Here is a 101,492-nt window from a genome sequence, read left to right on the forward strand (position 1 = left end):
GCAGCGTATCCAGCCGCGCCCAGTGCCATTGCGTCGCCGGCAGTGCTTCGAGCAAGAGCACGCCATGGGTGGCGTCGGCCAGCGCGACCGCCGGTGTAACCCCCGCCTCGGCGGCGCAGCGTGTGGCCTCTACGCTGTGCGCGAAGTCGATCAGTGGGCGCATGTCATCGTGCAGCACCTTGGCGTAGAAGTGCCCGTCGGCGCTTTCCACGTGGAAGCCCGCCCACTCGCAGGCTAGCCGCAGCGGCGAGGCCACCGCAGGCGTGGCCGGGGAAACGCTCAGCGCATGCAAACCGGCGGCGGCGAGCGCGGTGTGCAGGCGATCGGATTCGGTCGTCAGCGTCATGACGTAGCCCCTCCGAGGTAGCGGCCGGGTTGGCAGCAGGCGCGATAAAGCAGGGCGGTCAGCAGGCGCACGCCACGGTGCAGGTCGGCCGTGGCGGTGAACTCCGCTTCGTTGTGGGAGAGCCCGCCTTGGCTCGGTACGAACAGCAAGCTGGTGGGGTAGCGCCGGCTCAGGCTGATCGCATCGTGGCCGGCGACGGTCACGCTGTCGCCACAGGGCAGCGCCAGTTCGGCGCAAGTCGCATGGGCCAGCTCGCTCAGGCCATGGTGCAAGTGGCTCGGCTCGCGCAATTGCGCATGCTCGATCTCGAAGGTGGTGCCGGTGCGCGCGGCGATGTCGGCCAGCGTGGCGCGGAAGCGCTCGCCGGCAGCGGCGAGTAACGGGGTGGACGGCGAACGGAATTCCACCAGCAAACGCGCCAGCGCCGGCACGACGTTAGGCGAATTCGGTTCGACCTCCAGCCGGCCCACGGAACTGTGCATGTGCAACCCGTGCAGTTCAGCCTCGGCCTTTACCGCAACGATGGCATGGGCCGCCGCCAACAGTGCGTCGCGGCGCACGGCCATAGGCGCCGGCCCGGTGTGGTTCTGTTCGCCGTCGAAGCGGACGCGCCATTTCAAGGCCGCCCAGGTGTGCCGCACGACACCGATGGCCAAGCCTTGGTTTTCCAGTTGCGAGCCCTGCTCGACGTGCAGCTCCAGGTAAGCCGCCACCGGCACGTCGAGCATTGCCTCGCCGCGGTAGCCGATCTGCGCCAACGCATCGCCCAGGGTGATGCCGGCGGCATCGCGGCTGCTACAGGCCTCTGCCACAGATAGGCTGCCCATAAAAGTGCTGCTGCCGATCAGGCTCGGCTGGAAACGCGCGCCTTCCTCGTTGGTCCAGTTCACCACCGCCAGGTTGAAGGCTGGCGTTTCGCCGCGCTCACGCAGCTGCCGCGTTACGCTGGCGACCGCCACCGCACCGGCAAGCACGCCATAAGTACCGTCGAAGCGCCCGGCATTGGGTTGGCTGTCGAGGTGCGAACCGCAGAGCACATAGGGTGCAGAAGGGTTGAAAGTGACCAAACCGAATACGTTTCCCACGGCGTCGACGCGGACCTCAAAACCGCGCTCGCCAAGCCAGGCGCAAAAGGCGTCGCGCATGGCACCGTCTTCAGCCGACGCCGCCAGCCGGTGCAAGCCGCCGTTGGCCGTCGTACCGATGGCCGAGCTGTGTGCGAATAACGCATCGAACGCGGCGAGGTCGGCTTCGGTGGCGGTGATAATGTCAGGGGTGGACAAGCTCGACATGCGCGGCCTCCAGGCAGCGGACGAACTCGGCGGACGGCAGCCGGTTGCTCACCAGCGTGTCCACCGCCGAGAATGGCAGGGTATTAATGAACGTGCGGTGGCCGAATTTGGCGTCGTCGGCCAGGATTACGCTGCGCCGGCAATGGGCCGCGAGCACACGGCGCAGGTGCGCCTCGGCTTCGTCGTAGTCCATCAGGCCAAGTTCAAGGTCCACTGCGCCGATGCCCATAAAGGCGACGTCGTAGTGGAACTGGGCGGCGAACGCCAGGGTGTGCGGGCCAATCAGGGCATTGTCGTTGTGGCGGATGTCGCCGGGCGCCATCAGTACCTGGTTGTCGCTTTGCTGGGTCAGCAACAGGCCGATATCGAGGGAGTTGGTGACCACCCGCAGCCCGCTGAAGCGGGTGAGCTGTTGGGCCAGCGCCAGGGTGGTGGTGCCGGTGTCGAGAAACAGCGCCATGCCTTCGTCCACCAGCTCGGCTGCGCGCGCCGCCAGCCGTGCCTTGGCTTTGGTTTGGATGCGGTGGCGTACCTGCAGCGGCTGCTCCTCGTTCGGCTTGGGCAGTATGGCCCCGCCATGGATGCGCCGGAGCTTACCGGCCTCTTCGAGGTGCTTGAGGTCGCGGCGGATGGTTTCTTCCGACACGTGCATCGACTGCGCCAGGTCCGTGGCTTTGACCCGTTGCTGCAGGTTGATCAGACGCATGATTTCGTCAAGGCGAGGCTGGTTCAGCATGGCGTGGTTATTCCGCTGCGTAAGAAGGCGCCCAGTGTAACGGGCCGGCATGGCCAAGCCACGCCGGCATGCACGCGGCCGAGCGCCTGCCGGGGGTGCTTTCGAAGCGGGGAATACGGTGTGAGCGGCGAGCGCCATGAAACGGCTCCTTTCACGGTTGATACGGTGAAAGGCAGTTTGAAAAGGGTGCAGCAACGGGCCGGCTTCTACTGAGCCTGCTCCGCTAGAACGTCACGGGCGCAACAAGGGCGGTAACCTGTTTGCCCACGGCATCAACGCTTCTACCGCCGCGCAGAACTGCAGCACCTCGCCGTCGGCATGGCGCGGGCCGACCACTTGCAGGCCAACGGGCAATTCGCCTGTAGACCAACCGCACGGTAGGCTCGCCGCCGGGTTGCCCGACAGGTTGAACGGGTAGGTAAAAGGCGTCCAGCGCGCCCAGGGCACGGCGCATTCAACATCTTCTGCCATAGCCGCAGGCCCGGTGAGGTGAGCGGGAAAGGGCAGAATTGGAAGCGTTGGCAACAGCAACAGGTCATAGGTGTTGAACAGCCCATGGACCTGGTTGGCGAACACCGCCCGTTGCTGGTTGGCGGCGAGGTAGTCGCCCAGGTCGTATCTTTTGGCGTGCTCGATCAGCTTGGCGAAGCCGGGGTCCAGCTCACCGAGCCGGCCCTTGAGGCTGCTGCCGTAGGCGATGCCGCGGCCTGCCACCCACAGGGTTTCAAAGGTGCCGAGCGGGTCGCGCCAGCCCAGCGTCAGCCGCTCGATTTCGAGGGGCAGGCCGTGCGCCAACCTGTTCACGGCGGCCTCTACAACGCTCGCCACCGCAGGGTCAACCGGGGTTTCGAACAGGGTAGGGCAGTAGGCCACCCGTAACGGACGCAACGGCTGATCGCAGCGGGCCAGGTAGGATTCGGCCGGGGCCGGCAGTGCTTGGTGGTCGAGCGCATCCGGCCCGGACAACACATCGAACAACAGGGCGCTGTCACGCACGGTACGGGTGATCGGCCCGGCATGGCTGAGCATTTCAGTGGCGGACCACGGCCAGGTGGGGATCCTTCCCAACGAGCCCTTCAGTGCAAACGTACCGCAGAAGGCACTGGGGATGCGCACCGAACCGCCGCCGTCCGAGCCCAGGGCCGCCGGTACCATGCGGGCCGCCGTGGCGATGGCCGAGCCAGAACTGGAACCACCGCTGGTGAGTGCGGGGTTCCATGGCGTGCGCCCATCGCCGAATACCCGCGAGGTGCTGGCGCCGGTCCAGCCGAACTCGGTGGTGGCCGTTTTGCCGAGGATGATCGCACCGGCCTCTTTAAGGCGCCGGATGATCGGCGCATCTTGGCTGGGAACGTTGTCCAGCGCTGTCAGCGAACCGCGGGTGGTCCGCAGGCCTGCCGTGTAGAAAAGGTCTTTGATGCCGAACGGGACGCCGTGCAATGGCCCGCGGGTAGCACCGCGTTTTGCCTCATCTTCCAACACGCGCGCTTCGCTGAGTGCAGCCTCGGCATAGACATCACCGAATGCATGGAGTGTGGGATTGTTGGCATTTATGGATTCAAGGCAATCGTGTATCAGCTCCACAGGCGACAGCCGCCCCTCGCGGATGTGCGTGGAAGCCTGAATCACATCGGGCATAGAGGCGTAATCGGGCGGCTGGGTCATGGATTTCCGATCTGTCGGGCACGGGGCAATGGTTGCCATTAAACGGCCGAACCTGCAGCACGTCAAGGCTGAAGTGTGGGGTTATTGGGTTATTTGGGTTTTATGGTAGGGGCCACGAACAGCACTGGGCAGTCGGCCAACGCTGCGCAGGCATCGCCGCCACTGCTGTAGGGAGGCATGCGCTTCACAACGCTCCGAGCTTTAGGCGACGAATAAAAAAACAGCCAGCCGAAAACCCTCTACGGGAGGCGCCACCGGGCCACACCTATACCGGTGTAGGTGACGGCGAAGCGTACACGTGCGACATCTCGCGTGTATCTTCGAAAGCAGGTATCAACTTTAGCGTTGACAGGTGTGCGCAACTGCGCCATCGTGAACGCCTATCCGGTTTTGTTCGAGGATTGTTGCGATGCCTGTGCAGGCTGAACATGCACCGTTGACGGGGGCGCAATCAAAGCCCATCGAAATCGTGGCGGCGCTATTAACGCACCGCGGGCGGCTAGGCTTGTTTCGTCGTAGCCAGTACGTCACCGGCGATGCGGGCTGCTGGCATTGCATCACTGGGTTTCTGCCACAAGGCGCCGCACCGCTGCGCCACGCGCTGGTCGAGGTGCTCGAAGAACTCGGCATCGAGGAGCGCGCGTTGTGCCGGGTAGGTAAAAAGGTCATTGATATGGCAGATGCTTCCGGCCAGCAATGGCGGGTCCACGCGTTTCACTTCGAAAGCTCCACGGACCGCATCCAGCTCAATTGGGAGAACGATGACGCGTGCTGGGTCAGCTTCGATCAAATCCACGCCCTGCGTATCGTCCACTGGTTGCCGCGGGTGGTCAGCGAACTGTCCGGTATCGGCTACCCCACCCGGCCCGGAGCCCCGATCATTGGCATACCCACCTGAACTCGCCTGCTTGCTTCGCCGGTGTTTGGCTTTTTTTATCAGGGAAGTTGATTATGAAAGACCAGAACTGTCCAGCCTCTGCTGTGCCGACCGCCGAGGCCTCCAAAGCCGTGGTCCGGCATTTTTTTGAAGTATTTTCAAGTGGTGATCTACAGCGCATCGGGCAATGCCTGCACGACGAACTGCGCTGGTGGGTAGCTGGCAGCCTGCCTGGCTTGTCCGGTACTTATGACAAACCGGGAATCTGTACGTTGCTCGGCGGCGTTGCGGCGGCATATGTCGGCGGCGCATTGCCTATGACCGTGGTGGCGATGATTGCCGAGGGCGACCGCGTGGCTGTGGAGCTGCAATGCCGGGCGACCTTGCACAATGGCCGGGTCTATGCCAACCAATTGCACGTTTCTATCGAACTCTGTGAAGGCAAACTGTGGCGGGTCCGGGAGTATCTGGACACCGCCCATTGCCATGAGATTTTCCTGGCGGCCTGAAGCGGGGCGCCTCCAACAATAACAAGAAGGGAAATATTCCAATGGCCAGGCTCAAGAATAAAGTGGCGATTATCACTGGCGCCGCGCGTGGCATGGGCGCGGCCCACGCACGAATGTTCGTCGAAGAGGGCGCCAAGGTCGTACTGACCGACTTGGATGAGGCCCAGGGCACGGCTTTGGCTCGCTCCCTGGGCGAGGACAATGCGCTGTTCGTTCATCAGGACGTGACCCGGCTCGAAGACTGGCAGCAAACGGTACACCAGGCACAGCAGCGCTTTGGTGCGATCACTGTGCTGGTCAATAATGCCGGTGTTCTGGGGCCCGTTGCCGGTGTTTGCGAACTGACCGAGGCGGACTACCTTCGCGTGTGTACGATCAACCAGCACGCCGTGTTCTATGGGATGCAAGCGGTGCTGCCGTCCATGGTCAAGGCGGGCATCGGGTCGATCGTAAATATTTCTTCGATCGCCGGGTTGGTGGCTAACTATGGCTTTCCTAACGTGGGGTACGTGGCCAGCAAGTTCGCTGTGCGCGGGATGACCAAGGCGGCGGCGGTCGAATATGGGCGATTCAACATCCGCGCCAACTCTGTTCACCCTGGGTTCATCGAGACACCGATGATGGTGGAGGCTACCGATGAACAGGGGGGCGATGCGCTGGCCCAGATTCCCTTGGGCCGTATCGCCGAGCCTGAGGAGGTCAGTAACCTGGTGCTGTTCCTGGCCAGCGATGAAGCCTCTTACATCACCGGTGGCGAGTACTTGGTAGACGCCGGCATGCTTGCCCAATGAGGTTCTCTCAAGCGCCGACTCAACAGGAGGCCGACCTATGACTGACGACACCGAGTCAATATTCGCTCATTATCAAACGATTCGCGTCGAACACCGCGGGCCATTGTCCTGGCTTGTGCTCAACCGGCCGGAAAAAGCCAATGCGCTTTCGAACCAGTTGCTCGATGAGTTCAGTGATGCCTTGCAGCGGCTGAAAACCGCGGGTGGGGCGGTCATCGCAATCCGCGGCGAAGGGCGCGGGTTTTCGGCGGGATATGACCTGGATCAAGTAGGTAAGTTGACCAGCGCCAAGGACTCGGTCAGTGATCATGAGCGGTTGCAGCGTAACCTTGATCGTTACCTGGCCATGTGGGACCACCCCAAGCCCATTATTGCCGCTGTCCACGGCTATTGTTCGGCTGGGGCCACGCAGATGTGCGTGTACGCCGACATCACGGTGGTCGCTGACAATGCCCGCATCAGCGAGCCCACGGTGCCCATCGGCGGCGGCTACATCGCCCCGCTTTGGGTGCCACTGGTGGGGCCGAAAAGGGCTAAGGAGTTTGCCTTTGTGCCTGGCAACAGCATTGACGGGCCCACGGCCGTGCAGTGGGGATGGGCCAATCATTGCGTTCCGGCAAGCGAATTGGTGGCCATCGTTGAAGACCTCGCCCGGCGGATAGCGACCATTGCGCCAGAGGTATTGCGCATCAAGAAACTCTCGATCAACCGCGCGGCCGAGTCCATGGGCTTTCGCAACGCCAGCAACGCCGCAGCGCAAATGGACACCCTGCTGCATTTTTCCAAGCCCGTGGTCGAGCTGAAAAAGTGGATCGAGGCGGTTGGGCTCAAACATGCCATAGCACACTATCGCGTTGCACCGACGACGCCCCTGACCGCCGCTACCCAAGATGACCGTGACGATTGATGATAGAAACTCAGCGGCAAAACGGTGTTAACATCACCGTTTACTTACAGCGCCGATCACCGCTCGGCGCTGCCGTTCCTAGGAGCAAAGGGTTATATGGCCGATACCAGCAATATTTCACGGCGACGGCGCGCGGCCCTGGCCGACGGCAGTGCCGAGTATAAGCTCAAGCGTGACGAGTTGGTGCGGGTGGCAGCGATGCTGTTCAAGGACAAAGGCTATAACGCGACGACGCTCAACGACATCGCCAAAAGTGCCAACCTCGATCGCGCCAGCGTGTACTACTACATCGGCAGCAAGGAGGAGTTTTTCAAGGAGGTTATCAAAGCAGCGGTCGACCAAAACATTGCCGAGGTCGAGAAGCTGCTGCGCATGCGTTCACTCGACCCGGTGCAAAAGCTCGAAAAACTGATCGCGCTGTTGATGACCTCCTATGACGAATGCTACCCCTACATGTATGTGTACATACAGGAGCAAATGCACATCGTCGCCGAGGAAGGCACGACCTGGGCGCAAAACATGGCTCAGCAGACCCATCGATTCGAAAAGGCCGCATTGGCCCTCATCGACCAGGGCATTGCCAAAGGTCTGCTGCGCGATGACGTGGTACCGGTGCTGGCTGCCAACGCCATGTTTGGCATGCTCAATTGGACCCACCGCTGGCACAAGCCGGAGGGCCGGTACGGCGCCGCGGAAATCGCGAGCACGTTTTCCAAGATATTTCTCGATGGCATGAAGGCCGGAGCGGCGCGCTCCGGCAGATAAGGCGAGCGCGCGCCGGCGCAGCGATCAAACGCTGGTTGCGCTTCGTTCGAGCGGTGAGGCAAGCCCCAAGGGTGTGAACTGCCCGTAGCTGCCCTGAAAGAATACCAGGGGCAGGCCGCCTTGCTCGATCTCCAGATCATGAACCCGGCCCACCACGATATAGTGGTCGCCAGCTTCGTGGACCGCATGTAGATCACAATCGACCCACGCCACACTGTGTTCAATGATGGGCGAGCCTAGCGGGGAGAGCCGGTAGGCGGTGCCTTCGAACTTGTCCGCGGCCTTGGAGGCCAGCCGGCGGCAAACGTCCTCCTGGTCGGCACCGAGGATATTGACGCAAAACTTTCCCGCTTGCTGAATCTTCGGCCAACTGGCCGAACTGCGGTCGGGCAGAAAAGCCACCAGCGGCGGGTCGAGCGAGGCAGAGGTGAACGACCCTACCACCATGGCGGCGGGCTGATCATGTGCCTGCAGCGCCGTCACGACACAAACACCCGTGGGGTATTGGCCCAACACCTGGCGAAAGCGTTTTGGATCGATCAAGTCGGTTTCTGGGGATGGTGCCTGAAGGGTCATATCGATCTCCGGGTGCGAAGCATGCGCAGTTGGCCCCTAAAAGGGGCCGGCCGCGTGCTGGGTTCATGCAAAAATGCCGTCGCTGCCTTTGGAGGCGAAGCGTGGCGCCACCAGGCTGGCAAACTTTTCGAGTTCTTCGTTGTTTTGGTCAGGGTTCAAATGGCCCTGGCCGAACATGAGAAAGAGCTCCTGGAAGCCGAGGCGGTCGTGGGCTTCGCCTATGCGGTCGGCGATTTCGTCCGCCGAGCCAATCAGCACGTTTGGCATCCGCTGGCCGAACGGGATAAACCATTTGTCCCAGAACCATTTATGTTCGGCCATCAGATCACGCGCTTTGCCTTTGTCGGAGGTGAGCATGAGAAACCCGCCCCAGGCGGCGATGTCTTCCCGGGCCAAATCGTTGCCTGCTGCTTTGGCGCTTTCGCTATAGCGCTTCCAGAGTGCCTCGCAAAAATCCAGGTCGCCTGACAGCACGATCGGCTTACCTCCCTCGCGGGCCCAGAAGTCCACCGTCTTCATGCTGCCCGCAAAGCCGCCATAGATCTTCGGGTAGGGCTTCTGGTAACACAGCGGGGCGATGCCAATCTTGCGAACGATGCCATCGGCGTCCATCCCCTTGCCGAATTCCGCGTAGGCGGGGTGCCCTGCCGAGCCGCCATTAGGCGGGAACTGCCAATGCTTGCCTTGGTGGCTGAACACGTCATGGGTCCAGGCTTTTTTGATCACCTGCAGGGATTCTTCAAAGATTTCGCGGTTCAGGTCGTCTATTGCGTCTTTGGACTTGACCATGTCGACCGTGGTGGCCGATACGCCACGGATCGCAGCATAGGCATCTACCCAACGGGCATGGTAGCCGCGGGTGAAGCCGACGAACAGGCGGCCCTGCAGCATATGGTCTAGCGTGGCGATTTCTTCGGCGATGCGCACCGGGTTATGGGTAGGCAGTGTGTAGCCCATGATCCCGGCCTTCAGGCGCTTGGAATGCATGCCCACGAACAGGCTGAACATGCCGGGGTGGTTGTTGATTTCAAAGCCTTCGATCTGCAGATGATGTTCGGGCTGGCAGTACCCCGCATAGCCAAGGTCATCAGCCAGGCGCACATAGTCTTTCACCTCATTCAAAAAACGCTGGTAAAGCTCGGGGCGCTGCCCGGCCATACCCGCCTCTATCTCATAACGGCGCCCGATAACGCCTGTCTGCATCAGGTTGAATTTCATTTTTATTCTCCGTTTCTTGGCTTGTGCGGCAATCATGCGATGCCGTCTCGGCCATGTCAACGTACATGTTGATCATTGTAAATATCGTTCCACACTCATGTTGACTACGGCGATTTACGATCCTATTATCAACTCCTGTGTTGACAACTGGAGCATAAGAACAAATGACTCAGCCCGTGGATTTGCAAAGTCTTTTGGCGCGTTTACAGCGCCTGGAAGCCGCGGAAGCCATCCGCACCTTGATCTATGATTACGCCTTTCACCTGGACATGAACCATCCGCAGCAGCTGGGTGAGCTCTTCGTGGAAGACTGTGAAATTTCCTACGCACCCAATTTCGGTGCCGTCGGGCGTGAGGCATATGCCAAGACCCTGGACGGCATTGGCAGCTACTTTGTCGCTACCAGCCATCATGTGTCGAACATCGTCATTGAGTTTACGAGTGATGAAGCTGCACGCGTACGCTCGGTGGTTTACGCCTGGCATCGGTACAGCCGCGAACGGCCAGACAGCTATGTGTGGGGGCAGTACCGCGACGACGTGGTGAAAGTCGATGGCGTGTGGCGCTTTCGCAAACGGGTGCTGTGCAATGCCGGCTCCCAAGATTTCCACGTCAAGGAAGCCAACCCCATTGGCCGTGCCTGACCGAACCGAGTGAGACTTAACCATGGCAGATATCGAATTTTACAAAGATGGCCACGTGGCCTTCGTGCGGCTTAACCGCCCCAAGTCGCTGAACGCCATCAGCGATACAATGGACCAATCGCTCCATGCGGCGTGGCACGAAATCAACAGCGACCCGGATATCTGGGTCGCTGTTCTGAGCGCCGAGGGCGAGCGCGCATTCTGTGTTGGCGCAGACGTGACCGCAGGGACCGAACGCACGTCCCGCATGGCGCTGGCTGGCGGCTTGACCGGCATCGGCGGCCCCTTGGTGACATTGACCAAGCCCCTGATAGCAGCCGTTCAGGGGTATGTGCTGGGGGGAGGGTTCGAGTTGGCGATGTGCGCCGATATCATCATCGCAGCCGAGTCGGCGGTGTTTGCTGTACCAGAAACCAAGGCGGGAATCATTGGTGAATGCGGCGTGCTGCATCGGGCGGTTCGCCAGCTTCCGCAGCGCGTGGCGATGGCGATGATCCTCACCGGAGACCGGCTACCTGCCGAAGACGCGCTCAAGTATGGCCTGGTCAACGAGGTGGTGCCCTTCAGCGAGCTTGAAGCGGCCACCGCACGTTGGGCCGCTAAAGTGCTGCAGGCCTCACCGTTGGCTAACCAGGCCGCCAAACAGGCCGCCATCCATGGTCTGACCTTGTCGCTTAACGCAGCACTTGGCACACGGTATGAACCCATAGAAGCTTATGCAGGCAGTGGTGACCGCCTGGAAGGGCGTTTGGCTTTCCAGGAGAAACGCTTGCCACAGTGGACCGGCAGATGAGCGGTGCGGCGCCTACGCAGCCACCGGCGTAGCCTAGGTTGCCCCGGCACCCATGGCCCTTCACGGGGACGTATAACCTGCACGGCAGTCTTCGGTTACTCCAATAACAATAATCAGGGTGTCGGCCTTTCAAGGCTCATGTACACCCCCTCTGGAGCAATGCGACATGGCGATTGTGAACGAGTGGTGCGAGGTAACATCAGTAGGCGATCTGCTGGTGCGTGGCGCACAGCTTTATCCTGAACGTTTTGCCGTCATCTTTCCCGAAAGTCGTTTTACCTACACCCAGTTGCTCGAGGGTGCCCTGCAAACAGCGCGGGGCCTTCTGGCGCTCGGTATCAGGCGCGGTGATAACGTTGGTCTTATGTCAGGCAACTGTCATGAATTCATCGTCGGTTTTTTTGCCACGGCGTTGATCGGCTGCATCGCGGTGCCGCTCAATGCCAGGCACAAAGCGATAGAGCTGGCATACATCATCGGCAATGCCCGGCTGACTGCCGTTCTGACCACCGCGCAGCCTGACGAATACGTCAACTTTACTGCGCTCTTCGCCCAAGCGTTGCCCACCTTGGCCGACGCCGTGGACCCCACCCACCTTGTCTTGCCCGAGGCCCCTGACCTGCGTTGCGCCGTGCTGTTATGCGGGAATGATCGGCCGGGCTTCGTCGGGTTCGAGCAGTTCCAGGCCTCGGCACAGGACGTGGACGTGTCCGAGGTGCATCACCTACGGCGCTGCGTGCAGGTGCGCGATGTAGCGGTGACGGTTTATACCTCCGGTACCACGGCCCACCCCAAGGGCTGCATGCTCACCCACGAAGCCCTGACTCGCGGTGCGGTTGAGCGGGCACGAACGAGGTTTCGCAACAGCGACCACGACGTGATCTGGGGCGGTGGCCCGTTGTTTCATATCGGCTCGCTGGCGCCCTTCATCGGCTCGATAGGGGCGGGCGCAACGTACCTGACCGACATCTATTTTGAACCGGCCCGGGCATTGCAGTTGATGATGCGCGAGGGCGTGACCACAATATGGCCGTGGTTTCCCGCCGTGGTCCAGGCACTGTTGAATGACCCGAGTTTCGACCCCCAGCGGTTGCAGACCTTGCGCACGATCATCCTGATCACCCCGCCCAGCCTCGTAGAGCGGGTGCAGACGTTGTTCCCCGCGGCCGAGGTGCTTCAGGCCTGCGGCATGACCGAGACGTCCGGCATTTTCGCCTTGAGTTCGCCGCAAGACAGCCTGCAACAACGGCGTACCAGCCATGGCAGGCCAGCCCCTGGCGTCGAAATTCGCCTTGTCGATCCGCACACCGGTCATGAGGTGGAGCCGGGGCAGACGGGCGAGATACTGGTGCGTGGTTACTGCGTGATGAGTGGCTATTACCGTGACCCGGAAAAAACCGCCCAGGCGCTGGACGAGCAAGGGTGGCTTCATACCGGTGACCTGTACCGGCAAGACGAATGGGGCGGCTTGGTGTTCAACGGTCGCTTCAAAGACATGCTCAAGGTCGGTGGCGAGAACGTCGCTGCGTTCGAAGTAGAGGCGTTTCTCTGCAGCCACCCCGCGGTCAAGCTGGCCGAAGTCGTTGGGCGCCCGGACCCGCGGCTGGATGAAGTGCCGGTGGCGTTCGTCGAATTGCAACCGGCAAGCACCGCCACAGAGCAAGACCTCATCGCTTTCTGCAAGGGGCGTATCGCCAACTACAAGGTCCCGCGGGAGATCTATTTCGTCCAGCCTGGGGCATGGCCTATGTCGGCGACCAAGGTTAACAAGAATGTTCTTCGCCAGCGTGTCAGAGACGCCGAAGAGGAGCGTTCCAGGGCCAGCCTTGAAGCGAAAATAACCAGTTAATGCCCCTTGCTGCAAGGCTCTATGGTCATGTGTCAAGTCGTTCAACGCATATGTTGACTTGGTTCTTGAACAAGAGGATAGTCCTGGCAAGTTACCACAATATGCGTGGCGCCCGCCCCGCCACGCGCAGTGTGGCCTGCCTGTTTTTTATCTAGAAAAAGTCAATAAGAAGAGAGGATAGAAACAACATGTCTATGCAAACCGGTTTGATTTTCCACCCCTACATGAAGCCTGGCCGTACCGCCCGGCAGACATTCGATTGGGGTGTGCAAAGCGCCATTGCCGCCGACAAGGCAGGTTTCAGTTCCATGATGATTTCCGAACATGCCTCGCAGCGATGGGAAAACATTCCCAACCCGGAACTGATCATCGCCGCGGCGGCGCTTCAAACCGAAACCATCAAGTTCGCGCCGATGGCGCACATCCTGCCCCACCAGCACCCGGCCAAACTGGCTATCATGATCGGCTGGCTCTCACAGATCCTTGAGGGCCGTTACTTCCTGGGTATTGGCGCCGGCGCCTATCCCCAGGCGTCTTACATCCATGGCATCAAAGGCGGGGAAGACACTAAATTCCTCAACGATATGGTGCGTGAGTCGTTGCAGATCATGGAAAAAATTTGGAAACGCGAGCCGTTCTTTCATGAGGGTAAGTTTTGGAAAGCGGGTTATCCAGAAGAAGAGCGGGTTGAAGAGGGCGGTGATGAGCAACACATGCTGGCTGATTTCAGCCCATGGGGTGGCAAGCCCGATATCGCCGTGACGGGGTTCAGCTTCAACTCTCCGTCCATGCGCCTGGCGGGCGAGAGGGGCTTCAAACCGGTCTCGATCTTCTCCGGGCTGGATGCATTGAAAAGCCATTGGGACACCTACTCAGAGGCGGCCGTCAAAGCGGGCTACACGCCGCTGCGCTCCAACCATGCGGTGTCGCAAACCGTATTCGTTGCCGACACCGACAAAGAAGCCAAACGCTTGGTCATGGAAGGGCCGATTGGTTACTGCTTCCAACGCTACCTCATTCCAATATGGTGGCGCTTCGGAATGATGGACGGGTTCATCAAGGACAAAGGCGCCAGCGCCAAGGATGTGGACCTGGAGTGGCTTGTCGACAATGTATTCATTGTGGGCTCCCCCGACACTGTGGCCGAGAAAATCAACACGTTATTCGCCAAAGCCGGGGGCTGGGGAACCTTGCAGGTGGAGGCCCATGACTATGTCGACGACCCCTCGCCCTGGTTCAAATCCCTTGAATTGATTTCGCGGGAAGTGGCCCCAAAAATCAAGCTGCCTAAATAAGCCCAGTGTGTCCACAAGGTGCGCCGCCGTGTGCACCTGAGGCCCACACCTGCGCCAAAGAAAGCTGAGCCGGCCCAATGTGAACCCAATAACACGTTCAACTTGGCTGTTGTAATGCTGCTGCTTGATAGGCCGTGCTCTGAATAAGCCCTGAACCCTGCGCATAGGGCTTACCCGATGGAGAGGAAGATGAAAATAAAAATTAAACAAAACATCGCCGCCAGACCAAAACCGCTCACCTGCGCCATGGCACTCATTGCCTCCACGAGCTGCTTTGCGGGTTACGCTGCCGCCTACAGTTTTAATACCGGGAACCCTGACTGGGCCATCAACCTCGACACCACGCTGCAATACACCACGGGTTGGCGTGCCGAGGGCCGTGACAAAGGCATCAGTAACGATGTCGCGCATTCACAAAGCGATTACAAGTTCAACCGTGGCGACCTGGTGACCAACCGTTTACAGGGCTTGGTGGAAGCGCAGGCCGTTTATCAAGACAGGATCGGGGTACGGGTATCCGGTTCGGCGTGGAAAGATCTCGCCTACGACGATCATGTGGAAAACAACCCCAACCCGGGCTACGGGTCGGCCTATGACAATGATCGCTATTCCAGCCGCACCAAAAAGTACCACATGCGCGGCGCCGAATTACTGGACGCATTCGTTTTTCAGAACTTCCAAATTGATGACAAGCCGGTGTATGCCAAAGTCGGTCGGTTTACCCAGCAGTGGGGTAATGCCCTGTTCTTCGGCTTTAGCAGTATCTCTTACGGGCAGCACGCCGTAGATTACATCAAGGGCTTTACGCAACCGGGCTCCGAAGTCAAGGAACTGTTCCTGCCGCGCACGCAGGTGAACCTGGTCAGCGAGTTGACGCCGACCTTGACCGTGGGGGCGCAATATTTTCTCGAGAATGCGGAAAACCGCTATCCGGAATCCGGCACTTTTCTCGCCCCCTCAGACCTGTTGTATAGAGGGCCCGACAGCAGCGCCTTTCAATTCGGCTCGGGGTTTACCGCCGGTAATGATCATGGGCTGAAGGCCATCAATAACAACTTCGGTTTGCGCGCGTCTTGGTCGCCTGAGTGGGCCAATGGCTCGATCGGCTTCTACTACCGGCGGTTGGATGAAACCCAACCCTGGACGCTGGCGGAAGGGCAGCTCGGGGTGGGTGGCAATGTTCATTTGAATTACGGCGAAAACGTCAAGCTTTACGGGCTGTCGTACGAAACGACAGTGGGCGCCACCAGTTATGGCTTTGAGCTCAACTACCGCACCGACACCGCGCTGAACAGTACCTTCACTCGCCCTGAGTTCGGGGTCGATATGAGCGACCCCTACCGTGAAGGCGCCCGCGGCAACATTGTCAACGTACTCGCCAACACCTTCACGCAGCTGGGGACCACGCCGCTGTGGGACGCCGGTACCCTGCTGGCGGAAGTCACCTACACCCACCTCGACAGGGTGACCGAGAACAAAGATGTGTACAACGGCAAGGGCTATTCGGGGTGCAACGGTGGCGGGGTCAAGGCAGGTTGTGCCACCCGCGATGCGGTCGCGGTGGCGTTTCTTTTCGAACCCCAATGGCTGCAGGTCGGCCCGTCGCTGGACATGAGCCTGCCGGTGTCGGCCACTTATGGGGTGAAGGGTAACCCCGCCTATGCCGCCGGTTCCTTCTATGCAGAAGACTCGTTGGTGTATTCGATTGGTATTCGCGCCAACTACAAACAAGTGCATCAGGTCACGTTGCAGTACCAGGATTACTACTGGAGCCATCAGGGCAGGACTGCCAGCGGCCCGAACGGTGAATCGGCCTATCGCGGCGGCAATGGCCCGTACGCACTGAACGATAAAGGCTGGGTGTCGCTGTCGTACAAAACGTCGTTCTGATAATAAAAACAAGGTGAGAACAATGATCAAACTAATGCCACTTCCGACACTGCTGGCCAGCGCCCTGGCTTCGGTTTTGCTCAGCAACGTTGCCCATGGGCAAGTTTCCGAGGCCCAGGCCGCAGACCTGGGTACCCGCTTGACTGCATTCGGGGCGATCGCCGGCGCCAATGCCGACGGTTCGATCCCGGCCTATACAGGCGGCCTCAAATCCGTACCCGGGTACAACCGCGAGAAAGATCAGACCTATGTAGACCCCTTCAAGGACGAAAAACCTGTTTACACGATCAATTCAAAAAACGCTGCCCAGTACGACACTGTGCTGACTGAGGGCACGAAGGCTCTGCTCAAGAAGTACCCGGATACGTTTCGCGTCGATGTATACCCGACTCACCGTACCGTCTGGTACCCCGACTGGGCGTTGGCCAACACAAGGAAAAACGCGACGACAGCGCAGATGACCGGGCAGGTCACCGGCGACAGTCTCAAGGGCGCCGCGGCCGATGGCTTGCCGTTCGCTGGCGTACCGTTCCCCATTCCAAAGGACGGCTACGAGGTGATGTGGAATCACAAAATGTCCTTCGGCCCCGCCGTGATGGCCCAGATCAATAAGGCTTTTCTGGTCGACCCTAACGGTGGCATTACCACCATTCCGTCCACGCACCAAATGTTTATCCGGCCGTGGTCGGAGCAGACCGGCGAACTGCGCAAGAGAACCTTCGATGCAACCTATGTGGTGTCCTCCGACCTGATCTCGCCGCCGTCTGCGGCGGGTACCTTTTTCCTCAATTTTTATCTGCCGACCGCCGCCGACGGTGGGCAGCGCGTCTGGTTCTACACGCCGGGCCAGCGTCGGGTGAGGACCGCCCCGGAATTCGCCTACGATCTGCCCATTGCCGCCTACGGCGGCGCGTTGTTCTGGGACGAACTAACAGGCTTCGTGGGGCGTATGGACCGCTTCGACTTCACCTTGGTAGGCAAAAAAGAAATGATCGTGCCATACAACTCGTTCCCGCTGACCCAGACGATCAAGGCCGAGCAATCGCTGGGCAAGACGACCCTCAAGCCGGAGTCCGTCCGTTATGAAAAACACCGGGTTTGGGTTGTGGAAGCGCATCGCAAGGCCGATGCGCGCCATGCATACAAACTGCGCCGTTTCTATGTCGATGAAGACTGCAATTGCGTGGTCGCCAACGAATCCTACGACGACGCGGGCAATCTGTGGCGTGCCGGCGCCACCTACACCTTCCCTACTTACGATGTAGGCGGGGTGAACAACATGACGGTGGGTTTCAACGATTTGCTCAAGGGCAACTACTTCATCATGAACTACGGCGCCACCGACGATGGCTATTTCAACCGGAGCTACACCTCAACCGACGGCTTGCAGATAAAACTCACCCCGGCGTCTTTGTCCGGTGGCGTTCGATAGCGCGGTGTTTAAGACGTTCGCACGAGAATTGACGCGTGAGTGTAGCTGCCGGGCAAGGTGCGGCAACGCAGCCCGGTAACAAAAAGCACCGTCAAAAAGCGTGCAGCCAACTTTTGAAACACCACACTAGGTTGCTTGCCGGAGCAAACCGTGCGCGGTGTGCACCAGGGCCCAAGGAGTGCGCTTGGATGAACAGTTTCCCCGAAGCAAAAAACCGAGGCCTGGTGCGTGGTTGCTGCGCGATGTTGGCCGCATGGGCGGTAAGTAGCGGCGCGCTGGCTACCACGGCCAAGGATGCCAATGCATTTCAGGACACGCTGGATGTTCCTGCGATCGCCCAGTCGAAACTGGCTGAGCGATCGCTGATCGGCATCGCGCGCGCCGGTGACCGGCTAGTGGCGGTCGGGCTGCGCGGTTTGATCATGTATACCGACGACCAGGGCGCTACCTGGAAACAGGCGAACGTCCCGGTGCAGAGCGATCTATTGGCCGTGCAATTTGCTGATCCACACCAGGGTTGGGCCGTGGGCCACGACGGCGTCATTCTGCATTCGGCCGATGCTGGCCAGACCTGGACCAAGCAAATGGACGGGCGCACGGCCCAGGCACAAGCGCGGGATTACTATGAACCACTGGCCAATGGCGGGGATGAGGCGGCGGCCCAGGCACTCGGCGTTATCGACGCCAACTACCGCTCTGGCCCCGCCTTACCCTATCTGGACGTGTGGTTCAGCGACGTTGCCCATGGCTATGTGGTAGGGGCATTCGGCAATATCATGGCAACCCACGACGGCGGTAAAACCTGGGAGTCATGGCTGCTCCATATCGATAACCCTGACGGTTTGCACCTCAACAGCATTCGTGGGATCAACGGGCGGATCTACATCGCCGCCGAGCAAGGCAACGTGTTCCGCCTCGAACCGGGTAGCCAACGCTTCGAGCGAATCGCCACCGGCTATACGGGCAGCTTTTTCGGCATTGCTGGTAATGCCCGAATGCTATTGGCCTATGGCTTGCGCGGCACCCTTTACCGCAGCCAAGACAACGGCAGCACCTGGGCCCCTGTAAAAAGCCCGTCGCAGGCCACCATCACGGCGGGCACTGCGTTGCCCGCCGCCGGCTTCGTGCTGGTCAACAGCGCCGGCCAGTTGTTACTGGGTGACGACAATGCGGACAGCTTTCGTATGGTAAGCCTGGATCGATACATGCGGCTGACCTCGGTTATCCCGCTGCATGGCAGTGCAGTTGCGTTAACCGGGCTTAGCGGCGTGATCGAACAGCGACTGCCGTCGCAATAATGCCCCATCACAGGTACATGACATGTCATTTTCGAGCGCGCCACTTGACCACATGCCTGTCATCGGACGGGTAGAGGATTTCGATACCCGCTCCGGGTCCACTTTCGAGCGGCTTATTTTCAACAACCGCTTTGCCATTGTACTGGCCTGTGCGGCCGTGACGATTGGCCTGGCGTTCTGCGCCTTGCGCCTGGGCGTCAATGCCAGTTTTGACAAAATGATGCCTTCCTCCCACCCCTACATCGAAAACTACAAAGCCAACGCCGCGTCGTTGCGCGGGCTGGGCAACTCGCTACGGTGGGTGGTCGAAAACCCCAGTGGCGATATCTATGACCCTGCCTACATCGCGACGCTGCGCGAGCTGAATGATAAACTTTTCCTGTTACCGGGGGTGGACCGTTCGTTTATGAAGTCGCTGTGGATGCCGGTGGTGCGTTGGACCGAAATTACCGAGAACGGCTTCGACGGCGGCCCGGTGATGCCGCAGGACTATGACGGATCGCCCCAAGCCTTGGAAAAGCTGCGCCAGAATATCTACCGATCAGGCATCGTCGGTTCACTGGTGGCCAACGATCAGCACTCCAGCATGGTGTTCATTCCGCTGCTCGAGCGAGATGGGGTGACGGGCCAGCCACTGGACTACAAACAGCTGCGCGATCAAATGCAGGCACTTAAAGCGGAATATGAAGTCAAGGGGGTACGCATCCATATCATTGGTTTCGCCAAACTGGCCGGTGATCTGATCCATGGGCTCCTGCAGGTCATGGTGTATTTTCTGGTCGCGGCGTTGCTGGTGACGGCCATCATTTACGCTTACACCCGCTGTGTGCGCAGCACTGCGCTGGTGATCGCGTGCTCGTTGACCGCGGTGGTATGGCAGTTGGGCCTTATGCACTTGATCGGGTATGTATTGGACCCCTTTTCGGTATTGGTGCCGTTCATGATCTTCGCCATCGGGGTGTCCCACGGCGCCCAAAAGATGAACGGGATCATGCAGGACATTGGCCGCGGTACCCACCGTTATGTCGCTGCGCGGTATACATTCCGGCGGCTGTTTCTCGCCGGCCTGACGGCCTTGATGGCCGATGCGGTGGGGTTCGCCGTGTTGTCTATCATTGATATTCCGGCCATCCGCGACCTGGCCCTGCAAGCCAGTATCGGCGTAGCGATCCTGACCCTCACTAACCTATTGTTGTTGCCGGTGCTGTTGTCTTACACCGGCGTTGGGGCTAAAGCTGCCGCGCGTGCCATGCGCAGCAGCGACGGCAGAGAACATCCGGTTATCAAGGGCCTGCTCACGTTCACGGACCCGCGCGTAGCACGCTGGGTGCTGCTGGGCACCGTGGCCCTCACCCTGGGCGGGCTTGTCGTTTCGCGCCAGCTCAAGATCGGTGATCTCGACGCGGGCGCGCCGGAGCTTCGGGCCGACTCCGAATACAATCGGGACGACACCTTCATTACCCAGCACTACCAGCTGTCCAGTGATCAGTTCGCGGTGATCGTTACCAACCCGAAAAATCGCCTGGACAATTTCGAAAGCGTGATGGAAATGGACCGGTTGGAGCAGCAACTCAGGGACTTGCCTGGCGTCCAGACCACCAGCTCGCTGGCCAGCCTGGGCAGGCCGCTGACGGCCGCGGGGTTCGAAGGAACACCGAAATGGATCACGATCAACCGCGATCCGGCGGTGCTCAACGAGTCGATCAACAATGTCAATGCAGCCAGCCCGGAAATGGTCAATGATGGCCGCACCGTAGCCCCGATCATTGCTTTTTTGACCGACCACAAGGCCGAAACGCTGTCGTCCGTGGTGAAGCTGGTGGAGGCCTTTGCCGCTACCCACAACACGGCCGACCGGCAGTTTCTTTTGGCCGCCGGCAATGCAGGGATCGAGGCGGCAACCAACCAGACCGTCGCCAGGGCCAATTACCAAATGCTCGGGCTGGTGTATGCGGTGGTCATTGTCCTGTGCCTGGTGACGTTTCGCAGTTGGCGCGCGGTGCTCGTGGCGGTGTTGCCGCTGGCAGTGACCTCGGTACTGGCCGAAGCGTTGATGGTGATGCTGGGCATTGGCGTAAAGGTCGCGACGCTGCCGGTGATTGCATTGGGGGTGGGCATCGGTATCGACTACTCCCTTTATCTGTTGACCGTTTACCTCTCACATTTACGCCAGGGTTGTTCGGTCCGCGAGGCCTACCGGCGGTCGTTGCTGTTTACCGGCAAAGTGGTTGCGCTCATTGGCATAACGCTGTCGGTGGCAGTCGCTACCTGGATCTGGTCACCGATCAAGTTCCAGGCAGACATGGGCATTCTGCTAGCGTTCATGTTCCTGTGGAACATGGTCGGTGCATTGGTGATCGTGCCCAGCCTCGCCGTCTATCTGCTCAAGCCTAAGGCCGGCGACATTGCACCGGCAGCGCCCGCGATTGCAGGCATGCAGTTGGAAAACGAGGCTCTGCGTGAACGCCCGCGAAGAGTATCGGCGTAAGGACCACCCGCGGCGCAGCCGCGGGTCGATCAAGCCAGGGCTTTAACGAGAAAGGCCAGGATCGCGCTGTTGAACGCATCGTTGCGGTCGCCGGCGACCATATGGCCCGCGCCGTCGACGTCCAGGCGTTCGGCATGAGGCATCAGCTTGAGCAGTGAACGGGCACCTTCTTCGGTGACCACGTTGCTTTGCGCGCCGCGTACCAACAGTGTTGGCGCCCTGACTGCCACCGCGGCAGCCTCTAGCCTGCGGGCGAACGGCTCCGAAGCCGAGCGTGACTCGTCTTGCAGAAAGGCCGGGTCCCAATGCCAGTGATAGCGACCGTTCTCCTTGCGGCTCAGGTTGCGCAGCAAGCCGGCGGTGGAGGGCGGTTGTGTGCGACCGGGGGTATAGCGGGCAATGGCGATGGCGGCCTCGTCCAGGGTGGCAAAACCGCCCAGCGTGCGCTGCATGAAATGGCGGATGTGTTCCACGCCTTGCGGCGCCATGCGTGCCACCACATCCACCAGCACCAGCGCGCGAACCTCTAGCGCTTTGGCCTCCCCGGCGGCGAGCAATGCTGCCGCCCCGCCGAGGGAGGCACCAATCAATACGGGCGGCTGGCCCAGCGTGGCGCTGACCGCCTTGAGGTCGGCCACGAATGCATCCAATGAGTAATCGCCGTCGGGTGCCCGGCCGCTCTCGCCGTGGCCGCGCTGGTCCAGGTTGATCACCTGATAACTGCTGGCAACCAGTTGGCGGGCCGCAGAACGCCAGGAGTGGCGCGTCTGCCCACCGCCATGCAGAAGAATGACCGGCTGCTGTCGAGGGTCGCCACCGACATCAGCCACCAGGTTCAGCCCAGCTCGCCCCGTGAGGCAAATTCTGTTCATAAAGGTACCGTGCAAGTGCGAATAATGATCGAGGCCGGGGCTACAATGCCGAGGCCAGGAGGATGGGGGGCGGGGGTACAAGGCTGTCGGGCTGCAGGTACTCCACGACTTCAAGATCGAACCCGGAGATAGCATGGTACTTGCGGTTGCGCCCCATCAGCCGCAGCTGGCCCAGCCCCAGTTGGCGCAAAATCTGCGAGCCTACGCCGATCATCAATGAGTGGTGGTGGCTGGAAACCTTGCGTTGGCGTACCGTGCGGGTGGCCCCCTCGGCGGGCTCAACGCTGTTGAGTAAATCATCGGAAGACTCCGACCCTGCCAGCAGTACCAAGACCCCGGCACCTTCCTCGACGATTCTGCGCAGGCAACGCTGGATGTTCCAGCCGCTGCTGCCGGCTGCTTGGATGCCCAACAGATCGCGGGCGGTCAAGCCTTGCTGCACCCGAATCAGGGTCGGTTGGCCGGCGGATATTCGGCCATGGACCAGCGCGAAATGAACGCTGCCGTTGATTCGATCACGAAAGCGGTGCAACTGGAACGCCCCATGGTCGGTCAGTACCGGCCTGGCGCCCAGTGCCTGGACGGTGCTTTCATTGATCACCCGAAAGTGGATCAGGTCGGCGATGGTGCCGATCTTCAAACCCTGCAACTTGGCGAACCTTTCCAGCTCGGGGCGGCGGGCCATGCTGCCGTCATCGTTCATGATTTCACAAATCACCGCGCTTTCTTCATACCCGGCCAGGCGCGCAAGGTCGCATGCCGCTTCGGTGTGGCCTGCGCGTACCAGCACGCCGCCGGGTTCGGCAATCAGCGGGAAGATATGCCCGGGCTGGACCAGGTCCTGGGCACTGGCGCCCGCCTGGGCGGCGGTGCGCACCGTATGGGCACGGTCGGCGGCAGAAATACCGGTGGTCACGCCACTGGCCGCCTCGATCGAGCAGGTGAACTGCGTGCCATGGGCCGTGCCATTGCGGCGGGCCATCGGTTCAAGCCCTAACGCGTCGCTTTTGGCGCGGCTGATCGGCATACAAATCAAGCCCCGCGCATGGTGGGCCATGAAGTTGATGTGCTCGGGCTTGACGCAGTTGGCGGCCATGACCAGGTCACCTTCATTTTCCCGGTCCTCATCGTCGATAAGAACGACCATTTTGCCGCAACGAATCTCTTCGATGATTTCCTGGCTGCTGTTCAGGCTCATGGCAATGCCCTTAAGAAAGGATAGCGGCCGGGGTGGCCCACACCAGCGGCAAACGGGTCATGGCCCCGACGATGCCCGACTGGTAGCCGATTTCGGCGCCCGCGGGGATCTCGAAGTCCGGTATTTGCCTCAGCCATTCGCGCAGCGTGGTCTGCACTTCCAGGCGTGCCAGATGGGCGCCTGCGCAGTGATGAACACCATGACCGAAGGTGATATGGCTCTTGTCCGCACGGTTGAAGTCCACGTGCATCGGGCAGCCATGCTCGCGCTCATCCAGACCGAACAGGAGCGTGGGCAAGGCGACCATGTCGCCCGCTTGGAGTAGAACTCCGTCAACATGGATGGCTTGCTTGATCAGCCGCGCATCGGATACCAGGCCAAAGCGGCGTAGCAGCTCTTCAGTCGCCGCGGGAATCAACTCGGGGTCATCGACCAGCATTTGGCGTTCAACCGGGTGCGTGGCGAGGTAATGGAGGCTGAAACTCAAGAAGTTCACCACCGTATCCAGCCCGGCCAGCAGCACCAACCCGCAGACGTTCAACGCCTCGTCCTTGCTGAGCGGCCGCCCGTTCACTTCACTATGGACAATGATGCTGATGGCGTCCTCACCCGGGGTGCGCATGCGCTCGTCGATAAACGGCGACAAATAGTCGAAAAAGGCTCGAATGGCCTCGGCCATGCTCATGGAGCCGTCGGGGCGGGTCATCTGGTCGCCGATGTATTTGAGCCTGGCCGCATCCTTGACCGGCAGGTCGACAATCATCAAGAAAATATGGATCGGAAAAATCTCGGCGTACTCGCGGGTAAAATCGCAACGGCCCTGGTTACGAATGTCCGCGATCAACGTGCGCGACAGTTGCTCGATCGCGTCTTTGACGCGGTCCACCACTTTGGGGCCGATGCCTTCGTTCAGCACTCGTCGAAAAGGCCGTTGTTGCGGCGGGTCCATGGAGGTTGGGATGAAGCTGTATTGCTCCCCGGCCTCCCGGGGTAAAAAGGGGCATTCGCTGGAAAAGTGTTCATGGTCGAGGAACATCTGCTTGATCAATTTCCCCCGCGTTGCGATCCAGTGGCCGCCGTTATAGGGCGTCCACACCAGGTCCGGCAGGCTAGGGTCCTGTAAACGCTTCCACGCCGAATGCAGGCCCTCCTGCAGGCCTGGCGGGTCGAACATATCGAATTCGACCACGCGCTGCGATGGTACATTGGCCGGCCTGGGCGCTCGCGGTTTGCTCGAGGCGGTTAAAGGTGCGGGGGCGATGTCAGCCATAAGATGCTCCTGGGTAGGTTGTTATTATTCGGACTGCTGCGTGTTTAATCCTGCCGGCCTTTCAACGGGCCCATCCCCGCCAGCTCGCCGCCATCCATCACGAACTCTGCGCCGGTGACGAAACTGGCTTCGTCGCTGGCCAAATACACCACCATGCTGGATATTTCCGCCGGTTCGCCCAGTCGGTTCATAGGGTTGAAATCGGTCACATCCAGGCCCTCGTTCAGCGGCGTCGCGACGGTACCTGGGTGGATCGAATTGGCCCTGACGTTGCGGCCTGCCAACTCCAGCGCAACGGATTTGGTGAGGCCCCGCACACCGAACTTCGACGCGGTGTAGCCATGCAATTGGGCAACGCCTTGCATACCCGCCGTCGAGGAAATGTTGATGATCGAAGCCGGTGCTGATTCGATCAATGCGGCGGCGGCGGCTTTGATTCCGAGGAACTGGCCGGTCAGGTTGACCGCGATAATGCTGTTCCAGTCGTCCTCGGTATAGTCGAGCAGACTGCCCTGGTTGATGATGCCGGCGTTATTGACCAGCACGTTGAGCGTGCCGAAGCGCTGTGTCGTCGCCTCGACCGCCGCGCGCCAACTGGCCAAGCGGCTAACGTCCAAGTGAACGTACAGGGCGCGTTCCGGGCCCAACTCCCGCGCCAGTGCCTGCCCAAGCTCGTCGAGCAGGTCGGCGATCACCACCTTCGCCCCGGCCGCCACCAGCGCCCGCGCATGGGCCGCACCCATTCCGCGCGCGCCGCCAGAGATCAGCGCTACTTTGCCGTTTAACCTCATCGTATTCACCATTGGGTGGGCGCTACGTCGATAATGATGCCGTCAAGCGCGTCGCTCATTTGGATTTGGCAACTCAAGCGGCTGTTGGGCTGGCGCGGCGATGCGGTGGCTTCCAGCAATTGATCTTCGGTAGCGCTCGGCGCTGGTAACCGTTGCAGCCACGGCTCTTGCACATACACATGGCAGGTGGCACAGGCTGCGCTACCGCCGCAATCACCCACGATGGCGTGAATCCCATGATTGACGGCGGCGCGCATCAGGTGGGTACCGTTGGCGACCTCGACGCTCTCGCGCTGGCCGTCCGGTAATACAAATATGGCGTTTGGCATGGTTATGATCCGTTCTCGGGTGGGGAAACCGCGTGGGTGTGGGAGGCCATGGCGAAGATCGACTTGAGCGGCAGCGTTTCGTCGGCCAGTGCCTCGGGGTCCGCTTCAAGGCGTTGCAATACGGCGGCCTTGCACAGTTGGAATTCCTGGGCACGGTTGACCGTGTCAACGGCCAGGATCCGCTTGCCCTTGAGGTAGAACGCGCTGAAGTCTCGCTCCTGCGGTTCGCCACGTATCACTAGCCTGTCGTAGCCCTGGGACAAGCCCACGGCCTTGAGGCTGACGCTATATTGATCGGACCAGAACCAGGGGGCTGTGTCAGGCCTAGGGGGTTTGTCGCAAAGCAGCGCAGCCGCTTTGCGCGCCTGTTCAAGGGCATTGGGCACCGACTCGATGCGTACGCTGCGCTGGTACAACGTGCTGAACCCGCGAGCGCAGTCACCAATCGCCATGATGCCGGGGTCGCTGGTAGCCAGTCGCTCATCGACAATGATGCCGTCGTCGACGCTCAACCCCGCTTCGCTGGCGAGCTCGCTGTTGGGCAATAGGCCGATGCCAGCCACCACCACGTCAGCGGGCAAGCGGGTGCCGTCTGCGCAGACCACTGCGTGTATCGCCCCATCCGGTGTGAATTCAAAACCTTGGACCTGGACCGAGGTGCGAATGTCGACGCCGGCCGAACGATGCAAATACCCGTAGAAAGCAGCAACGGGCGCAGCGGCCACTCTGCCCAAAAGCTGTTGCCCTGCCTCTAGCACCGCCACCTGCATACCGGACTTGACCGCCGCGGCTGCCACTTCCAGGCCGATATAGCCCCCACCGATGACAACCAGCCGGCGGCCAAGATGAAGGTTGTCGCGGATGGCCCGGGCATCGTCATGGGTCCGCAGGTAATGCAAGTTGCGCGGCGGGTTTTCCGCTTGCCGGGCCATGAAGGGCAAGGGGCGAGGCCTTCCGCCCAGCGCTAGCACGAGGTGGTCATACGGCAATCGGCGCCCATCCGCCAACTCCACCTGCTTGCTGCTGCGGTGGATCGCGACTGCGCGGTGCCGCGCCAGCAAGGTGATTTGCGCGGTTGCATAGGCCGCGGTACCGCGCAGACCTAGCGAGCTTAGCTCTGCGGCGCCCACCAGGTAGGCCTTGGATAACGGCGGGCGATGATAGGGCTCGTGGGGTTCGTCGCCGATCAACGTGATCGGCCCGGCCCAGCCGCTGGCTCGTGCGGCGAACGCCAGCTCGGTGCCGCCGCAGCCGTTGCCGATGATCAGCAGGTGGCGGTCAGAAACCATGGTGGTGCATCCAGGTGTGAGGGCAGGTGAGTGCGCCTGAAGAGTTTCGTCTTCCGGCCACTTGGCCGTCGCGTTGTGGATTGCCCATGCTTACGTTGATCTTTTTCATGAACCTTCACCGTAGACTCAGCCGTTGACCCACTGGGGGCTGCGTTTCTCCAAAAAGGCCTGAACCCCTTCTTGCTGATCGCGGCAGTTGAACAGCTCCAAAAACAGGGCCCGTTCCCGTGCCCACCCCGACGCCTGGGTGTGGCTGCGGCCGTGCATGATCAGCGCTTTACAGCGCCTGACCGATACAGGGCTTTGCTTGGCGGCCTGTTTGGCCAGTTGCAAGGCGCGTTCAAGTGCGCATTGGCGAGGTACCACTTCTTCCACGAGGCCAATACTCAGCGCCGTGGCGGCGTCAACACGTTCACCGCAGAGGATCATGCGCTTGGCCCAGCCTTCGCCGACCAGCCACGGCAGGTTCTGTGTACCGCCGGCGCAGGGCAACAAACCCACTGTGGCTTCGGGCAATGCCATCTGCGCTTGTTCCTCGGCAATACGTAGGTCGCAGGCGAGGGCGCACTCCAGGCCGCCCCCCATGGCATAACCATTGATCGCGGCTATGGACACGCCAGGAAAGCGCGATAGGGCTTCGAAAGCGCGGCCGAACAATTCGCCGACTTCACGTGCTGTTTCGCGGTTGCCGTCGGCGAACTGCTTGAGGTCTGCGCCGGCCGAAAAGAATTTCTCACCTTGCCCGGTGATCACCAGTGCGTAGATATTCCGGTCGCGCTCCAGGGTGTGCAGGATTGACTCGAACAGCACGAGCGACTCCCGGTCCCAGGTATTGGCCGCAGGGTTATTCAAGGTCAAAAGCGCGGTGTGGCCGTGAATGTCCACGAGAATTTTGGCGTTATCCATGGTCTGGCTCCATGCAACAAGGGGGAGGGGGCTGGGCATAGCGGGCGGCTCAATACTCGAAGAAACCTTTGCCGCTTTTGCGGCCCAGGTAGCCGGCCGCGACCATTTCCTTCAATAGGGGCGCCGGGCGGTATTTCGAATCGCCAAACCCGGTATGGAAGCTCTCCAGCACGGCGAGCAGCGTGTCCAGGCCGATCAGGTCGGCCAGCGCCAGCGGGCCGATCGGGTGGTTGCAGCCCAGGCGCATGCCGGTGTCGATATCGGTGGCCGTCGCCAAGCCTTCCTGCAGTGCGAAGATCGCTTCGTTGATCATCGGGCAAAGTATCCGGTTAACCGCAAAGCCCGGAGAGTTGCGGGCGGTGACGACTGCCTTGCCTATGTTGGCTGCCAATGCGGTGGCGGTGGCGTAGGTCGCATCGCTGGTCTGCAGGCCACGAATAATCTCCAGCAAGCCCATCACCGGTACCGGGTTGAAAAAATGCATACCGATCACCCGCGCCGGGTGCTCGACCTGCGCGGCCAGGGCCGTGACCGAAAGCGACGAGGTGTTGGTGGCAATCACCGTGTCAGGCGCAACCACCTCGGCCAATTGTTTGAGGATCGCTTGCTTGATGGTGAGGTTTTCAGTGGCCGCCTCAATCACCAGCCCGGTACTTTCCAGCGCCTGGTAATCGGTGGTGGGCAGGATCCTGTGGAGTACATCGGTCTTCTCCACCTCGCTGAGGCGCTGTTTCTGGACCAGCCGATCCAGGTTTTTTGAGAGGGTTTCCCACGCCTTGGTTAGCGATGCCTCGTTCACATCGAGCATGATCACGTCATAGCCGGCGACAGCGCACACCTGTGCGATGCCATTGCCCATGGTCCCGGCGCCCACAACGCCTATCGGTAGTGCGCTCATGTTCAAACCCTTTCAAAGATGGCGGCAATGCCTTGGCCACCGCCGATGCACAGGGTCACCAGCGCATAGCGGCCGGCGACGCGATGCAGTTCGTGGATGGCTTTGGTGGAAATGATCGCGCCGGTTGCACCCACCGGGTGCCCCAGGGAGATGCCTGAACCGTTGGGGTTAACCTTGGCGGGGTCGAGGTCCAGTGCCCGGGTGACCGCGCAGGCCTGGGCGGCGAACGCCTCATTGCACTCGATGACCGCCATGTCGGCAATGCCCAGGCCGGCACGCTCAAGCGCCAGCCGGGTCGCGGGGATCGGCCCCAGGCCCATTAACGTGGGCTCCACGCCGGCGTGGGCGTAGGCGACCAGCCTGGCGATGGGCTTCAGGCCATGCTCCAGAATCGCCTTCCCCGAGGCGAGTACCAGCGCACTGGCACCGTCAGCCAGGCCTGAAGCGTTGCCGGCGGTGACCGAGCCATCGGCGACGAAGGCCGGTTTCAAGCCCGCTAGTTTTTCCGACGTGGTGTCTGGGCGCACATGCTCATCCACGAGGAAGTCACGGGGGCCATGGCGGCTTGGCACGCTGACCGCGGCAAGCTGGCCTTGGAAGCGCCCCTCGGCGATCGCCAGGCTGGCGCGCCGGTGGCTTTCGGCAGCCAACGTATCCTGTTCCAGGCGGGATATGCCTGATTGGGCTGCGATATTTTCGGCGGTGACGCCCATGTGGATGTCATGCAGGGGGTCGTGAAGAATGCCCAGCATGTAGTCGCGCGCCGGGGTGTCTCCCATTCGGGCGCCCCAACGCAAGGCGGGCAGGATAAACGGTGACCGGCTCATGGACTCTGCACCGGCGCCGATCGCGATTTCAGCTTCGCCCAGCGCCAGCGTTTGGGCTGCGCTGAGGATGGCCTGCAGGCCCGAGCCGCAAAGCCGGTTCACATTGAACGCCGGTGTGCTGACAGGTATGCCGGCATTGAGCGCCGCGACCCGAGACAAGTAAGCATCCCGTGCTTCAGTGGGGATCACATTACCCATCACCACGTGCCCCACCTGCTCGGCGTGGGCCCCACTGCGGCGGATTGCCTCTTGAACCACCGTTGTGGCCAGGTCTACCAGCGGCACATCCTTCAGCGCCCCGGCGAACGAGCCGATGGGGGTGCGTACCGCACTGAGGATGAAAACTTCAGAAACAGCCATAGCGGGTTTCCTTGTTGTTTTTATTTTTCGTGCATTCAGGATGGGATATTCGTTTAGCCTTGTCAACGCAAAAGTTGACTGATGGTGCGAAGGCTGTGGCAAGGCTGTTATTCAAGCCATTTCAGGGGACGAGAACAAGTCAACTTTTGTGTTGACGAGTGGTTTGGCCCATGTGAGTATCGGCCTCTGATCGATCTCGGCTGGGAGGCTTACCATGAATGAGGGGCTGGTCCTTGGGCAGCAGCAGTGCGCTTTACTGACCGTGGATGGTGCGGTTGCAACCATTACCCTCAACCGCCCAGGCGCCTACAACAGCATCGATATCGACATGGCCCAGCGCCTGAGCTCGCTGGCGTTGCAGGTCGAGCAGATGCCTGGCGTTCACGTGCTGATCATCCGCGGTGCCGGAAAGGCGTTCTGTGCCGGGGGCGATATCAATTTTTTCATTGAGCATGCGGCGAATCTGCGGCCGCCCATCACTGAACTACTGACCCAGCTCAATACCTTCCTGGTCACCCTCAAGCGCATGCCGGCCCTGGTGATTACCAGCGTACAGGGCGTCGCGGCCGGCGCTGGGTTCTCCATGGCGTTCATGGGCGATTACTGTATCGCCGCCACGAGCGCACGCTTTCGCCCGGCCTACGCGGCATTGGGCGTATCGCCAGATGCCGGGGGCAGTTACGCGTTGGTCCAGGGCCTGGGCGCGCGACGGGCGTTGGCCGTGCTATTGCAGGAAGAGATCAACTGCCAGCACGCGCTGGCGCTTGGGCTGGTATCCCAGGAAGCCGAAGATGCGCAGATCGAACACGATACCCTGGCCCTTGCCCACCGGCTGGCACAGCTCAACCCACAAGCACTGGCCTCAACCAAGAAACTCGCCTGGCACGTGGCCGGTGCCGCTATGGCGCAGCAGCTCGATGCCGAGCTGGAAGAGATGCTCAAGTGCATGGCGACCACGCGGTTTCAAGACAATATCCGCCGTTTCGCGAGGGCGCGTGACAATACCAAAGGACGATGAAATGACCGACACAGACACGCCGGTGCTGGCCGCGGTGCATAACAAGGTCGGCTACCTGACGCTCAATCGCCCTGCAAAACTCAATACCTTGGACCTTTCCATGATTCGGCGGCTGCACAGGCAACTGCAAGCCTGGGAACATGATCCGCAGGTTCTCGTGGTGGTGGTGGGCGCCGCCGGCGGCAAGTCGTTCTGCGCTGGCGGCGACATACGTGCGTTGTACGACAGCTACCTGTGCGGGGATGGTCAGCATCTTCGCTTCTTTGAAGAGGAATACGCACTGGATCAACACATCCATCGATACCGCAAGCCCATCATGGCGCTGATGGACGGCCTGGTGCTCGGTGGTGGTTTAGGGTTGGTGCAGGGTGCAACACTGCGGGTGATCACCGAGCGTTCCCGCTTGGGCATGCCAGAAGTCGCTATTGGGTACTTTCCCGATGTGGGGGCGAGTTTTTTCCTGCCGCGGCTGCCCGGCGAACTGGGTATTTACCTCGCGGTGACCGGCCAGCAGGTACAGGCGGCCGACGCGCTTTATGCCGGTTTGGCCGACGTTTGCATCCCTAGCGCCCAGCTCGGTGAACTGCGGCGCCAGCTCGATACCCAGGTATGGAGCGCCGACCCGGCCGAGGATTTAAAATCGATGGTCGCACCGCTGTCGACCACACCAGCGCCGGGCCCCCTTGAAACATTCCGCTCGGCCATCGACAACTGCTTCGCGCTGCCGAACGTGGCCGCTATCCATGCCGGGCTATTGGCCGCCACCCAGCCCGAGCATAAGGCCTGGGCCAAAGACACCGCGGCACTGCTCAATGTTCGTTCGCCGTTAGCCATGAGCGTTACGCTGGCGCTGATGCGCTGGGGGCGCCGCCATAGCTTGGAGCAGTGCTTCGCCATGGAGCTGTTTTTGGACCGGCAGTGGTTTGCGGCCGGCGACATCATCGAAGGCATCCGCGCATTAATCGTCGACAAGGACAATAATCCGAAATGGCAACCCGCATCGCTGCAGGCGATAAACGCCGAACAGGTCCAGGCGTTTTTTGCTAACTTCGGCCAATGAACGGAGTGATGTACCTGCGGCCAGCCCTGAATAACAAGAGAGATCACCGTGCACGACATCGAATTGACCGAAGAGCAACGCATGATCCGCGACATGGCGCGTGACTTCGCCCGCAGTGAAGTTGCGCCTCACTCCCGGGCATGGGAAACGGCCGGCTGGATCGACGACACCCTGGTCGCCAAAATGGGTGAGCTGGGCCTGTTCGGTATGGTGGCCCCCGAAGAGTGGGGTGGCTGCTATATCGACTACGTCGCCTATGCGTTAGCAGTCGAGGAAATCTCGGCGGGCGATGGGGCGTTGGGGGCACTGATGAGCATCCACAACTCGGTAGGCTGCGGGCCAATATTGCGCTTTGGTAGCCAGCAACAGAAGGGCGACTGGTTGCCGGCCATGGCGGCAGGCAAGGCCATCGGTTGTTTCTGCCTGACCGAGCCCCAGGCCGGTTCCGAGGCGCACAACCTGCGTACGCGGGCTGATCTGTGTGACGGCCAGTGGGTCATCAATGGTGCCAAGCAATTTGTCAGTAACGCTAAACGTGCCAGCCTCGCCATTGTGTTTGCCGTCACAGACCCGGCATTGGGCAAGAAGGGGCTTTCGGCTTTCCTTGTTCCCACCGACACGCCCGGTTTCGTGGTCGATCGCACTGAACACAAGATGGGCATCAGGGCCTCGGATACCTGCTCCGTCAGCCTTATCAACTGCCGTATCCCGGAGGCCAACCTGCTCGGCGAGCGCGGCAAAGGGCTGGCCATCGCACTCTCGAACCTTGAAGGCGGCCGCATCGGCATTGCCGCTCAGGCATTGGGTATCGCCCGTGCAGCCTTCGAGGCAGCCCTGGGCTATGCGCGGGAGCGGATACAGTTTGGTAAACCGATCATCGAGCACCAAAGCATCGCTAATCTGTTGGCCGACATGCATACGCAGCTCAACGCGGCACGCCTGTTGGTATTGCATGCCGCACGCCTGAAAAGTGCAGGGCTGCCCTGCCTGGCCGAAGCCTCCCAAGCCAAACTCTTCGCCTCGGAAATGGCCGAGCGTGTGTGCTCCCACGCTATTCAGGTCCACGGCGGCTATGGTTACCTGGAAGACTACCCGGTCGAGAAATACTACCGTGACGCACGTATTACCCAGATCTACGAAGGCTCCAGTGAAATCCAGCGTTTGTTGATCGTGCGTGAGCTGCAGCATTACGTTCTATAAGCCGAAACCCAGGCGTAATGGCAGAACACTCGCCGCCCCGACGCGATGTTACTGGCACGGGGTTGTGAGTTCCACGACACCGGGGCACCCCGCCTGCCGCCGAGAAACGGCGGGGATCGCTAGGCAGGTTATGGCGGGAAAAAATGGCTACTTAACCAGTTCCCGATAGTTTGCGGCATCTTTATTTTGGGTATCGCGTACCACGCTGAAGCCCGCGGTCACGCGTTCATCTTGCCCGCGCAGCACAGCCAGCGGATCTTCGAAGTCACGTACATAACCAATGGCAAAGCACCCGCATTGGTAACCCATCACCTTCAAAAGGTCGTCGGGTAGCGTCTTTGCCTGTTCCAGGGGTGTGGAGAGGTATTGATTTTCCTCTTGCCGCACCCAGCCGACCGCATAGGTAATGTTGATCGCCTGCCGAACAGTGCCGGAGCGGTTTTCGCCGGCGCCATGATAAATCTTACCGGTGTAGAACAGCGCGGACCCACGTTTCATGACGGCTGGAATACCTGCTTCTGGCGAATATTTTTCCTTGGTGCCAGCTCGGTGGCTGCCAGGGACGATTCGGGTGGCGCCGTTTTCCTCGGTGTAATCAGTCATGGCCCAGAGCAGGTTACATTGCACCTCGTAGTCATGTGGGAACGGGAAGAAGTCCCATGCGAGTTCGTCCCGATGCAGTATCTGCGCGGGTGAACCTGGATGCACCGTAATCACCTGGGTTAAGTGCAGTTGGAATGTGGACGCATGGGCCAAATGCTGCTTGGCAGCGCCCAGCACCACTGGGTTCATCACTAGGTTTCGCGAAGTCGGGGAGCGCGATATCATCGCCCCGGTTCGCTGCGTCAGCCCGCCTAAAAAACCATCGGAGCCATAAGGGCTCTGTTTGATGTGCGGCGCCATCTCGGCCTCGATTGCGTCCATCACCGAAGCTGGCACCAGGTCTTCTACGATCACGTAACCGTGCTCTTTCAGTGCCGCTGTGATCTGTTCGGAAGTGGCGGTGTTTGGTAAGCGTACAAGCATGTCCTTACTCCGTTGAAAAGGGTTGTCGCTAAAATCAGTTGGGCGGTTCCAACGTGTTGCCACGTCGATACCCTACGTGCAGGGCGAATCACCGCAATATGGATCGAGCACCTTCGCCGGCGAAAACTGCGCCCCTGAAGGGCGACCGCTCAAGGGGCCGCACCTTGCAGCGCGGCGCCTGCTCACGCCAGTGCTCTGAGCGCCTCGAACCGGCCTGGAGCTGTTTTCTTGAGGTAGATCGCTGCGGCATAACCGATGAAGAAGGAAGCCGCCACGACCACTTCCATTACCCCCGCAGCAACGTTTGCCGTATCGCCGCCGACCAATGCCGGAAGGTTTTCAAGGGCGATCCAAAGGCAGGTCGCCAGGCCGATGAACCCGCCAGCGGGCGCAAGCTTCGTGGCCCATACGCTGCTCGGCCCGGCGAGGCGACGAAAGAATAAAATCACCGAGAGGCAAGTAAGCGCGAGGATTACCATATAGCCCAAGGTGCCTGCGGTGGCGCCCCATGCATAAATCTGCGTAACCGGGTCCAGGCCGCCGATGATCAGCGCAACGAGTAGTATCAGCGAGCTCATGGTTTGCACTATCGAAGACACATGGGGTGAACCATGGCTGGGGTGGATGCTGGCCAGGCTCTGAGGCAGTACTTTGTAACCACCGAGTACGTATTGATAGCGAACCACGATGTTGTGCAAGGAGAGCACGCATGCGAACAGGCTGGTGATCAACAGCACCTGCAGCAGATCTTGCGCTGCCCTGCCCAGGAATCGCTCCGTCAGCACCAGATACATATCGCCCGGGTGGTCGGTGGCGAACGGGAGAACATCATTGAGGCCAATACCGACCACTTCGCACCACATGGACACTACATAAAACGCGCCCACCACCAGCACTGAGATATAGGTCGCACGCGGGATCGTACGCTCCGGGTCTTTGGCTTCCTCGCGGAACACCACTGTTGCCTCGAAGCCGATGAAGCAGTAGATCGCAAACATGATGCCCAAGCCCGGCGAACCCGACGAGATGGCGCTGGTGCTAAAGGGTGCGAGGTCCATACCGCCCAGGCCGCTTTTCATCACGATGGCCAAATCGACTACAAGCACGATGGCAATTTCAAGAACCAGGGCAATGCCCAGGAACTTGGAGCTGAGTTCAATGTGCCGATAGCCTAAAAACCCAACCAACGCGATCACCATGACCGACAGCACATACCAGGGGATGTGAACGCCAACGAAGTTGGATAAAAGGTCACCCAGGGCGTAACCGATGTAAGCTTCCAGGGCGACCAAGATGAGAAAATACGACGTTAAAGCCATCGTCGCGGAACCCAGGCCGAAGGTGCGCCCCAGGCCTTTCTGGATGTAGGCGTAAAACGCGCCGGCATTGGTGATGTACTTCGACATCGCGACGAAGCCCACCGTGAACAGCAGCATGATCAGCGTCGCGATCGCGGCGTCGAAGGGCGCGGCGATGCCGTTGCCCATGGATATGATCAGGGGCGTATTGGCCACCATCACCGTAAGCGGCGCGGCCGTCGCCACCACCATAAGGACGATGGACGTGACGCCCAATGACCCTTGAAGCGCTCTCGCCGGAACCGACGAAACGCCCAAATTACCCGTTGCGTGTAGTTCGCTCATAGCAGCTCCATTCGGCCTGCGGGGCAAGCCGTGTTGCGAAGGTTGAGAACTGGCAGATAGAAAACAGGCGCGCCTCTGCGGGCGTTCGGCATTTCTGAGTTCAGGCATCGAGCCTGTAGTCGATCGAATCGATTAAATCCGAGGGCTCATCCATCAGCGCCCAATAACGGTCCCGGATCGCCGTTGTGATCGGCCCCACCTTTCCTGTGCCTATAGGTACACCCTCCACCATCACCACCGGGGTAACCCCCCCAGCGGTGGTGGTGGTGAACACTTCGTCGGCCGCCAGAAGCTGCCGTGCGCAGATGTCGCACAATTCCACCTCTACGCCTAGGGAACGGGCTATCTCAAGCGCTGTTTTACGGGTGATGCCAGGTAAGACATTGCGCTGAGGGGTGAGCAGGCGGCCCGCCTGGACCATGCAGATATTGAAGCCCGGCCCCTCCGTGACAAAGCCGTCGGCATCAAGCAAGAATGCGGTGCGCGCGCCTCGGTCTTGTGCTTCGTAACCCGCCCGCACCAGGTCGCCCCACTGGTAGTTCTTGATCCACGGGTCAATGCAGTTTGCGCCTGCTCGCCTGACCTCCCGCGCAATGATCGCACTAACGCCGTGTATTTGTTCGGCGGGGTTAAAGACCCATAGGTATGGGATCGAGTAAGCGTAAAGTTGCGAGGTAAGGGCTTGGTTGTTTTTCTCGCCGGGTTTGCTGCCAAACCCGCGCGTCAGCGACACATTGACGTACGCTTCTCGAAGCTCCGAGCGGCTCACGCATTCCTTCATGATCGCCATGATGTCGTGCTTGGAAAGCGGGGCCTCCAGGCGCATACGGGACGCGCCAGCTAAAAACCGGTCGACATGCTCTTCGAGCCTGAAAATATTGCCGTGCCATACAGACGCTACGGTGTACGTAACGTCGGAATGACCAAACCCTGCATCAAATATTGAAATACGCGCATTCGCAGCCGGAACGTACTCACCTTCGATCCAGGCACAACCGCCTGCCCATGGATTACCTGGCGAGAATACATAATCGCTGTAGCGGATAGCCGAGCCTTCAACGGTTTCCATGATGGCTTGCCCAATGCCTGTCTCTACGACCTGTCCCATATCGGACTTCTCCCTACGCAGGGGCGCCTAGGTGCACGCCCGTTTCGCTGATGGGGGGCAGTGTAAAAAGTCGTGCACGGCGTCGTCTTGACCGCATCTCACAATGAGATGACCAGAATTAGCATTTTTCAACGGATGCACCGGCTCGGTGCGCCCCTGCGGCGCGACGGTGCGCCTTGGCCGCAGTCGCGGCGTTCGGGTGGGGTTCTCGGCGGCGGTTACGTGCTTGGGAACACATCGCGTGCCACAGAGGAGGGAACAGTTTTTGCTAGTACTAATGGCGAGCGTTCAACGTAAAGGGAGAGCCATGCGTCTTACGCCTTCGTCGACCACACATCGGCAGCCGGCCCCAGGCACAGTCTTGGCGTCCGCGGCCACCGGTTTTGAAGCGTTTGTAGAAAGCCAAGGGGCTGACGCCGGCGCCGTACTGGGGCGCGCGGGGCTCGCAAGGGGCTTAGCCTCAAAGCCAAGCGATACGATCCCGCTCGGCAGCTACTGCAGAGCGCTAGACGAGGCCGTGGCCGCCACCCAGAACGACAATTTTGGCCTGTGGTACGGTGAGCAATTCCAGCCCCGAAGTTTTGGGCTCCTAGGGTACTTGGCCATCTCCGCTCCCACGCTGGGGTGTGCGCTTCAGGGCTTGGTAGAACGGTTTCCTATCCATCAGCAATACAGTTACTTACGAATGGGCGAGGAACAGGGCCTGTATCGTCTGGACTACCAGGTGTGCGACAGCACGGTCATTAATCGCAGGCATGATGCGGAGCTATCGCTCTGTATGTTCCTTAATGTGATGCGGCACGCATTGGGCAATCACTGGGCGCCTCTGGAAGTTCATTTTCAACACGCCAAGCCTGAGGCGTGGCAGGAGCATCGCTGGGTGTTCGGTGCCGAGGTGAAATTCGGCCAGGCCCGTAACGGCTTGGTGTTCCGAGGTGATGTGCTTTCACAACCTATGCCTGGTGCTGACCCTAACCTACAGCTGGTCATCTCCCAGGCCCTCGACACCCTGGCAGGCTCGCGCTCAGGCCCCAGCAGCTTGGCTCAACTGGTGAAGCTGCAAATCATGGAGAGGGTTCATGACGGTTTTCCGCAGTTGGAGGACGTGGCGATTCGGTTGAATATTCCGATTTGGACATTACACCGGCGCCTAAGCCGTGAAGGTGTGAGCTTCAAAGTGCTGGTCGAGGAAGTGAGGAAGGAACTGGTGCCCGTGCTGATGAGCCAGCGGCCGCTGACGATATCTGAGCTGGCCACGAAACTCGGTTACTCGGAGGTCAGCGCATTCTCCCGAGCGTTCCATCGGTGGCATGGGGTGTCTCCGAAACATTGGCAGGCCGTAGTGGCCAGAGAGAAGTGAAGCGTGCGCCACGTGCTTCATGTGCTGCCCCCCAACCTCACTACGTTAAGCCTGAAGCGCTCATCGGCGAACCGCTGGGTCCGATGCGCGTCGCCATGAGCCGATCGGTGCCATAGGGCCATAGGAATCACGGCCCGGGCGGCTGGCTACATCACAACGTTGCCCCATTGATCGGGAAGGCCGGCTGGGCATCCTTGGGATTCAACCCCCATTTTTTAAGCAAGCTTTCATAAACGCCGTCCTGCTGTAGTTTGAGAAGCGCCTGCTGCACCCCGGTTGCCAACTGTTTGCCTTTTTCGTCTACGCCGAAACCTATGCCGTAGGGGGCTTGGGGGCTAAAGTAAACGACCTGGTATTTGTCTGGGAATTTATTGGCGTTGTAGTTCCCAATTGGCGAGTCGACCCACGCTACGTCGCTCGCTTTGGTCGAGAGCGACAGCAACGACATATTCGCGTCCGGGTAAGTAGAAATCTCAATGGCTTTTTTTTCCATTGGCCACACAGCGGTCGCTGACCACCGTGCTTTCTTTCGAGGCGCCGGTGCCACGTATAACGGCCAGGCGCAGCCCGCATAGGTCATCGTTCGAGCGGATGACGATATTCGAAGCGGGTGGCGCGACGAGCGTCTCGCCCATATTCAGGTAATCGACGAAAGTGACGGTGTTATGGCGGGCCGGGTAATCCGACAATGACAGAAGTACATCGAATCGATTAGCGTTCATGCCCGGGATCAACGAATCAAACGACGCTTGAGCGAACTGGAGCTTGAGGCCGAGCACGTTGGCCGCTGCTGTTAGTAAATCGGGCGTGAACCCGGCAATTTCGCCGTCATCCCCGATGAACTTTACCGGCACGACATCGGGGTTGGCGGCCACGATCAGTGTCCCGCGCGCTCTATAGGATTGCGGAACTAAAGCCGCTAAAGTTGCATCCATTTTTACCGTGGCCAATTCGCGGGCCACCTCTGCATTTGCGCAGGGGAGGATAAACGTGGCAAAGAGGCCTGCCAGTGCCGGGATAAGCGTTAGGTTTTTTTTGCCGAAGCCAAATAGACGCTGATGCTGCATGGTGACATACCTCGTTGGTTATCGTTGGCTGGCAGATAAGGCTAATATTCTTAGTAGGGTGCCGATCAGCCAAATTTAACGTAGGGCTGTGCGCTGCCCCTGGGCTATTTATACGTTGGCTTACTATGCAGTGGATCTAACGGGGGTACACACGGTCAGGCGGGCTTCAGGGAACTGTGTGCGAAACCCTGGCGATGCCAGAGTAAGCAAGCAGTGGCCTGTCGCTCATTTATCATGGCATCGACAATTTTGCCCACCATGATGCTATGGGTAAAGCCATCATGTACCGCTATCAATTCACAATCGAAGGTCACCACCGAGTCAATCAATACGGGTGCACCGGTCACGCCCAGCGTCCACTGTTCAGGCTCGAAACGTTCAGAGCCCTTGGCGGCGCTGAACCGTTCAACGATCGATGCCTGCTCGGCAGATAGCAAGTTAACCGCGAAGCAGCGGGTACGGAGAATCGCGTCGTGAGGTGACGCGGACTTATTGACACAGACCAACACCGTTGGCGGTTCGGCAGATAAACTACACACCGAAGTAGCGATAAGCCCGCAAGGTACATTGTTCTCTTGGGTCGTGACAGCTGTTACACCGCTGGCGAAGGAGGCCATGGCCTGGCGGAACAGGTTGGCGTCTAAAATAGTAGCCTGTTGCATACAGTGTACTCGCATGGGCCGCATCAATATTTGCGATGCCGGCGGATTATTTACCGAACGTCAACTTTTCTAGGCCCAAGTTACCGCGTAGGGTAGTGGCTTCGTATTCACTACGAAACAGGCCGCGCCTGCGAAGTTCGGGAAGGACGAATTCTACGAAGTCATCCAGACCGCCGGGTAGTGTTGCCGGGCACAGGTTGAAGCCATCTGCGGCGCCCTCCTTGAACCAGACCTCCATATCATCGACGATGTCCTCGGCGGTGCCGATCAATTGGCGACTTCCTGAGGCCCTTAATTTATAGAGCTGTCGAATCGTGAGGTTATCGCGGCGTGCGATCTCGATCAGGCTTCTGCCAATGCTGTTATTCACCTGTGGCAGGTCGGGCACTGGGCCGTCGATGTCATATCCCGACAAATCGCCTATGGCGCTGTAGAGAATAGACAGGCCGCTGATGGGATGAATCAGCTCTTGCAACTGGTCATATTTGTCCTGGGCCTCTTGCCGGGTTCGACCGACGTAAGGGGTCAGCCCCGGCATGATCAGTAGTTGATCTTTCGACCGGCCGTATTGGGCCAGGCGCGATTTCAGATCCAGGTAGTATTCTTTGGCCGAAGCGATATCGAAAGGGGCACTATAGACGACATCGGCGCTTTTCGCAGCGATGATTCGCCCCCCTTCGTTGGCGCCGGCCTGCACGATGATGGGGCGCCCCTGAGGTGTACGGGCGCAGTTCAATGGCCCGCGTACCTTAAAATGCTTACCCTTGTGATGGGCAATGTGGAGCTTGGCTTCATCGTAGAACTGGCCGGTTTGCTTATCGCGGATAAAGGCGTCTTCTTCCCAGCTGTCCCAAAGCTTTTTTACCACGTCCACGAACTCGTCGGCCCGCTCGTAGCGTTCATCGTAGCCAAGGTGCTCGTCTTTGCTGAAGTTCCACGCTTCCTCCTGGGACCACGACGTCACTACGTTCCAGCCCGCGCGGCCGCCACTGATGTGGTCGATAGAGGCATACTTGCGAGCGATATGAAAGGGCTCGTTATAGGTGGTTGATGCGGTGGCCACCAGGCCGATATTCGAAGTGGCCGCGCCTATGGCCGCCAGCAGGGTAAGAGGCTCAAGCTCGGCATTCTTGGAATCATGGGACAGCGCGCCCTTCGGCGTGTCTGCGGCGCGAATGCCCACGCCGTCGGCGAAGAAGATCATATCCAGGCAGGCTTTTTCTGCCTTGCGCGCGGTGGCCAGGTAATACTTGAATTGGAGGCTGCCATCGGCGGGAACATCCGGATGGCGCCAGGCGGCCATATGATAACCGAGGTAACGGATTGAAACGCCCAACTTCATCATTGAGTTGCCTTTCATTACACACCTACTTATAGAAATTACATGCAATATTTATGGGCGGCTGGCGCTGTCGATAAACCGTTTGCAACGTGCTGATCCGCTACCCTCAAACAGCTCGCTTGGCGAGCCTTGGTCGACGATTCTTCCACCGTCCATAAGCACCACCCGATTGGAGACTTTGCGCGCAAACTCCATTTCGTGGGTGACCACGATCATGGTGGTACCGGCCGTGGCGAGTTCCCTCATCACTTCGAGTACTTCGTTGACCAACTCCGGGTCCAGTGCACTGGTGGGCTCATCGAACAGCATGATCTCCGGCTCCATCGCTAATGCCCGTGCAATGGCCACCCGCTGTTTTTGCCCGCCTGAGAGCTGCGAGGGATAATGATTGATTTTGTCCGCCAGGCCGACACGGTTGAGTAGGTATATTCCCCGTTCGATTACATCTTTGCGCGCTGCGCGGCCGACGATCAGCGGGCCCGCCAGCACGTTATCCAATACCGAGTAGTGCGGAAACAAGTGGAACCCTTGAAACACCATTCCAAAATAACGGCGCTGGCGATCCAACGTTTTATTCGCCGCGCGAATACGGCGGCCGCCGCGGGTTTCGCTGCCAAGTTCTTCACCTTTGAAATGGATAGCACCGGCGTCGATCAGTTCGAGCATATTGATACAGCGCAGTAACGTGCTTTTCCCCGAGCCGGACGGCCCAATGATCGCCACCACGTCTCCTTTTTCAACGCTGAAGTCAACAGCGTGCAGTGCAGTGAAATCGCCGAACTGTTTATTGACAGCGGTTAATTGCAGCAAGGGTTGTGCAGAAGCCTGTGGGGCGCCTGGAAAGTTGTTCACCTTAAACTCCTCTTCTAAAACGGCGTTCCAGAAGGCTCTGCCCGCACATGGCCACGCTGGTGAGAATGAGGTACCACAGGCAAGCCACTGTCAGCAGGGGTATCGTCTCGAAGTTGTTCGAGTAGATCAGCTGCACTGTCGTTAGCAGTTCCACGTAACCAATGACCGAGACCAGTGACGTGTTTTTGAACATCGTAATCAGTTCGTTTGCCAATGGCGGGATAATGATGCGTATCGCCTGCGGCACGATCACATGCCACATCATGCGCAGGTCGCTCATGCCCATCGCCTTACAGGCTTCGCGCTGCCCTTTTTCTACGGAGGCCAGCCCGCTGCGAAAAATTTCTGCGCTATGCCCCCCTACATATAACGCCAAGCCCACCACCGCGGCGCTGAACCGCGAGATGATTTGGTTGGTATCGATGTCGAACACGTTTGCATCGCCAAACGGCAGGGGCAAATAGATACGCGGGATGAGCGCCGACAAGAAAAACAGGAATAACAGCATGGCGAGCGTAGGGATGGCCCGGATTATCCAGATATACACATACGCCAGGCCTCGCAGCACCGGGTTAGAGGCCATTCTGCAGGCGGCTATCACAACCCCTATGCACAGGCCTAGCGCACTCGCCAGCACGGTAAGAATCAACGTGCTTTTCAGGCCCGCCAGCACGCGCGGAGCGAAGAAGTAATGGGCGACGATATCCCATTTCCATCGGGGGTTATCAATCACCCATTCGTAGAACAAAACGAATATGACCAGCAACAGCACGTACCAGGCCCAGTCGGAGCGTTTTGGCCGAGGATGAATGTGCATCGGGTTTATGCCAGGCCCTGTTTTCTTTTCAGTGTTCGCACCGCGCGTTTGGGAATATTGCGCACCGTTAGGCATCGTTGAATCCCCTATGGAGCGGCCGGCAACCGCGCGGTACGCCGAACCCGCCCAGGCGCGGCGAATGCTTTTGACCGGTGTGAGCACACGAGGCTTTGGAGACTTTCATGGTGGTGATCCCAATTTTAATTGGGCAGTTGCCAATGGCAAAAAAGCTTTGTCTTTGTGATGTCTTGTTTTAAATCGCCCCGGTATCCTCCGGGGTTAAGTTGATAATAGGGGCTGCTCGCAGCGAGGAAAAATGCTTTGTTTTGGCAAGCCCATAACATTTTGCTATAGGAGGGCGAGATGAAAATCCGCCAGTTGGAGGCGTTTCGCGCCGTCATGCTTCATCAGACCGTGACGCTGGCCAGCGAGTACTTGCATATCTCCCAGCCGGCGGCCACCAGGCTGTTGGCGGACCTGGAGAGCTCTCTGGGCTTCAAGCTTTTTGATAGGGTCAAGGGCCGCCTCTATCCCACTGCCGAGGCAGAGGCGCTGTTCAAAGAGGTACAACGCTCGCTGATTGGCGTCGACCGTATCGCCCGCGCGGCGGAGGAAATCAGAGACCTACGCCGTGGGGTACTGCAGATAGCGGCGGCACCGGCATTGGCTTCGTCGTTTCTGCCCCACGCCATTACGGCGTATCTGAAGGCGCGGCCGCAAGCCCAGATCTCACTCACCCAGCATTCGTCGCGCACCATTCTTGATATGGTGATCGGCCAACGCTGTGACGTGGGGCTGGTCACGCTCTCCATGAGCCGCTCCAGCCCAAGTGGCCAGCGGTTGCTCTCAGCCTGGAACGTGTGCGCCGTGCCCGTAGGCCATCGGCTCTGCGCACTGGATTCGATCCGCCCAAGCGACATGGCAGGCGAGCCGTTTATTGCGCACCCGCGAAGCGCCGGCAATCGCCTGACCGTGGATGCGCTGTTCGCAGCCCATGGCGTGGAACTCAACGTTCGGATCGAATGCCAGGTGTCCCATGCGTTGTGCTCGTTCGTCGAGGCGGGCGCTGGGGTATCCATCGTCGATGCGGTCACCGCTTGGGGTTACCGGGGGCGTGGGGTGGTATTCAAGCCCCTTGAACAGTCTTTCACTACCGACTATGCGTTGCTGATGCCGCCTCATCGGCCCGCACCTTTGCTATTGCAGTCGTTCATCAGCCATGTCCGTGAATTTGCCATCGCTCAAATTGGAAGCGATTCAATCACTCTCTGAACCCAGTCGATGTGAGCGTTCCGGGCGTTCACCTGAACCCCCCAGCCCGTTGGCTCAAGCCCGCACTGGAAATCGCCCGCGCCGTCTCCATCAACGGCGGCGCCAACGCCTTTCGAGCATCTTCGACGCGCCAGCGGCTGGCCGGCACGGAGATATTGATCGCGCCCAACGGCATCCCCGACGCATCCACTATGGCCGCCCCCAGGCTGATATCCCCGGCAAAATACTCGCTATCGGTCAGCGCATAACCGTCCTTGCCCGCCACCTCAACCGCCGCCGCCAGCGCCCCCAGGTCGGTCAGCGTATTGGCCGTGTGCGCCGGCCGTGGCATGGCCTTCAGCAACGCCAGCGCCTGGCCAGGCGCCAACTGCGACAGGTACGCACGCCCCGACGCCGTGCAATACATCGCCAAACTCAACCCCAACGGCATGGGGATCATCACCTGGTTATGGCTGGCGAACCGCGCCACAAAGATCATGTCATGGCCATCGGGCTCCGACAGGTTGCAGCTTTCGTGGCATTGCTGGTTCAACTGATGCAAATACGGCGTGGCACGATCGATCAGGCTGTCTGTTTGCAAAAAACCAAAGCCCAGTGCCAACGCCCGCGGGGTCAGTTGGTAGCGTTTGCTTTGCGGGTCTTTGCGCAAGTACCCCAAGGTTTCCAAGGTATACGCGAAGCGCTGTACCGCGCTTTTGGTCATGTGGGTGGCCGCCGCCAGCTCTGGCAGGTTCATGCTGGGGCGGCCGGCGCGGAAGGCGTTGATCACCTCCAGGCCGCGCGCCAGGGTGGTGGCGAACAGCGGCGATTTGTCAGGCGGGGTCATGGTCCCTCGGCATAGGCAGTGGGTTGGGCGCAATGCGCGCCGGATTATAAACGGGGCGGCGGCTAAGGCAATCACCGGCCCCCTGAGGGTCAACCGCCCAGGTGCACCCAGACCGATTTGGTTTGTGAATACTGGGTCAGGGCTTCCAGGCAGCGATCGCGGCCGTTGCCCGATTGTTTGAAACCGCCCCACGGTTGGGTCATGTCACCGTGGTCGAAGCAGTTGACCCACACGATGCCGGCTTCCACGTCGCGAGCAAAGCGCAGCGCATTATCGACGTCGCGGGTCCAGACCGAGGCTGCCAACCCGTAGATCGAATCGTTGGCGATGCTCAACGCATGGTCCAGGTCTTGCACCTTGATCGCCGCCGCCACCGGCCCGAACACTTCTTCGCGGGCCAGGGTCATCGCTGGTGTAATGTCGGCATAAAGCGCCGGGTTGATGTATGCACCGTGGGCCAAGGCCTCGGGCACGTCGCCGCCGAACACCAAGCGGCCACCTTCGGCGCGGGCCTTGTCGATATAGCCCAGCACGCGCTTCTGCTGCTCGAAAGACACCAGCGAGCCCATGCGCGTGGCGGGGTCGAAGGGGTCGCCCGGCACGTAGAGCCCGTTGGCCATGGCGCTGAAACGCTCGATAAATCGCTCGTAGATAGACGCCTGCACTAATATTCGTGAGCCGGCATTGCACACTTCGCCCTGGTTGGCGTAGATGCCGTTGATGGCGTAGCTCACAGCGCGGTCGAAATCAGCCACGTCCTCCAGGATGATCTGCGGGCTCTTGCCGCCACATTCGGTGGTGACGCGCTTCATGTTCGACTGGCCGGCGTAGATGAACATCTGCTTGCCGACCTCCACCGAGCCGGTGAAGCCGATTTTGTCGACATCCATGTGCAGCGCCAAGGCTGCACCGGCTTCGGCGCCCAGGCCTTGAACCACATTGAAGATGCCCGGCGGCCCACCTGCCTCAAGGAACAGTTCGGCCAGCAACACCGCACTGCTGGGTGACTGCTCCGCGGGCTTGAGCACCACGGCGTTGCCCATGGCCAGGGCCGGTGCCAGCTTCCAGGCGGCCATCAACAGCGGATAGTTCCAGGGCACGATCAAACCCACCACGCCCAGCGGCTGGCGCAGAATGTAGTGCAAGGCGTCGGGGCTGGTGCTGGTCACTGCACCTTCGAGCTTGTCGATGGTTTCGGCGAAAAAGCGGAACGACAGTACCGTGCCGGGCACGTCGACGGTGAGCATATCGCTGATCGGCTTGCCCATATCGAGCACGTCGAGCATGGCCAGCGCTTCGGTACGGGCTTCAACCAGGTCGGCGAAGCGGTACAGCACCGCCATGCGCTCGCGCGGCGCCAAGCGCGACCAGCTACCGGAACGGTAAGCCCGGCGCGCAGCCTGGACCGCCAGGTCGACGTCCTCGGCGCTGCTGCGCGGCGCCTGGGTATGGGGCCGGCCGCTGGCCGGGTTGAGCACCTCGAAGGTCGCGCCCGACAAGGCCGGGCGGCGCTGGCCGTCGATCAGGTTATCAACGCCGTAGGCAAAGCCCGCCACGCGTTGGCGCCAGGCTTCGGCGTTGCGCTGCTGCAGATCTTCAATTGGCATAACATGTGCTCCTCTTGGATTACCGCTCAGGCCGCCGGGGCCGGCGCGGGAAAGGCGCAGGCGGCGCCGGGCAGGATGCTCAGGGGGATTTCGTCACCGGGTTGCAAGGCATGCTGGCCGGCGGCCTCGCGGGATACATCCAGGGCCAGGCTGTCGATGCCCGGCAGGCTGATGTGCAGGCGCAAGGCGCGGCCATGGAACAACCGCTGCAGTATGCGCCCGTGCGTGGTGGCCGAGCCTTCCTGCTGCGCGGCGTGGCCCAGGCGCAGGTCTTCGGGGCGCAGCGATACGGTAACCGCAGCGCCGGGTTGCAGCGGCACTGGGGCGCGGGCCGTGAATCGCAGGGCACCGACGGCCACGGTGACGCTGCCGCTACCGCCCTGTAGCACCTCGCCCGGCAACAGATTGCTGGCACCGATAAAGCCGGCGACGAACGCCGAGTGTGGGGTATCGTATAGCGCATCGGGGCTGGCCACCTGTTCGATGTGGCCTTTGTCCATGACCGCGATGCGGTCGGAAATCGACAGCGCCTCGGTTTGGTCGTGGGTGACCATGATGAACGTGGTGCCGAGGCTCGATTGCAAGCGTTTGAGTTCTACCTGCATGTACTGGCGCAGATGCGCATCCAGTGCCGACAGCGGTTCGTCGAGCAGCAGCACGCGGGGCTGGCACACCAGCGCGCGGGCCATGGCGATACGTTGCTGTTGGCCGCCGGACAACTCGTACACCCGCGCCCGTGCTTTGTCCGCCAGGCCCACCAATTCCAGCATGGCGGTAACCCGCTTGCGGGCTTCAGCGGCCGCAACCCTACGGCCCAGGCTTAGGCCGAAGCCGACGTTGTCGCTGACATTCAGGTGCGGAAACAGCGCATAGTCCTGGAACACCGTGTTCACCGGCCGGCCATAGGGCGGCGCGTCGGTGAGGTCCTGGCCGTCGATTAGTATGCGTCCAGCGCTGGGCGCCTCGAAGCCTGCGATCATCCGCAGGGTGGTGGTTTTGCCGCAGCCGGAAGGCCCAAGCAAGCTGATGAATTCGCCGGGGGCGATGTCCAGGTCGATGTTGTCGACGCTCAACACCTTGTCGCTGTAACGCTTACTCACGCCCCTGAGGCTGACCACGCTGGGCTGGGCCATGCTCATAATCTCCTTGCTGTGGTAAAGGGCAGTCGGGTGCGGGGCGCTGCTTAGCCGCCGGCCTTGACCCGTTCGAACAGCTTGGCCAGCTCATCGTTGCTGGGGATCGGCTTGGTCAATACGGTTTGCTTGAGCATGGTTTCCGGGTCGTTGGGCAGTTGCAGCTCTTCGAGCTTGGCCGCCGGCACCTTGGCGAACGCCGCCTGGCTGGCGCTGCCATAGCCATACTCGGTAATGAGTTTTTCCCCAGATTCGGGAGCCAGGCGCGCGTTGATGAAGTCGTACGCCAGGTCGACGTGTTTGGCGTCTTTGAGCATCACCATGCCGCACACCCAGGTGAGCATGCCTTCCTTGGGCTTCATGAAGGCCACGGGTACGTTCTGCTTTTTCAGCGCCGTTGCCGACGCGTTCCAGGTCATGGCGGCAACCAATTCACCGCTGGCCAGGGACTGCTCCACCGAGGTCATGTCCGTGGTATAGGTGGTCACCAGCGGGCGCTGTTGGCGCAACACGGCACCCACCTTGTCGAGTTGTTCCGGGGTCATTTTGCTGAACGGATCTACCCCGGCCAGCAGCGCCGCGACCAAGGGCGTGTCGTGGACCGCGTCGATGGTGGCGATGCGGCCGGCGTACTGCTTGTCGAACAGCATTTTCCAACTGGCCTCGGGGTTCTTGACCAGGTCGGTGCGGTACAGCACCGAGGTGTTGCCCCAATCCCAAGGCACCATCCACACCTTGCCGTCGGCGTCGACGATACCTGGCAGCTTCTGCAGCACTGGGAATATTTGGTCCCAGTTTTTCAGGCGCGATTTATCCATGGGTTGGATCAGCCCGGCCTGCTTCCAACGTTCGATCTTGTCGTAGCAGGGGTGGGCGAGGTCTGGGTGGAAGCCGGCGCGGGCTTTGGACAAGGCGTCGTCGTCATCGCCGAATACGGTGATATCGACCGCCTTGGGGTGCGCTGCCTCGAAGGCGGGGTGGAACTCCGGCAGTTCGTAGCCCGACCAGGTGAAGTAACTCAGTTTGCCATCGTCGGCCGCCAGCGCGCCCTGCAGCAGTGCGGCATTCAAGGCGAATGCCGCCAGCCCCACGACCCACGAGCGTGTTGCGGTTGTGCGCATTTTCATGTGACGTGACCTCCAAGCGGTTTCATTGGGATTTGGGTGGCGGCTTGAGGCCGCGACGGCGGATCATTTCGGCAAGCCCGGCCAGCAGCACCGAGACCAGCAAAATCAGGCTGCCGAGTGCCATGACGCTGGGCAGTTGGCGGGGGAAGCGCAATTGGCTCCAGATATAAATAGGCAGCGTTGGTTCGGTGCCCACCAGGAAGAACGCCACGATGAACTCGTCGAATGAGGTGATGAAGGCCAGCATGAAGCTGGACACCAAGCCGGGCAGCGCCAGCGGCAGGGCGATGCGCCGCAGCGTGGTCCACTCGTTAGCGCCCAGGTCCATGGCGGCCTCTTCAAGGCTGCGCGGGAACGCGGCGAAGCGACTGCGCATCACCACCACCGCGGTGGGCAGGCAGAAGCACACATGGCCGACCACGATGGCACCCAGCGACGGCCCCGGGCCAACCAGGTTAACGCCCACCAGCAAGGCGATGCCCAGCACCACACCGGGCAGCAGGATCGGCAGCCGTGCCAGCAGCGAAATAGCGTTGGCCAGTGGGCTGCCACGGCGCACATCGGCATAGGCGATCAGGCTACCGACCAGGGTGGCGATGGCTGCAGCGATCGCGGCCACCATCACGCTGTTAAGCGCAGCCTCGGCCAGGCGCGGGTTGTCGAACAGGCTGGCGTACCATTGCAGGGTAAAACCCTTGAGCGGGAATACCGGGGCAATCGAATCATTGAACGAGAACACCGGGATCAGCAGCGTTGGCAGGTACAGAAACACCAGGTACAGCAGCACGTAGAGGGCAAGCCAGCGGCCCTTGCGCGGCTGTTTCGGCACCGTGCTAACCCGCGCCGTCATCGCGGCAACACCCACCGGTTGACCAGCGCGCGGGTGGCCAGTACCACCACGGCGATGGCGAGCATGCTGACCACCGCTAGGGCGGCACCGGCGGTCCAATCATTGGCCTTGCCGAACTGCGCTTGGATCAAGGTGCCTATCATCGAACTGGCCGGGCCGCCGACCAAGGCTGGCGTCACGTAATCGCCCACGGTGGGTACGAACACCACCAGCGCGGCGGCCATTACCCCCGGCATCGACAACGGCAGGATCACCTTGAAAAAGCACTGGTGTGGCTTGGCACCCAGGTCGGCCGCGGCTTCCAGCAGGTTGCGCGCCAGCCCGTGCAGGCAAATATACAGCGGCAGCACGGCAAACGCGGCATAGGCGTGGGCGAGGGTGATGACCACCGCCGTTGGGGTGTTGAGCAGCCCGGCCAGCGGCGCGTCGGTAAGGCCCAGCCCCATCAGCGTCGAGTTGAGCACGCCGTTCCAGGCCAGCACGATCTTCCAGGCAAATACCCGCAGCAGGTAGCTGGTCCAGAACGGCAGGCTGATCATAAACAGCAGCCCATGGCGGTATTTGCCGGCATGGAAGGCGAGGAAATAAGCCACCGGGTAGGCCAGTACCACGGTCACCACGGTGACGATGGCCGAAAGCATGATCGAGCGCAACAGCACGGTACGCGTGAGCGGATCGGCCACGGCCTGGGTGAGGTTGGCGAAGGTAAAGGCGCTGCCCAACAATTGGCCGTCATTGACCCGCAGGCTCAAGTACAGCAGCAGGGCCAGGGTGAACAGGATCAGCGTGCTGGTGATCAGCCCGCCGGGCAGGTTGAGCAGCACGTCGAACAGCCGCCCGCGGCTGCGGCGCGGTGCGGGCCGGTTGGCGGCGGGCACGCCTTGCACACCGACAGAGGGCGGGCTCATAGCGCGGTTGCCCGCACCACGGAGCGATGCAAGGCTGGCACTAATCGAGGTGGCGAGCCGAGGAGGGCAGTGCCTGCATCATCGCGCCATAAGCATTCAACACGCGTCGAGGCTATATCCACGGGGCACCTGTATCGATAAACGATATATGAATATCTATATTCATATACCTCATATCTAAATATTCCAGGCGCAGGCCACCGTCGCGTCGTGAACAGGACGTTTTCGTCGCAAACAACGAAAAAATACCTAACGTGGGCGCAATGTATCTCGCTACACCCCCAACCATTGCCGGATCGTCACCTTGCTGACCCTCATCAGCACGATGGCGAACATGCCCAGGAGCCCAGCCACGCCCAACCAAGACCAGGCGCGGTAAAGCGCCTGATACCGGCTCGCCAGTAGCGTGCCGGTATCAACGGCACGCGCGGCTAGCCGCTGCAGGTGCTTTTGCAGCACCAATACCGACAACCACAGCGCACCCACGCGGGTGAAAATGCCCCGCGATGTGAGCCGGCCAACCGCTTGACAGCGGCAACCTGGTCAACTTCACCAGGCCATAGGCGATCAGGTAGAGGTAAAACCCCATGCCCAACCCAAAGAGGAACATCGCCGCGATGACGTGCACATATTTTAAGAACGGGTACAGCATCGTCAGGCCTGCCCGTGCGAAAAGTAAACGTCCTCGATGAGGGGGCGGCCATGCCCCCTAAATCGCCCCCTGCTCGCGTTGAATGGCCCCGCTTGGCCTGATGGCGATGGGTAGGGTTATGGACTACCGAGGCGGGATCAGTACTTCCAGGTGACCGACGCGGTGACGTTGCGTGGCGCGCCATAGTTGGCGCTGGTCGCACTTTGATACAGCGACAACAGGTATTTGCGGTCGGTGACATTGTTCAGGTTGAGCGAGGTGCTCCAGTGTGGGTCGATGTCATAGCTGGCCATCAAGTCCACCAGCGCGTAGGCGTTCTGGCGAACATAGCTTAACGAATCGCTCTGTACCGCACTTTGCCAGCTGACACGGGTGCCTACCCTGGCCTGTGGCAAGCCCGGCAGGCGGTAAGTCGCCATGCCCCGCAGGCTATGGGTCGGCACATATTTGCGCGCCTTATCCCCGTTGTCATCGTCGATGGGCACGTAGGTGTAGCCAGCCATCAGGTCCAGGCCCGGCAGTGCCTCGCCAGAGGCTTGCAACTCTACGCCATGGCTTTTGTAGTCCGCAGTGTTGTAGAGGTACTGAGAGCCGACCTGGATGTAGTCTGCCGCTACGTTGCGTTGCTGGGTCTTGAACACCGCGGCCGTCAGGTTCAGGCGGTCGTCCAACAGGCTGCCCTTCACACCCGCTTCGAGGCTCTTGCCCTCAAGTGGGTCGAGCAGTTTACCGTCGAGGCCGAGGGTGCTGTATTGCGGGTTGAAGATCTGCGTCCAACTGGTGTAGAGGCTCCACTGCTTGTTCAGGTCGTATACCAGGCCGGTGTACGGCGTGACCTTGCCGTGCTCGCGCTGGCGGGAAGGCGGCGGTTCAGGGGTGTATGTCCTAGGTAAATGGAGAGTTACGATTGGTATCACTGATACGAATGAGAAACATACACAACCGTTAACAATTCCTCGACATTTTTTTCACCTAAATTTCGCGTGGGGTTACGGGCGCGATTCGAGTCAGGTCATAGCGGCGCGTAAGTTAAGGCGCTTGCTCAATTACCCGTTTGATACGCGGCCATCATGCGCTGTTGCCTGCCGGCGACCTTGGCCATGTTCGCGTGAGGACCTCGAACACTTTGCCAATGCTTGGCGGCGATCTGCTGGGTAGCACTGATCCAACACATGTATCAATCAAATACCTATTTGGATTAGACGGGAACAATCCTCGCGTCCATGATCGTCGCACCTACGACCGTCTCGCCCCCGGGCAGGGCGAGTGCCGGCGCGCTTCAATAAAAATAAAAGGTGAACATGGAGATGCAAATAGAGAAGAGAACGCACGTCCGCTTTTACGTGCTGGCTATGTTGTTCGTGGTCTCGTCGCTCAATTACGCCGACCGCGCTGCACTGTCGATCGCCGGCGCTTCGCTGTCGGCAGATCTGAACCTCAAACCCATCGCGCTGGGCTTCGTGTTTTCAGCGTTCGGCTGGGCCTACGTGCTGGGGCAGATTCCCGGTGGCTGGCTGCTCGATCGTTACGGCTCGAAAAAAATCTACGGCATGAGCCTGCTGTTGTGGTCGGCGATGACCTTTTTGCAGGCGTTTGTCGGCGGTTTCGAGGCCACCACCGCGGTGATGATGCTGTTCTTCCTGCGGCTGATGCTGGGCCTGGTCGAGGCACCGGCATTTCCGGCAAACGGCCGCCTTGCCGCTTCCTGGTTCCCGACGTCGGAGCGGGGCATGGCAACGTCGATCTTCGCTTCGGCGCAGTATTTCGCCGTGGTGCTGTTCTCGCCAATCATGGGCTACATCGTGCATGCCTTCGGCTGGAAGTACGTGTTCGTGTTCATGGGCGGCGTTGGTTTTGTGCTGGCCATGGGCTGGGTCAAGGCCATCCATACCCCTAAAGACCACCCCCGCATCAACCAAGCCGAGTTCGATTACATCGAGCAGGGTGGTGGCCTGGTGCATATGGACGAGCAGGGCAGGGCGGACCGCTCGCCGAAGATGAAGTATCTGAAGGATTTAGTGCGCAACCGCATGTTGATGGGCATCTATCTGGGGCAGTACTGCATCATTTCCATGTCCTACTTCTTTATCACCTGGTTCCCGATGTACCTGGTGCAGGCCCGCCACCTGGACATCCTCCAAGTGGGCTTTATCTCGGTACTGCCGGCCGTGTGCGGCTTCCTCGGCGGTTTGCTCTCGGGCATTACCTCCGACCGCCTGCTCAAACGGGGTATGTCGTTGACCTGGGCCCGCAAGCTGCCGGCGTTGGTGGGCTTTGTACTGGCCGCCAGCCTGGTGCTGTGCAACTACGTTGAGTCCTTGTGGCTGATGGTGCCGTTGATGGCGCTGGCGTTTTTTGGCAAAGGTTTCGCGGCCATCGGCTGGGCCTGTATCGCCGACGCATCACCCAAGCGCCTCACGGGGCTCAGCGGTGCCGTATTCAATACCGTGGGCAACGTTGGCAGCATCGTCACGCCCATTGTCATCGGCTACATCGTAGGTATTACCGGCGGTTATGAAGCGGCACTGGTGTATGTGGCTGCCCACTGCATCCTTGGGTTGGCGACCTATCTGTTCATCATCCCGGACATCAAGCGGGTCGAGCTCAGCGACGATGCTCAATTTGAAGCGCCTGCATCGCCTTCGTCGCCGCCTCCTTCCCTGGCGGCCCGGCAGCCCTGAGGCCGGGGGTTATTTCGGCAGGGAGGCTCATACAGCAACGGGCGGGCAGGCCGGCGTTAACCCGCGCCCTGGCTCAGCCCGAGAATGTACGCGCGGAAGTTTCGCGTCACAGGGTCTGGGTCCCCCTTGCGCCAAGCGAGGTGCAGCTCTGCGTGAGCGCCGCCCAGTTCGATCGGCTTGAAGATGATCCGCTCGGACGGCAGATGCTGGGCCGTACTGGGCACCAGGGCGATGCCCATCCCGATGCTGACCAACGACAGAATGGTATGTGTCTGGTACAGGTACTGGACATAACTGGGTTCGACACCCGCCGCGCGGAACAGCCCGGACAGCAGCTCGAAGGAGTAGCGGCCCTCGGACGGCGAATACATGATGAAGGGCTGGCGATCCAGGTCTTGCACGGTCAACTGTTCACGCTGGGCCAGCGGCTGGTCGTAAGGCAAGGCGAGGGCGAAGGGGTCGCGCAACACGCAAACGGTTTCGATACCTGGGTGCAGCTTGTCGGGCCGTATCAGGCCCAGGTTCAGCCGGTTGGATAACAGCGCCTCCTTTTGCTCCGGGGTAGACATCTCCTTGAGTACCACGTCGATGTCCTTGAGCGTGTGATAGGCCCCCGCCACGATCTGCGGCAACACCTTGAAGCGTGCGGCGGATATGAACCCCAAGCTCAACGAGAGTACATTAAGCCGTTCTACTTCGGCCCTCCGGATCCGCACCCTCGGCTACAACCTAAATCCTGGTTTTCCTCACTCATCGAGTCGTCGTATGCGCTGATGAACAAAGCTGACAATTGAGGGACATTGCTGCGTGCAGGCTTCCAGCTCTGGGGAGCGTGCTCTGGGAGCTCATTTCCAATGCCGATCAGCATGCTGCCACCGACGTGAAGGGTGAATCGCCCCGAATCAATTTGCCCGCTGCGATTGATACATGCAGGCGGATATCAGTCAGGGCGCCAAAGTTGTCACGCGTAACAGGCTAGCCTCATGCCTTTAGCTCTTGCATTACGCTGAGCACTGCTTTGTGCGACAGATCGACGATCTCGTCGATTTCTGCGGTGGTGGTGACTAGCGGCGGCGCGAAACCCAAGATGTCACCGTGGGGCATGGCGCGTGCGATCAGATTCAAGTCACGTGCCGCCTTCGATACACGAGCGCCTACTTTCAGTAGAGGATTGAATCGGGTCTTGGTTGCGGGGGCGGCGACGAATTCGATGGCCGCCATCAGGCCGACGCCCCGGACTTCGCCAACGATCGGCAGGCCGGCGAAGGTTTCTTTCAGGCGTTGCTGGAAATAGCTGCCCACCCGCCGTGCGTTGCCCGGAATGTCTTCGCGCTCGACGATATCCAGCACTGCGTTTGCCGCCGCGACGCCCAGTGGATGGCCTGAGTAGGTGTAGCCATGAGAGAACGCGCCGACGCGATCCGCGCCATCTTCTAGCACCTTGTAAACTTTCTCACCAACGATCGCCGCAGATAGCGGCACGTACGCCGAGGTCAAGCCTTTGGCGACGGTGATCAGGTCCGGTTCTATGCCGTACAGGTCACAACCGAACATCGCGCCGGTACGGCCAAATCCCGTGATGACCTCGTCAGCGATCAGCAGGACGTCATACTTCCTCAGAATCGGTTGAATCGCTGCCCAATAGCCCGCCGGTGGTGGGGTGATGCCGCCCGTGCCGAGCACGGGTTCTGCGATGAACGCGCCGATGGTGTCCGGGTCTTCGCGCAGGATCAGCGCTTCGAGTTCTTCGGCGCGACGGGCAGAGAACTGCTCTTCGGTTTCGCCAGGTTGAGCGCCCCAGTAATGGTGTGGCACGCCAGCCTGCAGAATGCCGGACACTGGCAAATCCATGTAATCGTGGTAAAAGCTCATGCCCGTCATGGAGCCGGCGATGACTGAGCAACCGTGATAACCGCGTTCACGGCTGATAATTTTTTTCTTCTTCGGCAAGCCGCGCAGGTTGTTGTAGTACCAGACCAGTTTTGCCTGGGTCTCATTAGCATCCGAACCGGACATGCCATAGAACACCTTGCTCATTTTGCCCGGCGCCATGCGTACCAGTCGGTCGGACAAGCGAGCCAGGTCCTCGGTGGTATGCGCTGCGTAGGAGTGGTAGTAGGCCAGTTTGTGCGCCTGGCGAGAAATCGCATCCGCCACTTCGGTACGGCCATAACCCACGTTCATGCAATACAAACCGGCAAAGCCGTCGATGTATTCACGGCCGGTGGCATCAGTAATGCGGATGCCTTTGGCGGTTTCGATGATCGTCGGATCGCCGGCCTTGCCGCTGGCGAAATCCTTGAGCTGGGTGAACGGATGCAGTACCGATGCACGGTCCAGCGCTGAAATGTGATCCTGGGTTTGCTTATCCATGAGAGTTCTCCACTGGATTAAAGGCTGCCGACGCAGACGTATTTAAGTTCCATGTATTCAGCCAGGCCGTGACGCGAACCTTCACGGCCCAGGCCTGATTGTTTCCAGCCACCGAACGGGATCGGTGGGCCGGTGAATCTGGCGGTATTGAGGGCGACCATGCCGAATTCCAGACGGTCCGAGACCCGCGCGGCGCGGCGCAGGTCGTTGGTGTAAACGTAGGCGGCCAGCCCATATTCGGTACTGTTGGCCCGGCGCAAGACTTCTTCTTCGCTGTCGAAAGGCAGCAACGCGGCGACCGGGCCGAAGGTTTCCTCGATGGCGATATCCATCTCGTCAGTCACGTCGGCGAGCACGGTTGGTGTTACGAACGAGGCGCCCAGCCCGCATTCCTCACCGCCAACTGTCAGGCGGGCGCCGAGTGAGAGGGCGTTGCCAATCTGGTCGCGACACTTATTGGCCACCGACAGTCGCGTCATCGGGCCGATGTCAACGCCGTCCTCAAGACCATGACCCAACTTGAGTCTGGCAGTGGCCTCGCTGAAGGCCTGCACAAAAGGTGCGTATAAACCACGCTGGATGTAGATGCGGTTGGCGGCAAGACAATCCTGGCCGGAGGTCGCGAACTTGGCACCGATGCAGCCGACTACTGCTCCCTCCAGCGAGGCATCGTCGAAAACGATGAAAGGCGCGTGTCCACCCAGCTCCAGCGATACCTTTTTCAGGGTCTGCGCCGATTGCGCCAGGAGCTGGCGACCGATTTGGGTCGATCCGGTAAAGCTGAATGCTCGGACTTCAGGGCGCTGCATCAGCCGCGCTGACAGGATTTGCGCATCCCCGGTGATGACCTGGAACACACCCGCAGGCACGCCCGCCTGCTCTGCCAGTTTCGCCAGAGCCAGCGCCGATAGCGGCGTCTCCGACGCGGGCTTGATGATCATGCTGCAACCGGCAGCGAGTGCTGCGCCGGCCTTGCGCGTAATCATCGCCATCGGGAAGTTCCACGGCGTGATCGCTGCAGTGACGCCGATTGGCTGCATCTTTGTAGTGAGCTGGCTACCCGGCAAGTGACTGGGGATCGACTCACCGTAACTGCGCTCGCCGTCGGCGGCGAACCAGCCGAGAAAGCCGGCGCCGTATTCGATTTCGCCTAGGGATTCATTGAGCGGCTTGCCCTGTTCGGCGGTCATCAAAGTCGCCAGGTCAGCCGCATGTTCGCGGCACAGTGTCGCCCACCGCCGAAGAATTGCACCACGTTCTGCAGGTAACCGGTCGCGCCACAGAACAAAAGCCTGAGTCGCAGCATCGACAGCTTTGTCCATCCACTTCACGTCGCAATGGGCGACCTGGGCGATGACCATGCCCGTTGCCGGATCAACCACTGGTAGGCGTGATTCGCCCTCTATCCACTGTCCGTCAATGAAGGCGCGGGTTTCGAGAAGCTCGGGACAGCGCAGTCGCTCAAGCGCCGATAGGGCAAAGTGTTTCATGTCTAAGTCTCATCGTCGAGTGGGCGGGCAATGGACTTATTTTAGGCAACAGCTGGTTACCTAATGCTGCGTAACAACAGCGATTGGCGCAGTAATGCTGAGTGCTTAGAAGATATTCGCAGTTTTTCTGCGTGTAGATGGATTCAGAGGATGTTTTCGGGCCTGGCCTTATTATTTGACTTCGATGGCGCCCGGTATCGGAATGCTGAAACCTGCCTTTACCCGGTCCATCACCACCATCGTCTTGAAGCCCTTGATGTTGGGATTGTTATAGAAGAACTGCCGGGTGAATTGTTCGTACTCTTCCATGTTGCGTGTGGTCACCACCAGGACGAAGTCGGCATCTCCGGTGACGTAATAGCCGCTCATGATTTCCGGTGTGGAGCGAATCGACTGTTTGAACGTGTCGATGATGTCCGCGCGCTCGCGTTCCAGCGAAACCAGCACCAGCATCATCACATCGCGGCCAATGGCCTTGGGCGATACCACTGCAATGTCCGCTTCGATGATGCCTTGTGCGCGCAGACGCTTGAGTCTGCGTTGAATACCGGTGCTGGATAAGCCCACCAGCTCGCCAAGCTCTTCACTGGAGACCCGGTTGGAGCGCTGCAATTCACTAAGCAATCTTGCGTCGATTCTGTCCAGTTCCAAAGCCAAGCCTCACCGTCGTATCCGTTTGGTAAAGGGGCAGCGATGCGCTTGCGTGAGCGCACACCACGACCGCCATCGCGGCATAGATTACCGCGACGCACCTTCATTCGCAGAATTGAAATGTCTGCCCGTTTTAAGGGCGTACATAACATTTTGTTATTCATGGCAAGAAATCCCGCATTTGACAGTATGATGGTCGCGTTCCAAATTGTTGGTCACATACAAGGTTTAATTCAGTAAAGGGCAATGGTAATGAGCATTGATGTCAGTCCTCCCATTGTTCTGCGAGTCGATGCGTTGCATAAGCAGTTCGGTGATGTGGCCGTTCTTAAGGGCATTGATCTGAAGGTGCGTCAGGGCGAAGTGATCTCGCTGATCGGCTCCTCCGGTTCAGGTAAAAGTACATTTCTACGCTGTCTGAATCTGCTGGAAATGCCAACGTCGGGCGCCATTGAAGTCAATGGTCAAGGGCTGCATATCGATACTGCTAGCGATGGGACCGCGCGTTTGAGCAACCCGCGCCTGGTGGATACGTTCCGCCTGCAACTGGGCATGGTGTTTCAGAGCTTCAATCTCTGGCCACACCGCACGGTTCTGGAAAATGTCACCGAGGCGCTGATCTGGGTGAAAAAACTGCGTCGGGCCGACGCCGACGACAGGGCCATGCAGGTCCTGACTCGGGTTGGCATGGCCAACAAGCGTGACGACTATCCCTTGGCACTGTCTGGTGGACAACAGCAGCGGGTAGCGATTGCGCGGGTACTGGCGATGCAGCCGGGGATCATGCTGTTCGATGAACCTACTTCAGCACTGGACCCGGAACTGGTTGGCGAGGTTCTGCGGGTTATCCGCCAACTCGCTGAAGAGGGCAACACCATCTTGCTGGTGACCCATGAAATGCGTTTTGCTCGTGAAGTCTCAAGCCGGATCATTTTTCTGCATCAAGGGGTGATCGAGGATGACGGAACCCCTGAAGAGGTCTTCAATAACTCCAAATCCGAACGTGTCAGGGCATTCCTCTCACAACATTGAACCGCTGCCACACCAGTGAAAATGACTTTAGGGATTTCTCGATGAAGAAGACTTTGCTCGCGTTCGTTTGTGGCACCGCTTTGATCGCAACTGCTGTCAACGCCGCCGAAGATACCTTGACGGTGGGTACCGAGGGTGATGCGCCGCCTTACAGCATGGCGGACGTCAATGGCGCTGTGACTGGCTACGATGCCGACATTGCCAACGCGGTGTGCAGTGAAATGAAAGTCAAATGCCGCTTCGTCGTTCAGTCGTTCAGCACGCTGATTCCGTCCTTGAACGCTGACCGTTTCGACGTGATCGTGTCGGGGCTGGGTATCACCGAAGCGCGCAAGAAACAGATAGATTACTCCATTCCTTACGGCGGCGTCCCTCAGTATTACGTGGTGGCCAAGGATTCGCCGATCGCCTCCGTGGGCTCCATTGCCGAGATCGAGAAAATGCTCGATGGCAAGACCATCGGCGTGGTCAACGGCACCACTTACGCCAACTACGTGCAGAAGCACTTGCCCAACTCCGAGGTCAAGACCTACGACGCCACTACGCAAATGCTGGCGGATCTGGAAGCCGGTCGCATCGACTCCGCCTACAGCGACTCCCCGACTTGGACCGACTTCATCAAGACCCCGGGCGGTGCACGCTTTACCCGAGTGAAAGTTGCCGTACGCCAGGCAGACGATCCGACCGTGCTTGGCTATGGCATGGGCATCGGGATCCGTAAGGGCAACACCGCATTGCAGAGCAAGGTCGATACCGCACTGTGCTCCCTGTCGAAGAAAGGCGAGCTGACGACCATCAGCAAGAAGTGGTTTGACGAAGACTACGCCATCGCCTGCAAGCAATAAGACGTTCGTGAATGCCCTCGTCTGCCTTTGAGGCGAGGGCTGCGAACGCGCAGTGATGAATTGATGCAGGTGTGCAATGACTGACGTATGGCGGTTTTTATTCGAGCAGCGTTGGGCTCTTTCCTTGCTCAAGGGCAGCGCAGTGACGTTGGGGTTGGGCCTGCTGGGCATGTGTCTGGGACTGATCATCGCGTTGCCACTGGCGATCATTCGCTGGCGCAAAGTCCGCGTGGTAGGGCGTCTGGTCTTGGGCTATACGATGGTGGTGCGCAGCATTCCCGGGCTGTTGATCATCTATCTGATCTTCTTTGGCTCGGTACAAGCGGTGGACAGCATCGGCGAGTTTTTCGGCTTTCAGGCCGCCGTGCGCAGTGCTTATCCGTTTCTGATGGGCATGCTGGCGATCGGTATCATTTCCAGTGCGTATTCGGTTGAAGTCTTGCGCGGTGCGCTGCAAACGATTCCAGAGGGGCTGATCGAAGCGTCCAAGTCGCTGGCCATGCCGCGCAGTGCAATTTACCTGCGCATTGTTCTCCCATTGATGCTGCGCAACGCGCTGCCGGGCCTCAACAACGTATGGCAGATGACCATCAAGGATACCTCGTTGGTGTCTGTGGTGGGCCTGGGCGAACTGATGCGCACGGCCGCGTTGGCGGCGGGCATATCGCGCAGTCCGCTGGTCTTCTACCTGATCGCCGGTGCTGTGTTTCTGCTGATCACCTGGGTCAGCCAACGGCTGTTCGCGGTTTGCGAGCGGCATCTCAATCGCGGCTTTCTGGAGGCACGCTGATGGACATGGAACTGGTGCAGCAAGCCATTCCTTTTCTGCTGAAGGGTGCTCAGGTCACATTGATCATTGGCTTGTTCGGGGTGTTGATCGGTTTGCCCCTGGGCATTTTCGTGGGCCTGGTGCGGTTGTCGCGTCACCGGCAAACGGCAGCGTGCTTCTCGGCGTTCAGCGCGTTTTTTCGCGGCACGCCCTTGCTGGTCCAACTGTTCATCATTTACTACGGGTTCGGCCAGTTGGGGTTCGTGCGCAATAACCCGCTGTTGTGGTGGGTAGTTGGCAGCAGCCTGCACTGCGCAATTCTCGCCGTCGTGCTGAACACCATTGCCTACACCTCGGAAATCTTTCGTGGCGCGTTTCAGTCGATCCCCATAGGCATGGTAGAAGCGGCGCAGGCCTGCGGGATGTCGTGGTGGGTGGCATTGTTCCGGGTTCGCTTTCCGCTGGCGTTGCGCCAGGCATTGCCAGCGTACGGTAACGAAGTGGCCATTGTGATTAAGGAGTCGAGTCTGGCATCGACGATCACGGTTCTGGAAATCACTGGTTACGCCAAGCGCCTGATGAGTGAAACCTTCGCCATCATCGAGATATTCGTTATCGCCTCGGTGTTCTATCTGGTGATAAACCTGCTGGCGATGCTGCTGGTGCGTCAGGTGGAGAAGTACTTGTCGGGCGGTTTACGAACCGGTCGCAAAATTCATATCTGATTCTCGCTTGCGCGGGATGTCATTGGTGCGCGCGACGCCTGTCGTGCTTTGCTCAAGGGTCGTTTCATGAAACATATCATTGTCGTCGGCGCTGGCGCCGTCGGGCTTTCCTGCGCGCGGGCTGCGCTGAAGCGCGGTCATCGGGTCACTGTCCTGGAGCAAGGGTCGCTGCCCAATCCTCAGGCCGCCTCCTATGACCAGCACCGAATGATCCGCTACCAGTACGGTGACGCCGAAGGCTACACGCGGATGGTCGGCGAGGCGTTCGGTGCGTGGGAGCGACTGTGGCAAGACATAGATGCGCGCCATTGCGTGGCGACCGGCACCTTTGGTGTTTCTCTGGAGGCCAATGATGAGATCTTCCAAAGCGTTTCGACCTTCAAGCGCTTAGGCATCAGCCATGAGCTGATGGACAGCGCCAGCGCTGAGCGGCTTTGCCCGCAGCTCACGCTGCCGGAGGCTGCACAAGGCTTATATCAGGCAGACGGCGGCGTGTTGTTCGCTGACCGCATCGTTGACAGCCTGCTTGCATGGGTCACGCGGCATGGCGCGCAGATGCGGCCGCACACTCGGGTCGCTCATGTCGATACCGGGGTGAGCCGCGTCACCCTGGCGGATGGCGAAGTTGTCGAAGGCGACGCTCTGGTGGTCGCTGCCGGTGCCTGGTTGCCGGGTTTGATGCCGCACATTCCGGATCTGCCGACCTGGCGCCAGGCGGTGTGTTATGTCCAGGCCCCCGCAGAATTTCAGGCCGACTGGGCCAACGGACCCTGCCTGACCGACCTGGGTATAGGTGACAACTATGCACTGACGCCGGTAGACGGAACCGGCCTCAAGTTCGGTTCGGGCTTGCATCGCCGGGCCGGCGCACCCGATGCGGCGGGCTTCGTGGCAGAGCCGGAAGAAGGCTACGAAGTCATTAGTCATTTCGCCCCGTATCTGCGTAACGCCGCGGCCTACCGTCCGATCCGGATGGCGGTCGGCTACTACGTCAAGGATGCGTCGGCCAAGTTTCGCGTACAGCACGATGGCAAGGCCGTGGTCATCACCAACTGCGACGGGCAGATGTTCAAGTTCTCGGCGTTGATGGGCGAACGCGTCATGGCCTCCATCGACGGCGAACTTGCAGCGTCCGAACTCACCCGCTGGGCAGCGGGCGAGCGCTGATTTTTTTCCACAAACCCTTATTCGAATTCAACGTACAGGTACTTCTATGAGCTTTCTCACGCACTTTGATTTTTCCAACCTGGGTGAAGGCCGCAAGGGCGAGCCTTTGCCGGAACGCCTGGTCGAGGGCGATCCGAAATTCACCACCTGGGACATCGAAAAAAGCGCCGATGGCCGGGTCAATGCCGGGGTTTGGGAAGTGACCCCAGGCGCCTACTGGTCGATTAAGGGTGAAAGCTGGGAATACTGCGCAATCCTCTCCGGCATTTCCGAGTTGGTGGAAGAAGGGCAGCCGGTCAAGCGTATTCAGGCCGGCGACACCTTCATCATGCGCCCCGGTTTCAAGGGCATCTGGCGTGTCATCGAAACCACGCGCAAAGTCTGGGTCCAGCTGGATTGACCGGTATGAGTTTCGTCTACAAGGCTGAACCGGTGCGGGGTGAGGAGTGGCGGACGCTGTTCAAGGAGCGGGCGCCCGATCTGCCGTTTCATGTCTGGCCCGAGACCGGGCCGGCAGAGGATGTTCGTTATCTTGCAGTGTGGCAACCGCCAGCCCGGTTGATGGAACGCTTCCCCAATCTCGAGCTGTTGTTCTCGGTGGGGGCGGGCGTCGATCAACTGGACTGGACAGGCATTCCGGCCCACGTCCCGGTGGTGAGAATGACCGAGCCGGGCATCGCACAGGGCATGGCCGAATACGTCACCCTGGCGGTTCTGGCGCTGCACCGTGACTGGCCGAACTATCTGCAGCAACAGCGCGCGGGCATCTGGCGGGAGTGGCGCAACGTACCCGCAGCGCAACGACGTATCGGCGTGCTCGGCCTGGGCATGTTGGGAAAACACGTCTTGCAGCAGCTGCGACCATTCGGCTTTCCATTGGCCGGTTGGAGCCGCTCAGGCGGCGCCATCGAGGGCGTGGAGGTATTCGCAGGCGAAAGCCAATTGCCAGAGTTTCTGGCGCGAACTGATATCCTGATTTGCCTGCTGCCGTTGACCGATCAGACACGTGGGTTGCTGAACAGCCGCTTGTTCGGGCAACTGCCCAATGGCGCGGCGTTGATCAACGTAGGCCGTGGCGCGCACCTGATCAATGATGATTTGCTGGCGGCGCTGGACGCGGGGCAGTTGCGCGGCGCGGTGCTCGATGTCTGCGACCCCGAGCCCTTGTCTGCGGACCATCCATTCTGGAAAGACCCGAGGATCATCATCACCCCCCACGTCGCCAGCATGACCCGCCCTGAAACCGCTGTCGAGCGGGTGCTTGAAGTGATCACCCAGCATCGGGCGGGCGTACCGTTGAAGGGAGCGATAGATCGAAACAAGGGCTACTGAGGCGGCGAAAGGTCCTGTCCGGTCTGCTGGATCAGTTCGTTGTGCCACTCCATGAATTGCTTCCGGAACAGGTCGACAATGGCTGAACGGTTTCGACCCGACTGGCGCAATTCGGCAAAGCTGGCGTCGATGAACACACCGAATGGCCTGATGGTGATGCCCTTGCCCAGAAAGTCGAGGGTAGCGCTGGGGTCGATGATGGTGATCCCGGCGCCTGCGACCACCATGATCAACGCCGTGTGCGATAGCAGCGCCTCCAGCGTCACGGTACGCGGCACCCCCGCAAGCGCTACTTCGACGCGCATGGCGAACAGGCTGCCAGGTTCAAGGGCAATCATCCGTTGACCGATGAGGTCGTCGGGATAAATCACTGATTTGGCGGCCAGCGGATGCCCGTCGGGCAGGGCGACGACGGCGGCGATCGGCTGCATGGCTACGTCGAAACCGGGGCGATCGATCGGACCGTCGGCGTATCCCAGATCCGCCTGTCCGGACGCCACGCTCTCAATCACTTGAGGTGAAATCAACCCGGTCAGGGCGACATACAGATTGGGCTTATCGGCGACGAACTGTGCGACGAAGCGCGGAAGAATGCCGCTTGCCAGGGCTGGCATGGCGGCGATGCGTAGCGAGCCTGCCGAGTGACGACTGATGTCGGCCGCCATCTGCGTCAGCCGGTCTAGCCCTACGAATGAGCGAGTCACCTCCTTGATCAGGGTAAACGCCGCTTGAGTCGGGATGATCTGGTTGCCGTGGCGCTCGAACAGCAGCAGCTTGGTCGCCGCCTCGAAATCACGAATCAGGCGGCTGACCGCAGGTTGCGTGACGGACATCAACTCGGCCGCTGCCGTCATGCTGCCGGTGGTCATCACAGCGCGAAATGCTTCGACCTGTCGCAGGTTCATCTGCGGGCTCCATAATATTTAGTTATTCGCAATGCTTTTTTCGGAATTTGACGTAATGCTCGCTCAAACGCAAAGTATGTGCAAGTCACTCATCGGCCGTGCGCGGTGCAAAAGGAAACAGCGTGGAGCAAGCGGAAATAGTCATCGTTGGCGGCGGCCTTATGGGCGCGGCGCTCGCGTGGGCCCTGGCCGGGCTGGGGCACGATGTGCTGGTGCTCGATGGCGGCGATCTCGATCCACGGGCATCGCGGGCCAACCTGGGTTTGGTCTGGGTCAGCGACAAGGGCGTGGGCCAGCCGGATTACGCCATCCTGTCCCGGGACGCAGCGTTGCATTGGCCAGCGTTCGCCGCCGTAATACAGGAGGAAACCGGCATTGACCTGCAATTGCAGCAACCCGGCGGCTTCAACTTCGCCCTGTCCGAGCAAGAGCTGGAGCAACTGACCGCAAACATGGCGACCATCGCGGATCAGACCCATGGCGAACTGTGCAGCTATGAAATCCTTGACCGCGAAGAAGTCCGAGTCCGGTTGCCGCACATTGGGCCGGGCGTGGTGGGCGCCTCTTTCTGTCCCTATGACGGTCACGTCAATTCGCTGCGGCTGTTCAATGCACTGCACTTGGCAATGACCAAACGTGGCGTGGATTACCGACCCCAGCGCCCGGTCGAGCTCATCGAACCCACAGACGATGGTTTCACCGTTTCGGGAGCCTGGGGGGCAGTGCGGGCGCGCAAGATTATTCTGGCGGCGGGCCTGGGCAACACACGCCTGGCGCCCATGGTCGGTTTGTACGCGCCCTTGGTACGGTCCAAGGGCCAGGTGATCGTCACTGAAAAATGCAGACCGTTTTTCCCCTCGGTGTCAGGGGCACTGCGTCAGACCGGGGAGGGCAGTGTGCTGATTGGCGAGAGCCAGGAAACCCACACCGGGTCGTTGGCGGTCAACCACAGCATCAGCGCGGTACTCGCCGAGCGTGCCGCACGGGTATTTCCTGTCATTGCAGACTTGAACGTCGTGCGGATCTGGACCGGTTTTAGGGTCAAGACCCCGGACGGCATGCCAATCTACCAACAGTCCGAAACTCACCCAGGGGCCTTCGTCATGTTGTGCCACTCTGGCGTGACCCTGACGGCACTGCACGCCCTGGAGATCGCCCCGCAGATTTCAGCCGGTGTTTTGCAGCCCCGGTTGCAGCCATTTCACGCCCGGAGGTTGCATGTTTCGTAAAGTCACGCCCGGCGATAAGGCTCTGTCTTTCCATTTCGAAGGCGGTGTTTGCAGCGCAGAACCTGGCGACACCGTGGCGCTGGCGTTGCTGGTAGCGGGTATCGACAGCTGTCGCGACAGTGTCGTGAGCGGTCAGCCTCGCGGCCCCTATTGTTTGATGGGCGCCTGCTTCGAATGCCTGGTGGTCATCGACGGGGTCCAGAACCTTCAGGGCTGCCAGGTTCAGGTGCGTGAGGGGATGGTGGTCACGCGGCAACGCGGTGGCCGCCATGCGCTGGGGGACACTCTGTCATGAGTGCTTCGCTGATTGAGCATGCCGACCGACTCGCCGCCCGTTACGACGTCGTCGTGGTTGGCGCTGGCCCGGCCGGGTTGACTGCCGCGACGCAAGTAGCCGCCGAAGGTTTGAGTGTTCTGGTGCTCGATGAAAACCTGGCACCGGGCGGGCAGATCTATCGTGCGATCACGCTCCGTGCTCAAACCGGCAGAGACTATCTGGGGGCAGCTTATTGGGACGGCAAGCGGATTGCCGACGCCTTTCTCGCCAGTTCGTTGACCTATGCGCCCGCTGCCAGGGTCTGGAGCCTGGATCCGGCGTCTCCCCGAGACGATGAGCCTTACGCGCGAATCGGCGTCTCCCTCGGCGGTGCATCCAGGCATGTACAGGCGCGCAGGGTGATTCTGGCCACCGGCGCCCTTGAGCGTCCGACGCCCGTGCCGGGCTGGGCGCTGCCGGGGGTCATGACCGCGGGCGCCGCGCAGATTGCCTTGAAGTCCGCCGGCCTTGTTCCCAGTGGCCGGGTAGTTCTTGCTGGCTGTGGCCCGCTGCTTTACCAATTGGCGATGCAATTGCAGGGCGCCGGTGCGGACATCGTTGCGCTGCTCGACACCGGCCCCGGCATGGGGTCAGCCTGGCAACATTTGCCGCAATTTCTGTTCTCGCCCTATGTCATCAAAGGGCTGTCGCTGCTAATGAGCGTGCGCCGGCGCTTGCGCGTGGTCAGCGGTGTCCGTCATCTCGCGATTGAGGGCGAAGCCAAGGCAAGGCAGGTCAGGTTTGAAACCGAACGTGGGACAGAAACCCTGACCGCCGATCTGGTGCTGCTGCATCAAGGCATTATTCCCGACACTGCCCTGGCTAATTCGGCAGGTTGCGCGCTGGAGTGGAACGAGTCGATTCGTGCCTTCCAGCCCAAGGTCGATGTGCAGGGCTGCAGCAGTCTTGCCGGTATCTTCGTTGCTGGCGATGGTGCCCGGATTGTCGGGGCGCTGGCCGCAGCTGAAACAGGGCGAGCGGTGGCGTTGGCGGTACTTGCTCAACTGCGGGCCGAGCGCGCGGAACAGTTTGAGCAGCAGCGAGTTGATGTGCTCAAACGCAGCGCGTGGCTGCAACGCGGCCGACGTTTCATCGATGCGGCTTATCTGCCGACTCAACCATTCCTAGCGCCTGAAGACAGCTCGACTCTGATCTGTCGTTGCGAGGAAGTCACCGCAGGCACTGTGCGTGAAGCCGCCAAACGCGGCGCCTGCGGACCTAATCAATTGAAGACGTTTACCCGCTGTGGCATGGGCCCTTGCCAGGGACGCCTGTGCGGCCCGACGGTGGTCGAGTTGCTGGCCGATGAAGGCCGGATCAGCCCGGCGCAGGTCGGCACCTATCGTTTACGGGCACCGATCAAACCTCTGCGTCTGGCTGAAATAGCCGGACTGCCCGCTACCTCTGCAGCCATCCATGCGGTGACTGGTGTATGGCCTCTGACACCCAAAACACACCCTGCTCAAATTGACCGAGAACTATCGAATGACCGATAGACATTTACAGACGCCCATCATGCATCGCGTGGTGGAGAGCAATGGACTGGTATTCCTTGGCGGCGTAACCGCCGATGACGAAAGCTTGGATATGGCCGGGCAAACCTTGCAGGTGCTGACCAAGATCGATCAGTACCTGGCCGTGGCCGGCACGGACAACAGCAAACTGCTGAGCGCCACGATTTTCCTCACTGACCTGGGTCAGAAGCCGCAAATGGATACTGTCTGGAAGACCTGGCTGGCCAAGGATGATCTTCCTGCGCGGGCTACTGTCGGCGTCGCCGATCTGGGGGGTAATGCGCTTATTGAGGTCGTGATTACCGCAACTAAATAGCAACGTTGGAGGTGAGGGCCGACACGTCCACGGTGAGACTTTACGCACGTCCCAGCTTGCAGGCAGGTGCTGACCGGCGAGATAGACGGATCGGCAACCACAGGGTTCAGGCAGTTTTAAAAGCAATGCCGCAGGCAAGAAACCCTGCGCTCAGTCGCTGCCTCAGAAAGCCGACCAGCTCGGTCACCGACTTCGGCACATGAGGTGAGTAAGGCCGTATGAGATGAATCTCGCGGGCAAATAGTGGAAGTAATGTGTTCTCGCCAACGCGAATATCACGCTAACAAGTGCTGAGCAGCCGCTCCAGCTGCGCAAGCTCCCAAGTGCTCAAGAGCTCCATGGGGTCGGTACCGTACCGCTGGAACGAATCGAACAGGTAAGCACGGCCGTCGGGGCTGTAGCAGCTATCACAATAGTCCAGGGTATCGCAATCGTTGTAGAGCGTGATCACCCAACCATCTGCATCTACCGTCATCAGGCCGCAGTAGATCTCGCCCCAGGAGTGGTTTCCGAGCCGGCGCATGATGCGCACGCCAAGGGCGATGTCACGTAGAACTTGGCAGGCCTCGCGGGCGGTAAGGGGCTTGGGGGACAACACGAAATTCACCTGTGTGGATCAACCTCGAACGAATGGTATATGAAACTTCGCACGGGGTGCGTGCCGCGCTGCCGTCAATTTGTTAGCCTCGGTCTCTATTTGGAGATCACACATGACAACCAATGCTCAGTCAAAGCTGGCAGCCCGTTATGGTTCGGTGAGTGCCTCGGCACCTGCCATTTGGAACGAGACCATTGACCAATTGCTCGACCATCGCAGCGTTCGGGCCTTCACTGATCAGCCCTTACCACCAGGCATTATCGAAACGCTGGTCGCTGCGGCCCAGTCGGCCTCAACGTCCTCGAACCTGCAGGTATGGAGCGTCGTCGCTGTTCAGGACGCTGATCGAAAGGCTCGGTTGTCGGCGCTCGCGGGCAACCAGGCCTACATTCGCCAAGCTCCGCTGTTCTTCGTCTGGCTTGCCGACCTGTCCCGGGTGCAGCGGATCGCCGAGCAACAAGAGGTTGAACTGGAGGCCTTGCCTTACCTTGAGAGCCTGCTGCTAGGAACCATCGACGCCGCGCTGGCGGCTCAAAATGCGGTGGTGGCTCTGGAGTCGCTTGGCCTCGGAAGCGTTTACATCGGCGCCATCCGCAATGACATCGAAGGTGTTGCCAAGGAGCTCCAATTACCTCCCCAGGTCTACCCCGTGTTCGGCCTCTGCGTCGGGTATCCGTCCACGGATCGGCCAGCCAAGGTCAAGCCAAGACTGCCCCAGAGCGCAGTCCTGCACCACGAAACCTATTCAGCCAGTGCCGAGCCAGATGCGATCGCGGAATATGACCAGGAGTTGGGTGCGTTCTACCAGCGCGAGGGCCTCAAGGCATCTGGGTGGTCGGAGCAAGTGATCAGCAGGCTTCGGAGTGTTTCGAATCTGCACGGGCGTGAGGCGCTTGTTGAAGAGCTCCAGCGGATGGGGTTTGGGCTGCGCTGAAGCATGTTATTCATCGAACATCTTCAGGGCAGGGCGGCCAACGCCCGATTGTATGCTCGTTATCACCCATTTAATGGCATTCAGCCTGGGAATGGGGTGTAGTGGTCAACTGATCCCGGACACTGCGTTAAGTTTTTCTTCAGCGACCGCAGGTGCCGCCAACGCAGCGCTCATGTAGCCCACCGTCGTGTTTTCAGACTGCGAAACAGCCGCTCCATAGGCGCGTTGTCAAGGCAGTTGCCGCGCCGGCTGATGCTCTGTTTGAAGCGGTATCGGCATAGCCTCTGGCGGAAACTTCGGCTGCCGTATTGGCTGCCCTGATCGCTGTGGAACAGCACCTTTTGAGGCCGGCCACGCTGCTCATAGGCCGGCGTCGGGCTTCGCCGAGAACGCCCAGCCCACAACCCGGCGCGCATAAAGATCGATTACGGCCGCCAGGTAGTGCCAGCGACCCTCAGCCCAAACGTACGTGATATCACCGCACCAAACCTCATTAGGGACGCAACGGTGAACTCCCGGTCAAGCACGTTCGGGATATCGAGCCGCTCCACGGTAGCCTTTTTGTAGGCATGCGAACCCGGCTGCTTGCTGATCAAATTCATCTCGCGCATCAACTTACGTACCTTGAATCGCCCAATGCATGCCGTCCTCTTTCATCATCTGCATGATGCTCCGGCTGCCCGCAGCGCTTCGACTTTGCGTAAATAGCTCGTTCACACGGCTGCGCAAAACCACCCGCTCGGCATCCGGAAATCGACGTTTGCGGCAGTAGGCGTAGTAGCAAGATCGGGTGACTTCAAATACCGAGCACAACAGATCAACCGGCTCCTCGGAGCGAAGCTGATCAACTAATGCGAGCGATCGTGCTCCTCGGCCATCAGAGCGCGGTAGCCTTTTTTAGGATCGACTTTTCCCGTTCCAGCCGATTGATTCGGGCTTCCAGTTCTTGGATTTTTTGCTGCTCAGGTGTCAACGCCTTGCTGGTCGGGGTGACGCCGCCACGCTCCTGCTGGAGCTGGCTGACCCACCGACGTAATGCTGATTCAACCAACCCGAGCGATCGAGCTGCCTCAATGTGGCTGTTGCCTTGGTCTAGCACCAGGCTGGCGGCTTCACGTTTGAATTCGGGGGTAAAGGTACGGCGTGCTTGGTCATCGGACACCTCTCTATGGCGAGCATTCTCGCCCAAATGGGTGTCCGGTTTCATCAGACCACTACAGCAGCACCTCATTGAACAACCAGCGGAACAGACCACTGTCACGAAAACGGCCATGGCGATTCTTCGAAAAGGTCGAGTGATTGGGTACTTCGTCTTCCAGGCCCAGCCGGCAGAACCAGCGATAGGCCAGGTTTAGATGCACCTCTTCGCACAATCGTCGCTCGGAACGGATGCCATAGCAGTAGCCGACGACCAGCATGCGCACTATTAACTCTGGATCAATCGAGGGGCGCCCGATGGGGCTATAGCAATCCGCCAGGTAGGCGCGCGCAAGTCACTGAGATCCAGGCACTGGTCGATGTTGCGCAGGAGGTGTTGAGCCGGGACGTGATCTTCCAGATTGAACGAGTGGAACAGACGCTGCTGCCCTCCCGGTAACTGTCCCATCATGCTGTTTGCTCCCGCGCTCGCTGACAGAGCAATTCTGCCGGCGCCATGGGAAGGCAGCTACGTTTTCAACAGAATTGACCCAAAACGGACGGCGAAGAATAGCGGGACGGCAGGAGGCGACCGTTTGGCTGAGAATCGGTGACGTCACCTCTAAAAAGAAAGGTCGACTGAGCTCTTGATCTACTTTCGGTTGTTCCTCTTATGTTCATGCTCTATTTCGCCACAATTGCTCTTTATCACGATTACGTGTCGATTCGTAGTTGTCTGTCCATTCGCTGAGCCATTCGAGAGTACAACTTGGCCGCGATCGATATCCCCCACGATCTGGCGCTGGTGGCTCGGCGGCACTGAATGGCAACCGACTAACGTGCAGCTACACCCACTTTCCACTGCTTGGGCGGGAGGGTGCCGTTGACCGCATACTCGCCAACGATACGATCTTTGTACACTCTCGGGTTATGCGAACTAAGCGTACGGGCGTTGCGCCAGAAGCGGTCCAGGCCTTGGGGCAGTAGTGTTGCTGAGGCGCCCAAGGCATCGAACAGCTGCGTGGCTGCGTTCATGATCAGGCTGGTGACAATCGTCTGCGCCTGCGCAACCTCCAGTTCAGCCATCGCCACGGCGCGTTCCTGCGCCTCAGGTGCGACACCAGGATCAATCTGCGCGGCCCGCTGGATCGCGCTGCCCAGCTGCGCGACGATCGCGCCGGCGCTGTAGGCCGCCGCGCGCAGTTGCCCAATCACCTGGAGAATCTGCGGATCGGCGGATGCGCGCGAGGCATTGCCGATGCTGAAGGTCCGGGTGCGTGAGGCAACCGCCTGAGCGGTTTCGCCAGCGATGGCCCGGCCAACGCCCGCAAGGTTAGCCAAATGTACGGTCTGCAGAAAGGCCGGCGAATAGGCGAAACGATCCTTGTCCAGCTTCACTTCCTGATTAGCCACCCTGACGTGTGTGAAATGCGCGGTGCCGCTGGCGGTCAGGGTTTGGCCGAAACCGTTCCAGTCATCCACCACCTCTACGCCCGAGGCATTGCGGCGCACAGCAACGGCCATGGTTTCACCTTCGGGACTGGTGGCACCTACATCAATCCAGTCGGCGTAAAGGCAGCCGGTGCTGTAGAACTTGCTGCCGTTGAGTACCCATTCGTCGCCGTCGCGATAGACCTGTGTCGCGTAGGCCCCGAGTGCGACCTCCCCGGTTTCGCTGCGAGCGCTGCTGATCAGCACGTTTTCGCCCAGGCGTTTCATCCATCGATCACGGAACGTCCCGGCAGGGGCATAGAGCATGTTCTCCACGTAAGCCATATGGCCGCGTAATGCCTGCACCAGGTTGGAGTCGGCTTCGCCCAGCTCTACCAGGAGCGCAAACAGTTCGCTGATGCTGATCCGCTGCCGCCATGACTCACGGGCACCCGCAGCGAGAGGAACCCGGCCTCGCGCAGCCATTCGATCTCCCCTATGGGCAGGCGCCGTTCGCGCTCCCTGGCGATGGCAGTGGCGCAGATTCGTGCGAAGGTGGGACGAAGCGCTCGGCGAGCGCTTCGTACGTAGCAGTGGGTGGGCTGCCCCATGCGCCTTGAGTGTGTGACATTTCGACTCCTGTATGACCCTCTGAAACGGGTCAGGGCTGCCGGTTCAAGCCAAGTTCTGTGGTGGATTCGGGTGGGATCTGACCGGTATCACGGGGAGCACCAGACCAGTGTCCTGCAGGTTGTCCAGACCGATGTCTGCCAGGTCCGACACACCGGCATACGCCATGCAGCGGTCCAGCTCTTCGCGCAGGAACTGCAGACACCGCGCGCTGCCGGCGTATCCCGCTGCCGCTAGCCCGTACAGCGGCGCGCGGCCTAGCAACACCGCTTCGGCGCCCAGTGCCAGCGCCTTGAAGACATCGCTACCCCGCGCAAAGCCGCTGTCGACCCAGACCGGACAGCGGCCAGCAACGCTGGCGATCACGGCTGGCAGCAACTGGGTAGGGCTGCAGGCACTGTCCAGGTTGCGCGCGCCGTGGTTGGACAGGATGACTGCGTCGGCACCGGCGACCACGGCAGCGAGTGCGTCTTCCACGCAGCCAATACCCTTGATGATCAGCGGCCCGGTCCAGCGCTTGCGGATGTGTGCCACGGCGCGCCAATCGGCAGACTCGTCACGCTTGACCGGAGCCCAGCGTTGCTTCTGGCGACCGGCGACACTGTGACGCATCGCCTGCGGATAGTTTTCAAAACGTGGCATGCTACCTGCCGCCAGGTAGCGGGCAATCACTGCGCACAGCCATCCTGGGTGGCAGGCAAAATCCAGCACGTTGCGTCGGTTCAGGCGCATCGGCACGCTGAAACCATTGTGCGAGTTGTATTCGCGGTTGGGTGACACCACGGTATCAACCGTCAAGACCAGCGCGTCGTAGCCCGCTGCACGGGCGCGGTCGATCATCTGGTCACTGGTTGCGGTTTCCGGTGAGAGGTACAACTGAAACCAGAGCGCGCCATTGCACGCCTCGCGCACCTGTTCCATGGGCGTGATCGACGACATGGCCAGAACATAGGGCACGCCGGCGTCGGCTGCGCTGCGCGCCAGTTCGGCTTCACCGCGATACCAGAGCATGCCGGCGGCACCCGTCGGCCCAACGATCAGCGGAAGTCCCTGTGCTCGACCGAGCAGGGTCGTGGCGGTGCTGCGCTGGCTCACGTCCACCAGCGCACGCGGTTTGATCTTGATGCTATCCAGCACGCTGCGGTTATGCTGCAGGCCGACTTCGTCCTCGCTGCCACGGGCGACGAACTCGAACAGACCGCGGGGCAGGCGCCTTTTGGCCAAGGTGCGCAGATCATCGATATTCTGCGCCCACTGCAATTTACTCATGGTTTGAGCCACACGTTTTTAAGCGACGAAAGCGCGCCATCCGGCGCTTGCGACACGCCACCCAGCCTGGAGGAATACACCGAGAAGTTCTCCAGTTCGATTAGCGGGAACACCGGCAGATCGGTCTGGGCGATGAGTTGCAACTCATGGAAGCTCTTGACCCGCTCTGGGCCGTCACCCTGAACCTGAAGCGCCTCGATCAGCTTGTCCATCTCCGGGTTCTGGTAGTTCGAGGCGTTGACCCACGGGATACCGGGCTTGATGGTTCTCGACGAGTACTGCCGCAGTACACCCATTTGCGGGTCGGAATAGCCTGAGAACTGACCGCCGTTGATATCGAAATCGTATTCGCCGTAGACCTTGCGCAGGAAGGTCGGCAAGTCCTGGTTACGCACGGTTGCTTCGATGCCGACGCGCTTGAGGTTCTGGCGCACGTATTCGTCACTGTTGGCGAAGGTGTCGTTGAACGGCTGGTGGTCCAGATTGATGCGAAAGCGCACGCCGTCGGCCTTGCGCGGGTAACCGGCGGCGTCCAGCAACTGCTCGGCACGGGCCGGGTCGTACGGGTATTGCGGCAACCCTGTGGCATGGAAGCGCGTGACCGAGGACACGATCGGGCTGTCGGCGGGCTTGCCGAAGCCGTACCAGACGGTGTCGATCAGCCCTTTGCGGTCGATGGCCTGTGCAATGGCCTGGCGTACCCGCAGATCGGCCAGCTCTGGTCTGCGCAGGTTGAACTCTATGAAGTAGTACGAGGCTTGCCATTCATAGCCATGGGTGTCGATGACCAGATCCGGCAGGGCCTTGAGTCGTTGCACATCGGCCAGCGGCACCGGGTTGTAAGGCGCGTACAGGACCTCGCCGGTTTCCAGCGCAGCGGAGCGCGACGCGGCGTCCGGAATGATGCGGAACACCAGTTTGTCGACTTTCGGTTTGCCGGCGTCCCAGTAGTCCGGGTTCTTCTCCAGCGCGATAAATTGACCTCGCTGCCACTCCTTGAAGCGAAATGGCCCGGTGCCCACAGGCTTGACGTTGTACGGATTGGTGGCGACGTCGGTGCCTGCGTACAAGTGCTTGGGCAGGATCTGCGCCTCGACTGCATTGACCGCGCTGAAGATCACGGGCGACGGATGATCGAGTTTCAGGACCACGGTGAAATCGTCCGGTGTCTGCACTTCGCGCACGGCGGCGAAGGTCACGCGGCCGCGGGCATGGAGTTTTTTCCAGACTTCTTCGAGGCTGTACTTCACGTCCGCAGAGGTGAACGGCACACCGTCGTGCCATTTCACGCCATTACGCAAGTGGAAGGTGATGGTCAGGCCGTCGTTCGAGGTTTCCCAAGACGTGGCCAGCGAAGGCTGCGGATTGAAGCGTTCGTCATAGCTGACCAGACCATCAAAGATGTTGCTGGACACCACCCCGTTGGCGTAGGTGTTGTTGATGGCGCTGGTCATCGCCGTCGGTTCCGGTTGCACGATGGCCGTCAGGGTGCCGCCAGTCTGTGCATGGGCGAGGGGGATCACCAACGTGATCAGCGTCGCCGCCAGGTAAAGGGTTTTCACAAGATAGCTGGGCACGGTGTTGCTACTCCATATGGACTCACAGGGGGCAAGGGCGCGAGAGGCGCCCACCGCTGATCCTGCGCAGGAGCGCTCAGAGCAGTCGTGGGATAACGGGTGAATCGGTGTCTCAGGCCCTGATACGGAAGCGCGCGTTGGCGTGGTCGCCTACTTGGCGCGGCAAGTCTTCTTCCCAGGCGATGTAGGCGGCGCTGGCCTCGGCGTTGCCGTCATGGCGGTCATGCAGCCAAAACAGATAATCGATGCGCAGATCGTCTGGGACCTCGACGCGACTGTCCGACGCGATGGCTGCCGAGCGCCATTGGCCTGCGTCGCCGGTGACCACGTAAGCCTCCAACTTCTGGTCCAGCAGGTCCTTGACCACGCCTCGCGCCAGAGCGATGTTTTCCGCGAACACCAGCCACTTCCTGCCTGCGCCGAATTGTTTACGCAGGCCATCGAGGCGTGCACGATTGACCCACTGCGCATTGTGCGGCCGCACCTGCTGATAGCCGGCGCTGCGGTCGGCAGACAGCACGACAGCACCCTGTTGCAACCACAGCGCCGCGGTGGTGGCGTCGATGTATTCAAGCCCCGACCAATCGGCCTGCACCGGCGGCCGGGCCAAAGCCTCCCGGTCGATGCCGATCAGCACGCTCGCCTCCCAGCCCAATTGTTGCAGCCAATGGGCCGTGGTGGTTGCACGCACGCCATCTTGATCATTGAGCACGATGCGCGCGTTGCGCGTGCCGACCCACAGGTCGAGCGTCTGGACCAATTGGCCGCCAGCAACATTGCGCGCATCGGCGCGATGGCCCGAGGCAAATTCCGAGACGTCGCGCACATCGAACACGTAAGTGGTGCGGCTGTCGTCGGCCTGCCACTGGCTCAGGGTCCGCTCGTCGATCGAAGTAATCCCGTGGCGTTCAGCCAAATCCTGAGCGCGCTCTACAGCTGCTTCGCGGGCCGGGTTGCTGATGGCTTGGTAACGAGTGGAATCATCATTGACGGTTTTCAGCCCGCTGAGGCGCCAGCCTTGGGTGCCTCCCGCCAGCGCCACGACCTTGTTGGGCACGCCGCCATTGATCAGCGTCTGCGCGCCGACGATGCCACGGGTGCGCCCGGCACAGGAGACCACCACCAGGGTGTCGGGCGAAGGCACGAGGTCGTTGAAACGGTACAGCAGTTCGGCACTGGGTACGCCAATGGCCGTCGGTACATGAAAGCGCTGGTATTCCTCAAGGGTGCGGCTGTCCAGCAGCACGTAGTCAGCCTTGTCGTGGATCAACCGATTCAAGTCTTCGGGCGAAATTGCTGGGGTGTGCAGGCTGTGCTCGACGCATTCGGCGAATGCCTTGCTCGGCACATTGATGCCCTGGAATACCGCGAGACCTGCGGCCTGCCAGGCCAGGATGCCGTTTTCGAGTACATGCACATCGGTATAGCCCAGCGCATTGAGCACGTGCGCGGCACGTTGGCCCTGTTGATTGTGCTCGGCGAGCAACACAGTACGGGTGGTCAGCCGTGGCACTCGAGGCGGGAATTCAGTTTCCAGCACGCTGTACGGTACGTTGATTGCCAGCAACGGGTGCGCTTCGCCAAAGATGCCTTCTTCGCGAATGTCGACGAAGGCCAGTTCTGCTCCGTCTTCCAGCCATTGCTGCAGGGTGCTGATGGAAATCGGTGGGTGTGTGCTCATGGTAAATCCTCTGAGAAAGGGGGTGTCAGATCCGCAGTCCAGCCTGTTCAAGCAGTGGCAATATCCGCTCGCCGAAATAGGCGAGTTCGCTCTGGTAATCGACGAAACAGAGTTGCAGGCCATCGCATCCAGCGGCCTTGAGCTGGATGATCTGTTCGACGATCTGCTCCGGCGTGCCAATGAGCTGAATATTGCCGCCGACAATGCGCTCGTCGCGCTGATGACCGCGCCAGGAGCGGCTGTCGCCGGTGGCGTGGGTGTGAAAGAAACCATCGACGGCGCCGTCGTCGGCTTGGTCCAGGATCGCCTGATAGACCGTGCGCGCCTCGGCCTCGCTGTCGCGGGCGATGATCATCGGGTTGACAAGCGTGCGTACGTCGCGGCCCACCGCAAGGGCTGCCTGCTTGACCTGTTGGTTGATGGCAGGCAGGGCCTCGACAGCCGCATCGAAACTGGCACCGGCCGGGCTGGTGACGAAAATCAGATCGGCCTGGCGCACAGCATGGGCGATGCCGGCGGCGGAACTGGTGGCGCTGACCAGCACAGGCCGCCCATGGACCGGCTTGGGTGTGACGAAGGCCTTGTTCAGCTCCCATTGATCGCTGTGGTAGTCCAGGTCTTCATCCAGTGTCCAGAGCTGGCGCAGGATATCGACGTATTCATCGGCCAGTTCGTAGCGTCGGTCGTGTTCGATCTGCTGCTGACCGAACATCGCCCATTCATCCTTGCGAAAGCCGGTGACAACGTTCAGTCCCCAGCGACCACCGGACATGTGGTCGAGGGTGGCGCCGAACTTGGCCAGGTGCAGCGGGTGCCACGGGCCATAGAACACATGCACGGTGGAAATCAGCAGGATGCGCTCAGTGATCGCCGCCAGACCTGCGGCGGTTATCATCGCGTCGAGGGCCGTTTCGCGGTAGCGCATGTCACCGCCGAAACCGCCCTTGGACAACCAGTGCGCCGGTCCGAACACCAGATCGAAGCCCAGTGCTTCGGCCTGCTGCGTGAGCTTGGCGTTGTAGTCGAATGTCCAGTCGGTAACACGGGGGTAGGCTGACATGGTCCAGCCGCCGTTGTGGATCGGCAGAAACAGCCCCAGCAGCAAGGGCTGGCGCAGGGCCTGGCCCAGCGGACTTTGGTCAGGCAGAGGTGCAAGTACGGGGAGCGACATGGCTGGACTCATATCTTGGTGCTGATGGGGGGCAGTTGATCGTTGAGCAGAAAGTCGCCGATCAACTGAGTTTTCCATGCCGCAGGGTCGTGGGTGGTGTGGGTGCGCGCGTTGCGCCAGTGGCGATCGAGATTGCGCGTCTGCAAGGTGGCCGAGGCGCCACCGACGCGGAACAGCGCCTCACTGTTGTGCAACGAGGCGTCGTTGGCGGCGACCTTGGCTTCGGCCACGGCGATGGAGGCCAGCCCCAGAGCCTGGTCGGCGTCCTGTCCAGACTTGAAAAACGTCACGGCACGGTCGAGGGCACCCGCAGCCCGGTCCAGCAACGCTTCTGCGGCGTGGGCGCGGATCGACATCTCGCCGACCGCTTGCTGGACGAACACGTCGTCGGTGGCCCGTGCCACTTTGGCTTCCGGCACCGCACGGGCATGACGGCGCCCAAAATCGACCGCGTCTGCCAACGCCGCCAGTGCAATGCCGACATCAATGGCCGCATGCAGCACTTGAGCGAAGGCACCTTCGTAGGTGCGGCGTGTATTCCACTGCGGCAGGTGAAGGATTTCATCCTCGCTGACGCTGACATGATCGAACACGACCGTGCTGCTGGCGGTGGTGCGCTGACCCATGCCGTTCCAGTCATCGATCACCTGTACGCCATTGCGTTCGGTGGGCACCAGCGCCAGCGCGCGTCCTTGATCGGTGTTGGCGATGACGTAGAAGTACTGCGCGAACAGGCTGCCCGTAGCGTAGTGCTTGGTGCCATGCAGACGCCAGTCCTGGCCGTCCTGGGACAAACGTGTAGCGATTTGGCCGACCACCGCGCCGCTGCGTTCAGCCGAGGCATTGGTAATTACACCGCCGTCGGCGATGAAACCCAGGTAGCGCTGCCGTTGCTCGGCAGAGGCGTGAATCCGCAGCTTTTCCACCCCACAGAAATGCGGCTGCACAGCCTGGGCAATGTTGGGGTCACCCTGGGCGATCAATACCAGCAGTTGTGTGAGCTGGCTGACGCTCAGGTCTGCGCCGCCGAAAGAGGCCGGGACGCGTGCGGCCAATATCCCGCTGTCGGCGAGGGCGCGAATTTCATCGTGGGCCAGCAGCCGTTCAAGGTCACGCTGGCTGGCACCTTCGGCGAAGCTTGCGCCGAGGGTTTGGCTGGCGTTGAGCAGGTGCGCGAAGGTGACGGTTTTTTCGACGCTAGAAAGTAGGGCGGTCACGTTATCAGTCCCGGTAGTCAGGTTCACGGCGGTCGAGCAGACGGCGCAGTGCTTCGAAGTGCAGTTGATAGCCCGGCTTGTATTGCACGCCGGGTGCGTCATGCAGTGGGGTGTTGTGAATCTGGTCCTGGACCTTGTCCACTTGCGCCTGACTCAGCTCCCGCACCGGCTGGCCAGTCCAGAGCGCGAACAACTGCACGCGGGCGGTCCGCTCCAGGGTGTACAACCGGTCATACGCTTCGGCCACGCTGCGACCTGTGACCAGCACGCCATGGTTGCCCATGAACAAGATGGTTTTCTCGCCCAGCACATCGGCGAGACGTTTGCCTTCGTCGGGCTGGCGTGCGAGGCCGTCGTAGCCCTCGTCATAGGCAATCTGGTCGATCAGTTGGGCTTCGGTATGGCCTATTGCACGCAAGTGCTGGTCTTTGAGACGCGTCAACGCGCCGGTGTAGGGCATGTGGGTGTGCAACACCGCCGCATGCTTGGGGTGCGAGGCATGAATCGGCGCATGAATGCAGTACGCCGAACGTTGAATGATGCCCTCGCCTTCAATAAGGCGGCCGTCGAAGCCCACCACCATCAGGTCGCTGGCGCCGACTTCCGACCAGTGCAGACCAAAGGCCGGCAGCAGGAAGCGATCATCGGTGCCCGGAACAGCCAGGCTGAAATGGTTGTAGATACCTTCGCTGAAGTCATGCCACACGGCCAGGCGGTGGGCGGCAGCCAGGTCCTCACGCGCTTGCTTCTCGGCGCTGATGGAGGTCGGGTTGGGTACTTGCAATGCGGTGGTCATGCGGGCGCTCCGGTCGTGGCATCATAGAGATGGCAGGCAACGTGGTGCCCAGTTTGTAAGGCTTGCAGCCGTGGCTGCTCTTCCTTGCAGCGGTCATGCACCTGTGGGCAGCGCGTGTGAAAGCGGCATCCACTGGGCGGGGTATAAGGACTGGGCACGTCGCCGCCGATGACCTGTTTGTCAGCGGCCCGGCTCAGTGTCGGGTCCATCACCGGTACGGCGGCGATCAGTGCCTGGCTGTAAGGGTGTGCCGGACGTTGCCAGAACGGGCTGCGGTCGCCGATCTCGACGATCTGTCCCAGGTACATCACCGCGATGCGGTCCGCCAGGTACTGCACGACGGAAAGGTCATGACTGATGAACAGGTAAGCGATCCCCAATTGCTCCTGCAGATCGCACAGCAGATTGAGAATTTGTGCCTGCAGCGAAACGTCCAGTGCCGACACCGGCTCATCGCAGATGATCATTGCCGGGCGCGGCGCCAAGGCTCGGGCGATGACCACGCGCTGACGCTGGCCACCGGACAATTGATGGGGCAGGCGGGACGCCAAGTCCTCGTGCAAACCCACCTGGCGCATCAGTTCGGCAACCCGTTGCTGGCGTTGTGGTTTGCTCAGTTCGCCGCGCGCCCTGAGTGGTTCGTCGATCGAGTCGAAGATGCTTAGGCGCGGGTCCAGTGCGCTGGACGGGTCCTGGAACACCATCTGCACGTCATGGCGGCTGGCTTTCAGCCGTTTGCCGGACAGCGTTGCCAGGTCGGTGCCGTTGACCCGGATCTCGCCCTCGGACGGGTTGACAAGGCGTACCAAGGCTTTGCCCAGCGAGGATTTGCCGCAGCCGGATTCGCCGACCAGGCCAAGGGTCTGTCCTACCGCCAAGTCCAGGTCGACGGCGCTGACTGCATTGAGTTCACCCCGCGCCGTGGCGTAACGCACGGACAGGTTGCGCACTTCCAGTAATGCGCTCATGCGTGAGCCCTCTGCGGCTGGAGTAGCGGATGGTCGATCGCTTGCCAAGGATGGTGGCAGGCCACCGACGTCAGTGTGTCGATGCGCACAGCGTCGGGTTGTTGATGGCAGGCATCGCTGGCCCGCTCGCAACGCGCGGCGAACGCGCAGCCTTCGGGCAGTTGCGAGAGCATCGGGACCATCCCCGGAATTTCCCGCAGCCGCACTCGCCGCGCCGTCGGGTTGATCTGCAGCGCGGGGCGGGCAGCGATCAGTCCTTGTGTGTAGGGGTGTCGTGGGGCCGCGAACAGACCGTGAACCGGTTGTTCTTCGACTTTGCGTCCGGCGTACATGACCATGACCCGGTCGGCGGTTTCCGCGACCACGCCCAAGTCGTGGGTGATCAGGATCAGGCCCATGCCCATTTCCTTTTGCAGGGTGGCGAGCAAGCCGAGGATCTGTGCCTGAATCGTCACGTCCAGCGCGGTGGTCGGCTCGTCGGCAATCAGCAGGGAGGGGCGGCCGGCCAGCGCCAGGGCAATGACCACACGCTGGCGCATGCCGCCGGAAAACCGATGTGGATAGTCGTCCAGGCGTTTCTGAGGCTCGGGGATGCGCACCTTTTCCAGTAGCTCTTGCGCCCTTGCCCGGGCCTGGACGCGGCTGAGTTTGTCATGGGCCTGAATCGCTTCGATCAGTTGGTCGCCGACGCTCATGACTGGGTTGAGCGCGGACATCGGATCCTGGAAAATCATGCCGATGTGACGACCGCGAATGCCACGCATCTGGCGCTCATCGAGGGTGGAAATCTCCTCGCCACGGTATTTCACCGAGCCGCTGATGCGCGCCTGGCTGCCGTGCAGCAGACGCGTCAATGCCAGGGCGGTGACCGATTTGCCACAACCGGACTCGCCGACAATCGCGAGCGTCTCGCCCGCGTTGACCTGCAACGACAGGTCGTTGACCGCGATCAGCGGTGCTTTGGGACTGCCGAACTCCACACGCAGGTGGCGGACATCGAGCAAGGGAGTACTCATCTGACCTCCGTTCGAGGGTTGAGCAGATCATTCAGACCGTTGCCCAGGTACATGAAACCCATGACCGCCAGGAAGATCGCCGCACCGGGCACCGCCGTCATGTACCACGCGGTGCGCAGTGAAGAACGTCCGGCGCCGACCATGCTTCCCCAAGAGATAACGCTGGGATCGCCCAGGCCAAGGAACGACAGTGAGGCTTCGGTGAGGATCGCCTGGGCGATGAGGATGGATGCTGCGACGATCACTGGCGCCAGGCTGTTGGGCAGGATGTGCCGCCAGATGATCGCCGGGTGCTGAATGCCCATGGTCAACGCTGCACTGACGAAGTCCTGTTGGCGAACGCGCATGGCTTCGGCGCGCACCAGCCGCGAAATCTGCGGCCACGAAGTAATGCCGATGGCGAACACAATGCTGCCAATCGACGGCTGCAAAATGACCACCAGCAGGATGGCGAACAGAAAGCTAGGCATGGTCTGGAACAGCTCGGTCAGACGCATCAGGCAGTCGTCCACCCAACCGCCGAAATAACCGGAAACAACGCCGATCAAGGTGCCCAGGGCCACGGACAGGCCGGCAGCGCCGACCCCGACAATCAGCGAGATTCGCGCCGCGTGGAGCATGCCCGAGGTCATGTCACGCCCGAGCATGTCGGTGCCCAGCGGATAGCCAGGGCTCCCGGGCCAGAGGTTGGCCCGGGCGACGATATCGAACGGGTCGGCGGGGTAGATCAGGTTCGCTGACAATGCTGCGACGCATATCAGGGCTAGAATGATCAGCCCTAGGAGCATGGACCGCGCGCGCATGATGCTTTTGATCCGGTTCATGAACGAATCTCGATACGAGGGTCGAGCATCGCGTATAGCAGGTCCACCAGCAGGTTCATCAGAATCACCAGGAATGAGCTGCATAGGAAAATACCGAGCAATAGATTGATGTCGCGTTGAAACACCGCATCGAATGCCAACCGACCCAGTCCGGGCCAGGAAAATACCGTCTCGACCACAATGGAGCCCCCCATCAGTGAGCCCAGTTGCAGGCCGGTGATGGTCACCAGCGGCAACAAGGCGTTGCGCAGCACATGACGCACGGCAATGCACAATTCACTGATGCCCTTGGCGCGGGCTGTGCGCACGTAATCCAGGCCGTAGACTTCGAGCATGGCCGAGCGAGTCATGCGCACATAAATCGACAGGTAGAAGAACGACAGGCTTAGCGCTGGCAGTGCCATGTAACGCAGTCTGTCGAGCAATGAAGGCCAGAAGCCGTCGACTCCGCCAATGGTTTGCATGCCTGCCGAGGGAAGCCAGCGCAAGTTGATCGAGAACACGACTATGAGGAGTAACCCGACCCAGAATACCGGCGTGGCGAAGCCGATGGTCGACAGCGTGGAGATCACCTCGTCCAGCCATCGCCCACGGTAGCGCGCTGAAACGGCGCCCAGGCTGATTCCCAAGACAGCTGCGATGACCACAGCAACCAGCATCAGCGTCAGGGTCGCCGGCACGCGCTGGGCAATGAGTTCGGCCACCTGCATGTTGTTCCGGAACGAATAGCCCAGATCCAGATGCGCCAGGTTATTCAGGTAACGACCGAACAACACATACCCAGGCGCATTCAGGTCGAACTGCTCACGCAATTGCGCCATGTACTCGGGGGTTGCCGAGCCCGATTCGCCGGCCATGACGTCGACCATATCGCCCGGTGCCATGCGCAACAGCATGTATGAGCAGAGCACGATGATCAGCGCCACCGGCAGCAACTGCGCGAGCCTTCGCAGCATGTATTTGGCGAGGGCTGGCATTCAGATCACCGGGTCCGCGCCGCCGTTGATGGGGACAACCGCGCCAGTGATGAAACTCGCCCGGGCGCTGGCCAGGAAAAGTGCCAGATCGGCGACTTCCTCGGGCTGGGCGAAACGTCCCAGCGGGATTTGCGCTTCGGCTTCGCGCAACGCCTCATCCTTAGTGATGCCATTGCGCGCGGCCTCCAGGGTGATCGCCTGATCGACCCGCCCGGTGTAGGTGAAACCCGGATTAATCGCGTTGATGCGAATGCCGTAACGGGCGTAGTGCCTCGCTAATCCCACTGACGAGAGCAGGAGAGCGGCGTTGGCCGAACCGCCCGCGAGGTGAGTGGACGTCGGCTGCTTGCCACCGGTGCCGACGATATTGACGATTACGGCGCCCGACAACGGTTCGCCTGACTGTTTGGCGCGGTCGAGCAGTCGGCTCAGCACAGCATCCTGGGCATGAATGTAGGGAAAAAACTTGGCGTCCAGCGCCGCGCGCCAGGCGTGGGCGTCGAGCAGTTCAGGCTCGGTGCGGCGTGCGGCGCCAGCGCTATTGATCAGGATGTCGATCCCGCCCAATAGCGCTTCGGCATCGGCAATTGCAGCCTCGGCGGTAATCGGGTCAGTCAGGTCTGCGCTGATGATTGCCGCCTCGTGGCCTTTTTCGAGCAACTGTTGGCGCGCGTTTTCCAGGGTTTCTGGGTTGCGCGCGATCAACGCCACCCGAGCACCCTGCGCTGCGAACGCGTGAGCGACGGCCAGGCCAATACCCTTGCTGGCGCCGGTAATCACGACGTTCTTGCCGGTAAGTTCGAGGTTCATGATGTGTCCTCCGAGTAGGGGGGGATGCACGCGGTCAGGGTGCGATCGAAATGTCTTTCAGTGATGACAGCGCGCCGTCGGGCTCGACGCTCACGCCTTGCAGGCGCTTGCTGTACACCGTGAAATTCTGCTGTTCAAACAGCGGAATCACTGGCAGGTCGCGCTGGGCGATGCGCTGGAACTGATGGAAGTCGTCTCTGCGTCGCGCGGGATTGACTTCGCCTTGCAGTGCGGAGATGACCTTGTCCATCTCCGGATTGCTGTAGCGTGAAGCGTTGCTCCAGGGCACGCCGGGGGTGATGCTGGCCGAGGAGTACTGGCGCAGGCCGCCGATCTGCGGGTCCATCATGGGTACCCAGCGACCGGTATTGATGTCGAAGTCGTAGTCGTTGTAGACGCGCCTAATGAAGGTCGCGAGGTCTTGGGTGCGCACCTGAACATCAATGCCGACCTTTTTCAGGCTTTGCCGGATGAACTCGGACTGATTTTTGAAGCCTTCGTGAAACGGCTGGTAATCGATATGCAGGGTGAAGCGAATCCCGTCAGTCTTGCGCGGGTAACCGGCTTCATCCAGCAGTTTGTCCGCCTGGGCGGTGTCAAAAGCGTATTGCGGCACGCCGTCAGTGGTGTAAAAGTTCTTCAGCGACGACGGAATTGGGCCGGTCGCCGGCTTGCCCAAGCCATACCAGACCACGTCGATCAACGCCTGCTTGTCGATGGCGTGGTCTATGGCCTGACGGACCTTGACGTTGGCGAGGATCGGGTTGCGCAGGTTGAATTCGAGAAAAACGTAAGCGGCGGACGACTCATAGCCGCGTTTGGCAACCACTAGTTCTGGGTTCTGACTGAGCCTTTCTACATCGCTGAATGGCACCGAGTCATATGGCGAATAGAGCACCTCGCCGGTTTCCAGCGCGGCGGAGCGGGAGCTGGCATCAGGAATCACGCGGAACACCAGCTTGTCGACCTTCGGCTTGCCCGCCTCCCAATAGTCCGGGTTGCGTTGCAGTTCGATGTACTGACCGCGCACCCATTTGACGAATTTGAAGGGGCCGGTGCCGACCGGGTCGATGTTGTGCGGGTTCTGTAATACATCGGTATCCGCGTACAGGTGCGCGGGTAGAATCTGTGCCTCATTGGCATTGATGGAGCTAAGGATCACCAGCGACGGTTGCTTGAGTTTGAATACAGCGGTGTATTGATCGGGGGTGAGGACATCTTCCAGTGCCGCGAACGTGGTGCGCCCACGGGGATGAACTTTTTTCCAGATTTCCAAGGCTGAGTATTTGACGTCTTCAGCAGTGAAGGGTTTACCGTCGTGCCATTTGACGCCATGACGCAGATGAAAAGTGATGCTCAGACCATCTTTGGCGATGTCCCACGACTCGGCCAGACTGGGTTTGGGCTGCATGTTTTCGTCGTAGCTGACCAGGCCTTCGTAGACATTGTTAGCAACAACGCCGTTGGGAAAGTTGGTGTTGAATGCCGAGTTCAGGGCCACCGGTTCAGGCTGCACGATGGCATTGAGCACGGTCTGCGCGGCGTTAGTGGTCGGTACGTAGGCACTGAAGACGAGGGCGGCGGCGAAGGGGATTACAGCGACCATACGCCGGGGTAGAGCAGAGGACATCCAAGGTTCCCATCAGGCAAGGCATCGACCTCCCGGACTGGGAAGTGTCAGCATGTGATCGCGTTTTTAACTAGAAACCAAGCCCGTGGACGCTTGTGGTTCAAGCGTGTCAAGTGACGGGTTCGGCAGTGCGGGGAATCCGGTGGTCCGGTGCGACTAAATTAGCGAGCCTTATGTGCAATCGCCAATATCGATATTGCATAAAGTTAGGTAGTGTTTTTCGCAATTTTTGACTGCTGTGTATCGCTATAAGCTTAGAACGTTGAGTGCGGCGGTACTTTGTCATGCAACGCCGCTCGACGACGGGGTTCGAGCAGGGCACTCTTCACGCTTCACATCAACAGAGGGCAGTGGGCTAATGAGGGGGTATTGGCGTCAATGGCGGGAGGCAACTTCGGCTTGGTGGCTCGGTTCATTTTTAGGTGGGGAGCGCTGAAAAATGCGTGATGACCCGATTGTTTTCCGGCTGGCTCATGCTGTGGCAAAAATAGACTTCACGGCCTTGCCGATTGAAGTCGTCGAGGCCGCTAAACACCTGATTAGCGACTGCCTGCTGGTCGCCGCCGCTGGACAGTCCAGCCCTTTGGCCAACGGCGTTCGAGCGGCCATCACCGCTTCCGTCGGGTCCTGTCGAACCTGGTTTGCTTCCGATTTACCGCGTATGGGACCTCAGGAGGCCAGCTTCCTGAATGCCTACCACGCCGGGCTGCTCGGTTACGGCAGCATAAATGCCAAGGCCCATGCCGACGCGGTTTGCCTGCCAGCGGCCTGGGCCGTTGCCGAACAGCAAGGACGCAGCGGTGCCGAACTGATCTGGGCATTTGTGGCGGGCAGTGAAATCGTCGGCCGGCTGTCACACCACGCCAGCCACCGCAGCGCCGGCTGGTCACACACATCGGTGTACGGCTCTATCGGCGCTGCGGTGTCCGCCGGTGTCCTCTTGCGCTTGACGCCTGAACAGTTGGCGCATGGCATCGCCTTGTCCATCGGCCAGGCCGGAGGAACCCAGCAAGCGAGCGTGGAGTCGGCTGCCAGTCGGCGATTACTGCCTGCTTTTGCGGCGCGCAACGGCGTCTTTGCCGCACAGCTGGCAGCGGCAGGGGTGACCGGCCCACGATTCCCGGTGGAGGGGCAGTTTGGCTTGCGTGCTCTGTATGAGGCCGGTGACGACAAGCTTCTGTTCCAGCACCTATGGTCCGATTGGCGGCTGCTGGACACTTCGCTCAAGCCTTACCCGGTCTCCGCCTGCAGTCAGGCGGCGATCGAGGCACTCCTTCATCTGCAGCTTCAGCACGCCTTGGTCGAGGCCGACATCCTTGAAATCGTCGCCTACGTCTCGCCTTACATGTTCCGTTATGTGGGCGCCGAGTTCAGCCTTCAGGGCGATCTCGAAATGCTGGGACAGTTCAACCTTCGCTACCACCTTGCCTCGGCATTATTGCGTGGCCCGATGGCGCTAGCTCACCTGACCTCCGATGCCCTGATGGATGCAGAAGTCGCCAGGGTGGTCGGTAAGGTGCACCTTCGCGTGGATCCGCGTAATCGCAGCGATCTTGCACCGGTCACCCTGAGTGTAACCCGCCGAGACGGCTCGACAATCGAATACGTTCAGCAGCATCCGCCGGGATCGCGGCAGCAACCGATGAGCGCGACGGCGCTGGCCCTTAAAGCACATCAGTGTGGGCTGCGAGGTGGCTTTGATGGCAGAGAGCTGCTGACCAAAGTGTCGGAGCTTGATCAGATTGCATGTCTGGGTGGGCACGCTGAAGCAATGGATCTGTTCGGGGAATTGGAGCGATAGGTTTCCCAGTTCTCGAATTTTTCTATTTCCAACACCAATATTCGGTGCAGTTCCATGGAAGTACCTAAAGCCTAGGTCAGGGGCAGTCATAACCGAATTCACCGTTGAGCGGCAGAATCAATTATTCATTGATCACGTTCGCTCACGTCAGCGGCATCAGAGATCCTCAAGCCGGTGCTGAACGGCATTCAGTGGCGACTCTCAACCTTTAGCTGCTTTCGTAAAAGGAAGCTTACTGTTGAGGCCGATGCCGAATTGACCCATGTGCCGGCGTAAGGCTCACCCAACTCAATATCGGCACAAATCCAGCACAGACAACGATTCGCGACGAGTCAGACTGGGTCAGTGAAATTTCGGCAACTGTGTCAAATCGACATCGGCGCCAACAGTGAGCGAGGCTTGGGTCTGGCTTGCTGAGGCACGGATGCTTGCGCGCCAGCTCACGACATGATTTTGTCTACACCCGCTTAGCTTCGCCGATCTCGAATTCAACTTCCAATTGCGGACGGCCAAGCACCCAGCCAGCAACGCAGCCATCGCCCACGCGCCTTGGAAGACGCCTGAGCTGGCGGCGTTGCTGTTTTGCGCGAGGTTTCTCGAGAGGCGGTGAGCATTCAGCGCCTGAACTGGGCGAGGCGCTGAAGCCCTGCGCGAAGTGATATGGTTAGGCGTCTCGTCCCTCTTCCCATCTGCCAGGCGCTGCCTCCAGCCATTCCATGAAACCCACCTTCGACCTAAACCTGCTGCGCACCTTCGTCGCGGTCGCACAAACCGGCTCTTTTATCGGCACCGGCACTCAACTGGGCCGCACGCAATCGGCGATCACCCAGCAAATGCAGAAGCTCGAAGCGCAATTGGGGCGCCCGCTGTTCCAGAAGGAGGGGAGGGCCAAGATCCTGACCGAGTATGGGCATCACCTGTTGCGCTACGCCCAGGACCTCTTGGCGATCAATGACGATGCGATGATGGCGCTTCAGGAAGCCAGCAGTGGCGGCATGCTGCGGATAGGCTCGCCCCACGACATCGCCGAATCGACGCTGGCGAAGATTCTCAGCCACACCGTTCGTTACCTGCCCAATTTGCAGTTGGAGATCAACATCGGGCGTAGCCCTCAGCTCATGGAGGCGCTGCACCGAGGTGAGCTGGACATGACGCTTTCGACCCGCCAGGACGGTTCCCTCGAAGGCTTTTTGCTGCACAGCTCGCCCACGCTTTGGCTGTGCGCGTCCAATTATGTGCACAACGCTCAACTCCCTCTGCCTCTGATCCTGGGCGATGGCCGAAGCATTTTTCGCCGTTTCGCGCTCGATGCCCTGGAGCGGCATCGGCTGAGATGGCGCCAGGTGTATACCTCGGCAAGCCCCATCGGCATCAAGTCCGCGCTCAGGGCCGGGCTCGGCGTCACGCCTCGCAGCGCGCAATTGCTGAGCGATGACCTGCGCATACTAGGAGAAAAAGATGGGCTGCCGCCGTTACCCGACATTCATTACTACCTGTGGATTCGGCCGGGCAGTGTGAATCCCCTGGTTCGCCAGGTATTCGCACTACTGCGAAACGCCCGAAATACAATTAGTCCATCCTGACAACCCATTAGCATTGCTTATAGGATGGCGGCTAGGCCAATGCCGTGATTTTAGATTAGCTGTTTAAAATCAAATAGATAATAAGCATAGAGTTTTATTTACTCGATTCGACCCACATTTTTTATAAGCATATTTTTATTCCTTCTTTTACATGACCAGAACGGCTGCCGACCATGCGCCTCCTTTGTCATATGGAAGAGTTCATACGATGCATGCCGCCCTATCACCGATGTCGCAAACGCGAGGTCGGACTCTCTAATGGACCTTTACCTTTCCGTCGAAGCGCTGTGTGGGCGGCTTGCCAATGTGCGCCATGACCTCGGCCGGTCGGAAATCGCTTTCCTGGATGTGAGCGAGGAAGGGGAGTTCGGCCAAGGCCATCCCTTGTGGGCGGTCAATGTGCCCTACAGCCGGCTGGAGTCGGTGATGGCAGCCCTGGTGCCCAACCTACGGTGCCCGGTAGTGTTGATCGACCATGGCCATGCGGTCGCTGAGCGCGCGGCCCGGCGTCTGCACACGCTTGGCTACGCCGATGTGCGCATCGTCGAGGGCGGTGTCGTGGCGTGGGAAAGGGAAGGGCGCGAGCTCTTCAAAGGCGTCTACGTGCCTAGTAAAGCGTTCGGTGAATGGCTGGAGCAGCGTTACGGCACCCCCACCCTGCAACCCGATGAACTGCTGGCCAGGCGCGCCCGGGGCGACGACCTGGTGATCCTCGACCCGAGGACGCCCGCCGAGCATCGCGTCCGTCACGTGCCAGGCGCACGTTCGTGCCCCGGCGGCGAGCTGCTCGATCGGTTCAAGGACCTGGTTTCCTCACCCGATACGCTGGTGGTGCTGGCCTGCGGAGGGCGCACCCGGGGAATCGTCGCCGCCGAGGCACTGCGGCAAGCCGAAGTGGAAAACCCCATCGCGGCGCTCGCTGACGGCAACCATGGCTGGCTGCTCGCCGGGCTGGAGCTGGAGTATGGGGCCCTCGATGACCAGCCCAGCCCAAGTGCCGAAGCGCTCGCCTATGGCAGGCAGCGCGCACGTTCCCTGGCAGCCAAGGCGAACATTCCAACGCTGGACCCCGACACGGTCAGCCAGTGGCTCGCCGACCCCACGCGCACCACATATGTACTGGATGTCCGCGCCCCGCGCCAATACGAAGCCTCGCACCTGGCGAGAATCCGCAACGCGCCCGGTGAACAACTGCTCCAGGCGACGGACCGCTGGATTGCCGTGCAGGGCGCGCGCGTCGTGCTGGTGGATGAGCATGAAACGAGTGCCGTGCAGATTGCCTACTTCCTGCGGGCACTGGGTTGGCAAACCGGGGTGTTGGCGGGAGGTATCGCCGGAGCGCATGCCGCGGGTTGGCGATTGGAAAGCACCCGGACGTCGTCTCGGCCAATTAATCAGGTACTGACCGCGGACGCCGCGGCGGCGGTTCACCTGGCTGTCGAACATGCGGTCGCGAGTGCTCCCGAGGTCACGGCAACGCAGGCCGCCATACTGATCCGGGATGGCGCGAGCGGCTGGGTGTTCGACACCAGCGCGGATTACCTGCGCAGGCATCCGCCGGGCAGCCAGTGGGCCAACCGCGCCTATCTGGGCGAGGCACTGGCGCGGGCGGCCCGAGGCGAGGCCTTGGTGCTGTTCTCGTCCGATGGCCACAGCGCGCACCTGGCCGCCATCGACCTGATCGAAGCGGCCCACCGACAGGGCGCGCAGCCTAATGTCCAGGTGGTGCGCGGCGGCATCGAGGCGTGGGCCGAGGCGGGTTTGCACCTAAGCCCCGCCGAGCCCGGCAGCCTTTCCCGTGATCAGCGCGTGGACTTTCTCTACTGGGCGGCCAACCGCCGCAACGGCGACCAACAGGCCATGCGCAACTACCTCGCCTGGGAGCGCCAGCTCCCGCTTCAGTTACAGCGTGACGGCAGCCAGTTCGCTGAGTTCGTCACGCATCCGCCCGCTTACCCCATACAAGGTATCGACCAACCATGACGACCCGAGAAATCGAAATACCCAGCGGCAAGCTGACGGCCTATACCGCGTCTCCCATCGTTTCACGGGGTGTAGCGGTGCTGGTGTTGCCCGAGATCTACAACCTCAACGGCTGGATCCGCAAGGTGGCCGAGCGCTACGCGGGTCTGGGGTTCGAGGTGCTGGTGCCGGACCTGTACTGGCGGCAGACACCCGACCCGCAACTCGACTACAACCCGGCCGACCAGCAAACGGGACGCCAACTGGCCAGCGTCCTGGACCGCGAGGTCGCGACCAATGATCTCGCTGAAATTGTACGCGCGTGGCGTGCCGAGCTGCCGGAGGGCACGCCGGTCATCGCTGTCGGCTATTGCCTCGGCGGTGAACTGGCGTTTCTGCTGGCGGCATCCGGCACGGTGGACGGGGCGAGTGGCTACTACCCCACACGCATGGAAAACCACCTCCAGCATGGGACTGCCGTGAAGGCGCCCACCCAACTGCATTTCGGAGAGTTGGATTACCGCACCCCGGGGGAACTGATCGACCTGGTGCGTCAGGCCACGGTCGAGAGCCAGAAGGTGGAAATCATCGTACATGCGGGAGCGGACCACGGTTTCGGCCGTTTCGGTCACCCTCCCTACCACGCCGCCGCGGCCGCGCTGGCGCAGACGCGCACCTTGGCGTTGGCCGACGCGCTGATCGGCAAGCGCCATTAATCGTTTTCCCTGGACTGCTTCGAATGACTATCTCGCTCAAACGCTTCAAACGCATCCCCAGCCTGTTGGCCTGGGCGTCGGCCTTCACATTGCTGTCTGTTTCCAACGCGCACGCCGAACGCCAAAAGCTGGTGGTGGCGTCCTTCGGTGGAAAACTCGATGAGGTCTACAAGCAGGTTTTCGAGCCTTTCCGCAAGGCTCACGACGTCGACATCGAATGGGTGCCCGGTACCGCGCCAGGGAACGTGGCCAAGCTTGCCGCGACGCGCAATTCGCCAGAATTCGATTTGATCCTGTTCGACGATATAAATCAGGGCGTGGCGTCCTCCCAGCAACTGCTGGCGCCGATCAAGGACTCCAAGGCCATTCCGTGGAACGCGCTCACCGATCGGGCGAAGGCGGCAGGCGGCGACGGCGCGGCGATCGGGGCGTTCGTCACCGGCATCTATTACCGGGCGGACGTATTCAAGGACAAGGGCTGGGCGCCACCCACCAGTTGGGATGATCTCTCGCGCCAGGAGTTCTGCGGCCATCTCGGCCTGGAGCGCGCTACCCAGGTGTATACCCTGAACGCAGTGTTGATGCTGGCGAACGCCCAGGTCTCGCAGATCGACAAAGGCATCGCCCGTTTCACCGAGCTGGCGAAGTGCGCCAGGGTGCTCGAGCCCGCTGCCGCGAAGCACGAAGAGAAGATTCTGCTGGGCGAACTCCTGGTGGGGGTCAACAGCAGCATCCGCGCCTTGCCGCTGACCCAGCGGATCGACGGTTTGAAATTCGTGTTGCCCAAGGAAGGCGCGGTGGTCAGCACCACCATGGTGTCCGCCGTGCGCAACGCGCCTCATCCCGCGTTGACCGAAGACTTCATCGCCTGGTTCGTCAGCCCCGAGGTTCAGGATCAACTGATGCGCAAGCTGTTCTACTCGCCGGTGAACGTCAACGTCGACGTGCCCCAGCAGTTGCACGAACTGGGCGTCCCCGACCAGGCCACGCTCGACCGCCAGCCGAAGATCGTCGACACCGACGTGGTGGAGCATCGCCGCGATTGGACGCGCAAGCTCGAACGGTCGCTGAGCCAGTGAGTTTCGACATGCCAAGCGATAACCAGTCACCTGAAGGCGCTTTCCTGGCGCTGCGCAGCCTTACCAAGCGCTTCGACGGCCACGCCGCGGTCAATGGTATTTCTCTGGAGGTGAAGCCGCATGAGTTCGTCTCGTTGCTGGGTCCTTCCGGGGGCGGCAAGACCACCCTGCTGCACATGATTGCCGGCTTCACGGAGCCGGATGCCGGAGACATCCTGATCCAGGGGGAGTCCGTGCGACGTTGGCCCAGCCACCGGCGCGGCGCCGCCATGGTGTTCCAGAGCTACGCGCTGTTTCCGCACCTGACCGTGTTCGAGAACGTAGCGTTCGGCTTGCGTATGCGCAAGGTCGGTAACGGTGAGGTCCGGCGCCAGGTCAGCGAGGCGCTGGAATATGTGCGCTTGCAGGGGCTGGAAAAGCGTTACCCCCGGCAGTTGTCGGGTGGGCAGCAGCAGCGTGTGGCCTTGGCCCGCGCGCTGATTCTCAAGCCTCGGCTGTTGTTGCTGGACGAGCCGTTGAGCAACCTGGACCCTAACCTCCGGAGAGAGCTGCGGGATAACTTCCGGGAAATCCACAATCAGACCCGGATGACTACGCTGCTGGTGACCCACGACATCGAAGAAGCGTTCACTACCTCCGATCGGGTCGCGATTCTCGGCAACGGTCGCCTGGAGCAGTTCGACACGCCCCAGGCGATCTACACTCGGCCGGCGTCCGCCTTCGTCGCGCGCTTCGTGGGCCACAGGAATATCGTGCGAGGCACGCCCGCGCAAAAAGAGGCCCGGCATTTCCTGGAAATCGAGGGCACCGAGGCGCTCCTGGAAACCCCTGGCACGGCATCCTCCTACGTGATCCCCATGAATCAGGTGCGTATAACGACGGATGCAACGACGCCTCGCGGATACGCCGGCATGAGCGGTGTACTGGAAAAAATCGAATACCTGGGAGCCCTTGTCAGGTTCCAGGTGAAGTCCGGTGGCGCCACGCTGGTGGGCGAATGCCTCGACCACCAATGGCCCGTGGGCCTGCAACCCGGCATCACGACTCGCGCCTGCTGGCCGTTGCACAGAATGATCGATTTGCCGGGGGCGGTATGACGACGGCTCGTTTGCGCAGCGCTTCGCTGATCATGCCCGCGTTGATCTTCATAGCCGCGCTTTTCCTGGCGCCGGTCGTGCAGATACTGGCCGGCAGTTTCGTGCAAGTCCACTCGGGGGGATGGACGCTCACGGCCGGGCTTTACGAAGCGTTCTTCGCGGACGCCTATTCTTGGGGACTGCTTGAACGTACGCTGCGTATTTCAGCCATAACCACCCTGGCGTGCCTGGTCATGGCCTTCCCTGTTGCCCTGCTGATGCGCAGGCTTTCATCGACGCAGAGAACGGTGCTGGCGATCCTGTTGCTGTCGCCGCTGTTGACCAGCGTAGTGGTGCGCACATTGGCCTGGGTCATCCTGCTGGGGCCCGTCGGGCTCATCAACAAAACCCTTGGTGTGCTGGGCATCGCGCCGGTGGCACTGATGTACAACGACGTCGGCGTCATCATAGGCCTGACCCACGTGTTCTTTGGCTACATGCTGCTGGCGATCACCGCCTCCATGCTCAAGCTGGACGAGCGGTTGATGCTGGCCGCGATCAACCTTGGCGCGAGCCGCTGGCAAGTGTTGCGCACCATCATCTTTCCCCTATGCCTGCCGGGCGTACTGTCCGGCTCGGTGCTGGTGTTCACCATGAGCGCCAGCGCCTACATCGTGCCCGTGCTGCTGGGCGGCACGGCAACCAAAGTAATGGCGACGGAAGTCTATGACCTGGCGATCAATTATCTGGAATGGAAAGAGGCTGCCGTGGTGGCCGCGGTACTATTCGTCACGGTATGGCTGATCGTAGCTGCAGTGACCCGGCTCGCCGCCCGTCATGAGCGAATCGGGGAGGGCGGATGATGCGAGGCACGAATGCTTCCACGCCTGTCTGGCTGATCGCCTGGACTGGCCTGGTCACCCTGTTCATCGTCGGCCCGTTGGTGTGCGTCGCGCTGGTTTCGCTCACCCCACTGGACTACATCAGTTTTCCCCAGCATTCGGTTTCGTTGCGCTGGTACAAGGCGATTCTCGATAAGCCCGAACTGCTCGGGGCATCGTTCAACAGCCTTGTGCTGGCGCTGTTCGCCACGGCGGGCGCCGTGGCGCTTGGGTTGCCGGCAGCCATGGCAACGGCTCGCCAGGCTTACCCCGGAAAACAGCTGATCATCGGGACCTTGATGTCGCCGCTTTTCCTGCCGCACATCCTGAGCGCGCTGGCTATTCTTTCCGCCTATTCGGCCTGGGGTTGGTCCCATCAACCGTCGCGCATTCTGGCTGCGCACATCGCGCTGACCATTCCGTACGTGCTGCGCACGCTGATCGCCAGCCTCAGCGGGCTGGACGTCCGTCAGGAACTGGCAGCCCGCAACCTCGGGGCCAGCCATTGGCAGGTGTTCTGGAGAATCATCCTGCCGCAGATTCGCCCAGGGCTTCTGGCGGCAGCCATTTTCGCGTTCATCGTGTCGTTCGATGACGTGGGGTTATCGATTTTCCTCACCGGTGCGGGCTACAGCACGTTGCCTGTGCAATTGTTCAGCTATGCGTCGTATAACAGCGACCCTTCGGTCGCGGCGATATCGGTGGCCATGGTGATTATTTCATTTATCGCGGTATTGCTGGTCGAGCGTTATTTCGGCCTGGAAAAACTGATTAGATAAGCTATCGCTCAGGAGTTTTCTATGAGCCTCAAGCAACAACGTGAACAACTTGTGTCCGAAACCCTGTTAGCCATTCGCGCACTTCATCGGCACGCCACTATCGACAGGGATATTTTAAAGTCCACGGCCGAACAGTTGGAAAAACTTGCCAAGCGGCGCGACCTTTTCAACTTCGACGAGTTCGCGCTGCCCTCGGCCGATCAACCGCTTTCCACGCGTTATGAACTGCAAGTAGGGGAAAACCAGGAACACGCTCTTTACCTGCAGGCGCTGCTCCCAGGCAAGACGAGCGTGCCGCATAACCACGGCACCTGGGTAGTGGTGGTCGCCATAGAGGGCGAAGAGTTGAACCGTGTGTACAGGCGCACCGATGACGGCAGTGACCCAGGGCAGGCAACCCTCGCGGTCGACCGAGAAATCGTGGTGCGGCCAGGCCACCCCGTGCTGTTTCTGGGAGACGATATCCACAGCATCCACGTGGTGTCGGACAAGCCGGCATTGCATTTTCATCTGTATGGCCGAGCGCTGGAGACGCTGACAGAGCGTCTTGCCTTCGATCTGGAGAGCGGCAAGGTGACACGTTATAACCAGACACGTTGGCGGCCAAGCACGAAAGTTTGAACAGCGTGTTCCTATTTATCTAATGCGTATTGACCCCCCCTAAATAAAAACAATAACCCGATAAATAAACCCATTAGCTCCAGACGGAGCCGACCTCGGCACGACACAGTTGCGGCCCAAGGAAACTTGGCGCCGACGAGAGCTTGCGGTTAAAAACCGTTCACTCCAAAGGAACATGAAACATGAAATCGACTTCTGCGATCACGCTCATCGCCGGAACACTGTGCATGAACGCTTCTGCCTGGGCGGACTTTGTCGATGATGGCAAAGCCGTGCTGGACTTGAAAAACTTCTACTTCAACAACGATATGCGCGATGCGACCGGCAAAACGGCCGAATGGGGGCAAGGCGCGGTGTTCAACTACCGTTCCGGGTTCACCGAAGGCGTGGTCGGCTTTGGGGTGGACGCCCAGACTATGTTGGGTCTGCGCCTGGATGGCGGCAAGGGCGATCATAAGGGCAGCAGCATGATTCCCGACGACAGCGACGGCGGCGCCCGGCACGATTGGTCCCATGGCGGCGCGGCCGCCAAGATGAAAGTCTCGAATACCGTGCTGACCTATGGGAACACCCTTCAACCCAATCTGCCGATACTCAAGAGCAACGACGGCCGACTCCTCCCGCAAACGTATGAAGGCGGCATCATCACGTCCAAGGAAATATCCGACGTGACGCTGGTGGCGGGCCAGCTCGAACACATGGTGGGCCGCGGTTCCACCAACCGCTCGGGGTTCGCGGTCGGTGGACCGTCGGGCAAGATCCTACCGCAGAGCAACCAGTTCCGCTTTGCCGGCGCGGACTGGAAAGCCACGCCCAACCTGCTGCTGCAGTACTACTACGCGAACATGGAAGATTATTACGGCCAGCACTTTCTGGGCTTGACTCACGTGGCGCCGCTAGGGGCCGATACCTCGCTGACTTCCGATGTGCGTTATTTCCGCTCCTCGGCCGATGGCGCGAACGGTACGGCGGCGGGCCGTGCCGAGGGCTACCGGGTGGGAGGCTATACCCATGATGGCAGCGGCGAAATCGACAACCGCACCTGGAGCGCGGCGTTCACGCTGAAGCACGGCGGCCATAGCCTGATGGTGGGGCACCAGCGGGTGTCCGAGGGCAGCAACTTCGTGCAGCCCAACCAGGCCAATACCGGAGAAGGCGCTGGTGGCTACAGCAACTACCTGTTGACCGACCGCCTCATCTTCAACTTCACCCGAGCGGGGGAGCGCACCTCGTTCGCCCAGTACGACTACAACTTCAAACAGTTCGGTTTGCCGGGACTGACCGCCGGCATCTCCTACCTGTCCGGGGATCACATCAAAAACACCAGTGACGAATCCCAGGAGGAATGGGAGCGCGATCTGGCCATCGATTACCAGGTTCAACAGGGGGCGCTCAAGGGCGTCAAACTCGGTTGGCGCAACGGTGCTCTTCGTGGCAACGCCACCAACGACCAGGATCAGAACCGGTTGATCGTCAGCTACAGCATTCCGCTGTTCTGATCACTACATAAACGCTCGGCTGGGGCCCATTCATCAAGTAGGCCCTTGCGGGCATGTCTCGGGGGAGTGTGGCCTTTAGAGGCACAAACGAGAAGATCTGGTCACGCCTAAACCCGATCGTTAATGAGGTCACGCCCAGTACCTACTCGTCCCGCAGCTGACCAGCTTGGGCCACGGGCACTGACTGCTCCCTGCGAGCCAGTGTTGTGAGTTAATCATCGCCGGCAGTAGCCGGTTAATAGGTCAGCAATTGTCGTGAACCGCTCGACAACGGTGCCTTCTGCCAAATAGGCAGCCGAATTATCCAGCAGGTGATCCAACACTGTTGAGGCCGATGCCGAATTGACCCATGTGCCGGCGTAAGGCTCACCCAACTCAATATCGGCACAAATCCAGCACAGACAACGATTCGCGACGAGTCACACTGGGTCAGTGAAGTTTCGGCAACTGGGTCAAATCGACATCGGCGACATGTGACGTCCTTTGGCAAACAAGGCGCGACGGATTTCGCCAAGCTCCTTATGACGCCCCTTGAGCAGCTTAATAGAACTGATGGGCTTTGCCGGGCGTACGTGCGCATGTACGGTGATGCCAAACTCTTCCTCTGAGTATCCTTCAATCATCACATCCCTCGTCACGGTTATCACAGCCCGGCCTATGCGCCCCTAAGCTGTCGTTTCGACATCATATCGAATTTCCGCACACGCAGGGCGTTAGGTGAAGTGCCCATTTGAAAGTCGAGGATCTGAGTTGTCACCCGCAGGACTGGAACGGGAGTGGCGGGCATTTGTTGAAGGGGTCGCCGCCTGCGATCGCTCAGCATCTGCTGGCAAAGGTCTTTAGTCTGTGGGAATTCGCTGCCATCCAGTCGTCAGCACACATAGTAGTGCCTATCTGAACATGTGGATGGACTGTTTCGAGTCACCCTTCACCTAAAGTGGCTGTGCCACCGGAACAGGAATCGGTTCCAGAAGTCTTCTTCGTGAAACCAGTGCCGCCAGTGGCAAAGAAGAAGACAGCGAAGGCTTTCACACCCAGGCTGCAGGTAACCCTGCGTGTCGGCAATGAGTTTGAAGGCAAAACGTTCGAGCTGATCCACGAAGCCGACACGCTCAGCAAGCTGTTGGCAGAGCAAGAAGCAGTGAAGACGGCCAGGAAGAAATACCGATATGTAGAGGTGTTGTCGGTCAAGTCCATGTAGAGGCCGGTTCCGCAACGGTGGCAATCGGATGTAAACAGCATGTGACTGCGCTAGCTTGGCAAGGCGAAGCTCTCCGGATCCTCACACCTACGGCGAATGGCGCGGCACTCCGTGCCAGCTGTTATCTGATTTGGCAAACCCTTACGCTCGTCGAACAGAAAAGGAGAATTGCTATGTCCCCATTTGCCGCAGCCCTTCTGAATTCCAGACTCGCGCATTCCATGTCCAGATTCAGAGCAGCTGAGTGCGCCGGGGTGAGTGAGCGAACCTGGAGGTCTTACGAGCAAGGGCAACGCACACCCGGCAAAAGCGTTGTTCGAAATTTCTATGACCGGTCGAGTATCCCGATGGCGGCGGACACTGCCAAGATGCTAAGGGCTTCCCACGCAGCCCGCGTACTGAGCATCACCTCTCTGAAGGGCGGCGTCGGTAAATCTCCCATCACCGTTGACGTGGCCGCATGCTTAGTGGAGCGAGGCAGTCGGGTAGCCCTCATTTCACATGATTGCTGCTACTGGACTTGCCCCTACCAAACCGGACACCAACTCCCCGTTAAATTGATGCTGCTGCCAAGCGCCTAAACTCTCTCGGCGACCGATATTTCAAAGCGCTGTGCGGATGCTGCTCGTTGTAATGCTCGAA

Annotated in this window: 94 protein-coding genes and 3 pseudogenes (1 of these 97 cut by a window edge); 43 read left to right on the forward strand and 54 right to left on the reverse strand. The window is 60.3% G+C overall.

Annotated elements, in window-relative coordinates; genetic code table 11:
* The 4 genes from HAQ05_RS11850 to HAQ05_RS11865 form a co-directional block, all read right to left on the reverse strand.
* A protein-coding gene (locus HAQ05_RS11850) for an aminoglycoside phosphotransferase family protein (RefSeq protein WP_190420743.1) crosses the window boundary here: on the reverse strand, positions 1-346 show its start. Its footprint begins 596 nt before the window's first position; 346 of the gene's 942 nt are visible here — the first part of the coding sequence; it begins with the start codon at positions 344-346; the stop codon falls past the left edge of the window.
* A complete protein-coding gene (locus HAQ05_RS11855; protein WP_190420745.1) occupies positions 343-1,638 on the reverse strand; it encodes a Zn-dependent hydrolase in 1,296 nt (431 codons plus the stop codon). Before HAQ05_RS11855 ends, HAQ05_RS11850 begins: the two co-directional genes overlap by 4 nt.
* Positions 1,616-2,374 (reverse strand): DeoR/GlpR family DNA-binding transcription regulator, encoded by a 759-nt coding sequence (locus HAQ05_RS11860; protein ID WP_190420747.1) that lies wholly within the window; start codon positions 2,372-2,374, stop codon positions 1,616-1,618. The genes HAQ05_RS11855 and HAQ05_RS11860 overlap by 23 nt, the downstream gene beginning before the upstream one ends.
* Positions 2,375-2,605: 231 nt before the next feature.
* Entirely contained in the window at positions 2,606-4,012 is a 1,407-nt protein-coding gene (locus HAQ05_RS11865) for an amidase (RefSeq protein ID WP_190420911.1), read from the reverse strand.
* A gap of 436 nt (positions 4,013-4,448) precedes the next feature.
* Here HAQ05_RS11865 and HAQ05_RS11870 point away from each other — a divergent pair, with 436 nt between their 5' ends.
* The 5 genes from HAQ05_RS11870 (at position 4,449) to HAQ05_RS11890 (ending at position 7,888) form a co-directional block, all read left to right on the forward strand.
* Complete coding sequence (locus HAQ05_RS11870) at positions 4,449-4,937, forward strand: NUDIX domain-containing protein (RefSeq protein ID WP_190420749.1); 489 nt, start codon at positions 4,449-4,451, stop codon at positions 4,935-4,937.
* A gap of 53 nt (positions 4,938-4,990) precedes the next feature.
* Complete coding sequence (locus tag HAQ05_RS11875; protein ID WP_190420751.1) at positions 4,991-5,425, forward strand: nuclear transport factor 2 family protein; 435 nt, start codon at positions 4,991-4,993, stop codon at positions 5,423-5,425.
* Between the two features lie 41 nt (positions 5,426-5,466).
* Positions 5,467-6,216, forward strand: coding sequence for an SDR family NAD(P)-dependent oxidoreductase (locus tag HAQ05_RS11880; RefSeq protein WP_190420753.1), 750 nt, complete (start codon positions 5,467-5,469; stop codon positions 6,214-6,216).
* Positions 6,217-6,253: 37 nt separating this feature from the next.
* A complete protein-coding gene (locus HAQ05_RS11885; protein WP_190420755.1) occupies positions 6,254-7,123 on the forward strand; it encodes an enoyl-CoA hydratase/isomerase family protein in 870 nt (289 codons plus the stop codon).
* A gap of 96 nt (positions 7,124-7,219) precedes the next feature.
* Positions 7,220-7,888, forward strand: coding sequence for a TetR/AcrR family transcriptional regulator (locus HAQ05_RS11890; protein WP_190420757.1), 669 nt, complete (start codon positions 7,220-7,222; stop codon positions 7,886-7,888).
* 24 nt (positions 7,889-7,912) lie between these two features.
* Here HAQ05_RS11890 and HAQ05_RS11895 read toward each other — a convergent pair whose 3' ends face one another.
* On the reverse strand, positions 7,913-8,464 hold the full coding sequence (locus tag HAQ05_RS11895; protein ID WP_190420759.1) for a flavin reductase family protein: 552 nt from the start codon (positions 8,462-8,464) through the stop codon (positions 7,913-7,915).
* 63 nt (positions 8,465-8,527) lie between these two features.
* On the reverse strand, positions 8,528-9,682 hold the full coding sequence (locus HAQ05_RS11900; protein WP_190420761.1) for an LLM class flavin-dependent oxidoreductase: 1,155 nt from the start codon (positions 9,680-9,682) through the stop codon (positions 8,528-8,530).
* A 164-nt stretch (positions 9,683-9,846) separates the two neighbouring features.
* Here HAQ05_RS11900 and HAQ05_RS11905 point away from each other — a divergent pair, with 164 nt between their 5' ends.
* The 8 genes from HAQ05_RS11905 (at position 9,847) to HAQ05_RS11940 (ending at position 21,371) form a co-directional block, all read left to right on the forward strand.
* Complete coding sequence (locus HAQ05_RS11905) at positions 9,847-10,326, forward strand: nuclear transport factor 2 family protein (RefSeq protein WP_190420763.1); 480 nt, start codon at positions 9,847-9,849, stop codon at positions 10,324-10,326.
* Between the two features lie 22 nt (positions 10,327-10,348).
* Positions 10,349-11,119, forward strand: a complete 771-nt coding sequence (locus HAQ05_RS11910) for an enoyl-CoA hydratase-related protein (RefSeq protein ID WP_190420765.1) — start codon at positions 10,349-10,351, stop codon at positions 11,117-11,119.
* A 166-nt stretch (positions 11,120-11,285) separates the two neighbouring features.
* On the forward strand, positions 11,286-12,968 hold the full coding sequence (locus tag HAQ05_RS11915) for a class I adenylate-forming enzyme family protein (RefSeq protein WP_190420767.1): 1,683 nt from the start codon (positions 11,286-11,288) through the stop codon (positions 12,966-12,968).
* 188 nt (positions 12,969-13,156) lie between these two features.
* The gene (locus tag HAQ05_RS11920) at positions 13,157-14,263 is read left to right on the forward strand and encodes an LLM class flavin-dependent oxidoreductase (protein ID WP_190420769.1); all 1,107 of its coding nucleotides are present in this window, start codon (positions 13,157-13,159) and stop codon (positions 14,261-14,263) included.
* Positions 14,264-14,440: 177 nt separating this feature from the next.
* Positions 14,441-16,153: a DUF1302 domain-containing protein gene (locus HAQ05_RS11925; RefSeq protein ID WP_190420771.1), complete on the forward strand. Its 1,713-nt coding sequence runs from the start codon at positions 14,441-14,443 to the stop codon at positions 16,151-16,153.
* Between the two features lie 22 nt (positions 16,154-16,175).
* Positions 16,176-17,585 (forward strand): DUF1329 domain-containing protein, encoded by a 1,410-nt coding sequence (locus tag HAQ05_RS11930; RefSeq protein WP_190420773.1) that lies wholly within the window; start codon positions 16,176-16,178, stop codon positions 17,583-17,585.
* Between the two features lie 188 nt (positions 17,586-17,773).
* The gene (locus HAQ05_RS11935) at positions 17,774-18,883 is read left to right on the forward strand and encodes a WD40/YVTN/BNR-like repeat-containing protein (RefSeq protein ID WP_190420775.1); all 1,110 of its coding nucleotides are present in this window, start codon (positions 17,774-17,776) and stop codon (positions 18,881-18,883) included.
* Between the two features lie 22 nt (positions 18,884-18,905).
* Complete coding sequence (locus HAQ05_RS11940; RefSeq protein ID WP_190420777.1) at positions 18,906-21,371, forward strand: efflux RND transporter permease subunit; 2,466 nt, start codon at positions 18,906-18,908, stop codon at positions 21,369-21,371.
* Positions 21,372-21,400: 29 nt separating this feature from the next.
* Here HAQ05_RS11940 and HAQ05_RS11945 read toward each other — a convergent pair whose 3' ends face one another.
* The 9 genes from HAQ05_RS11945 to HAQ05_RS11985 form a co-directional block, all read right to left on the reverse strand.
* Complete coding sequence (locus HAQ05_RS11945; RefSeq protein WP_190420779.1) at positions 21,401-22,243, reverse strand: alpha/beta fold hydrolase; 843 nt, start codon at positions 22,241-22,243, stop codon at positions 21,401-21,403.
* 40 nt (positions 22,244-22,283) lie between these two features.
* The gene (gene ribB, locus HAQ05_RS11950) at positions 22,284-23,441 is read right to left on the reverse strand and encodes a 3,4-dihydroxy-2-butanone-4-phosphate synthase (RefSeq protein ID WP_190420782.1); all 1,158 of its coding nucleotides are present in this window, start codon (positions 23,439-23,441) and stop codon (positions 22,284-22,286) included.
* Between the two features lie 10 nt (positions 23,442-23,451).
* A complete protein-coding gene (locus HAQ05_RS11955; RefSeq protein ID WP_190420784.1) occupies positions 23,452-24,711 on the reverse strand; it encodes a cytochrome P450 in 1,260 nt (419 codons plus the stop codon).
* A 44-nt stretch (positions 24,712-24,755) separates the two neighbouring features.
* Positions 24,756-25,502, reverse strand: coding sequence for a glucose 1-dehydrogenase (locus HAQ05_RS11960; protein ID WP_202988060.1), 747 nt, complete (start codon positions 25,500-25,502; stop codon positions 24,756-24,758).
* 5 nt (positions 25,503-25,507) lie between these two features.
* The gene (locus tag HAQ05_RS11965; protein WP_190420788.1) at positions 25,508-25,831 is read right to left on the reverse strand and encodes a 2Fe-2S iron-sulfur cluster-binding protein; all 324 of its coding nucleotides are present in this window, start codon (positions 25,829-25,831) and stop codon (positions 25,508-25,510) included.
* Positions 25,832-25,833: 2 nt separating this feature from the next.
* Entirely contained in the window at positions 25,834-27,120 is a 1,287-nt protein-coding gene (locus HAQ05_RS11970; protein WP_190420790.1) for an NAD(P)/FAD-dependent oxidoreductase, read from the reverse strand.
* A 126-nt stretch (positions 27,121-27,246) separates the two neighbouring features.
* Positions 27,247-28,026 carry an enoyl-CoA hydratase gene (locus HAQ05_RS11975; RefSeq protein ID WP_190420791.1) on the reverse strand — a complete coding sequence of 260 codons (780 nt, stop codon included), beginning with the start codon at positions 28,024-28,026 and terminating at the stop codon, positions 27,247-27,249.
* 49 nt (positions 28,027-28,075) lie between these two features.
* A complete protein-coding gene (locus tag HAQ05_RS11980) occupies positions 28,076-28,924 on the reverse strand; it encodes a 3-hydroxybutyryl-CoA dehydrogenase (RefSeq protein WP_190420792.1) in 849 nt (282 codons plus the stop codon).
* 2 nt (positions 28,925-28,926) lie between these two features.
* Positions 28,927-30,111 (reverse strand): acetyl-CoA C-acyltransferase family protein, encoded by a 1,185-nt coding sequence (locus tag HAQ05_RS11985; protein ID WP_190420793.1) that lies wholly within the window; start codon positions 30,109-30,111, stop codon positions 28,927-28,929.
* A 214-nt stretch (positions 30,112-30,325) separates the two neighbouring features.
* Here HAQ05_RS11985 and HAQ05_RS11990 point away from each other — a divergent pair, with 214 nt between their 5' ends.
* Genes HAQ05_RS11990 through HAQ05_RS12000 form a run of 3 tightly spaced genes read left to right on the forward strand, consistent with a single transcriptional unit; the run spans position 30,326 to position 33,389 of the window.
* The gene (locus HAQ05_RS11990) at positions 30,326-31,129 is read left to right on the forward strand and encodes an enoyl-CoA hydratase/isomerase family protein (RefSeq protein ID WP_190420794.1); all 804 of its coding nucleotides are present in this window, start codon (positions 30,326-30,328) and stop codon (positions 31,127-31,129) included.
* Position 31,130: 1 nt separating this feature from the next.
* Positions 31,131-32,189: a 3-hydroxyisobutyryl-CoA hydrolase gene (locus HAQ05_RS11995; protein WP_190420795.1), complete on the forward strand. Its 1,059-nt coding sequence runs from the start codon at positions 31,131-31,133 to the stop codon at positions 32,187-32,189.
* A gap of 48 nt (positions 32,190-32,237) precedes the next feature.
* A complete protein-coding gene (locus tag HAQ05_RS12000) occupies positions 32,238-33,389 on the forward strand; it encodes an acyl-CoA dehydrogenase family protein (RefSeq protein WP_190420796.1) in 1,152 nt (383 codons plus the stop codon).
* Positions 33,390-33,536: 147 nt separating this feature from the next.
* On the opposite strand, the gene HAQ05_RS12005 is transcribed toward HAQ05_RS12000, so the two are convergent.
* From HAQ05_RS12005 to HAQ05_RS12015, 3 genes are all read right to left on the reverse strand, one after another.
* Positions 33,537-34,415: a phytanoyl-CoA dioxygenase family protein gene (locus HAQ05_RS12005; RefSeq protein ID WP_190420797.1), complete on the reverse strand. Its 879-nt coding sequence runs from the start codon at positions 34,413-34,415 to the stop codon at positions 33,537-33,539.
* A 182-nt stretch (positions 34,416-34,597) separates the two neighbouring features.
* Complete coding sequence (locus tag HAQ05_RS12010) at positions 34,598-36,166, reverse strand: APC family permease (RefSeq protein WP_238936510.1); 1,569 nt, start codon at positions 36,164-36,166, stop codon at positions 34,598-34,600.
* Positions 36,159-37,166: an aminotransferase class IV gene (locus HAQ05_RS12015; RefSeq protein WP_190420799.1), complete on the reverse strand. Its 1,008-nt coding sequence runs from the start codon at positions 37,164-37,166 to the stop codon at positions 36,159-36,161. The genes HAQ05_RS12010 and HAQ05_RS12015 overlap by 8 nt, the downstream gene beginning before the upstream one ends.
* Before the next feature lie 307 nt (positions 37,167-37,473).
* Between HAQ05_RS12015 and qhpR the strand changes: the two genes are divergently transcribed.
* Entirely contained in the window at positions 37,474-38,526 is a 1,053-nt protein-coding gene (gene qhpR, locus HAQ05_RS12020; RefSeq protein WP_238936511.1) for an AraC-like transcriptional regulator QhpR, read from the forward strand.
* Between the two features lie 151 nt (positions 38,527-38,677).
* Here the strand turns inward: qhpR and HAQ05_RS29075 are convergent, their stop codons facing one another.
* The 6 genes from HAQ05_RS29075 to HAQ05_RS12050 all read right to left on the reverse strand — a co-directional run bounded on the left by HAQ05_RS29075 (position 38,678) and on the right by HAQ05_RS12050 (position 43,428).
* Positions 38,678-39,019, reverse strand: a complete 342-nt coding sequence (locus tag HAQ05_RS29075; RefSeq protein WP_190420803.1) for a type 2 periplasmic-binding domain-containing protein — start codon at positions 39,017-39,019, stop codon at positions 38,678-38,680.
* Positions 39,000-39,593 (reverse strand): transporter substrate-binding domain-containing protein, encoded by a 594-nt coding sequence (locus HAQ05_RS29080; RefSeq protein ID WP_190420805.1) that lies wholly within the window; start codon positions 39,591-39,593, stop codon positions 39,000-39,002. The genes HAQ05_RS29075 and HAQ05_RS29080 overlap by 20 nt, the downstream gene beginning before the upstream one ends.
* A 155-nt stretch (positions 39,594-39,748) precedes the next feature.
* The gene (locus HAQ05_RS12035; protein ID WP_202988061.1) at positions 39,749-40,255 is read right to left on the reverse strand and encodes a flavin reductase family protein; all 507 of its coding nucleotides are present in this window, start codon (positions 40,253-40,255) and stop codon (positions 39,749-39,751) included.
* A gap of 46 nt (positions 40,256-40,301) precedes the next feature.
* Positions 40,302-41,600 (reverse strand): LLM class flavin-dependent oxidoreductase, encoded by a 1,299-nt coding sequence (locus tag HAQ05_RS12040; protein ID WP_202988062.1) that lies wholly within the window; start codon positions 41,598-41,600, stop codon positions 40,302-40,304.
* 48 nt (positions 41,601-41,648) lie between these two features.
* Complete coding sequence (locus HAQ05_RS12045; RefSeq protein WP_338050206.1) at positions 41,649-42,449, reverse strand: amino acid ABC transporter ATP-binding protein; 801 nt, start codon at positions 42,447-42,449, stop codon at positions 41,649-41,651.
* 1 nt (position 42,450) lies between these two features.
* The gene (locus tag HAQ05_RS12050; protein ID WP_202988063.1) at positions 42,451-43,428 is read right to left on the reverse strand and encodes an ABC transporter permease subunit; all 978 of its coding nucleotides are present in this window, start codon (positions 43,426-43,428) and stop codon (positions 42,451-42,453) included.
* 201 nt (positions 43,429-43,629) lie between these two features.
* Between HAQ05_RS12050 and HAQ05_RS12055 the strand changes: the two genes are divergently transcribed.
* On the forward strand, positions 43,630-44,538 hold the full coding sequence (locus tag HAQ05_RS12055) for a LysR substrate-binding domain-containing protein (RefSeq protein WP_190420810.1): 909 nt from the start codon (positions 43,630-43,632) through the stop codon (positions 44,536-44,538).
* Positions 44,539-44,566: 28 nt separating this feature from the next.
* On the opposite strand, the gene HAQ05_RS12060 is transcribed toward HAQ05_RS12055, so the two are convergent.
* From HAQ05_RS12060 to HAQ05_RS12095, 8 genes and pseudogenes are all read right to left on the reverse strand, one after another.
* Complete coding sequence (locus HAQ05_RS12060; RefSeq protein WP_190420812.1) at positions 44,567-45,364, reverse strand: IclR family transcriptional regulator; 798 nt, start codon at positions 45,362-45,364, stop codon at positions 44,567-44,569.
* A gap of 89 nt (positions 45,365-45,453) precedes the next feature.
* The gene (locus HAQ05_RS12065; RefSeq protein ID WP_190420814.1) at positions 45,454-46,971 is read right to left on the reverse strand and encodes an aldehyde dehydrogenase family protein; all 1,518 of its coding nucleotides are present in this window, start codon (positions 46,969-46,971) and stop codon (positions 45,454-45,456) included.
* 26 nt (positions 46,972-46,997) lie between these two features.
* Positions 46,998-48,104 carry an ABC transporter ATP-binding protein gene (locus HAQ05_RS12070; protein WP_190420816.1) on the reverse strand — a complete coding sequence of 369 codons (1,107 nt, stop codon included), beginning with the start codon at positions 48,102-48,104 and terminating at the stop codon, positions 46,998-47,000.
* Between the two features lie 50 nt (positions 48,105-48,154).
* Positions 48,155-49,231 (reverse strand): ABC transporter substrate-binding protein, encoded by a 1,077-nt coding sequence (locus tag HAQ05_RS12075; protein WP_202988064.1) that lies wholly within the window; start codon positions 49,229-49,231, stop codon positions 48,155-48,157.
* Between the two features lie 22 nt (positions 49,232-49,253).
* Positions 49,254-50,081: an ABC transporter permease gene (locus tag HAQ05_RS12080; protein WP_190420818.1), complete on the reverse strand. Its 828-nt coding sequence runs from the start codon at positions 50,079-50,081 to the stop codon at positions 49,254-49,256.
* A complete protein-coding gene (locus HAQ05_RS12085) occupies positions 50,078-50,989 on the reverse strand; it encodes an ABC transporter permease (protein ID WP_190420820.1) in 912 nt (303 codons plus the stop codon). Before HAQ05_RS12085 ends, HAQ05_RS12080 begins: the two co-directional genes overlap by 4 nt.
* A 273-nt stretch (positions 50,990-51,262) precedes the next feature.
* Positions 51,263-51,475, reverse strand: a complete 213-nt coding sequence (locus HAQ05_RS29480; RefSeq protein ID WP_420825771.1) for a DUF2269 family protein — start codon at positions 51,473-51,475, stop codon at positions 51,263-51,265.
* 303 nt (positions 51,476-51,778) lie between these two features.
* Positions 51,779-52,492, reverse strand: a pseudogene (locus tag HAQ05_RS12095) (TonB-dependent siderophore receptor); the annotation flags it as partial.
* A 456-nt stretch (positions 52,493-52,948) separates the two neighbouring features.
* Here HAQ05_RS12095 and HAQ05_RS12100 point away from each other — a divergent pair.
* Positions 52,949-54,322 carry an MFS transporter gene (locus tag HAQ05_RS12100; protein WP_190420822.1) on the forward strand — a complete coding sequence of 458 codons (1,374 nt, stop codon included), beginning with the start codon at positions 52,949-52,951 and terminating at the stop codon, positions 54,320-54,322.
* A 56-nt stretch (positions 54,323-54,378) separates the two neighbouring features.
* On the opposite strand, the gene HAQ05_RS12105 is transcribed toward HAQ05_RS12100, so the two are convergent.
* The 4 genes from HAQ05_RS12105 to HAQ05_RS12120 form a co-directional block, all read right to left on the reverse strand.
* Positions 54,379-54,993: a LysR substrate-binding domain-containing protein gene (locus HAQ05_RS12105; RefSeq protein WP_190420824.1), complete on the reverse strand. Its 615-nt coding sequence runs from the start codon at positions 54,991-54,993 to the stop codon at positions 54,379-54,381.
* A gap of 310 nt (positions 54,994-55,303) precedes the next feature.
* The gene (locus HAQ05_RS12110) at positions 55,304-56,695 is read right to left on the reverse strand and encodes an aspartate aminotransferase family protein (RefSeq protein ID WP_190420826.1); all 1,392 of its coding nucleotides are present in this window, start codon (positions 56,693-56,695) and stop codon (positions 55,304-55,306) included.
* Positions 56,696-56,712: 17 nt separating this feature from the next.
* Positions 56,713-58,185, reverse strand: a complete 1,473-nt coding sequence (locus HAQ05_RS12115) for an NAD-dependent succinate-semialdehyde dehydrogenase (RefSeq protein ID WP_190420828.1) — start codon at positions 58,183-58,185, stop codon at positions 56,713-56,715.
* A gap of 171 nt (positions 58,186-58,356) precedes the next feature.
* Complete coding sequence (locus HAQ05_RS12120; protein ID WP_238935139.1) at positions 58,357-58,842, reverse strand: Lrp/AsnC family transcriptional regulator; 486 nt, start codon at positions 58,840-58,842, stop codon at positions 58,357-58,359.
* Positions 58,843-59,088: 246 nt separating this feature from the next.
* Here HAQ05_RS12120 and HAQ05_RS12125 point away from each other — a divergent pair, with 246 nt between their 5' ends.
* The 7 genes from HAQ05_RS12125 (at position 59,089) to HAQ05_RS12155 (ending at position 64,706) form a co-directional block, all read left to right on the forward strand.
* The gene (locus tag HAQ05_RS12125) at positions 59,089-59,868 is read left to right on the forward strand and encodes an ABC transporter ATP-binding protein (RefSeq protein ID WP_190420830.1); all 780 of its coding nucleotides are present in this window, start codon (positions 59,089-59,091) and stop codon (positions 59,866-59,868) included.
* A gap of 41 nt (positions 59,869-59,909) precedes the next feature.
* The gene (locus tag HAQ05_RS12130; protein WP_190420832.1) at positions 59,910-60,713 is read left to right on the forward strand and encodes a transporter substrate-binding domain-containing protein; all 804 of its coding nucleotides are present in this window, start codon (positions 59,910-59,912) and stop codon (positions 60,711-60,713) included.
* A 76-nt stretch (positions 60,714-60,789) separates the two neighbouring features.
* On the forward strand, positions 60,790-61,503 hold the full coding sequence (locus HAQ05_RS12135) for an ABC transporter permease subunit (protein ID WP_190420834.1): 714 nt from the start codon (positions 60,790-60,792) through the stop codon (positions 61,501-61,503).
* The gene (locus tag HAQ05_RS12140) at positions 61,503-62,207 is read left to right on the forward strand and encodes an ABC transporter permease (RefSeq protein ID WP_190420836.1); all 705 of its coding nucleotides are present in this window, start codon (positions 61,503-61,505) and stop codon (positions 62,205-62,207) included. Before HAQ05_RS12135 ends, HAQ05_RS12140 begins: the two co-directional genes overlap by 1 nt.
* A gap of 66 nt (positions 62,208-62,273) precedes the next feature.
* Positions 62,274-63,374, forward strand: a complete 1,101-nt coding sequence (locus tag HAQ05_RS12145; RefSeq protein ID WP_190420838.1) for an NAD(P)/FAD-dependent oxidoreductase — start codon at positions 62,274-62,276, stop codon at positions 63,372-63,374.
* Positions 63,375-63,420: 46 nt separating this feature from the next.
* A complete protein-coding gene (locus HAQ05_RS12150) occupies positions 63,421-63,774 on the forward strand; it encodes a cupin domain-containing protein (protein WP_190420840.1) in 354 nt (117 codons plus the stop codon).
* A 5-nt stretch (positions 63,775-63,779) separates the two neighbouring features.
* Entirely contained in the window at positions 63,780-64,706 is a 927-nt protein-coding gene (locus HAQ05_RS12155) for a 2-hydroxyacid dehydrogenase (protein WP_190420842.1), read from the forward strand.
* Here the strand turns inward: HAQ05_RS12155 and HAQ05_RS12160 are convergent.
* Positions 64,700-65,611 (reverse strand): LysR family transcriptional regulator, encoded by a 912-nt coding sequence (locus HAQ05_RS12160; RefSeq protein WP_190420844.1) that lies wholly within the window; start codon positions 65,609-65,611, stop codon positions 64,700-64,702. The genes HAQ05_RS12155 and HAQ05_RS12160 overlap by 7 nt on opposite strands.
* 122 nt (positions 65,612-65,733) lie before the next feature.
* On the opposite strand from HAQ05_RS12160, the gene HAQ05_RS12165 reads away from it, so the two are divergent.
* The 4 genes from HAQ05_RS12165 to HAQ05_RS12180 are packed head-to-tail and all read left to right on the forward strand — an operon-like array spanning position 65,734 to position 68,986.
* A complete protein-coding gene (locus tag HAQ05_RS12165; RefSeq protein ID WP_190420846.1) occupies positions 65,734-66,840 on the forward strand; it encodes an FAD-dependent oxidoreductase in 1,107 nt (368 codons plus the stop codon).
* Complete coding sequence (locus HAQ05_RS12170) at positions 66,830-67,135, forward strand: (2Fe-2S)-binding protein (RefSeq protein WP_190420848.1); 306 nt, start codon at positions 66,830-66,832, stop codon at positions 67,133-67,135. The genes HAQ05_RS12165 and HAQ05_RS12170 overlap by 11 nt, the downstream gene beginning before the upstream one ends.
* Entirely contained in the window at positions 67,132-68,652 is a 1,521-nt protein-coding gene (locus HAQ05_RS12175; protein ID WP_190420850.1) for an FAD/NAD(P)-dependent oxidoreductase, read from the forward strand. Before HAQ05_RS12170 ends, HAQ05_RS12175 begins: the two co-directional genes overlap by 4 nt.
* Positions 68,642-68,986 carry a RidA family protein gene (locus tag HAQ05_RS12180; RefSeq protein WP_190420852.1) on the forward strand — a complete coding sequence of 115 codons (345 nt, stop codon included), beginning with the start codon at positions 68,642-68,644 and terminating at the stop codon, positions 68,984-68,986. The genes HAQ05_RS12175 and HAQ05_RS12180 overlap by 11 nt, the downstream gene beginning before the upstream one ends.
* 280 nt (positions 68,987-69,266) lie before the next feature.
* Here the strand turns inward: HAQ05_RS12180 and HAQ05_RS12185 are convergent, their stop codons facing one another.
* Positions 69,267-69,581, reverse strand: coding sequence for a DUF7693 family protein (locus tag HAQ05_RS12185; RefSeq protein ID WP_190420927.1), 315 nt, complete (start codon positions 69,579-69,581; stop codon positions 69,267-69,269).
* A 115-nt stretch (positions 69,582-69,696) separates the two neighbouring features.
* Between HAQ05_RS12185 and nfsA the strand changes: the two genes are divergently transcribed.
* Positions 69,697-70,518, forward strand: coding sequence for an oxygen-insensitive NADPH nitroreductase (gene nfsA, locus HAQ05_RS12190; RefSeq protein ID WP_190420854.1), 822 nt, complete (start codon positions 69,697-69,699; stop codon positions 70,516-70,518).
* Positions 70,519-70,623: 105 nt separating this feature from the next.
* Here nfsA and HAQ05_RS12195 read toward each other — a convergent pair.
* From HAQ05_RS12195 to HAQ05_RS12265, 15 genes and pseudogenes are all read right to left on the reverse strand, one after another.
* A pseudogene (locus HAQ05_RS12195) lies at positions 70,624-71,725 on the reverse strand (IS3 family transposase).
* 13 nt (positions 71,726-71,738) lie between these two features.
* Positions 71,739-72,127 (reverse strand): annotated as a pseudogene (locus HAQ05_RS12200) (transposase); the annotation flags it as partial.
* Between the two features lie 362 nt (positions 72,128-72,489).
* Positions 72,490-73,431 carry an acyl-CoA dehydrogenase family protein gene (locus HAQ05_RS12205; RefSeq protein WP_238935138.1) on the reverse strand — a complete coding sequence of 314 codons (942 nt, stop codon included), beginning with the start codon at positions 73,429-73,431 and terminating at the stop codon, positions 72,490-72,492.
* Positions 73,432-73,761: 330 nt separating this feature from the next.
* Positions 73,762-74,985: an alpha-hydroxy acid oxidase gene (locus tag HAQ05_RS12210; RefSeq protein WP_190420856.1), complete on the reverse strand. Its 1,224-nt coding sequence runs from the start codon at positions 74,983-74,985 to the stop codon at positions 73,762-73,764.
* Positions 74,982-76,562 carry an ABC transporter substrate-binding protein gene (locus HAQ05_RS12215; RefSeq protein ID WP_190420858.1) on the reverse strand — a complete coding sequence of 527 codons (1,581 nt, stop codon included), beginning with the start codon at positions 76,560-76,562 and terminating at the stop codon, positions 74,982-74,984. The genes HAQ05_RS12210 and HAQ05_RS12215 overlap by 4 nt, the downstream gene beginning before the upstream one ends.
* A gap of 112 nt (positions 76,563-76,674) precedes the next feature.
* Positions 76,675-78,243: a rhodanese-like domain-containing protein gene (locus HAQ05_RS12220; protein ID WP_190420860.1), complete on the reverse strand. Its 1,569-nt coding sequence runs from the start codon at positions 78,241-78,243 to the stop codon at positions 76,675-76,677.
* A gap of 25 nt (positions 78,244-78,268) precedes the next feature.
* A complete protein-coding gene (locus HAQ05_RS12225; RefSeq protein WP_238936512.1) occupies positions 78,269-79,414 on the reverse strand; it encodes an LLM class flavin-dependent oxidoreductase in 1,146 nt (381 codons plus the stop codon).
* Positions 79,415-79,422: 8 nt separating this feature from the next.
* On the reverse strand, positions 79,423-80,631 hold the full coding sequence (locus tag HAQ05_RS12230) for an acyl-CoA dehydrogenase family protein (RefSeq protein ID WP_190420864.1): 1,209 nt from the start codon (positions 80,629-80,631) through the stop codon (positions 79,423-79,425).
* Between the two features lie 4 nt (positions 80,632-80,635).
* Complete coding sequence (locus tag HAQ05_RS12235) at positions 80,636-81,427, reverse strand: class II aldolase/adducin family protein (RefSeq protein ID WP_190420866.1); 792 nt, start codon at positions 81,425-81,427, stop codon at positions 80,636-80,638.
* Positions 81,424-82,395 carry an ABC transporter ATP-binding protein gene (locus HAQ05_RS12240; RefSeq protein WP_190420868.1) on the reverse strand — a complete coding sequence of 324 codons (972 nt, stop codon included), beginning with the start codon at positions 82,393-82,395 and terminating at the stop codon, positions 81,424-81,426. Before HAQ05_RS12240 ends, HAQ05_RS12235 begins: the two co-directional genes overlap by 4 nt.
* Complete coding sequence (locus HAQ05_RS12245; RefSeq protein WP_190420870.1) at positions 82,392-83,411, reverse strand: ABC transporter ATP-binding protein; 1,020 nt, start codon at positions 83,409-83,411, stop codon at positions 82,392-82,394. Before HAQ05_RS12245 ends, HAQ05_RS12240 begins: the two co-directional genes overlap by 4 nt.
* Positions 83,408-84,235 carry an ABC transporter permease gene (locus tag HAQ05_RS12250; RefSeq protein ID WP_190420872.1) on the reverse strand — a complete coding sequence of 276 codons (828 nt, stop codon included), beginning with the start codon at positions 84,233-84,235 and terminating at the stop codon, positions 83,408-83,410. Before HAQ05_RS12250 ends, HAQ05_RS12245 begins: the two co-directional genes overlap by 4 nt.
* Positions 84,232-85,212 carry an ABC transporter permease gene (locus HAQ05_RS12255; protein ID WP_190420874.1) on the reverse strand — a complete coding sequence of 327 codons (981 nt, stop codon included), beginning with the start codon at positions 85,210-85,212 and terminating at the stop codon, positions 84,232-84,234. The genes HAQ05_RS12250 and HAQ05_RS12255 overlap by 4 nt, the downstream gene beginning before the upstream one ends.
* Entirely contained in the window at positions 85,213-86,022 is an 810-nt protein-coding gene (locus HAQ05_RS12260) for an SDR family oxidoreductase (protein ID WP_190420877.1), read from the reverse strand.
* A gap of 34 nt (positions 86,023-86,056) precedes the next feature.
* Positions 86,057-87,628, reverse strand: a complete 1,572-nt coding sequence (locus HAQ05_RS12265) for an ABC transporter substrate-binding protein (protein WP_202988065.1) — start codon at positions 87,626-87,628, stop codon at positions 86,057-86,059.
* Positions 87,629-88,091: 463 nt separating this feature from the next.
* On the opposite strand from HAQ05_RS12265, the gene HAQ05_RS12270 reads away from it, so the two are divergent.
* The 10 genes from HAQ05_RS12270 (at position 88,092) to HAQ05_RS12315 (ending at position 99,649) form a co-directional block, all read left to right on the forward strand.
* Entirely contained in the window at positions 88,092-89,453 is a 1,362-nt protein-coding gene (locus tag HAQ05_RS12270) for an MmgE/PrpD family protein (protein WP_190420881.1), read from the forward strand.
* 716 nt (positions 89,454-90,169) lie between these two features.
* Positions 90,170-91,036, forward strand: a complete 867-nt coding sequence (locus HAQ05_RS12275; RefSeq protein WP_190420883.1) for a LysR substrate-binding domain-containing protein — start codon at positions 90,170-90,172, stop codon at positions 91,034-91,036.
* A 258-nt stretch (positions 91,037-91,294) separates the two neighbouring features.
* Entirely contained in the window at positions 91,295-93,019 is a 1,725-nt protein-coding gene (locus tag HAQ05_RS12280; RefSeq protein WP_190420885.1) for a rhodanese-like domain-containing protein, read from the forward strand.
* Complete coding sequence (locus HAQ05_RS12285) at positions 93,016-93,714, forward strand: dienelactone hydrolase family protein (RefSeq protein WP_190420887.1); 699 nt, start codon at positions 93,016-93,018, stop codon at positions 93,712-93,714. The genes HAQ05_RS12280 and HAQ05_RS12285 overlap by 4 nt, the downstream gene beginning before the upstream one ends.
* Before the next feature lie 23 nt (positions 93,715-93,737).
* Entirely contained in the window at positions 93,738-94,793 is a 1,056-nt protein-coding gene (locus HAQ05_RS12290; protein WP_190420889.1) for an extracellular solute-binding protein, read from the forward strand.
* An 8-nt stretch (positions 94,794-94,801) separates the two neighbouring features.
* The gene (locus HAQ05_RS12295; RefSeq protein WP_190420891.1) at positions 94,802-95,890 is read left to right on the forward strand and encodes an ABC transporter ATP-binding protein; all 1,089 of its coding nucleotides are present in this window, start codon (positions 94,802-94,804) and stop codon (positions 95,888-95,890) included.
* 11 nt (positions 95,891-95,901) lie between these two features.
* The gene (locus HAQ05_RS12300) at positions 95,902-96,732 is read left to right on the forward strand and encodes an ABC transporter permease (RefSeq protein ID WP_190420893.1); all 831 of its coding nucleotides are present in this window, start codon (positions 95,902-95,904) and stop codon (positions 96,730-96,732) included.
* On the forward strand, positions 96,729-97,529 hold the full coding sequence (locus HAQ05_RS12305; RefSeq protein WP_190420895.1) for an ABC transporter permease: 801 nt from the start codon (positions 96,729-96,731) through the stop codon (positions 97,527-97,529). The genes HAQ05_RS12300 and HAQ05_RS12305 overlap by 4 nt, the downstream gene beginning before the upstream one ends.
* A gap of 21 nt (positions 97,530-97,550) precedes the next feature.
* The gene (locus HAQ05_RS12310; RefSeq protein ID WP_190420897.1) at positions 97,551-98,150 is read left to right on the forward strand and encodes a cysteine dioxygenase family protein; all 600 of its coding nucleotides are present in this window, start codon (positions 97,551-97,553) and stop codon (positions 98,148-98,150) included.
* A gap of 182 nt (positions 98,151-98,332) precedes the next feature.
* Positions 98,333-99,649 carry an OprD family porin gene (locus HAQ05_RS12315; RefSeq protein WP_190420899.1) on the forward strand — a complete coding sequence of 439 codons (1,317 nt, stop codon included), beginning with the start codon at positions 98,333-98,335 and terminating at the stop codon, positions 99,647-99,649.
* 452 nt (positions 99,650-100,101) lie between these two features.
* Here the strand turns inward: HAQ05_RS12315 and HAQ05_RS12320 are convergent, their stop codons facing one another.
* Complete coding sequence (locus HAQ05_RS12320) at positions 100,102-100,272, reverse strand: hypothetical protein (RefSeq protein WP_190420901.1); 171 nt, start codon at positions 100,270-100,272, stop codon at positions 100,102-100,104.
* A gap of 314 nt (positions 100,273-100,586) precedes the next feature.
* Between HAQ05_RS12320 and HAQ05_RS12325 the strand changes: the two genes are divergently transcribed.
* Together HAQ05_RS12325 and HAQ05_RS28670 are read left to right on the forward strand one after the other, a co-directional pair.
* Positions 100,587-100,850, forward strand: a complete 264-nt coding sequence (locus HAQ05_RS12325) for a hypothetical protein (RefSeq protein WP_190420903.1) — start codon at positions 100,587-100,589, stop codon at positions 100,848-100,850.
* Between the two features lie 368 nt (positions 100,851-101,218).
* On the forward strand, positions 101,219-101,431 hold the full coding sequence (locus tag HAQ05_RS28670; protein WP_238936515.1) for a ParA family protein: 213 nt from the start codon (positions 101,219-101,221) through the stop codon (positions 101,429-101,431).
* Positions 101,432-101,492: the final 61 nt, after the last annotated feature.

Origin of the sequence: Pseudomonas typographi (genome assembly GCF_014694385.1) — a bacterium.
In the GTDB taxonomy this organism is placed as follows: Bacteria; Pseudomonadota; Gammaproteobacteria; order Pseudomonadales; family Pseudomonadaceae; genus Aquipseudomonas; species Aquipseudomonas typographi.

Coding starts and splice junctions, on each gene's coding strand:
- HAQ05_RS11855 (WP_190420745.1), bottom strand. CDS start 1,638: ATGTCGAGCTTGTCCACCCCTGACATTATCACCGCCACCGAAGCCGAC.
- HAQ05_RS11860 (WP_190420747.1), bottom strand. CDS start 2,374: ATGCTGAACCAGCCTCGCCTTGACGAAATCATGCGTCTGATCAACCTG.
- HAQ05_RS11865 (WP_190420911.1), bottom strand. CDS start 4,012: ATGCCCGATGTGATTCAGGCTTCCACGCACATCCGCGAGGGGCGGCTG.
- HAQ05_RS11870 (WP_190420749.1), top strand. CDS start 4,449: ATGCCTGTGCAGGCTGAACATGCACCGTTGACGGGGGCGCAATCAAAG.
- HAQ05_RS11875 (WP_190420751.1), top strand. CDS start 4,991: ATGAAAGACCAGAACTGTCCAGCCTCTGCTGTGCCGACCGCCGAGGCC.
- HAQ05_RS11880 (WP_190420753.1), top strand. CDS start 5,467: ATGGCCAGGCTCAAGAATAAAGTGGCGATTATCACTGGCGCCGCGCGT.
- HAQ05_RS11885 (WP_190420755.1), top strand. CDS start 6,254: ATGACTGACGACACCGAGTCAATATTCGCTCATTATCAAACGATTCGC.
- HAQ05_RS11890 (WP_190420757.1), top strand. CDS start 7,220: ATGGCCGATACCAGCAATATTTCACGGCGACGGCGCGCGGCCCTGGCC.
- HAQ05_RS11895 (WP_190420759.1), bottom strand. CDS start 8,464: ATGACCCTTCAGGCACCATCCCCAGAAACCGACTTGATCGATCCAAAA.
- HAQ05_RS11900 (WP_190420761.1), bottom strand. CDS start 9,682: ATGAAATTCAACCTGATGCAGACAGGCGTTATCGGGCGCCGTTATGAG.
- HAQ05_RS11905 (WP_190420763.1), top strand. CDS start 9,847: ATGACTCAGCCCGTGGATTTGCAAAGTCTTTTGGCGCGTTTACAGCGC.
- HAQ05_RS11910 (WP_190420765.1), top strand. CDS start 10,349: ATGGCAGATATCGAATTTTACAAAGATGGCCACGTGGCCTTCGTGCGG.
- HAQ05_RS11915 (WP_190420767.1), top strand. CDS start 11,286: ATGGCGATTGTGAACGAGTGGTGCGAGGTAACATCAGTAGGCGATCTG.
- HAQ05_RS11920 (WP_190420769.1), top strand. CDS start 13,157: ATGTCTATGCAAACCGGTTTGATTTTCCACCCCTACATGAAGCCTGGC.
- HAQ05_RS11925 (WP_190420771.1), top strand. CDS start 14,441: ATGGAGAGGAAGATGAAAATAAAAATTAAACAAAACATCGCCGCCAGA.
- HAQ05_RS11930 (WP_190420773.1), top strand. CDS start 16,176: ATGATCAAACTAATGCCACTTCCGACACTGCTGGCCAGCGCCCTGGCT.
- HAQ05_RS11935 (WP_190420775.1), top strand. CDS start 17,774: ATGAACAGTTTCCCCGAAGCAAAAAACCGAGGCCTGGTGCGTGGTTGC.
- HAQ05_RS11940 (WP_190420777.1), top strand. CDS start 18,906: ATGTCATTTTCGAGCGCGCCACTTGACCACATGCCTGTCATCGGACGG.
- HAQ05_RS11945 (WP_190420779.1), bottom strand. CDS start 22,243: ATGAACAGAATTTGCCTCACGGGGCGAGCTGGGCTGAACCTGGTGGCT.
- ribB (WP_190420782.1), bottom strand. CDS start 23,441: ATGAGCCTGAACAGCAGCCAGGAAATCATCGAAGAGATTCGTTGCGGC.
- HAQ05_RS11955 (WP_190420784.1), bottom strand. CDS start 24,711: ATGGCTGACATCGCCCCCGCACCTTTAACCGCCTCGAGCAAACCGCGA.
- HAQ05_RS11960 (WP_202988060.1), bottom strand. CDS start 25,502: ATGAGGTTAAACGGCAAAGTAGCGCTGATCTCTGGCGGCGCGCGCGGA.
- HAQ05_RS11965 (WP_190420788.1), bottom strand. CDS start 25,831: ATGCCAAACGCCATATTTGTATTACCGGACGGCCAGCGCGAGAGCGTC.
- HAQ05_RS11970 (WP_190420790.1), bottom strand. CDS start 27,120: ATGGTTTCTGACCGCCACCTGCTGATCATCGGCAACGGCTGCGGCGGC.
- HAQ05_RS11975 (WP_190420791.1), bottom strand. CDS start 28,026: ATGGATAACGCCAAAATTCTCGTGGACATTCACGGCCACACCGCGCTT.
- HAQ05_RS11980 (WP_190420792.1), bottom strand. CDS start 28,924: ATGAGCGCACTACCGATAGGCGTTGTGGGCGCCGGGACCATGGGCAAT.
- HAQ05_RS11985 (WP_190420793.1), bottom strand. CDS start 30,111: ATGGCTGTTTCTGAAGTTTTCATCCTCAGTGCGGTACGCACCCCCATC.
- HAQ05_RS11990 (WP_190420794.1), top strand. CDS start 30,326: ATGAATGAGGGGCTGGTCCTTGGGCAGCAGCAGTGCGCTTTACTGACC.
- HAQ05_RS11995 (WP_190420795.1), top strand. CDS start 31,131: ATGACCGACACAGACACGCCGGTGCTGGCCGCGGTGCATAACAAGGTC.
- HAQ05_RS12005 (WP_190420797.1), bottom strand. CDS start 34,415: ATGCTTGTACGCTTACCAAACACCGCCACTTCCGAACAGATCACAGCG.
- HAQ05_RS12010 (WP_238936510.1), bottom strand. CDS start 36,166: ATGCCTGAACTCAGAAATGCCGAACGCCCGCAGAGGCGCGCCTGTTTT.
- HAQ05_RS12015 (WP_190420799.1), bottom strand. CDS start 37,166: ATGGGACAGGTCGTAGAGACAGGCATTGGGCAAGCCATCATGGAAACC.
- qhpR (WP_238936511.1), top strand. CDS start 37,474: ATGCGTCTTACGCCTTCGTCGACCACACATCGGCAGCCGGCCCCAGGC.
- HAQ05_RS29075 (WP_190420803.1), bottom strand. CDS start 39,019: ATGGAAAAAAAAGCCATTGAGATTTCTACTTACCCGGACGCGAATATG.
- HAQ05_RS29080 (WP_190420805.1), bottom strand. CDS start 39,593: ATGCAGCATCAGCGTCTATTTGGCTTCGGCAAAAAAAACCTAACGCTT.
- HAQ05_RS12035 (WP_202988061.1), bottom strand. CDS start 40,255: ATGCAACAGGCTACTATTTTAGACGCCAACCTGTTCCGCCAGGCCATG.
- HAQ05_RS12040 (WP_202988062.1), bottom strand. CDS start 41,600: ATGATGAAGTTGGGCGTTTCAATCCGTTACCTCGGTTATCATATGGCC.
- HAQ05_RS12055 (WP_190420810.1), top strand. CDS start 43,630: ATGAAAATCCGCCAGTTGGAGGCGTTTCGCGCCGTCATGCTTCATCAG.
- HAQ05_RS12060 (WP_190420812.1), bottom strand. CDS start 45,364: ATGACCCCGCCTGACAAATCGCCGCTGTTCGCCACCACCCTGGCGCGC.
- HAQ05_RS12065 (WP_190420814.1), bottom strand. CDS start 46,971: ATGCCAATTGAAGATCTGCAGCAGCGCAACGCCGAAGCCTGGCGCCAA.
- HAQ05_RS12070 (WP_190420816.1), bottom strand. CDS start 48,104: ATGGCCCAGCCCAGCGTGGTCAGCCTCAGGGGCGTGAGTAAGCGTTAC.
- HAQ05_RS12075 (WP_202988064.1), bottom strand. CDS start 49,231: ATGAAAATGCGCACAACCGCAACACGCTCGTGGGTCGTGGGGCTGGCG.
- HAQ05_RS12080 (WP_190420818.1), bottom strand. CDS start 50,081: ATGACGGCGCGGGTTAGCACGGTGCCGAAACAGCCGCGCAAGGGCCGC.
- HAQ05_RS12085 (WP_190420820.1), bottom strand. CDS start 50,989: ATGAGCCCGCCCTCTGTCGGTGTGCAAGGCGTGCCCGCCGCCAACCGG.
- HAQ05_RS12100 (WP_190420822.1), top strand. CDS start 52,949: ATGCAAATAGAGAAGAGAACGCACGTCCGCTTTTACGTGCTGGCTATG.
- HAQ05_RS12110 (WP_190420826.1), bottom strand. CDS start 56,695: ATGGATAAGCAAACCCAGGATCACATTTCAGCGCTGGACCGTGCATCG.
- HAQ05_RS12115 (WP_190420828.1), bottom strand. CDS start 58,185: ATGAAACACTTTGCCCTATCGGCGCTTGAGCGACTGCGCTGTCCCGAG.
- HAQ05_RS12125 (WP_190420830.1), top strand. CDS start 59,089: ATGAGCATTGATGTCAGTCCTCCCATTGTTCTGCGAGTCGATGCGTTG.
- HAQ05_RS12130 (WP_190420832.1), top strand. CDS start 59,910: ATGAAGAAGACTTTGCTCGCGTTCGTTTGTGGCACCGCTTTGATCGCA.
- HAQ05_RS12135 (WP_190420834.1), top strand. CDS start 60,790: ATGACTGACGTATGGCGGTTTTTATTCGAGCAGCGTTGGGCTCTTTCC.
- HAQ05_RS12140 (WP_190420836.1), top strand. CDS start 61,503: ATGGACATGGAACTGGTGCAGCAAGCCATTCCTTTTCTGCTGAAGGGT.
- HAQ05_RS12145 (WP_190420838.1), top strand. CDS start 62,274: ATGAAACATATCATTGTCGTCGGCGCTGGCGCCGTCGGGCTTTCCTGC.
- HAQ05_RS12150 (WP_190420840.1), top strand. CDS start 63,421: ATGAGCTTTCTCACGCACTTTGATTTTTCCAACCTGGGTGAAGGCCGC.
- HAQ05_RS12155 (WP_190420842.1), top strand. CDS start 63,780: ATGAGTTTCGTCTACAAGGCTGAACCGGTGCGGGGTGAGGAGTGGCGG.
- HAQ05_RS12160 (WP_190420844.1), bottom strand. CDS start 65,611: ATGAACCTGCGACAGGTCGAAGCATTTCGCGCTGTGATGACCACCGGC.
- HAQ05_RS12170 (WP_190420848.1), top strand. CDS start 66,830: ATGTTTCGTAAAGTCACGCCCGGCGATAAGGCTCTGTCTTTCCATTTC.
- HAQ05_RS12175 (WP_190420850.1), top strand. CDS start 67,132: ATGAGTGCTTCGCTGATTGAGCATGCCGACCGACTCGCCGCCCGTTAC.
- HAQ05_RS12180 (WP_190420852.1), top strand. CDS start 68,642: ATGACCGATAGACATTTACAGACGCCCATCATGCATCGCGTGGTGGAG.
- nfsA (WP_190420854.1), top strand. CDS start 69,697: ATGACAACCAATGCTCAGTCAAAGCTGGCAGCCCGTTATGGTTCGGTG.
- HAQ05_RS12205 (WP_238935138.1), bottom strand. CDS start 73,431: ATGGCTTACGTGGAGAACATGCTCTATGCCCCTGCCGGGACGTTCCGT.
- HAQ05_RS12210 (WP_190420856.1), bottom strand. CDS start 74,985: ATGAGTAAATTGCAGTGGGCGCAGAATATCGATGATCTGCGCACCTTG.
- HAQ05_RS12220 (WP_190420860.1), bottom strand. CDS start 78,243: ATGAGCACACACCCACCGATTTCCATCAGCACCCTGCAGCAATGGCTG.
- HAQ05_RS12225 (WP_238936512.1), bottom strand. CDS start 79,414: ATGTCGCTCCCCGTACTTGCACCTCTGCCTGACCAAAGTCCGCTGGGC.
- HAQ05_RS12235 (WP_190420866.1), bottom strand. CDS start 81,427: ATGACCACCGCATTGCAAGTACCCAACCCGACCTCCATCAGCGCCGAG.
- HAQ05_RS12240 (WP_190420868.1), bottom strand. CDS start 82,395: ATGAGCGCATTACTGGAAGTGCGCAACCTGTCCGTGCGTTACGCCACG.
- HAQ05_RS12245 (WP_190420870.1), bottom strand. CDS start 83,411: ATGAGTACTCCCTTGCTCGATGTCCGCCACCTGCGTGTGGAGTTCGGC.
- HAQ05_RS12250 (WP_190420872.1), bottom strand. CDS start 84,235: ATGAACCGGATCAAAAGCATCATGCGCGCGCGGTCCATGCTCCTAGGG.
- HAQ05_RS12255 (WP_190420874.1), bottom strand. CDS start 85,212: ATGCCAGCCCTCGCCAAATACATGCTGCGAAGGCTCGCGCAGTTGCTG.
- HAQ05_RS12260 (WP_190420877.1), bottom strand. CDS start 86,022: ATGAACCTCGAACTTACCGGCAAGAACGTCGTGATTACCGGCGCCAGC.
- HAQ05_RS12265 (WP_202988065.1), bottom strand. CDS start 87,628: ATGGTCGCTGTAATCCCCTTCGCCGCCGCCCTCGTCTTCAGTGCCTAC.
- HAQ05_RS12270 (WP_190420881.1), top strand. CDS start 88,092: ATGCGTGATGACCCGATTGTTTTCCGGCTGGCTCATGCTGTGGCAAAA.
- HAQ05_RS12275 (WP_190420883.1), top strand. CDS start 90,170: ATGAAACCCACCTTCGACCTAAACCTGCTGCGCACCTTCGTCGCGGTC.
- HAQ05_RS12280 (WP_190420885.1), top strand. CDS start 91,295: ATGGACCTTTACCTTTCCGTCGAAGCGCTGTGTGGGCGGCTTGCCAAT.
- HAQ05_RS12285 (WP_190420887.1), top strand. CDS start 93,016: ATGACGACCCGAGAAATCGAAATACCCAGCGGCAAGCTGACGGCCTAT.
- HAQ05_RS12290 (WP_190420889.1), top strand. CDS start 93,738: ATGACTATCTCGCTCAAACGCTTCAAACGCATCCCCAGCCTGTTGGCC.
- HAQ05_RS12295 (WP_190420891.1), top strand. CDS start 94,802: ATGCCAAGCGATAACCAGTCACCTGAAGGCGCTTTCCTGGCGCTGCGC.
- HAQ05_RS12305 (WP_190420895.1), top strand. CDS start 96,729: ATGATGCGAGGCACGAATGCTTCCACGCCTGTCTGGCTGATCGCCTGG.
- HAQ05_RS12310 (WP_190420897.1), top strand. CDS start 97,551: ATGAGCCTCAAGCAACAACGTGAACAACTTGTGTCCGAAACCCTGTTA.
- HAQ05_RS12315 (WP_190420899.1), top strand. CDS start 98,333: ATGAAATCGACTTCTGCGATCACGCTCATCGCCGGAACACTGTGCATG.
- HAQ05_RS12320 (WP_190420901.1), bottom strand. CDS start 100,272: ATGATTGAAGGATACTCAGAGGAAGAGTTTGGCATCACCGTACATGCG.
- HAQ05_RS28670 (WP_238936515.1), top strand. CDS start 101,219: ATGCTAAGGGCTTCCCACGCAGCCCGCGTACTGAGCATCACCTCTCTG.